Annotated in this window: 100 protein-coding genes, 1 tRNA gene and 1 pseudogene (2 of these 102 running past the window's edge); 46 read left to right on the top strand and 56 right to left on the bottom strand. The window is 67.6% G+C overall.

The annotated features are described in order from the left end of the window. A protein-coding gene (locus AB6807_RS24155) for a DUF4123 domain-containing protein (RefSeq protein ID WP_371086526.1) crosses the window boundary here: on the bottom strand, nucleotides 1-798 show its 5' portion. The gene continues 237 nt to the left of window position 1, outside the view; 798 of the gene's 1035 nt are visible here — the first part of the coding sequence; it begins with the start codon at nucleotides 796-798; its stop codon lies off the left edge, out of view. A 1-nt stretch (nucleotide 799) separates the two neighbouring features. After that, nucleotides 800-3280: a type VI secretion system Vgr family protein gene (locus tag AB6807_RS24150; protein WP_371086525.1), complete on the bottom strand. Its 2481-nt coding sequence runs from the start codon at nucleotides 3278-3280 to the stop codon at nucleotides 800-802. Between the two features lie 246 nt (nucleotides 3281-3526). Here AB6807_RS24150 and AB6807_RS24145 point away from each other — a divergent pair, with 246 nt between their 5' ends. Continuing rightward, nucleotides 3527-4726 carry an AGE family epimerase/isomerase gene (locus tag AB6807_RS24145; protein ID WP_371086524.1) on the top strand — a complete coding sequence of 400 codons (1200 nt, stop codon included), beginning with the start codon at nucleotides 3527-3529 and terminating at the stop codon, nucleotides 4724-4726. A 58-nt stretch (nucleotides 4727-4784) separates the two neighbouring features. Here AB6807_RS24145 and AB6807_RS24140 read toward each other — a convergent pair whose 3' ends face one another. Genes AB6807_RS24140 through AB6807_RS24125 form a run of 4 tightly spaced genes read right to left on the bottom strand, consistent with a single transcriptional unit; the run spans nucleotide 4785 to nucleotide 9841 of the window. Further along, complete coding sequence (locus tag AB6807_RS24140; RefSeq protein ID WP_116913084.1) at nucleotides 4785-6347, bottom strand: DHA2 family efflux MFS transporter permease subunit; 1563 nt, start codon at nucleotides 6345-6347, stop codon at nucleotides 4785-4787. Between the two features lie 56 nt (nucleotides 6348-6403). Next, a complete protein-coding gene (locus tag AB6807_RS24135; RefSeq protein WP_286517415.1) occupies nucleotides 6404-7747 on the bottom strand; it encodes an efflux RND transporter periplasmic adaptor subunit in 1344 nt (447 codons plus the stop codon). 38 nt (nucleotides 7748-7785) lie between these two features. Then, nucleotides 7786-9309, bottom strand: a complete 1524-nt coding sequence (locus AB6807_RS24130) for an efflux transporter outer membrane subunit (protein ID WP_371086523.1) — start codon at nucleotides 9307-9309, stop codon at nucleotides 7786-7788. Then, nucleotides 9302-9841 carry a MarR family winged helix-turn-helix transcriptional regulator gene (locus AB6807_RS24125; protein WP_116913081.1) on the bottom strand — a complete coding sequence of 180 codons (540 nt, stop codon included), beginning with the start codon at nucleotides 9839-9841 and terminating at the stop codon, nucleotides 9302-9304. Before AB6807_RS24125 ends, AB6807_RS24130 begins: the two co-directional genes overlap by 8 nt. A 76-nt stretch (nucleotides 9842-9917) precedes the next feature. Between AB6807_RS24125 and AB6807_RS24120 the strand changes: the two genes are divergently transcribed. Then, entirely contained in the window at nucleotides 9918-11711 is a 1794-nt protein-coding gene (locus tag AB6807_RS24120; protein WP_371086522.1) for an ABC transporter transmembrane domain-containing protein, read from the top strand. Between the two features lie 46 nt (nucleotides 11712-11757). Here AB6807_RS24120 and AB6807_RS24115 read toward each other — a convergent pair whose 3' ends face one another. The 25 genes from AB6807_RS24115 to AB6807_RS23995 all read right to left on the bottom strand — a co-directional run bounded on the left by AB6807_RS24115 (nucleotide 11758) and on the right by AB6807_RS23995 (nucleotide 35818). Further along, the gene (locus AB6807_RS24115) at nucleotides 11758-12210 is read right to left on the bottom strand and encodes a DUF1178 family protein (RefSeq protein ID WP_371086521.1); all 453 of its coding nucleotides are present in this window, start codon (nucleotides 12208-12210) and stop codon (nucleotides 11758-11760) included. Nucleotides 12211-12217: 7 nt separating this feature from the next. Further along, nucleotides 12218-12835 (bottom strand): NUDIX domain-containing protein, encoded by a 618-nt coding sequence (locus AB6807_RS24110; RefSeq protein ID WP_371086520.1) that lies wholly within the window; start codon nucleotides 12833-12835, stop codon nucleotides 12218-12220. Nucleotides 12836-12839: 4 nt separating this feature from the next. Beyond that, nucleotides 12840-13145, bottom strand: coding sequence for a DUF2818 family protein (locus AB6807_RS24105; protein ID WP_116913077.1), 306 nt, complete (start codon nucleotides 13143-13145; stop codon nucleotides 12840-12842). Nucleotides 13146-13169: 24 nt separating this feature from the next. Continuing rightward, nucleotides 13170-14657, bottom strand: coding sequence for an NADH-quinone oxidoreductase subunit NuoN (gene nuoN, locus AB6807_RS24100; protein ID WP_116913076.1), 1488 nt, complete (start codon nucleotides 14655-14657; stop codon nucleotides 13170-13172). 24 nt (nucleotides 14658-14681) lie between these two features. Beyond that, nucleotides 14682-16160 carry an NADH-quinone oxidoreductase subunit M gene (locus AB6807_RS24095; protein ID WP_116913075.1) on the bottom strand — a complete coding sequence of 493 codons (1479 nt, stop codon included), beginning with the start codon at nucleotides 16158-16160 and terminating at the stop codon, nucleotides 14682-14684. A gap of 25 nt (nucleotides 16161-16185) precedes the next feature. Beyond that, on the bottom strand, nucleotides 16186-18258 hold the full coding sequence (gene nuoL / locus AB6807_RS24090) for an NADH-quinone oxidoreductase subunit L (protein ID WP_371086519.1): 2073 nt from the start codon (nucleotides 18256-18258) through the stop codon (nucleotides 16186-16188). 7 nt (nucleotides 18259-18265) lie between these two features. Further along, on the bottom strand, nucleotides 18266-18574 hold the full coding sequence (gene nuoK, locus AB6807_RS24085) for an NADH-quinone oxidoreductase subunit NuoK (RefSeq protein ID WP_019653383.1): 309 nt from the start codon (nucleotides 18572-18574) through the stop codon (nucleotides 18266-18268). Continuing rightward, nucleotides 18571-19230: an NADH-quinone oxidoreductase subunit J gene (locus AB6807_RS24080; RefSeq protein WP_371086518.1), complete on the bottom strand. Its 660-nt coding sequence runs from the start codon at nucleotides 19228-19230 to the stop codon at nucleotides 18571-18573. Before AB6807_RS24080 ends, nuoK begins: the two co-directional genes overlap by 4 nt. A 37-nt stretch (nucleotides 19231-19267) precedes the next feature. Beyond that, entirely contained in the window at nucleotides 19268-19813 is a 546-nt protein-coding gene (gene nuoI / locus AB6807_RS24075; protein ID WP_116913072.1) for an NADH-quinone oxidoreductase subunit NuoI, read from the bottom strand. A 17-nt stretch (nucleotides 19814-19830) separates the two neighbouring features. Beyond that, nucleotides 19831-20907, bottom strand: a complete 1077-nt coding sequence (gene nuoH, locus AB6807_RS24070; RefSeq protein ID WP_116913071.1) for an NADH-quinone oxidoreductase subunit NuoH — start codon at nucleotides 20905-20907, stop codon at nucleotides 19831-19833. Continuing rightward, nucleotides 20904-23066, bottom strand: a complete 2163-nt coding sequence (nuoG, locus tag AB6807_RS24065; protein ID WP_371086517.1) for an NADH-quinone oxidoreductase subunit NuoG — start codon at nucleotides 23064-23066, stop codon at nucleotides 20904-20906. The genes nuoH and nuoG overlap by 4 nt, the downstream gene beginning before the upstream one ends. Before the next feature lie 17 nt (nucleotides 23067-23083). Beyond that, nucleotides 23084-24424, bottom strand: a complete 1341-nt coding sequence (nuoF, locus tag AB6807_RS24060; protein WP_013542408.1) for an NADH-quinone oxidoreductase subunit NuoF — start codon at nucleotides 24422-24424, stop codon at nucleotides 23084-23086. Then, the gene (gene nuoE / locus AB6807_RS24055; protein WP_116913068.1) at nucleotides 24424-24981 is read right to left on the bottom strand and encodes an NAD(P)H-dependent oxidoreductase subunit E; all 558 of its coding nucleotides are present in this window, start codon (nucleotides 24979-24981) and stop codon (nucleotides 24424-24426) included. Before nuoE ends, nuoF begins: the two co-directional genes overlap by 1 nt. Before the next feature lie 10 nt (nucleotides 24982-24991). Then, complete coding sequence (locus tag AB6807_RS24050; RefSeq protein ID WP_116913067.1) at nucleotides 24992-26245, bottom strand: NADH-quinone oxidoreductase subunit D; 1254 nt, start codon at nucleotides 26243-26245, stop codon at nucleotides 24992-24994. A gap of 1 nt (nucleotide 26246) precedes the next feature. After that, nucleotides 26247-26858 (bottom strand): NADH-quinone oxidoreductase subunit C, encoded by a 612-nt coding sequence (locus tag AB6807_RS24045; RefSeq protein WP_371086516.1) that lies wholly within the window; start codon nucleotides 26856-26858, stop codon nucleotides 26247-26249. A 13-nt stretch (nucleotides 26859-26871) separates the two neighbouring features. Continuing rightward, nucleotides 26872-27351 carry an NADH-quinone oxidoreductase subunit B family protein gene (locus AB6807_RS24040; protein WP_007837763.1) on the bottom strand — a complete coding sequence of 160 codons (480 nt, stop codon included), beginning with the start codon at nucleotides 27349-27351 and terminating at the stop codon, nucleotides 26872-26874. A gap of 15 nt (nucleotides 27352-27366) precedes the next feature. Continuing rightward, entirely contained in the window at nucleotides 27367-27726 is a 360-nt protein-coding gene (locus AB6807_RS24035; RefSeq protein ID WP_012748607.1) for an NADH-quinone oxidoreductase subunit A, read from the bottom strand. A gap of 67 nt (nucleotides 27727-27793) precedes the next feature. Beyond that, nucleotides 27794-27878 (bottom strand) — tRNA-Leu (locus AB6807_RS24030). A gap of 120 nt (nucleotides 27879-27998) precedes the next feature. After that, nucleotides 27999-28409, bottom strand: a complete 411-nt coding sequence (secG, locus tag AB6807_RS24025; protein WP_116913065.1) for a preprotein translocase subunit SecG — start codon at nucleotides 28407-28409, stop codon at nucleotides 27999-28001. Nucleotides 28410-28445: 36 nt separating this feature from the next. After that, entirely contained in the window at nucleotides 28446-29210 is a 765-nt protein-coding gene (tpiA, locus tag AB6807_RS24020; RefSeq protein ID WP_371086515.1) for a triose-phosphate isomerase, read from the bottom strand. A 10-nt stretch (nucleotides 29211-29220) separates the two neighbouring features. Next, a complete protein-coding gene (locus AB6807_RS24015; RefSeq protein WP_371086514.1) occupies nucleotides 29221-30231 on the bottom strand; it encodes an NAD(P)H-quinone oxidoreductase in 1011 nt (336 codons plus the stop codon). Between the two features lie 91 nt (nucleotides 30232-30322). Further along, a complete protein-coding gene (gene pnp, locus AB6807_RS24010) occupies nucleotides 30323-32653 on the bottom strand; it encodes a polyribonucleotide nucleotidyltransferase (RefSeq protein ID WP_371086513.1) in 2331 nt (776 codons plus the stop codon). 205 nt (nucleotides 32654-32858) lie between these two features. Beyond that, complete coding sequence (rpsO, locus tag AB6807_RS24005; RefSeq protein WP_007837783.1) at nucleotides 32859-33125, bottom strand: 30S ribosomal protein S15; 267 nt, start codon at nucleotides 33123-33125, stop codon at nucleotides 32859-32861. Nucleotides 33126-33299: 174 nt separating this feature from the next. Continuing rightward, entirely contained in the window at nucleotides 33300-34469 is a 1170-nt protein-coding gene (locus AB6807_RS24000; RefSeq protein ID WP_371086512.1) for a pyridoxal phosphate-dependent aminotransferase, read from the bottom strand. 29 nt (nucleotides 34470-34498) lie between these two features. Beyond that, a complete protein-coding gene (locus AB6807_RS23995) occupies nucleotides 34499-35818 on the bottom strand; it encodes a branched-chain amino acid ABC transporter substrate-binding protein (RefSeq protein WP_371086511.1) in 1320 nt (439 codons plus the stop codon). Between the two features lie 124 nt (nucleotides 35819-35942). On the opposite strand from AB6807_RS23995, the gene AB6807_RS23990 reads away from it, so the two are divergent. Further along, nucleotides 35943-36314 carry an Hsp20/alpha crystallin family protein gene (locus tag AB6807_RS23990; RefSeq protein WP_371086510.1) on the top strand — a complete coding sequence of 124 codons (372 nt, stop codon included), beginning with the start codon at nucleotides 35943-35945 and terminating at the stop codon, nucleotides 36312-36314. Between the two features lie 189 nt (nucleotides 36315-36503). Continuing rightward, nucleotides 36504-37256, top strand: coding sequence for an alpha/beta hydrolase-fold protein (locus AB6807_RS23985; RefSeq protein ID WP_116913059.1), 753 nt, complete (start codon nucleotides 36504-36506; stop codon nucleotides 37254-37256). Here the strand turns inward: AB6807_RS23985 and tsaD are convergent. Continuing rightward, nucleotides 37195-38253 carry a tRNA (adenosine(37)-N6)-threonylcarbamoyltransferase complex transferase subunit TsaD gene (gene tsaD, locus AB6807_RS23980; RefSeq protein ID WP_371086509.1) on the bottom strand — a complete coding sequence of 353 codons (1059 nt, stop codon included), beginning with the start codon at nucleotides 38251-38253 and terminating at the stop codon, nucleotides 37195-37197. The two genes, AB6807_RS23985 and tsaD, sit on opposite strands and share 62 nt — an antisense overlap. Before the next feature lie 132 nt (nucleotides 38254-38385). Here tsaD and AB6807_RS23975 point away from each other — a divergent pair, with 132 nt between their 5' ends. From AB6807_RS23975 to AB6807_RS23920, 12 genes and pseudogenes are all read left to right on the top strand, one after another. After that, the gene (locus AB6807_RS23975) at nucleotides 38386-39648 is read left to right on the top strand and encodes a nitrate regulatory protein (protein WP_116913057.1); all 1263 of its coding nucleotides are present in this window, start codon (nucleotides 38386-38388) and stop codon (nucleotides 39646-39648) included. Nucleotides 39649-40000: 352 nt separating this feature from the next. Next, on the top strand, nucleotides 40001-41245 hold the full coding sequence (locus AB6807_RS23970) for a CmpA/NrtA family ABC transporter substrate-binding protein (protein WP_371086508.1): 1245 nt from the start codon (nucleotides 40001-40003) through the stop codon (nucleotides 41243-41245). Nucleotides 41246-41255: 10 nt separating this feature from the next. Then, nucleotides 41256-42191: a nitrate ABC transporter permease gene (gene ntrB / locus AB6807_RS23965; protein ID WP_371086507.1), complete on the top strand. Its 936-nt coding sequence runs from the start codon at nucleotides 41256-41258 to the stop codon at nucleotides 42189-42191. After that, complete coding sequence (locus AB6807_RS23960) at nucleotides 42188-42997, top strand: ABC transporter ATP-binding protein (RefSeq protein WP_371086506.1); 810 nt, start codon at nucleotides 42188-42190, stop codon at nucleotides 42995-42997. Before ntrB ends, AB6807_RS23960 begins: the two co-directional genes overlap by 4 nt. Nucleotides 42998-43030: 33 nt before the next feature. After that, nucleotides 43031-44278: pseudogene (locus AB6807_RS23955) on the top strand (NAD(P)/FAD-dependent oxidoreductase); the annotation flags it as partial. 148 nt (nucleotides 44279-44426) lie between these two features. Continuing rightward, entirely contained in the window at nucleotides 44427-47267 is a 2841-nt protein-coding gene (locus tag AB6807_RS23950) for a molybdopterin-dependent oxidoreductase (RefSeq protein ID WP_371086505.1), read from the top strand. A 200-nt stretch (nucleotides 47268-47467) separates the two neighbouring features. Beyond that, on the top strand, nucleotides 47468-48373 hold the full coding sequence (ybiB, locus tag AB6807_RS23945) for a DNA-binding protein YbiB (RefSeq protein WP_371086504.1): 906 nt from the start codon (nucleotides 47468-47470) through the stop codon (nucleotides 48371-48373). Further along, nucleotides 48370-49194, top strand: a complete 825-nt coding sequence (cobA, locus tag AB6807_RS23940) for a uroporphyrinogen-III C-methyltransferase (protein WP_371086503.1) — start codon at nucleotides 48370-48372, stop codon at nucleotides 49192-49194. The genes ybiB and cobA overlap by 4 nt, the downstream gene beginning before the upstream one ends. Nucleotides 49195-49350: 156 nt before the next feature. Further along, a complete protein-coding gene (locus tag AB6807_RS23935) occupies nucleotides 49351-50469 on the top strand; it encodes an ABC transporter ATP-binding protein (RefSeq protein ID WP_116913052.1) in 1119 nt (372 codons plus the stop codon). 73 nt (nucleotides 50470-50542) lie between these two features. Further along, nucleotides 50543-51811: a PotD/PotF family extracellular solute-binding protein gene (locus tag AB6807_RS23930; protein ID WP_116913051.1), complete on the top strand. Its 1269-nt coding sequence runs from the start codon at nucleotides 50543-50545 to the stop codon at nucleotides 51809-51811. 28 nt (nucleotides 51812-51839) lie between these two features. Next, nucleotides 51840-52757 (top strand): ABC transporter permease, encoded by a 918-nt coding sequence (locus tag AB6807_RS23925; RefSeq protein ID WP_116913050.1) that lies wholly within the window; start codon nucleotides 51840-51842, stop codon nucleotides 52755-52757. 2 nt (nucleotides 52758-52759) lie between these two features. Further along, on the top strand, nucleotides 52760-53650 hold the full coding sequence (locus AB6807_RS23920; protein ID WP_371086502.1) for an ABC transporter permease: 891 nt from the start codon (nucleotides 52760-52762) through the stop codon (nucleotides 53648-53650). On the opposite strand, the gene AB6807_RS23915 is transcribed toward AB6807_RS23920, so the two are convergent. The 4 genes from AB6807_RS23915 to AB6807_RS23900 are packed head-to-tail and all read right to left on the bottom strand — an operon-like array spanning nucleotide 53647 to nucleotide 56801. Next, the gene (locus AB6807_RS23915; RefSeq protein WP_371086501.1) at nucleotides 53647-54345 is read right to left on the bottom strand and encodes an aspartate/glutamate racemase family protein; all 699 of its coding nucleotides are present in this window, start codon (nucleotides 54343-54345) and stop codon (nucleotides 53647-53649) included. The two genes, AB6807_RS23920 and AB6807_RS23915, sit on opposite strands and share 4 nt — an antisense overlap. Nucleotides 54346-54370: 25 nt before the next feature. Then, nucleotides 54371-55144, bottom strand: coding sequence for an amino acid ABC transporter ATP-binding protein (locus AB6807_RS23910; RefSeq protein ID WP_371086500.1), 774 nt, complete (start codon nucleotides 55142-55144; stop codon nucleotides 54371-54373). 1 nt (nucleotide 55145) lies between these two features. Next, nucleotides 55146-55943 (bottom strand): amino acid ABC transporter permease, encoded by a 798-nt coding sequence (locus tag AB6807_RS23905; RefSeq protein ID WP_116913047.1) that lies wholly within the window; start codon nucleotides 55941-55943, stop codon nucleotides 55146-55148. Between the two features lie 9 nt (nucleotides 55944-55952). Beyond that, nucleotides 55953-56801, bottom strand: coding sequence for a transporter substrate-binding domain-containing protein (locus AB6807_RS23900; protein ID WP_371086499.1), 849 nt, complete (start codon nucleotides 56799-56801; stop codon nucleotides 55953-55955). 175 nt (nucleotides 56802-56976) lie between these two features. Between AB6807_RS23900 and AB6807_RS23895 the strand changes: the two genes are divergently transcribed. The 6 genes from AB6807_RS23895 (at nucleotide 56977) to AB6807_RS23870 (ending at nucleotide 61534) form a co-directional block, all read left to right on the top strand. After that, on the top strand, nucleotides 56977-58107 hold the full coding sequence (locus AB6807_RS23895) for a sterol desaturase family protein (protein ID WP_371086498.1): 1131 nt from the start codon (nucleotides 56977-56979) through the stop codon (nucleotides 58105-58107). Beyond that, on the top strand, nucleotides 58107-58895 hold the full coding sequence (locus AB6807_RS23890) for a YaeF family permuted papain-like enzyme (protein WP_371086497.1): 789 nt from the start codon (nucleotides 58107-58109) through the stop codon (nucleotides 58893-58895). Before AB6807_RS23895 ends, AB6807_RS23890 begins: the two co-directional genes overlap by 1 nt. A gap of 65 nt (nucleotides 58896-58960) precedes the next feature. After that, a complete protein-coding gene (locus AB6807_RS23885; protein WP_371086596.1) occupies nucleotides 58961-60169 on the top strand; it encodes an NAD(P)/FAD-dependent oxidoreductase in 1209 nt (402 codons plus the stop codon). Nucleotides 60170-60279: 110 nt separating this feature from the next. Then, nucleotides 60280-60492: a 30S ribosomal protein S21 gene (gene rpsU, locus AB6807_RS23880; protein WP_007833691.1), complete on the top strand. Its 213-nt coding sequence runs from the start codon at nucleotides 60280-60282 to the stop codon at nucleotides 60490-60492. A gap of 110 nt (nucleotides 60493-60602) precedes the next feature. Further along, nucleotides 60603-61052: a GatB/YqeY domain-containing protein gene (locus tag AB6807_RS23875; RefSeq protein ID WP_116913044.1), complete on the top strand. Its 450-nt coding sequence runs from the start codon at nucleotides 60603-60605 to the stop codon at nucleotides 61050-61052. Between the two features lie 2 nt (nucleotides 61053-61054). Next, nucleotides 61055-61534, top strand: a complete 480-nt coding sequence (locus AB6807_RS23870; RefSeq protein WP_371086496.1) for an NUDIX domain-containing protein — start codon at nucleotides 61055-61057, stop codon at nucleotides 61532-61534. Nucleotides 61535-61556: 22 nt separating this feature from the next. Here AB6807_RS23870 and AB6807_RS23865 read toward each other — a convergent pair whose 3' ends face one another. Then, nucleotides 61557-62312 (bottom strand): sulfite exporter TauE/SafE family protein, encoded by a 756-nt coding sequence (locus tag AB6807_RS23865; RefSeq protein WP_371086495.1) that lies wholly within the window; start codon nucleotides 62310-62312, stop codon nucleotides 61557-61559. A gap of 110 nt (nucleotides 62313-62422) precedes the next feature. On the opposite strand from AB6807_RS23865, the gene AB6807_RS23860 reads away from it, so the two are divergent. Then, entirely contained in the window at nucleotides 62423-63328 is a 906-nt protein-coding gene (locus AB6807_RS23860; protein WP_371086494.1) for a LysR substrate-binding domain-containing protein, read from the top strand. A gap of 258 nt (nucleotides 63329-63586) precedes the next feature. After that, nucleotides 63587-65341: a M4 family metallopeptidase gene (locus tag AB6807_RS23855; RefSeq protein WP_371086493.1), complete on the top strand. Its 1755-nt coding sequence runs from the start codon at nucleotides 63587-63589 to the stop codon at nucleotides 65339-65341. Nucleotides 65342-65536: 195 nt separating this feature from the next. Here the strand turns inward: AB6807_RS23855 and pmbA are convergent, their stop codons facing one another. Beyond that, complete coding sequence (gene pmbA, locus AB6807_RS23850) at nucleotides 65537-66907, bottom strand: metalloprotease PmbA (protein WP_371086492.1); 1371 nt, start codon at nucleotides 66905-66907, stop codon at nucleotides 65537-65539. Between the two features lie 115 nt (nucleotides 66908-67022). On the opposite strand from pmbA, the gene yjgA reads away from it, so the two are divergent. The 3 genes from yjgA (at nucleotide 67023) to AB6807_RS23835 (ending at nucleotide 69583) form a co-directional block, all read left to right on the top strand. Continuing rightward, entirely contained in the window at nucleotides 67023-67679 is a 657-nt protein-coding gene (gene yjgA, locus AB6807_RS23845) for a ribosome biogenesis factor YjgA (RefSeq protein ID WP_116913038.1), read from the top strand. Between the two features lie 157 nt (nucleotides 67680-67836). Next, a complete protein-coding gene (gene mog, locus AB6807_RS23840) occupies nucleotides 67837-68427 on the top strand; it encodes a molybdopterin adenylyltransferase (RefSeq protein ID WP_371086491.1) in 591 nt (196 codons plus the stop codon). A 13-nt stretch (nucleotides 68428-68440) separates the two neighbouring features. Further along, complete coding sequence (locus AB6807_RS23835) at nucleotides 68441-69583, top strand: hypothetical protein (RefSeq protein WP_371086490.1); 1143 nt, start codon at nucleotides 68441-68443, stop codon at nucleotides 69581-69583. 56 nt (nucleotides 69584-69639) lie between these two features. On the opposite strand, the gene AB6807_RS23830 is transcribed toward AB6807_RS23835, so the two are convergent. The 4 genes from AB6807_RS23830 to czcI form a co-directional block, all read right to left on the bottom strand. Continuing rightward, entirely contained in the window at nucleotides 69640-72861 is a 3222-nt protein-coding gene (locus AB6807_RS23830; RefSeq protein WP_371086489.1) for an efflux RND transporter permease subunit, read from the bottom strand. Between the two features lie 9 nt (nucleotides 72862-72870). Further along, nucleotides 72871-74268, bottom strand: a complete 1398-nt coding sequence (locus AB6807_RS23825; RefSeq protein ID WP_371086488.1) for an efflux RND transporter periplasmic adaptor subunit — start codon at nucleotides 74266-74268, stop codon at nucleotides 72871-72873. Between the two features lie 20 nt (nucleotides 74269-74288). Beyond that, nucleotides 74289-75713 (bottom strand): TolC family protein, encoded by a 1425-nt coding sequence (locus tag AB6807_RS23820; protein WP_371086487.1) that lies wholly within the window; start codon nucleotides 75711-75713, stop codon nucleotides 74289-74291. 98 nt (nucleotides 75714-75811) lie between these two features. Continuing rightward, the gene (gene czcI / locus AB6807_RS23815) at nucleotides 75812-76186 is read right to left on the bottom strand and encodes a cation efflux protein, CzcI family (RefSeq protein WP_371086486.1); all 375 of its coding nucleotides are present in this window, start codon (nucleotides 76184-76186) and stop codon (nucleotides 75812-75814) included. A 162-nt stretch (nucleotides 76187-76348) separates the two neighbouring features. Here czcI and AB6807_RS23810 point away from each other — a divergent pair, with 162 nt between their 5' ends. Together AB6807_RS23810 and AB6807_RS23805 are read left to right on the top strand one after the other, a co-directional pair. After that, entirely contained in the window at nucleotides 76349-77026 is a 678-nt protein-coding gene (locus AB6807_RS23810) for a heavy metal response regulator transcription factor (protein WP_116913032.1), read from the top strand. Further along, nucleotides 77023-78414 carry a heavy metal sensor histidine kinase gene (locus AB6807_RS23805; protein WP_371086485.1) on the top strand — a complete coding sequence of 464 codons (1392 nt, stop codon included), beginning with the start codon at nucleotides 77023-77025 and terminating at the stop codon, nucleotides 78412-78414. Before AB6807_RS23810 ends, AB6807_RS23805 begins: the two co-directional genes overlap by 4 nt. Before the next feature lie 60 nt (nucleotides 78415-78474). On the opposite strand, the gene AB6807_RS23800 is transcribed toward AB6807_RS23805, so the two are convergent. Both AB6807_RS23800 and AB6807_RS23795 read right to left on the bottom strand, forming a co-directional pair. Further along, nucleotides 78475-79740, bottom strand: coding sequence for a cation:proton antiporter (locus AB6807_RS23800; protein WP_371086484.1), 1266 nt, complete (start codon nucleotides 79738-79740; stop codon nucleotides 78475-78477). Nucleotides 79741-79823: 83 nt separating this feature from the next. After that, the gene (locus AB6807_RS23795) at nucleotides 79824-82163 is read right to left on the bottom strand and encodes a heavy metal translocating P-type ATPase (RefSeq protein WP_371086483.1); all 2340 of its coding nucleotides are present in this window, start codon (nucleotides 82161-82163) and stop codon (nucleotides 79824-79826) included. Nucleotides 82164-82233: 70 nt separating this feature from the next. On the opposite strand from AB6807_RS23795, the gene cadR reads away from it, so the two are divergent. Next, on the top strand, nucleotides 82234-82707 hold the full coding sequence (gene cadR / locus AB6807_RS23790) for a Cd(II)/Pb(II)-responsive transcriptional regulator (protein ID WP_371086482.1): 474 nt from the start codon (nucleotides 82234-82236) through the stop codon (nucleotides 82705-82707). A gap of 48 nt (nucleotides 82708-82755) precedes the next feature. Here cadR and cysE read toward each other — a convergent pair whose 3' ends face one another. Next, nucleotides 82756-83535, bottom strand: coding sequence for a serine O-acetyltransferase (gene cysE / locus AB6807_RS23785; protein WP_371086481.1), 780 nt, complete (start codon nucleotides 83533-83535; stop codon nucleotides 82756-82758). A gap of 78 nt (nucleotides 83536-83613) precedes the next feature. After that, entirely contained in the window at nucleotides 83614-84402 is a 789-nt protein-coding gene (locus AB6807_RS23780) for an RNA methyltransferase (protein ID WP_371086480.1), read from the bottom strand. Between the two features lie 131 nt (nucleotides 84403-84533). Here AB6807_RS23780 and AB6807_RS23775 point away from each other — a divergent pair, with 131 nt between their 5' ends. The 4 genes from AB6807_RS23775 to AB6807_RS23760 are packed head-to-tail and all read left to right on the top strand — an operon-like array spanning nucleotide 84534 to nucleotide 89413. Then, complete coding sequence (locus tag AB6807_RS23775; RefSeq protein WP_116913025.1) at nucleotides 84534-85589, top strand: inositol monophosphatase family protein; 1056 nt, start codon at nucleotides 84534-84536, stop codon at nucleotides 85587-85589. Beyond that, complete coding sequence (locus AB6807_RS23770) at nucleotides 85589-87850, top strand: FUSC family membrane protein (protein ID WP_116913024.1); 2262 nt, start codon at nucleotides 85589-85591, stop codon at nucleotides 87848-87850. Before AB6807_RS23775 ends, AB6807_RS23770 begins: the two co-directional genes overlap by 1 nt. Beyond that, nucleotides 87850-88941 (top strand): mechanosensitive ion channel family protein, encoded by a 1092-nt coding sequence (locus tag AB6807_RS23765; RefSeq protein WP_371086479.1) that lies wholly within the window; start codon nucleotides 87850-87852, stop codon nucleotides 88939-88941. Before AB6807_RS23770 ends, AB6807_RS23765 begins: the two co-directional genes overlap by 1 nt. Nucleotides 88942-88975: 34 nt before the next feature. Further along, on the top strand, nucleotides 88976-89413 hold the full coding sequence (locus AB6807_RS23760; protein ID WP_371086478.1) for a YbaN family protein: 438 nt from the start codon (nucleotides 88976-88978) through the stop codon (nucleotides 89411-89413). Nucleotides 89414-89433: 20 nt separating this feature from the next. Here AB6807_RS23760 and AB6807_RS23755 read toward each other — a convergent pair whose 3' ends face one another. Further along, nucleotides 89434-89790: a VOC family protein gene (locus tag AB6807_RS23755; RefSeq protein WP_371086477.1), complete on the bottom strand. Its 357-nt coding sequence runs from the start codon at nucleotides 89788-89790 to the stop codon at nucleotides 89434-89436. A gap of 157 nt (nucleotides 89791-89947) precedes the next feature. Here AB6807_RS23755 and AB6807_RS23750 point away from each other — a divergent pair, with 157 nt between their 5' ends. Continuing rightward, nucleotides 89948-91666, top strand: coding sequence for a prolyl oligopeptidase family serine peptidase (locus tag AB6807_RS23750; protein ID WP_371086476.1), 1719 nt, complete (start codon nucleotides 89948-89950; stop codon nucleotides 91664-91666). Between the two features lie 22 nt (nucleotides 91667-91688). Here the strand turns inward: AB6807_RS23750 and AB6807_RS23745 are convergent, their stop codons facing one another. Next, nucleotides 91689-92963, bottom strand: a complete 1275-nt coding sequence (locus AB6807_RS23745; protein WP_371086475.1) for a DUF418 domain-containing protein — start codon at nucleotides 92961-92963, stop codon at nucleotides 91689-91691. 220 nt (nucleotides 92964-93183) lie between these two features. Between AB6807_RS23745 and AB6807_RS23740 the strand changes: the two genes are divergently transcribed. After that, a complete protein-coding gene (locus AB6807_RS23740) occupies nucleotides 93184-93948 on the top strand; it encodes a hypothetical protein (protein WP_371086474.1) in 765 nt (254 codons plus the stop codon). A gap of 30 nt (nucleotides 93949-93978) precedes the next feature. On the opposite strand, the gene AB6807_RS23735 is transcribed toward AB6807_RS23740, so the two are convergent. Continuing rightward, complete coding sequence (locus AB6807_RS23735) at nucleotides 93979-94941, bottom strand: LysR substrate-binding domain-containing protein (protein WP_371086473.1); 963 nt, start codon at nucleotides 94939-94941, stop codon at nucleotides 93979-93981. 148 nt (nucleotides 94942-95089) lie between these two features. Here AB6807_RS23735 and AB6807_RS23730 point away from each other — a divergent pair, with 148 nt between their 5' ends. The 3 genes from AB6807_RS23730 (at nucleotide 95090) to AB6807_RS23720 (ending at nucleotide 98600) form a co-directional block, all read left to right on the top strand. Continuing rightward, on the top strand, nucleotides 95090-96091 hold the full coding sequence (locus AB6807_RS23730; protein WP_371086472.1) for a tripartite tricarboxylate transporter substrate binding protein: 1002 nt from the start codon (nucleotides 95090-95092) through the stop codon (nucleotides 96089-96091). A gap of 183 nt (nucleotides 96092-96274) precedes the next feature. Further along, complete coding sequence (locus AB6807_RS23725; protein ID WP_371086595.1) at nucleotides 96275-97243, top strand: Bug family tripartite tricarboxylate transporter substrate binding protein; 969 nt, start codon at nucleotides 96275-96277, stop codon at nucleotides 97241-97243. A 25-nt stretch (nucleotides 97244-97268) separates the two neighbouring features. Further along, nucleotides 97269-98600, top strand: coding sequence for a sulfatase (locus AB6807_RS23720; RefSeq protein WP_371086471.1), 1332 nt, complete (start codon nucleotides 97269-97271; stop codon nucleotides 98598-98600). A 30-nt stretch (nucleotides 98601-98630) separates the two neighbouring features. Here AB6807_RS23720 and AB6807_RS23715 read toward each other — a convergent pair whose 3' ends face one another. Beyond that, nucleotides 98631-99527, bottom strand: coding sequence for an NAD(P)-dependent oxidoreductase (locus AB6807_RS23715; RefSeq protein ID WP_371086470.1), 897 nt, complete (start codon nucleotides 99525-99527; stop codon nucleotides 98631-98633). Between the two features lie 105 nt (nucleotides 99528-99632). Between AB6807_RS23715 and AB6807_RS23710 the strand changes: the two genes are divergently transcribed. Continuing rightward, nucleotides 99633-100490 carry a LysR family transcriptional regulator gene (locus AB6807_RS23710; RefSeq protein WP_116913015.1) on the top strand — a complete coding sequence of 286 codons (858 nt, stop codon included), beginning with the start codon at nucleotides 99633-99635 and terminating at the stop codon, nucleotides 100488-100490. A 46-nt stretch (nucleotides 100491-100536) separates the two neighbouring features. Here AB6807_RS23710 and AB6807_RS23705 read toward each other — a convergent pair whose 3' ends face one another. The 4 genes from AB6807_RS23705 to AB6807_RS23690 all read right to left on the bottom strand — a co-directional run bounded on the left by AB6807_RS23705 (nucleotide 100537) and on the right by AB6807_RS23690 (nucleotide 103893). Then, nucleotides 100537-101454, bottom strand: coding sequence for a DUF3883 domain-containing protein (locus tag AB6807_RS23705; protein WP_116913014.1), 918 nt, complete (start codon nucleotides 101452-101454; stop codon nucleotides 100537-100539). Between the two features lie 51 nt (nucleotides 101455-101505). Continuing rightward, nucleotides 101506-102249, bottom strand: coding sequence for a hypothetical protein (locus AB6807_RS23700; protein ID WP_371086469.1), 744 nt, complete (start codon nucleotides 102247-102249; stop codon nucleotides 101506-101508). A 72-nt stretch (nucleotides 102250-102321) separates the two neighbouring features. After that, the gene (locus AB6807_RS23695) at nucleotides 102322-102843 is read right to left on the bottom strand and encodes an RICIN domain-containing protein (protein ID WP_371086468.1); all 522 of its coding nucleotides are present in this window, start codon (nucleotides 102841-102843) and stop codon (nucleotides 102322-102324) included. Nucleotides 102844-102909: 66 nt separating this feature from the next. Beyond that, entirely contained in the window at nucleotides 102910-103893 is a 984-nt protein-coding gene (locus tag AB6807_RS23690) for a patatin-like phospholipase family protein (protein ID WP_371086594.1), read from the bottom strand. Between the two features lie 234 nt (nucleotides 103894-104127). On the opposite strand from AB6807_RS23690, the gene AB6807_RS23685 reads away from it, so the two are divergent. Together AB6807_RS23685 and AB6807_RS23680 are read left to right on the top strand one after the other, a co-directional pair. Further along, on the top strand, nucleotides 104128-104529 hold the full coding sequence (locus tag AB6807_RS23685; protein ID WP_371086467.1) for an ester cyclase: 402 nt from the start codon (nucleotides 104128-104130) through the stop codon (nucleotides 104527-104529). After that, nucleotides 104526-104876, top strand: coding sequence for a hypothetical protein (locus AB6807_RS23680; RefSeq protein WP_371086466.1), 351 nt, complete (start codon nucleotides 104526-104528; stop codon nucleotides 104874-104876). The genes AB6807_RS23685 and AB6807_RS23680 overlap by 4 nt, the downstream gene beginning before the upstream one ends. Nucleotides 104877-104882: 6 nt before the next feature. Here AB6807_RS23680 and AB6807_RS23675 read toward each other — a convergent pair whose 3' ends face one another. Continuing rightward, entirely contained in the window at nucleotides 104883-105287 is a 405-nt protein-coding gene (locus AB6807_RS23675; RefSeq protein WP_371086465.1) for a Rid family hydrolase, read from the bottom strand. A 188-nt stretch (nucleotides 105288-105475) separates the two neighbouring features. Between AB6807_RS23675 and AB6807_RS23670 the strand changes: the two genes are divergently transcribed. Further along, complete coding sequence (locus AB6807_RS23670) at nucleotides 105476-106399, top strand: LysR substrate-binding domain-containing protein (RefSeq protein ID WP_371086464.1); 924 nt, start codon at nucleotides 105476-105478, stop codon at nucleotides 106397-106399. 91 nt (nucleotides 106400-106490) lie between these two features. Here AB6807_RS23670 and acpA read toward each other — a convergent pair whose 3' ends face one another. Continuing rightward, nucleotides 106491-108722: an acid phosphatase gene (acpA, locus tag AB6807_RS23665; RefSeq protein ID WP_371086463.1), complete on the bottom strand. Its 2232-nt coding sequence runs from the start codon at nucleotides 108720-108722 to the stop codon at nucleotides 106491-106493. A 390-nt stretch (nucleotides 108723-109112) separates the two neighbouring features. On the opposite strand from acpA, the gene AB6807_RS23660 reads away from it, so the two are divergent. The 3 genes in view from AB6807_RS23660 to AB6807_RS23650 are tightly spaced (at most 19 nt apart) and all read left to right on the top strand, a layout consistent with a single transcriptional unit that may run on beyond the window. Continuing rightward, on the top strand, nucleotides 109113-111428 hold the full coding sequence (locus AB6807_RS23660; RefSeq protein ID WP_371086462.1) for a phosphoesterase: 2316 nt from the start codon (nucleotides 109113-109115) through the stop codon (nucleotides 111426-111428). After that, complete coding sequence (locus tag AB6807_RS23655) at nucleotides 111425-112876, top strand: cytochrome-c peroxidase (RefSeq protein WP_371086461.1); 1452 nt, start codon at nucleotides 111425-111427, stop codon at nucleotides 112874-112876. The genes AB6807_RS23660 and AB6807_RS23655 overlap by 4 nt, the downstream gene beginning before the upstream one ends. 19 nt (nucleotides 112877-112895) lie before the next feature. After that, a protein-coding gene (locus AB6807_RS23650; RefSeq protein ID WP_371086460.1) for a hypothetical protein crosses the window boundary here: on the top strand, nucleotides 112896-112959 show its beginning. Its footprint extends 593 nt past the window's final position; 64 of the gene's 657 nt are visible here — the first part of the coding sequence; the start codon lies at nucleotides 112896-112898; its stop codon lies beyond the right edge, outside the window.

Genomic DNA, 112959 nt, shown 5'->3' with positions numbered 1-112959 from the left:
CGCGCCACGGGCAAACACCAGTGCATCACGTGCGACCTGCCTGCGCAGACAGGCGTGCATGCGTGAAAGATCGAGCAACGCCGGGGAGCCCGCCGCCTCCATCTCCTCAAGCAGCAGCGCGACGATCAGTTGCGGCTCGCCCACCTCGTCGACGGCCTTGAGCCATCGGGTGTCCAGTTCGATGGGTTCGCTCGACGATGAACCATCGCCGCTTGCAGCGCCGGGGAAGCGGCGAAATTCAAAGCCGCCATCCCAGCCTGCCCACCACGCCAGCGGTGCAAGAAAGCGCTGCCTGACAACATCCGGCCAATGCAACAGCATGTCGAAGCCGATCCGTGGGTCGAACCAACGCAGCAACACCGGGGAACCGTCCTGCAGCACGCCGGACATGAAGCTGCGCAGGTGTTCGGCCAACTTGGGGATGCGCAGCGCGCTGCACAACAAGGTCATCGACTGCGAGGTCGCCATGTCGGCCAACGCATCGAGCAGCTCAGGCCTAGGCGTGGACGGCAGCTCGATCAGCCAGGGCCCGATGTCCGCCATGTCCGACTCGGGCGTCTGCATGAACAGGCGCTCGCCAGGCAAACGGTGATTGCGTACCGCGGCTGCGACGGCGCCCTCATTGCATTGCCCCGCGCTGACAAGCGCGTAACGGCATAGCCTGGCGTTCGCTTCGCCCGGGGCAAGCAACGGAGCAACCTGCACGCAGAGATAGCGATGCAAGGCCTCGTGAAGCTCGGCGCCATGATCCAGTGCATCGCTCGCACCCAGTGCCGGGAACATCTGCGGGCGGCTCATCTCATGCCCTCGGCGCAGCCGCGGTCCCCCGCCGCATGGCGCGCTGCATGCACTCCCAGCACACCTTGGGTGCCGAGGAGGTCGGCGCGGCATCAGGGCCCGGCGTGGCATGCATGGCGGCATGCTCGATCCAGGTGCCCAACGTGCCGTGACGAATGCCGCCCTCGTTCCATTCGCTGAAACTGGTGCCGCCATTGATCGTCACCTTCTTGCTGGCGATGACATAGACGGTGTCCTGCGTGCTGACGATGTCGACGTCTCCCAGCGCCATGGCCGCCAGCGCATCGCCTTGGGCCTCGATGCGGATGTCACCCTGCGATGCAAAGGCCTTGATGCCGCTCTGGAGCGCGAAGAGGCGGATGCCCTCGCCCACGCTCGCCAGGATGCGCTTTGCCACGCCGATGCACACGTGGCCACCGCTGGTCAGCTGCGTGTGCGCGCCCGTGTGGCTGTGCAGGCTTTGTGCTGCCGTGATCGCCATGCTCGCGGGGCTGGCGAGCACCAGGTGCGGCGCGTCGAGTTCGGGAAAGCTGTGCTCGCTGTGAGGCTCGCCGCCGCCCTTGAGCGCGTCGTTCTGTTGCTTGACGGCCCGGGCGACGGCGGATTGGTCTTCGCCCTGCTCCTGCGCGCCAGCCGACTGCGCGGCTTGCAAGAGGCCTTCGATCTGGTCGCGGGCCTGCGCGAGACGCTGGATGGTCTCGCCCATGTCCTTGGCATGGCGGGCCGCATCGGGCCGTGCTTCGGTGGTGATGAGCAGCCCGTCTTGCGCGCGCAGCACGCCGTGCCCGTCCGTGCGCAGTTCGAAGCCCTCGCCTCTCGCCTCTTTTCTCCCCGTGTTGTCTTCCACCCGGGTGATGTTTCCCAGGCTCAGGCTCGAACTCTGGTGGTCGCTTTTCAGTTGCGCCTGGATGCAGCCCTCCGTGTCGTCCATCAGCAGGTGGTTCGATCTGCCCGCCGCGCCGTTGCCGCCACCGTCCTTCGTCAACTCCCGGCTCCTGAAGCCGCTCAGCGCGCTCTGCCCCGGCAGCGCCCATGGCGGCAGGTTCGCCTGGTTGTGCACCCGACCCGTGCAGATCGGCAGGTCCGGGTCGCTCGAGATGAAGTCGACGATCACCTCCTGGCCGATGCGCGGGATGTGGATGCCGCCCAGCTGGTTGCCCGCCCACGGCGAGCTCACGCGCAGCCAGCAGCTGCTGTGCGCGTCGTTCCCGCCGAGGCGGTCCCAGGGGAAATGCACCTTGATGCGGCCCAGCGCGTCGGTCCAGATGTTTTCTCCCGCTGGCCCGACCACCACGGCCACCTGGCAACCGCCCGCGCGGGGTTTGGGCTGGGTGAGCGCCGGGCGCAGGGGTTCGGTGACGGGGTGCGAAGTGAAGTCGACGCTGACGCGCCATTGCTGCTTTTCTTCTTTGTCGACGAGACCGTCCTTGCGCTGGCTTTCTTGCGCGACGTTCTCGATCAGGAACCGCGTGGCCAGGATCAGGTACTCGGCGTTGGCGGACTCCCTGGGGTGCTTCTGCAGCCTGAAGGTGCGCCCGGCCACCATGCCCCGGAGGTTGCCGCTGGCCTGTGCCCTGGCGCCGTGGGTGCGCAGGGCCTGCATGCGCAGCATCGCCAGCAGGTCGCCTTCCGCCTTCGGGTCGTTGTTGCCGGCGCTGCCGGCATCGGGCTGGACGCTGTGGCTGCCGCCGAAGTCCGCATGCCACTGGTAGACCTCGCCATCGGCGTGCCCCGTGGGCCTCGGGTCCTTGCGGCTCGTGCCCAGCTCGGCGCGGGGCCGCGTGTAGTCGTAGTCCCGTGCCGCATACCGCCCGCTGGTGAGTTGGTGCGTCGGCACGAAGCTGTGGATGTATTCCGCATCCAGCTTCCAGCCCGGGGCGTGGTATTCGACCTCGCGGTACGCGGCACTGTCGGCGGGCTTGAAAGCGCCCATGGCGTCCGACAGCACCAGCCGGTGCCTGCCCTGCGAGTGTTCGAAGTGGTAGCTGATGCCCCATTCCTGGCACAGGCGGCTGAAGAACTGGAAGTCGCTCTCGTTGAACTGGGTCTGGTAGTCCCGCAGCGGGTAGCTCTCGGCCAGTCTCTTGTCGACGGGAAAACCGTAGTTCGCCAGCAGCGCGTCGAGGATCTGCACGACCGTCTGGTTCTGGAAGATCCGGCAGTCGGTGCGCAGGGTGGCCAGGTGCAGCCAGGGACGCAGGGTGAGCTTGTACTGAACGTGGCGTCCCTGCTCGCCCCACAGCGCCGCATCGGTGATGAGCGCATTGATCTGGCGAGGTGCAGCACCGTCGAGTTCGATCTCGCAACAGATCTCTCGCCCGACAAACCCATCGAGCTCCAGCTCCGCCGCCCCCGACAGCCATAGCTCATAGGCAAACAACCCATCGACGCCTTCTTCGCCGAAAAGCCGCACAGGCTCCAGCACCGGGCGACCGAGGACAACAGGAATGGCGGAACAAGAAACAGACAGCGTGCGCGACATCGACGACCTTCCATCACGGACATGAGGTCGCGGCAGTTTGCAGGGGCATCCCCACAGGCACTGCAAACAATGGTCATACAGCCGAGCGCCGAACACGCGAAGGTGAGGAATTCAGCACTCCATTCGCTTCGCTTCACGCCCAAGGCTGGCGTTCGACATGGCGTCTTGTTCGGGGAAACCACAAGGCCCATTCGCCCATACCCCTGCCTACACTGGTTCGGCAACCCGCATGCCGCTTCATTCCAGATGCCGAACTTTCGCTCCCCCGACTTCCTGGTCGACCACATCCTGCACACGCTCGCGTTCTACGAGCCGCGCAGCCTCGACGCCACGGGCGGCTTCTTTCATTTCTACAAGGACGACGGCACGGTGTACGACCGCCGCACGCGCCACCTGGTGAGCAGCACGCGCTTCGTCTTCAACAACGCGATGGCCTACCGCCGCTTCGGCAACCCGCAGCATCTCGCGGCGGTACGGCATGGGCTGGCCTTTCTGCACGCGGGCCACGCGAAGCCCGAGGGCGGGCACGCCTGGCAGGTCGACTGGCACCAGCAAGGCGCCACCGTGCAAGACGGCACCAACCACTGCTACGGCCTGGCCTTCGTGCTGCTCGCGCATGCGCACGCGCTGATGGCCGGCGTCGAGGAGGCACGCGCCGGCCTCTCGCACACATGGGAGCTGATGGAGCGTCACTTCTGGGAGCCGCGGCACCAGCTCTATGCCGACGAAGCCACGGTCGACTGGCGCGTGGGCGCCTACCGCGGGCAGAACGCCAACATGCACGCCTGCGAGGCGATGCTGGCTGCCTTCGAGGCGACGAAAGACACGCGCTACCTCGACCGCGCGCTGGCGCTCGCCGAAGCGGTCACCGGCAAGCAGGCGGCACTGGCCAACGGGCTGGTCTGGGAGCACTACCGCGAAGACTGGTCGCCCGACTGGGACTACAACCGCGGCGACAAGACCAACATCTTCCGGCCCTGGGGTTTCCAGACCGGCCACCTGACCGAGTGGGCCAAGCTGCTGCTGCAACTGGAGCGGCAGCTCACCGCGGCGGGCCGCAGCGCCGACTGGGCCGTGCCGCGCGCGCGCCACTTCTTCGACACCGCCATGTTCCGCGGCTGGGACGCCGACAACGGCGGACTGGTCTACGGCTTCGCCCCCGACGGCACGGTGTGCGACGGCGACAAGTACTTCTGGGTTCAGGCCGAGAGCTTCGCGGCCGCCGCGCTGCTGGCGGTGCGCACCGGCGACGCCGGCTATTGGGACTGGTACGACAGCATCTGGGCGTACAGCTGGGAGCACTTCGTCGATCACCGGCACGGCGCGTGGTACCGCATTCTCACGCCGCAGAACACGAAGATCAGCGACGAGAAGAGCCCGGCCGGCAAGACCGACTACCACACCATGGGCGCCTGCTACGACGTGCTGCGCGCCCTGCAGATGTGAAAACCCCCGGGTCTTCCTGAAGAAGCCCGGGGGTCGAGTGCGTTCTACAGCGTGACGCTCAGTGCGCGCCGGCCGCGGCGTCGCCACCGGCACCGCCCTTCTGCGGCTTGGCCAGCCACACCAGCGGAATCAGCAGCAGGAACAGGATGGCCGACGCATAGAAGATGTCGTTGGTGGCCAGCATGTAGGCCTGCTGGTCGACGATGCGGTTCATCTGCCCCAGCACCTGGTCGGTGCTGAAGCCGCTGCTGGTAAGGCCCGACATCGCGCTCGTGGCGGCGTTGTTGCCCTGGTTGATGGTCTCGGCCAGCTGCGAGTGGTGCAGCGTGGCGCGGTTGTCCCACAGCGTGGTGGTCAGCGACGTGCCCATGGCGCCGGCCGTGATCCGCAGGAAGTTCGACAAGCCCGAGGCGGCCGGAATGCGGTCGGGCGTGAGGCCCGACAGCGTGATGGTCACCAGCGGAATGAAGAAGAACGCCATCGCAATGCCCTGGATCACCGTCGGAATGATGATGGTGACGAAGTCGGCCTGCGTGTTGAAGTTCGAGCGCATCCACAGCACCAGCGCGAACACCAGGAAAGAGAAGGTCGCGTAGCGGCGCGGGTCGATCTTGCTCACCGTGAGCCCGACGATCGGCGAGAAGAAGATCGCCAGCAGCCCCACGGGCGCCATGATCATCCCCGCCTGCGTGGCGGTGTAGCCCATCCACTGCTGCAGCCACAGCGGCAGCAGCACCACGTTGCCGAAGAACAGGCCGTAGGCGACCGCCGTCGCCACCGCGCCCGACCAGAAGTTGCGCCGCTTGAACAGCGACAGGTCGACCACCGGGTGCTTGTCGGTCAGCTCCCAGACCAGGAAGAACGCGAAACCCACCACCGCGACCACGGCCATGGTGACGACCTCGGCCGAGTGGAACCAGTCGAGCTCCTTGCCCTTGTCGAGCATCAGCTGCATCGAGCCCACCCACAGCACCAGCAGCGCGAGGCCGATGGCGTCGATGGGCACCTTGTGCGTGGTGCTCTCGCGCTTGCGGTACAGCGCCCACGTGATGGACGCGGCCACGATGCCCACGGGGATGTTGATGTAGAAGATCCACGGCCACGAGATGTTGTCGGTGATCCAGCCGCCCAGGAGCGGCCCCATCACCGGCGCGACCAGCGTGGTCATCGACCACATGGCCATTGCCAGCCCCGCCTTGGCGCGCGGGTAGCTCGACAGCAGCAAGGTCTGCGACAGCGGAATCATCGGGCCCGCGACGAAGCCCTGCAGCGCGCGGAACAGGATGAGCGTGGTCATGTTCGGCGCCAGGCCGCACAGCAGCGAGGCGATCATGAACAGGATCACGCTGGCCATGAACAGGCGCACCTGGCCGAAGCGCTGCGTCATGAAACCCGTGAGCGGCACCGCGATGGCGTTGGCCACCGCGAAGCTGGTGATGACCCAGGTGCCTTGCGTGGTGCTCACGCCAAGGTCGCCCGAGATGGCGGGCAACGACACGTTCGCGATCGACGAGTCGAGCACGTTCATGAAGGTTGCCGCAGACAGCGCTACCGTGCCCCAGATGCGGGCGGAGCCCTCGAGTGGCGGGTGCGCGATGTAGGCAGGAGCAGCGGTGGCCATTGCGGTCGCGCGAACTGTTCAGCTGACTGTGACGGGTGTGCGGGGCGCGCGGGCGATCAGCCCGGCTGGCCCTGCACGGCCACGGATGCCGCCGCGGGCGCGGCGCTGGGCGCGGCCGAGCCCTTGGACGGCACGGCGGCCGTGGCCGGCGCGCTGCGGCCGAGGTTGGCCGCGACGATGCGGTCCACTTCGGCGTCGGCGCCGCGGTCGAGCTGGCTGTACACCGCCGTCTGCGTGAGCGCGGTGGCGCGCGGCGCGTCGGCGAGCATCTTGCCGCTCTTGGACGAGATGTCGATCTCGGCGTCCATCGACAGGCCGATGCGCAGCGGGTTGGCCTTGAGCTGCTCGGGGTCGAGCGCGATGCGCACGGGCACGCGCTGCACCACCTTGATCCAGTTGCCGGTGGCGTTCTGCGCGGGCAGCAGGGCGAAGGCGCTGCCGGTGCCCACGCCCAGGCCGGCGACCCGGCCGGTGTACTCGACCTTCTTGCCGTACACGTCGGCCGTGAGCTTCACGGGCTGGTCGATGCGGATGTTGCGCAGCTGCACTTCCTTGAAGTTGGCGTCGACCCAGAGCTGGTTGAGCGGCACGATCGACATCATGGGCGTGCCGGCGGCCACGCGCTGGCCGAGCTGCACGGTGCGCTTGGCGACGTAGCCGTCCACCGGCGCGGGCATGGCGACGCGCTGCGTGGCCAGGTAGGCCTCGCGCACCTTCGAGGCGGCGGACAGCACGCTGGGGTGCTGCGCCACGCTGGTGCCTTCGGTGAGCGACTGGTTGCTCACCAGGGCTTCCTTGGCGGCCACCACGCCGGCCTGGGCCGCGGCGAGCTGGCTCTTGGCGGTGTCGAGCTGGGTTTCGGCGTGGTTGAGTTCTTCCTTCGACACGGCGCCGTTGCCCGACAGCGCGCGGCGGCGTTGCAGGTCGTCCTGCGCCTTGGCGATGTCGCTCTGCGCCTTGACGATGTCCGACTGGCGCAGGGTGACCTGCGCGGCCAGCGAGCCGTTGTTGGCGTACAGCGTGCGCACCTGGCGCACGGCCTGCGCGAGCGCGGCCTCAGCCTGCTCCAGCGCCACCTTGGCGTCGGCGGGGTCGAGTTGCACCAGCGGCTGGCCGGCCTTGACGAAGTCGGTGTCGTCGGCGCCGATGGACATCACGGTGCCGCCGATCTGCGGGGTGATCTGGATGACGTTGCCCGACACGTAGGCGTTGTCGGTGTCCTCGTAGTGGCTGGCGACCAGCCATTCGTACAGGCCCCAGCCGCCGCCGGCGACGATGACCACCGCGGCGAGCGCGGTGAGGGCGCGACGGCGCTTGCCGTTGCTGGCGGGCGCCTCGGGCGCCGTCGGGTTCGCGGAGGCTGCGGCAGCAGCGGGCGTCGGAGTGTTGTTATCGCTCATGGTGAAGTTCTTTCCGAAGACGAGGGAGTCGGGTCTGTTCAGTTGGTCAGTGCGGCCGTGGCGGTGGCCGGGGGCTGCCAGCCGCCGCCCAGTGCGCGCGCCAGCGCCACCTGCGTGTCGAGCGCGCGCGCGGCGAGGTCGACCGCCAGGCGGCGTTGCGCCAGCACGGCGGTTTCGGCCGTCAGCACGTTCAGGTAATTGCCCAGGCCCGCGCGGTAGCGCTGCACGGCGATGTCGTAGGCACCTTCGGCCGCCGTCTGCGCGGCGCGCTGCTCGGCCTGCTGGCGCGTGATGGACTGGGCGCTGGCCACCTGGTCGGCCGCGTCGCGCACGGCGTCGATCACGGCGGCGTTGTAGCTTTCGATGGCCACGTCGAGGTCGGCCGACTTGCCGCGCAGGTTGGCGCGCAGCTTGCCGCCCTCGAAGATCGGCAGGCTGATGGCCGGGCCCACGCCCCACTGCTCGCTGCCCGACTTGAGCAGCTTGCCGAAGCCCAGGCTCTGGAAGCCGGCGAAGGCCGTGAGGTTCACGTTGGGATAGAAGAGCGTCTTGGCGTTCTTCACATCGCTGGTGGCGGCCTCGACGCGCCAGCGCGCGGCGGCGATGTCGGCGCGGCGGCCCAGCAGGTCGGCCGGAATGTTGGACTGCAGCGCCATCGTCTTCACGCTGTCGAGCACCGGCGGCTTCAGCGAAACCGACACGTTGGGCTGGCCCACGAGCGCGTCGAGCGCGTGCTGCTGCAGCGCGATCTGCTCGTTGAGCGCTTCGATCTGCTGGCGCGCCTCGGGCAGGCCGCCTTCGCTCTGGCGCAGTTCGAGGCGGGTGTCCAGGCCAGCGGAGACGCGGTCGCGCACCAGTTTCAGGGTTTCGTCGCGCTGGGCCAGCGTGCGCTTGGCCACGGTGAGTTGGTCGTTCAGGCGCGCCCACTGGAAGTAGCTGCGCGCCACGTTGCTGGCCAGCAGCACGCGGGAGGCGTCGGCATCGGCGGCCGCGGCGTTGGCCGCGCCGATGGCGGTGTCGAGCGCGCTGCGGTTCTTGCCGAAGAAGTCGAGCTCCCAGCTGGCGCTGAGCTGCAGCAGGCCGATGTTCTGCGTGGAGCCGCCCAGCGGTGCCGGGTAGATGTAGTTGCTGTTGAACTTCTGGCGGTTCAGGTCGAGGTCGCCCTTCACCTGCGGCTTGAGGGCGGCACCGGCGATGTCCGCGGAAGCCTGCGCGCGCGCAAGGCGGGCCTGGGCGATCTGCAGGTTCGGGTTGCCGGCCACGGCCTGGTCGATCAGCGAATTGAGCTGCGTGTCGCCGAACGCGAGCCACCACTGGCTGTCGAGCGTGGCGGCCGGCGCGGCGGCGCTGTCGGGCGCGATGCCCAGCGAGGACGCGTCGCGCAGCTTGGCCTGCGAGCCGATGCCGGACATGTCGGCGCAACCGGCGAGCGCGATCACCAGCAGCGCGGCGGCCACGATGGGCGCGCGACGCGGCGCGGCGGCTGCGACGGTAGTGCGGCGCTGCGCGACAGCTTCGACGGTAGTGCGACGCTGCGCGCGCACGGCGAGGGAATCAGTCATTTTTATCTCCACGGACCGCGAGGGCCTGTGCGTTGTCGAGGATGCGGCGCAGATAGCCTTTCAGCTGCTCCCACTCCTCATTGGAAAAACCTGCAAGGTGTTCGTTCTGCACGCGGCTGAGCACGTAGGGCACTTCCTTGGCGGCGGCGCGGCCTTCGTCGGTGAGCTCGATGTTGACCACGCGCCGGTCTTCGAGCGAGCGCACGCGCCGGCACAGGCCCTTGGCCTCCAGGCGGTCGAGCAGGCGCGTCATGGCGCCGGTGTCGAGTTCGCAGGCGCGGGCCAGTTCGGCCACCGTGGTGGCGGCGCCCACATGCAATTTATAGAGGGGCACCCACTGCGGATAGGTCGGGCTGCCAGGCTCGCAGATGCGGCTCTCGATCGACTGGCCCACGGCCGTCACGATGCGGCGCATGAGGTAGCCGATGCTCTCTTCAGTCTGGTAGGTTTCCGGCCGGTAGAAGGCGGCAGGCGCGCGACGCTCGGCGTCGGCTTGCGCCGACGTGGCTTGGGTTGAATTGGCATCGCTCATGGCCGAAATATTAGTTGCCGCGGCAGTTATTGTCAAGGCTTCCTTTGTAGAGGCAAGGGATCGTTAGAATCGCCGGATGGCTTCTAACCCACCGTCTTCCCAGGTATCGCAGGCCAAGGGCTCGCCCCGCTCTCTGTCGGGCCTGAACCCTTTTCTTCGCCCCTACCGGGTCCAGATCGTCCTGGCGGCTGTCTTTCTGGTGATGGCGGCGGTCACGACGCTGGCTTTTCCTATCGCCTTGCGCAGCCTGATTGACGGCGGCTTGATCAACCCCGACAAGGGCGCCCAGACCATGGCGCTGCGCGAGCACTTCGGCGCGCTGTTCGCGGTGGCGGTGGCGCTGGGGCTTTTCTCGGCGGCGCGCTTCTATACGGTGAGCTGGCTCGGCGAGCGCGTGACGGCGGACATCCGCAACGCGGTCTACGGCCATGTGCTCAAGCAGAGCCCCGCATTCTTCGAAACCACGCAAACCGGCGAAGTGCTCTCCCGCCTTACGGCCGACACCACACTGGTGCAGACGGTCGTCGGCTCGTCCCTGAGCATGGGCCTGCGCAACGCGGTGATGGGCGTGGGCGCGCTGGCGGTGCTGGTGTGGACCAACCCCTATGTGATGGTGCAGGTGCTGGGCATCCTGGTGCTGGTGGTCCTGCCCAGCATGTGGTTCGGCCGCCGCGTGCGCAAGCTGTCGCGCGCCAGCCAGGACCGCGTGGCCGACTCCAGCGCCATCGCGGCCGAGGTGCTGAACGCCATTCCCGTGGTGCAGAGCTATACCGCCGAAGACCGCGAGGCCGCGCGCTTCAACGGCTCGACCGAAAACGCCTTCCGCACCGCCGTGCGCCGCACCAAGGCGCGCTCGGTGCTGGTGGCGTTCATCATCATCGCGACCTCGGCCGCGCTGCTCTGGGGCCTGTACCAGGGCACGCAGGCGGTGCTGCGCGGCGACATCACGGCTGGCCATCTCGGCCAGACCGTGGTCTACGTGGCCATCCTGGCCAGCGCGACGGCCGTGCTCGGCGAGGTCTACGGCGACCTGCTGCGCGCCGCCGGTGCCACCGAGCGGCTGATGGAACTGCTGCACGCGCCCGCGGCCATCGTGTCGCCCACGCGGCCGGCGGTGTCGCCCGTGCCCGTGGCCGGCAGCGCCATCCGCTTCGATGCGGTGACCTTCCACTACCCATCACGGCCGGGCACGCCCGCGCTGCGCGACTTCAGCCTCGACGTCGCGCCCGGCGAAACCGTGGCGCTCGTGGGCTCCAGTGGCGCGGGCAAGAGCACGGTGTTCCAGCTGCTGCTGCGCTACTACGACCCGCAATCGGGCAGCCTGCTGCTCGACGGCACGCCGCTGGCGTCGCTCGCCCTGCCCGACCTGCGCACGCGCATCGGCCTCGTGCCGCAAGACGCGGTGATCTTCTCGGCCAGCGCGTTCGAGAACATCCGCTACGGCCGCCCGGAAGCCACCACCGAAGAAGTGCACGCCGCCGCGCGCGCCGCCTTCGCGCACGACTTCCTGCAGGCATTGCCCGAGGGCTACGACACCTTCCTGGGCGAGCGCGGCGTGCGGCTGTCGGGCGGACAACGCCAGCGCATCGCCATTGCACGCGCCATCCTGAAGAACCCGCCGCTGCTGCTGCTCGACGAAGCCACGAGCGCGCTGGACGCGGAGAGCGAGCGCATGGTGCAGGCCGCATTGGAGTCGGCGATGGAGAACCGCACCACCGTCGTCATCGCGCACCGGCTCGCAACCGTGCAAAAGGCCGACCGCATCGTGGTGCTGGACCACGGCGGCATCGTCGAACAAGGCACGCACGCGACGCTGGTCGCCCAAGGCGGGGTCTATGCGCGGCTGGCCGCGCTGCAGTTCACGGCCTGAACTGCGTCTTGCTGTTCCGGCGCCGAACTGCGCGCCGCAGCGACGACTACTGCAGCGTTTCCTTGAGCGCCGCCGGCATCGGCAGCGCCATCACCGCGATGCCTTCGTCGAGCAGCGCCTCGGCCTGCTCGGGCGTGGCCTGGCCGCGAATGCCGCGCTCCTCGGTCTCGCCGTAATGCATCTTGCGGGCTTCGTCGGCAAAGCGTTCGCCGACGTCTTCGGTCTTCGACAGCACCTCGCGCACCGCACGCATCCAGCGCGCCTGGGGCGAAAGCTCGGCCGGAACGTTCGAGGAAGCGGTGGACGTGGCTGCTTGTTGCGGTGGCTTCGCGTTGCCGAGATTCAGCCGAGGTGCGCTCAGCAGCTTGACGATGGCGGTGTCGCCGCACACCGGGCACTCGACCTGGCCGTTGGCCAGTTGCGTCTCGAATGCTTCGCTGGACGCGAACCAGCCCTCGAAGCCATGGCCATGCGCGCAACGGAGATCGAGAACCTTCATGCGCGGATTATCCCGCGCGGCCTTCTGCAGGCACCGGCTGCCAGTCCAGAGCCCATGCGCCGGAAAGGACGTTCTGCAGCCACAGCGTGCAGGTCAGCGTCTTGGCGTCGGTCACGCTGCCGTCGCGGCACCAGCCGGCCAGCTCGTCGGGCGTGGCCGTGAACACGTCGAGGAACTCGCCGTGGTCGAGCTTTCGCTCGCCCAGCGAGAGGCCGCGCGCAAAGTAGATGTGGATGATCTCGGTCGAATACGCCACCGCCAGGTGCATCGCACCCGCATGCGCCCATTCGCGCGCGGTGTAGCCCGTTTCCTCGAGCAGCTCGCGACGGCCGCACACGAACGGGTCTTCGCCCGCGTCGATCTTGCCCGCCGGAAACTCGACCATCACGTGGCCGATCGGGTAGCGGAACTGGCGCTCGAGCACCACGCGGCCGTCGTCCAGCAGCGGAATCACCACCACCGCACCCGGGTGCACCACGTACTCGCGCGTGGCGGTGTGGCCGTCGGGCAGGCGGATGGTGTCGCGCTTGGCCTGCAGGAAGTTGCCCTTGACGAGCTCCTCGCTGCTGACGAGCTCCTCGCGCAGGTGCGAGTCGGTGGCCGATGCGGGCGTGGGTGATGTCATGTCATCAGTGCCTGTGCTTCATCAGGTAGCGCCAGGTGAACCCCGGAAAGGCCAGCACGATGAAGAGCGCGCCGGTCACCGCATAGAACTCCCAGCCCTGCGGGGCGATCTGCCCTGCCCTGCGCTCGAACAGCAGCCCGACAGCGCCAGCCAGAAAGTACAAGACCACCAGTTCGGCGAGGCGCACCGCGAGCGACTTGGGTTTCGTCGACAGCGGCACAACCCCGAACAGGCGGTCGTTGAAGAAAGGCAGGTTGGCGGCCACCAGGGCCACCAGCAGGACCACCCATACCGACGCGGTTTGCGACACCGTGAGTGAGCGAGCGTGGCGCCGTCAGTGGGCCAGCGTCGCCACGATGGCGTCGTAGCACAGCGTCATCAGGCCGCCGGGCACGATGCCCAGGATCAGGATCAGCGCGCCGTTGATCGTCAGCACCGCACGCACATCTCGCGGGGCCGACACGGTGGTGGCCGTGACGGGTGCGTCGAAGTACATCACCTTGACCACGCGCAGGTAGTAGAAGGCGCCGATCAGCGACATGATCACCGCGAACACGGCCAGGCCGATGTAGATGGCCTGGCCAGAGGCGATCAGTGCCTGCAGCACGGCCAGCTTCGCGTAGAAGCCCACCAGCGGCGGCAGGCCGGCCAGCGAGAACATGGCGATGGCCATCACGCCGGCGTACAGCGGGCTGCGCTGGTTCAGGCCGGCCAGGTCGGTGATCTCTTCGCTTTCGAAGCCTTCGCGCGCCAGCAGCAGGATGATGCCGAAGCTCGCCAGCGTCGTCAGCACGTAGGTCACGATGTAGAACATCGAGGCGCTGTAGGCGTACTGGGCGTTGTAGGTGCCTTGCTGGTCCGAACCGGCGACCAGGCCGAGGAGCATGAAGCCCATCTGCGAGATGGTCGAGTACGCCAGCATGCGCTTGAGGTTGCTCTGCGCGATGGCGGCCAGGTTGCCCACCAGCAGCGAGGCGATGGCCAGCACGGCCAGCATCTGTTGCCAGTCGATAGCCAGCGGCTGCAGCGCGTCGACCAGCAGGCGGATGATGATCGCGAAGGCGGCCAGCTCGGGCGCGGCGCCGATCAGCAGCGTGATCGCCGTCGGAGCGCCCTGGTACACGTCGGGCACCCACATGTGGAACGGCGCAGCGCCTACCTTGAATGCCAGGCCGGCGACGATGAACACCAGGCCGAACACCAGCACCTGGTGGTTCACCTTGCCGCTGGCAATGGCCTTGAACACCTCGTTCACGTCCAGCGAACCGGTCGCGCCGTACATCATCGACAGGCCGTAGAGCAGGAAGCCGCTGGCCATGGCGCCGAGCACGAAGTACTTCATGGCCGCTTCGCTGGCCACCGCGTTATCGCGGCGCAGCGCCACCAGCGCGTAGCTCGACAGCGTGAGCAGCTCCAGGCCCAGGTAGATCAACAGGAAGTTGCTGCCCGAGATCATCACGAACATGCCCAGCAACGCGAACATGCTCATGGTGAACATTTCGCCGCCGCGCAGCATGTCTCGGTCGGCCGCGTAGGGACGACCGTAGACCAGCGTGACCATCAGGGCGATGGTGGCGAAGCACTTGAGCCAGTTGCCCATCGGGTCGCTGACGACCATGCCGCCGAAACCGTAGGACGTCTTGCCGTTGAGGGCCGCGAGGCCCGACAGCACGCCCACCACGGCGAGCGTGAGCAGCGTCAGCACATAGGTGCGGGTGCGGCGATGGCTCGTGGTCGACAGGTCGACCAGCGCAATGATGCAGGTCATGACCAGCAACACGATTTCAGGGTAGATCGTGACCCAGCTGATTTTGTCAATCATCTCGTTCTCTTTTTCAGCGTGGAATCAGGAAGGCAACTTCGAAATCGCCACATGGCGCAGGAGCCCGCTCACCGAGGCGTCCATCGCATCGGTGAAAGGCTTCGGATACAGGCCCATCCACAGCACCGCGATGGCGAGCAGCGACAGCATCAGGAACTCGCGGGCGTTGATGTCCTTCAGTTCCTTGACATGGTCGTTGCCGACCGGGCCGAGGTACACGCGCTTGTACATCCACAGCGTGTAGGCCGCACCGAAGATCAATGCGGTGGCGGCGCCCAGGCCGACCCAGAAATTGGCCTTGACGGCACCCAGGATCACCATCCACTCGCCCACGAAACCGGCGGTGCCCGGCAGGCCGCAATTGGCCATGGCGAACAGCAGCGCGAACGCGGCGAACTTGGGCATGGTGTTGACCACACCGCCGTAGTCGGCGATCTGGCGCGAGTGCACGCGGTCGTACAGCACGCCGATGCCCAGGAACATCGCGCCCGAGACGAAGCCGTGGGCAATCATCTGCACGATGCCGCCGGACACGCCGAGCTCGTTGAAGATGAAGAAGCCCAGCGTTACGAAGCCCATGTGAGCCACCGACGAGTACGCCACCAGCTTCTTCATGTCCTGCTGCACCAGCGCCACCAGGCCCACGTAGATCACGGCGATCAGCGACAGCGCGATCATGAGCCAGGCCCACTCGTGCGACGCGTCGGGTGCGATGGGCATCGAGAAGCGCAGGAAACCGTAGGCACCCAGCTTCAGCATGATCGCGGCCAGCACGGCCGAGCCGCCGGTGGGCGCCTCGACGTGCACGTCGGGCAGCCAGGTGTGCACCGGCCACATCGGAACCTTCACCGCGAAGGCCGCGAAGAAGGCGAAGAACAGGAAGGTCTGCGCGGTCGACCCCAGCGGCAGCTTGTGCCACGCCAGGATGTCGAAGCTGCCGCCCGACTTGTTGTACAGGAAGATCAGCGCCACCAGCATCAGCAGCGAGCCGAGCAAGGTGTACAGGAAGAACTTGAACGCCGCGTAGATCTTGTTCGGGCCGCCCCAGATACCGATGATCAGGTACATCGGGATCAGCGTGGCTTCGAAGAACACGTAGAACAGGATGCCGTCGAGCGCGGAAAACACGCCGATCATGAAACCCGACAGGATCAGGAACGCGCCCATGTACTGGTTCACGCGCTCGGTGATCACTTCCCAGGCCGAGATCACGACGATGACCGTGATGAACGACGTCAGCAGCACCAGCCAGAGCGACATGCCGTCGATCCCGAGGTGGTAGTTGACGTTGAAGCGCGCGATCCAGCTCGTCTTCTCGACGAACTGCATGGCGTCGGTTCCGTTCTGGAAGCGCGTGAACAGCGGCACCGTGACCAGGAAGCTCACGATGGCACCGACCAGCGCGACCCAGCGGACGCCCCTGGCGTGCTCGTCACGGCCGAACGCCAGCAGCGCGGTACCGAATGCGATCGGCACCCAGATGGCAAGGCTCAACAAACCCATTTTTCTTTTTCTCCAGCGTTCAGGCTCAGCGTTTGAACCAGACGAAGTACGTCATCAGGATGAAGATGCCGAGCAGCATCGCGAAGGCGTAGTGATAGATGTAGCCCGACTGCATCCAGCGCACCACACCCGAAATACGGCCGACCAGCTTCCACGAACCATTGACCACGGCGCCGTCGATGATCGCCTGGTCGCCGCCCTTCCAGAGGCCGGTGCCGAGCGCACGCGTGCCGCGGGCGATGATGTTTTCGTTGATCCAGTCGAGGTAGTACTTGTTTTCCAGCAGGCGGTAGATCGGGCCGCAGGCACGCTTGATCGCGGCCGGCACGGCCGGGTTGATCATGTACATGTACCAGGACAGGACCACGCCGGCCAGCGCCAGCCAGAACGGTGCCGTCGTCAGGCCGTGGATGGCCATGGCCACCGGACCGTGGAAGCCCTCTTCCAGCTCCTTCATGGCGTGGTGCTTGGCACCGTCCACGAAGATCGCGTTCTTGAAGAACTCGCCGAACAGCATCGGCTCGATCGTCATGAAGCCGATCACCACCGAGGGAATTGCCAGCAGCACCAGCGGCAGCCAGACCACCCAGGGCGACTCGTGCGGCTTGTGGGCGTCATGGCCGTGGTCGCCGTGACCATGCGCGTCGTGCGCATCGTGACCATGCGCGTCGTGCGCATCGTGACCATGGTCGTCATGGTGCGCATCGGGATTCTGGTCGTAGCGTTCCTTGCCGTGGAAAACCAGGAAGTACATGCGGAACGAATAGAACGCCGTGATGAACACGCCGGCCAGCACTGCGTAGTACGCGAAGTTCGCGCCCCACAGGTGGCTTTCGTGCACCGCTTCGATGATGCTGTCCTTCGAGTAGAAGCCTGCGAAGAACGGCGTGCCGATCAGCGCGAGCGACCCCAGGAGAGACGTGATCCAGGTGATGGGCATGTACTTGCGCACGCCGCCCATCCAGCGGATGTCCTGGTTGTGGTGCATGCCGATGATGACCGAGCCGGCACCGAGGAACAGCAGCGCCTTGAAGAACGCGTGCGTCATCAGGTGGAACACCGCCACCGAGTAGGCCGAGGCACCGAGCGCCACCGTCATGTAGCCGAGCTGCGAGAGCGTCGAGTACGCGACCACGCGCTTGATGTCGTTCTGGATGATGCCCAGGAAGCCCATGAACAGCGCGGTGATGGCACCGATCACGAGGATGAAGCTCAGGGCCGTATCGCTCAGCTCGAACAGCGGCGACATGCGCGCCACCATGAAGATGCCGGCGGTCACCATCGTCGCCGCGTGAATCAGCGCGGAGATGGGGGTCGGGCCTTCCATCGAGTCGGGCAGCCACACGTGCAGCGGAAACTGCGCGCTCTTGCCCATCGCGCCGATGAACAGGCAGATGCAGATCACGGTGATCAGCATCCACTCCGTGCCCGGGAAGGTGATGCCGGCCAGCGTGCCCGCCTTGGCGAAGGCTTCGGTGTAGTTCAGCGTGCCTGCGTAGGCGGCGATCAGGCCGATGCCCAGGATGAAGCCGAAGTCGCCCACGCGGTTGACCAGGAAGGCCTTCATGTTCGCGAAGATCGCGGTCGGCTTGTTGAACCAGAAACCGATCAGCAGGTACGACACCAGGCCCACCGCTTCCCAGCCGAAGAACAGCTGGAGCATGTTGTTGCTCATGACGAGCATCAGCATCGAGAAGGTGAACAGCGAGATGTACGCGAAGAAACGGTTGTAGCCGTCGTCTTCTTCCATGTAGCCGATGGTGTAGATGTGGACCATCAGCGACACGAAGGTCACGACGCACATCATCATGGCGGTGAGGCCGTCGACCATGAAGCCGACTTCCATCTTCAGGCCGCCGACCACCATCCACTCATAGAGGGTGGCGTTGAAGCGGGCACCGTCGGCGACCACGCTCTTCAGCGTCATGGCCGAGATGATGAAGGCGACCAGCACGCCCAGGATGGTCAGCGAATGCGTGACCTTGCGGCCGATGTGATTGCCGCCGAACTTGGTGCCGAACAGGCCGGCGACAGCGGCGCCGACCAGGGGTGCCAGCGGCACGGCCAGCAAGGTGGATGCGGAAAGGGTTGCGCTCATGTTGCTTTCAACCCTTGAGCGAGTTGAGTTCGTCCACGTTGATGTTCGACTTGTTGCGGAACAGCAGAACCAGCAGCGCCAGCCCGATGGCCGACTCGGCCGCGGCCACCGTCAGGATGAAGAACACGAAGATCTGTCCGTGCATGTCGCCCAGGAAGTGGGAGAACGCCACGAAGTTCATGTTGACCGCCAGCAGCATCAGCTCGATGGCCATCAGCAGCACGATCAGGTTCTTGCGGTTCAGGAAGATGCCGATCACGGACAGCGCGAAGAGCATCGCGCCGAGCGAAAGAAAGTGTCCTAGCGTGAGCGTCATGCCTTGTTTTCCTTTGCAGCATCCGCAGCTGCAACTTCAGCCACAGGTTCGGCCGCACGCGTCGCCTGCATCTGCACGATGCGCACGCGGTCGCGCGCCTTCACGCGCACCTGGTCGGCCGGGTTGACGTACTTGCTGTCCTTGCGGGTGCGCAGCGTCAACGCGATGGCGGCCACGATGGCCACGAGCAGGATGACCGCGGCAATTTCCAGCGGGTAGAGGTATTCGGTGTACAGCAACTTGCCCAGTTCGAGCGTGTTGGATGCGTTGGCCGCCATCGGGCCCGAGGCGGCGCGAGGTGCTTCGCCCAGGCGGAAGCCGCCCATGAGCACGGCCGCCATTTCGAGTGCGATGAGCGCGCCCACCCCTGCCGCCAGCGGAAAGTGCTTCCAGAAGCCCTCTCGCAAGCCGTCGACGTTGATGTCCAGCATCATCACGACGAACAGGAACAGCACCATCACGGCACCGACATACACGAGCACGAGCGAGATCGCGAGGAACTCGGCGCGCAGCAGCAACCAGATGGCCGAGGCCTGGAAGAAGGCCAGCACCAGGTACAGCGCGGCGTACACGGGGTTGCGGGCGGTGATGACGCGGAAGGCTGCAAACAGCAGCACCGCGGCAAACAGATAGAACAGACCGGTCTTGACGTCCATGGAATTCGAATGGGTACGGGGTTCGGGCTGGTCGGGATCAGCGGTACTTGGCGTCGGCCGCCTTGTTCGCTGCAATTTCGTTTTCGTAGCGATCGCCCACCGCCAGGAGCATGTCCTTGGTGAAGTACAGGTCGCCACGCTTCTCGCCGTGGTACTCGAAGATGTGCGTCTCGACGATCGAGTCGACCGGGCAGCTTTCTTCGCAGAAGCCGCAGAAGATGCACTTGGTCAGGTCGATGTCGTAGCGCGTCGTGCGGCGCGAGCCGTCGTCGCGCACATCCGATTCGATGGTGATGGCCAGGGCCGGGCAAACGGCTTCGCAGAGCTTGCAGGCAATGCAGCGCTCTTCGCCGTTCTCATAGCGGCGCAGCGCATGCAGGCCACGAAAACGCGGCGACAGCGGCGTCTTCTCTTCGGGGAACTGCACCGTGATCTTGCGGGCGAAGGCGTACTTGCCGGTCACGGCCAGGCCCTTGAACAGCTCGAACAGCATGAAGCTGCTCAGGAAGTCCTTGAGCGAGAAAGGCGCGGAGGCGAGTTTGGAAGGGCGCGCGGACGCGCCGGCGGTATGCGCAGCAGACATGGTATTGGCGCTTCCTGTTATTTCCAGATGTTGAACGGCGTCTGCATCCAGCCACCGACCACGACCAGCCACACGAGGGTGACGGGAATGAAGATCTTCCAGCCCAGACGCATGATCTGGTCATAGCGGAAGCGCGGGAATGTCGAGCGGACCCACAGGAACATGGTGACCACGCAGAAGGTCTTGGCACCCAGCCAGATCCAGCCCGGAATGAAGCTCAGGAAGTCGAACGGCGGCAGCCATCCACCCAGGAACAGCACCACGGTGAGGATCGACACGAGCCACATGTTGGCGTACTCGGCCAGGAAGAACATCGCGAAGCTCATGCCTGAGTACTCGATCATGTGGCCGGCCACAATTTCAGACTCGCCTTCCACCACGTCGAACGGGTGGCGGTTGGTTTCGGCGAGGCCCGAGATGAAGTAGACGACGAAGATCGGCAGCAGCGGCAGCCAGTTCCACGACAGGAAGCCCACGCCCAGGTTGGCGAACATGCCCTTGCCCTGAACGTTCACGATCTCGCTCATGTTCAGGCTGCCGGTGACCATCAGCACCACGACGAAGCAGAAGCCCATCGCGATTTCGTAGCTCACCATCTGCGCCGAGGCGCGCAGCGCGCCCAGGAACGCGTACTTCGAGTTCGACGCCCAGCCGGCGATGATCACGCCGTACACCTCGAGCGAGGTGATGGCCATCACGAACAGCAGGCCGGCGTTGATGTTGGCCAGCGCCACATCAGGACCGAAGGGAATCACGGCCCATGCGGCCAGCGCCGGCATGATGGTCATGATGGGGCCGAGCAGGAACAGGCCCTTGTTGGCGACCGTCGGAAGAATGATTTCCTTGGTCATCAGCTTGAGCGCGTCCGCCATGGGCTGCAGCAGGCCCATGGGACCGATGCGGTTCGGGCCGATGCGGATCTGCGTGAAGCCGATCGCCTTGCGTTCCCACAGCGTGAGGTACGCCACGGCCAGCATCAGCGGGATCACGACGACGATGATCTTGATCAGCGTCCAGATCACGGGCCAGACCACTGCCGTCCACCAGCCTGCGGCAACCAGGCCCTGGCCGAAGCCATGAATAGCGTCGATCATGCCAATGCCTCCTCGGCACGGGCCGGTGCGGTCGATGCGTTGCGCGCATCGGCGGTCAGTTGCAGCGACGGTGCGCGGCGCACGATCGAGTCGAGCTGGTAGATGCTTGCGACCACGGGTGCAGCAGCCTCGCCGTTCGACGCGACAGCGCCGGCGGACGTGGCATTGCTCAGCGCATTCGCCGGCAGCGCGCCCTTGTCGCCGATGGTGGCGAGCACTTCGGCGGTCGATTCGAACGCGAAGCCCGGCAGGCCCAGCAGGTTGGCCAGCACGCGCAATACCTTCCACGCCGGACGCGTTTCGCCTTGCGGCTTCACGACGGCATGGAAACCTTGCAGGCGGCCTTCGGCATTGACGAAGGTGCCAGGGGTTTCGGTGAACGGAGCAATCGGGAGCAGCACATCGCTGAACGCGAGGTTGGCCTTGAAGGGGCTGAGCGTGACCACCATTTGCGCATTGCCGATGACATCGGCAGCGGCAACGCCGGCAGCCGAGTCGAACACCGGCTCGGTGTTCAGCAGCAGCACCGCCTTCAGGCCGGAGCCCGCGGCGAGCATGCGACCGGCATCGAGGCCGCCGTTCTTCGGGAACGCACCGACGAGCTGCGCGCCCACGGTGTTGGCGGCTTCGGTCAGGTAGCCGACGGTGGCGCCGGTCTGCGTGCCGATCCAGCTCGCCAGGGCCAGCAGGCTGGCGGCCTGGGCGTGGTGGGCGGCGGCGTTGCCGAGCAGCACGGCCTTGCGTTCGCCGCTCAGCAGCGACGCGGCGATGGCCTTGGCGGCATCGTCCGGCGTGTTCTTCGGTGCCAGCGGCGCGGCTGCGCCGTTGGTCTCGCCGATGGCGGCCGCCACGGCAGCCAGCGCCTCGACCCATTGGTCGGCTTCGACGATGGTCGATTGCGCCACGTCGATGGCCCACGCGTCGCGGTCGGACATCAGGCCGGCCGAGGTGATCACCGACAGCTTGGCGCCCTTGCGCACGGCCTGGCGGATGCGCTGTGCGAACAGCGGATGGTCCTTGCGCAGGTTGGAGCCGACGACCAGCGCGCGCTGCACTTGCGTGAGCGAAGCGATGGAAGTGCCGAGCCAGCGCACGCCTTCGAAGGCCGTGAATTCGGCGTTGCGCAGGCGGTAGTCGATGTTGTCGCTGCCGAGTTCACGCGTGAGCATGGCGGCGAGCTGCAGCTCTTCGAGCGTGCTATGCGGGCTGACCAGCGTGCCGATGCTTTGCGCGCCGTGGTCGGTCTTGATCTGGCGCAGGCCGTTGGCGACGTACTCGAGCGCCGTCTGCCAGTCGACCTGTTGCCATTGGCCGCCCTGCTTGAGCATGGGCTGCGTCAGGCGTTCCGGGCCGTTGAGCGCTTCGTACGAGAAGCGGTCGCGGTCGGCGATCCAGCATTCGTTGACGTCTTCGTTCTCCAGCGGCACCACGCGCATCACGCGGTTGTTCTTGACCTGGACGATCAGGTTGGCGCCGGTGGAATCGTGCGGGCTCACCGACTTGCGGCGCGACAGTTCCCACGTGCGGGCGCTGTAGCGGAACGGCTTGCTCGTGAGCGCGCCGACCGGGCAGATGTCGATCATGTTGCCCGAGAGTTCGGAGTCGACCGAGTCGCCCACGAAGGTCTCGATTTCGGAGTGCTCGCCGCGCTGGGTCATGCCGAGCTCCATCACGCCGGCCACTTCCTGGCCGAAGCGGACGCAGCGCGTGCAGTGAATGCAGCGGCTCATCTCTTCCATGCTGATCAGCGGGCCCACGTCCTTGTGGAACACGACGCGCTTTTCTTCTTCGTAGCGCGAAGAAGAGCCACCGTAGCCCACGGCCAGGTCCTGCAGCTGGCATTCGCCGCCCTGGTCGCAGATAGGGCAATCCAGCGGGTGGTTGATCAGGAGGAACTCCATGACCGACTGCTGCGCCTTGATGGCCTTCTCGCTCTTGGTGCGAACGATCATGCCCTGCGTGACGGGCGTGGCGCAGGCCGGCATCGGCTTGGGCGCTTTTTCCACGTCGACGAGGCACATGCGGCAGTTGGCCGCGATGCTCAGTTTCTTGTGATAGCAAAAGTGCGGAATGTACGTGCCCGCCTTGTCGGCCGCATGCATGATCATGCTGCCTTCGGTCACGTCGACCTTCTTGCCGTCGAGTTCGATTTCAACCATATGTGTGTTTCTCGCGCTCAGGCCTGGACCGGCGCTTTGGGAACGTAGCCCGGGATCAGGGCTTCGAACTCATGACGGAAGTGCTTGATCATGGCGCGCACCGGCATGGCCGCCGCGTCGCCGAGCGCGCAGATCGTGCGGCCCTGGATGTTGTCTGCCACGGAGTTCAGCAGGTCCATGTCGGTCGCCCTGCCCTGCCCGTTGTGGATGCGGTCCACCACGCGGTACAGCCAGCCCGTGCCTTCGCGGCAAGGGGTGCATTGGCCGCACGACTCGTGCATGTAGAAGTACGACAGGCGCTTGAGCGATTCGACCATCGAGCGGCTGTCGTCCATGACGATCACCGCGCCCGAGCCCAGCATGGAGCCGGCCTTGGCGATGGAGTCGTAGTCCATGGTGCAGGCCATCATGATGTCGGCCGGCAGCACGGGAGACGACGATCCGCCGGGAATCACGGCCTTCAGCGTGCGACCCTTGCGAACGCCGCCGCACAGCTCGAGCAGCTTGGAGAACGGCGTGCCCATGGGCACTTCGTAGTTGCCCGGCAACTCGACGTCGCCGCTCACCGAATAGATCTTGGTGCCGCCGTTGTTCGGCTTGCCGCATTCGAGGTACGCCGGGCCACCGTTGTTGATGATCCAGGGCACCGCCGCGAAGGTCTCGGTGTTGTTGATGGTGGTCGGCTTGCCGTACAGGCCGAAGCTGGCCGGGAACGGCGGCTTGAAGCGCGGCTGGCCCTTCTTGCCTTCGAGCGATTCGAGCAGCGCGGTTTCTTCGCCGCAGATGTACGCACCGAAACCGTGGGCCGCGTGCAACTGGAAGTTGTACGTGCTGCCCATGATCTTGTCGCCGAGGTAACCCGCGGCGCGCGCTTCTTCGAGGGCTTCCTCGAAACGGTCGTAGCTCTGGAAGATCTCGCCGTGGATGTAGTTGTAGCCCACGCTGATGCCCATCGCATACGCGGCGATGGCCATGCCTTCGATCACGATGTGCGGGTTGAACTGCAGGATGTCGCGGTCCTTGCACGTGCCCGGCTCGCCTTCGTCCGAATTGCAGACGAGGTACTTCTGGCCCGGGAACTGGCGGGGCATGAAGCTCCACTTCAGGCCGGTCGGGAAGCCCGCGCCGCCACGCCCGCGCAGGCCTGAGGCCTTCACTTCGGCGATCACCTGGTCGGGCGTGAGGCCCTCGGTGAGGATCTTGCGCAGCGCTTTGTAGCCACCGCGCGCTTCGTAGTCGGCCAGGCGCCAGTTGGTGCCGTTCAGGCCCGCGTAGATCTGCGGCTCGATGTGACGGTCATGGAAACAGGTCTGAACACCCGTTGCCTGGAACTGCTGGAGAACTTGTTCGGGCGACATCAGGAAGCCTCCCCTTTGGTGGCGGGCGTGGCACCGCGCAGGCCGTCGACGAGCTGGTCGAGCTTCTCGTTGCTCATGAAGCTGCACATGGTGCGATCGTTCACCAGCATCACGGGCGAGTCGGCGCACGCACCCAGGCACTCGCTCTGCTGCAGCGTGAACAGGCCGTCGGCCGTCGTTTCGCCCATCTTGATGCCGAGCTTCTTCTCGAGGTGCACGAGAGCGGTCACGCCGTCGCGCAGCTGGCAAGGCAGGTTGGTGCACACGTTGAGCTTGAACTTGCCCACCGGGTGCTGGTTGTACATGTTGTAGAAGGTCGTCACTTCATGCACGGCGATGGGCGCCATGCCGAGGTAGTCGGCAATCTCGCGCTCGCGCTGCAGGCTGACGTAGCCCTCGTCCTGCTGGACGATCGACAGGCAGGCCATCACTGCGGATTGCTTGCCTGCCTCGGGGTACTTGGCCACCTCGCGCGCAAAGCGCTCGAGGATCGCAGGTTGCAGAGGGGAAGAAGGCGCCGAGGGCGCCGTTTCATGGTGGGTCGAGGAAGTCGTCATTCGCTCTTTCTCACCTGTCGATCTCGCCGAACACGATGTCCATCGTGCCGATCACCGCGACAGCGTCGGCGATCATGTGACCGCGCGACATTTCGTCAAGGGCGGCGAGGTGCGGGAAGCCAGGGGCGCGGATCTTCAGGCGGTACGGCTTGTTGGCGCCGTCGCTCACCAGGTAGATACCGAACTCGCCCTTCGGATGCTCGACGGCGGCATACGCCTCGCCTTCGGGCACATGGAAGCCTTCGGTGAAGAGCTTGAAATGGTGGATCAGCTCCTCCATGTTCGCCTTCATCGATTCGCGCGCAGGCGCGGCGACCTTGTGATTGTCGGTAATGACAGGGCCCGGGTTGGCACGCAGCCAGGCCGAACACTGCTCGATGATCTTGTTGGCCTGGCGCATCTCTTCGACGCGAACCAGGTAACGGTCGTAGCAGTCGCCGGTCCTGCCCACGGGTACGTCGAACTGCATGCGGTCGTAGACATCGTAGGGCTGCTTCTTGCGCAGGTCCCATTCGATGCCCGAGCCACGCAGCATGGGGCCGGTGAAGCCGAGGTTCAGCGCGCGCTCCGGCGTGACCACGCCGATGCCCACGGTGCGCTGCTTCCAGATGCGGTTGTCGGTGAGCAGCGTCTCGTACTCGTCGACCATCTTCGGAAAGCGCTTGCAGAACGCGTCGATGAAGTCGAGCAGCGATCCCTGGCGATCTTCGTTCAGGCGCTCGATGGCCTTGGCATTCTTGATCTTGCTGACCTTGTACTGCGGCATCGCATCCGGCAGGTCGCGGTACACACCACCCGGACGGAAGTACGCCGCATGCATGCGCGCGCCGGACACGGCCTCGTACATGTCGAACAGGTCTTCACGCTCGCGGAAGCAGTAGATGAGCATGTTCATCGCGCCGCAGTCCAGACCGTGCGCACCGAGCCACAGCAGGTGGTTCAGCAGGCGGGTGATCTCGGCGAACATCACGCGGATGTACTGCGCGCGAATCGGCACGTCCAGCCCCATCATCCGCTCGATGGCCAGGCAGTAGGCGTGCTCGTTGGACATCATCGACACGTAGTCGAGGCGGTCCATGTAGGGCAGCGACTGGATGAAGGTGCGCGATTCGGCGAGCTTCTCGGTCGCGCGATGCAGCAGGCCGATGTGGGGGTCGGCGCGCTGGATCACTTCGCCGTCCAGCTCGAGCACCAGGCGCAACACGCCGTGGGCCGCCGGATGCTGGGGACCGAAGTTGAGTGTGTAGTTCTTGATTTCGGCCATATCAGTGCAAACCGCCGCCGTAGTTGTCTTCGCGGATCACGCGCGGGGTGATTTCGCGTGGCTCGATCGATACCGGCTGGTAGACCACGCGCTTTTGTTCTTCGTCGTACCGCATCTCGACGTGACCCGACACCGGGAAGTCCTTGCGGAACGGGTGGCCGATGAAGCCGTAGTCGGTCAGGATGCGGCGCAGGTCGTCGTGACCATCGAACACGATGCCGTACAGGTCGAAGGCCTCGCGCTCGAACCAGGTGCACGAGCTCCACACGGGCTGCAGCGAGTCGACCACGGGCAGGTCTTCGCTAGGCGCGAACACCTTCAGGCGCACGCGCTGGTTGAGCGTGACGGACAGGAGGTGCGAGACGACGCAGTAGCGCTCGCCCTGCCACTCGCCTTCACGGTAGTCGGAATAATCCATGCCGCACAGGTCGACCAGCTGCTCGAAGCGGCAGCCGGGCGCATCGCGCAGCAGCGTGGCGGCTTCGAGGTAATCGGCCGCACTCACCACCACGGTCACTTCGCCCAGGGCGAGCGTCACGCTCTTGGCCTTGGCGCCGAGCGTCTCGGTGATGGTGGCGCGCAGCACCTCCGGCGAAATTGCAAAGTCAGTCATCGTCGGCAATCTCTCAGGCGCGGGCAATGGTGTTGGTGCGGCGAATCTTCTGCTGCAACTGGATCACGCCGTAGAGCAAGGCTTCGGCGGTGGGCGGGCAACCCGGCACATAGACGTCGACCGGCACGATGCGGTCGCAGCCGCGCACGACCGAATAGCTGTAGTGGTAGTAGCCACCACCGTTCGCGCACGAACCCATCGACAGCACCCAGCGCGGCTCGGGCATCTGGTCGTAGACCTTGCGCAGCGCCGGCGCCATCTTGTTGCACAGCGTGCCGGCCACGATCATCAGATCGGACTGGCGCGGGCTGGGACGGAACAGCATGCCGAATCGGTCGATGTCGTAGCGGGCAGCGCCCGCGTGCATCATTTCCACCGCACAGCATGCGAGGCCGAATGTCATCGGCCAGAGAGATCCGGTCTTCGCCCAGTTCACCACCGAGTCATAGGTGGTCGTGACGAAACCTTCTTTGAGAACGCCTTCAATGGCCATCGTGTGCTTTCTTTGTCATTCCCAGTCGAGCGCGCCTTTTTTCCACTCGTAGGCGAAGCCCACGACGAGGATGGCGAGGAAGATCATCATGGCCCAGAAGCCGACAGCACCGATCTCCTTGAGCGCAATGGCCCACGGAAAGAGAAAGGCAATTTCGAGATCGAACAGGATGAAGAGAATGGCGACGAGGTAGTAGCGCACGTCGAACTTCATGCGCGCGTCCTCGAAGGCTTCAAAGCCACACTCGTAGGGAGCGTTCTTTGCGGCGTCGGGCCGGTTGGGGCCGAGAATGTATCCGATGACCTGAGGTGCGACGCCTACGCCGACTCCGACCAAAATGAACAAAAGGACGGGGAGGTAGGAGTCGAGATTCATCGAGAGTTTTTCACCGCTTGCCACCGGCAAGAAGAACCTCTGGATGAGGTTTTCTGCCGATGAGATTTGGTGCGGTCGGCGAGACTCGAACTCGCACAGCTTTCGCCACTACCCCCTCAAGATAGCGTGTCTACCAATTTCACCACGACCGCGGTTTTTACTGTTCAGATGGCATGAGGTACCTGGTTACAGGCATTTGGCTTTCCGAACAGATTTAGAGTTTACCCTGAAATGAAGTCATTTTTCACAGGGGACTCATGAAAACGAGATGATTACTTCGCCGGGATCTGGCCAGCACCCGAAACCGGTGCTGCAGGCGCCGAAGCAGGTGCGCTCGGGGCTGCTGCACCGGGGATTTCGTTCGCCGCGCCAGTGGCCGGCTTGGCCGGTGCGGCGGGCGTGCCAATGGCTGCGCGCTCGAGCAGACTGCCACCGCCCGCTGGCCGTGCGTGGCTGAAGTAAGCCAGCAGCAGCGTGCACGCGAAGAAGACCGCTGCAAGCACTGCCGTGGTGCGCGACAGGAAGTTGGCACTGCCACTTGCACCGAACAGGCTGCCGGCACTGCCGCTGCCGAAGGCTGCGCCCATGTCGGCGCCCTTGCCGTGCTGGATCAGGATCAGGCCGATCATCGCGAGGGCGGACAGCATCTGCACGCCGACGAGAAGGTTGAGGACCACGTTCATTCGTTCTTACTCCTAAGTGATACAGCCGTTGCGCGTTCAGCGCGCAGCGGCAGAAATGATCTGCAGAAAATCGGCTGCCTTGAGCGACGCGCCACCGATGAGGCCGCCGTCGATATCGGCCTGCGACAACAGCTGGGCGGCATTCGCCGCGTTCATGCTGCCGCCATAAAGAATCTGGATGCCCGCGGCATGCTCGCTAGCCGCATGGTGCAGCTGCGCGCGCAGCACGGCATGCACCGCTTGCGCCTGCTCCGGCGTGGCCGTCTTGCCCGTGCCGATGGCCCAGACAGGCTCGTACGCCACGACGATCTCGCTGATGCAATGGCCATTCACATGGATCACCGCGGCCAGCTGGCGCTTCACGACCTCTTCGGTCTGCCCTGCTTCGCGCTGTGCCAGCGTTTCGCCGACGCACACGATCGGGGTGATGCCATTGGCCAGCGCGGCAGCCGCCTTGGCCGCGACCGTTTCATCGGTTTCACCGTGGTACTGGCGACGCTCGGAGTGACCGACGATCGCATAGCGCACGCCGAAATCCTTCAGCATCGCAGCCGATTGCTCGCCTGTGAACGCGCCTTGCGAATGCGCCGAGACGTCCTGCGCACCCAACGCCAGCGCCGGCGAACCCGCCAGCAGCGACTGCAGTTGCGCAAAGTACGGCGCAGGCGCGCACAGCGCGATGTCGCAGGCGGCAGGGCTTGCCGCCAAGCCTTGCTGCAAAGCCTTCACCAGCGCCTCGTTGGCGGCCAGGCCGCCATTCATCTTCCAGTTGCCGGCGATCAGTTTCTTCTTGGTTGTCATCGCGTTTTCGTCACCATGTCAGCACGATCTTGCCGATGTGCTGGTTCGATTCCATGAGCGTGTGTGCCTGCGCCGCGCCACTCGCCGCAGCGCCAGGCTCACCCACCGCCGCAAAGCTGCTGTGGATCACGGGCTTGATGGCACCGCTTTCGAGCAACGGCCAGACCTTCTCGCGCAGTGCCTTGGCGATCGCGCCCTTGAACGCCACCGGCCGGGGCCGCAGCGTCGAGCCGGTGATCGTGAGACGCCTGCGCAGCACGAGGCCCGCATTGATCTCGCTCTTCACGCCGCCCTGCACCGCGATGATCACGAGCCGGCCGTCTTCGGCCAGGCATTCGATCTCGCGCGCCACGTAGTCGCCAGCGACCATGTCGAGCACCACGTCCACGCCTTTGCCGCCGGTCAGCTTCTTCGCTTGTTCGACGAAATCGCTGGTGCGGTAGTTGATGGCATGGTCGGCGCCGAGCTTCTTGCAGGCTTCGCACTTGTCGTCGCTGCCGGCCGTGACGATCACGGTCGCACCGAGCGCCTTGGCGATCTGGATCGCCGTGACGCCGATGCCGCTCGAGCCACCCTGGATCAGCAGCGTCTCGCCCTTTTGCAGGCGGCCGCGCTCGAACACATTGCTCCAGACGGTGAAGAAGGTCTCGGGCAGCGAAGCCGCGTCGGCATCGCTCCAGCCCTTGGGCACCGGCAGGCATTGCGCCACGGGCGCCACGCACAGCTCGGCATAGCCGCCACCCGCGATCAACGCGCAGACGTGATCGCCGATCTTGAAGCCCGCCTCGGCCAGTGCCGCGGCGTCGCCCGACACGATCTCGCCAGCCACCTCGAGGCCCGGCAGGTCGGACGCACCCGGCGGCACCGGGTAGTGACCCATGCGCTGCAGCACATCGGGGCGATTGACGCCACTCGCCGCAACGCGGATCAGCAGTTCGCCCGCACCGGCCACCGGGTCGGGACGCTCTGCCACGCGCAGCACCTCGGGGGCGCCGTACGAAGTGATTTCAATGGCTTTCATGGTCTTTCGGCCTCCAACGCCCGCAGATGGGGCGAAGCTTGCTGTTCAAAAGATTGCAACGGCGGCATATCGCGCCGCCGTTGCGCCCTTCTTACTCCTGAGGCTCGCGCGGGGCCTGTTGCTGCTCGCCGGCCGGGGCCTGCGGCTGCTCGTTGCGCGGCTGCTGTTGCTGCTCGTTGTTGAAGCGCGGTGCGCGCTCGCCACGATCACCACCACGGTCGCCGCGGTCGCCACGGTCCGAACGTTCGCGGCGGTCGCCGCCACGGTCACCGCGATCGCCGCGGTCTTCACGCGGCGGGCGCTCGCTGTATTCCATGCCGGCCGGACGCTCGGTCAGTGCCTTCATGGACAGCTTGACGCGGCCCTTTTCGTCGGTCTCGAGAACCTTGACCTTCACGATCTGGCCTTCGCTCAGGTAGTCGGTCACCTTCTCGACGCGCTCGTGCGCGATCTGGCTGATGTGCAGCAGGCCGTCCTTGCCGGGCAGCAGGTTGATGAGCGCGCCGAAGTCCAGGATCTTGGTGACCGGGCCTTCGTAGACCTTGCCGATTTCGACTTCGGCCGTGATCTGCTCGATGCGCTTCTTGGCGAGTTCGGCCTTTTCGGGATCGGTGGACGCGATGGTGATGAGGCCCGGATCTTCATCGGAGATGTTGATCGTCGTGCCGGTCTCTTCCTGCAGGCCACGGATGACCGCGCCGCCCTTGCCGATCACGTCGCGGATCTTCTCGGGGTTGATGCGCATCGTGGTCAGGCGGGGCGCGAAGTTCGACACCTCGGCCTTGGCTTCGCCCATGGCTTCCTGCATCTTGCCCAGGATGTGCATGCGCGCTTCCTTGGCTTGCGCCAGTGCGACCTGCATGATTTCCTTCGTGATGCCCTGGATCTTGATGTCCATCTGCAGCGCGGTGATGCCGTTGGTGGTACCGGCCACCTTGAAGTCCATGTCGCCCAGGTGATCTTCATCACCCAGGATGTCGGTCAGCACGGCGAAGCGGTTGTCTTCCTTGATCAGGCCCATGGCGATACCGGCCACGTGCGCCTTCATGGGCACGCCGGCGTCCATCAGGGACAGGCAGCCGCCGCAGACCGAAGCCATCGACGACGAGCCGTTCGACTCGGTGATTTCCGACACGACGCGAACCGTGTACGGGAACTCTTCCTTGGTCGGCAGCACGGCGACGAGCGCGCGCTTGGCCAGGCGGCCGTGGCCGATTTCGCGGCGCTTGGTCGAGCCCATGCGGCCCACTTCGCCGGTGGCGAAGGGAGGCATGTTGTAGTGGAACAGGAAGCGGTCTTCGTACTCGCCGGCCAGCGCGTCGATGCGCTGCGCGTCGCGTTCGGTGCCCAGCGTGGTGATGACCAGCGCCTGCGTTTCACCGCGCGTGAACAGGGCCGAACCGTGGGTGCGGGGCAGCACCGAGTTGCGGATTTCGATGGGGCGCACGGTGCGCGTGTCGCGGCCGTCGATGCGGGGTTCGCCTGACAGGATCTGGCTGCGCACGATCTTCGATTCGATGGCGAACAGCAGGTCGCTGACCTTGCCGGCATCGAAGGGCTCGCCGCTTTCCTTCAGCGACGCCAGCACGCCGGCGTTGGCTTCGCGCAGGGCTTGCGTGCGGGCTTGCTTGCTGCGGATCTGGTACACGGCGCGCAGCTTTTCTTCGGCCAGGCCCTTGACCTTGGCGACGAAGGCTTCGTCTTCGGCAGGCGCCTGCCAGTCCCACACCGGCTTGCCGGCGTCGCGCACGAGGTCATGGATCGCGTTGATGGCGATGTTGGCTTGTTCATGGCCGAACACCACGCCACCCAGCATGATTTCTTCGCTGAGCTGCTGGGCTTCGGACTCGACCATCAGCACGGCGGCTTGCGTGCCGGCCACGACGAGGTCCATCTGCGAATCCTTGCGGGCCGTCTGGCCCGGATTCAGCACGTACTGGCCGTTGATGTAGCCCACGCGGGCCGCGCCGATGGGGCCGCTGAACGGAATGCCGGAGATGGCGAGCGCTGCGCTCACGCCGATCATGGCGGCGATGTCGGCGTCGACTTCAGGGTTGAGCGACACGGTGTGGATGACCACATGCACTTCGTTCAGGAAGCCTTCGGGGAACAGCGGGCGGATCGGACGGTCGATCAGGCGGCTGGTCAGCGTTTCGTGTTCGCTGGGCTTGGCTTCGCGCTTGAAGAAGCTGCCGGGGATCTTGCCCGCGGCGTAGGTCTTCTCGATGTAGTCGACGGTCAGCGGGAAGAAGTCCTGGCCGGGCTTGGCCGACTTGGAGGCGACCACGGTCGCGAGGATGACGGTGCCGTCGATGTCGACCAGCACGGCGCCGTTGGCCTGGCGGGCAACTTCGCCCGTTTCCATGACGACGGTCTTGTCGCCCCACTGGAAGGACTTGGTGACTTTGTTGAAGAGGCTCATTTTCGCTCCTGTTTTAATAGCAGACCACACAGGATCTGCAAGGGCCGGAGGCTTCTCAGAACACGATGCCATTCCAGTGAAGATCGCCCGAACTTCATTGGAATGACACAGCTTCGCTCTGCTTGGGCACTCCGAAAAGTGGATCGCGAAGTAAAAAACGCCTGAGCTAGCGGACTAACCCAGGCGTTTTTTCATGCGATTCGAATTACTTGCGCAGACCCAGCTTGGCGATCAGCGCGGTGTAACGGTCGGCGTCCTTGGACTTGAGGTAGTCCAGGAGCTTGCGGCGGCGGCTCACCATGCGCAGCAGACCGCGACGGCCGTGGTGGTCCTTGGCGTGGGTCTTGAAGTGGGGGGTGAGCTCGTTGATACGGGCGGTCAGCAGTGCGACTTGCACTTCGGGACTGCCAGTGTCGTTGGCGGCGCGGGCGTTGTCTTTGACGACTTCGGCCTTGATGGAGGCTGCGATCATGTTTGATTTCCTTGTTCCGGGATGTTTGACTTGCGGTGAGCGCTGGAACTGCCCTCACCGTGCGCCTTGCGGCATGCAAAGCCTCGGGATTATAGCCCGGGGACTTTCAGCGGGCTTTCGCCTCCCCTTTTCGCCTCTTTCGTGCGCACTCAATGCGCACGTCAAGCCTCGTGATCAGCTCGCCCGCGGCTGCTCCGCCAGCCAGGCGCGCAGCCGCTCCACGCCCCGCACCAGCCGCTGCGGATCCTTCGACGCGAAACACCAGCGCAGCCAGCCCTGCGCCTCGGGCGCGAAGGCGTTGCCCGGCGCGAGCCCCAGGCCGGCCTCGGCAACCAGCCGCTTCGCCACCTCCAGCGAATCGCCGAAACCCTCGAGCCGAAAGAACGCATACATGCCGCCCTTGGCCGGCGCCACCTGCACGCCCGGCAAGGCCGCCAGCAGCGGCACCAGCGTGTCGCGGCACTGCTTCAGGTGCGCCACCACGCGCGGCGTGATCTCGCCCGTGTGTTCGATGGCGGCAATGGCCGCGCGCTGCGTGAACACGCTGGCGCACGAGGTGTTGAACTCGATCAGCTTGCCGATGCCCTCCACCATCGCGGGCGGCAGCACCAGCCAGCCCAGGCGCCACCCCGTCATCAGGAAGCTCTTCGAGAAACTGTGCGTCACCACGAGCCGGTCGTCGGCCTTCGAGATGTCCAGGAAGCTGGGCGCGCAGCCGTTGGGCGTGGGCTCGTAGTACAGGCGCTCGTAGACCTCGTCGGCCAGGATCCAGGTGCCGGTGTGGCGGCAGTGGTCGAGCACGGCCTGCTGCTCGTCGCGCGTCATGGTCCAGCCCGTGGGGTTGTTGGGCGCGTTGACGATGAGCAGCTTCGTGTTCGACGTGACGGCCGCGCGCAGCGCCGGCAGGTCGAGCGTCCATTGCCCATCCACCGGCACCAGCGGCAGCGTGCGCACCTGCGCGCCCATGATCGCGGGCTGCGCCGTCAGGTTGGGCCACACCGGCGTCACCGCGACCACCTCGTCGCCCGCGTCGACCAGCGCCTGCACCGCGAGCATCAGCGCGCTCACGCCGCCGGATGTGACGGCGATGCGCGACGCATCCACCGCCGGATGCAGCGCGCTGGTGTAGCGCGCGATGGCCTCGCGCAGCTCGGGCAGCCCGAGGTTGTGCGAGTAGAAAGTCTCGCCGCGCTGCAGCGACTCGATGGCCGCCTGGCGGATCACCTCGGGCGTGACTTCGTCGCTTTCGCCGAACCAGAAGGCCAGCACGTCGTCGCGGCCCATGCCGGCGTTGGCGACTTCGCGGATCTTCGAGGCTTCGAGGTTGTGGATGGCTTCACGCATGGTTCGGGGTCCTGTGGTTCATCGATCGATCAAGGTCTTTTCATCTTGCACGAGGTCGGCAGTTCGGCGCGCTCGGCGGCAATGGTCTTCACCACGCGAAAGCCGTAGCCCGAACCCTCGACGTCGAACTGCACGCCCGGGCGGCCCTGCCGGTCCATCACGCCGACCACGAGCTGCTGCTGGAACTGGTGGTCGGCGGCGCGCATGCGTCCGCGCTGGCCGTACAGGCTCACGTCGGCCTGCTCGAGGGCACGAGCGACCGGCACCGCATCGACGCTCCCGGCACGCTCGATGGCCTGCGCGAGCGCCTCGACCAGCAGCTGCAGCCGCATGTGCACATAGTCGTCGGCCGGCTTGGGAAAGCGCATGCGAAAGGCGCGATAGAACGCCTCCGACTGCGAGGTCTGCACATTGGGCAGCCAGTCGGCCACCGCCACCACGCGGCCGATGCCCGCGTCGCCGATGGCCGCGGGCGCACCCAGCGCGTTGCCGTAGAAGGTATAGAAGGTGCCGTTGAAACCCGCCTCGCGCGCCGCCTTCACCAGCAGCGTGAGGTCGTTGCCCCAGTTGCCCGTGACCACGGCCTGCGCGCCGCTCGCGATGAGCTTCGTGGCGTAGGGCGCGAAGTCTTTCACCTTGCCCATCGGGTGCAGCTCGTCGCCCACGATGTCCACGTCGGGCCGCTGCACGCCGAGCTGCCGGCGCGCCTCGCGCAGCACGGCCTGGCCGAAGCTGTAGTCCTGCCCGATGAGGTACACGCGCTTGAGCGACGCGTCGTCCTTCACCGCCGACATCAGCGCGGCCACGCGCATGTCGGCATGCGCGTCGAAGCGAAAGTGCCAGAAGCTGCAGCGCTCGTTCGTCAGCACCGGATCGACCGCGGCGTAGTTGAGGAAGATCACGCGCCGCGATGGGTCGCGCTCGTTGTTCTTGTCGATGGCATCGACCAGCGCCGACGCGGTGGCCGACGAGTTGCCCTGCAGCACGATGCGCGCGCCGTCGTCCATGGCCGCGCGCAAGGCGGAGAGCGCCTCTTCGTTCTGGCCCTTGCTGTCGTACCGGTCGAGCTGCAACGCCCGCGCACCGCCCGGCACGCCGGGCAGCTTGATGCCGCCGCGCGCATTCACGCGCTCCACCGCCCACAGCAGGTTGCGGAACACTGCCTCGCCGGTGTTGGCGAAGGGGCCGCTCATGCTTTCGATGAGGGCCAGGCGGATGGGTGCGGAAGGTGTGGACGGTACGAGTGGGGTGGCGGAAGCGGCCTGCGCAAGCGCGGCAAAGGGCTTCGCGCATAGCGCCAGCGCCGCGAATTTCAAGGCCTCGCGACGCCAAATAAAGGGGGGATTCATTGTCTTGAAACGCCTGCCGATGCGCCTAGATGAGGTGTCAAGCGGCACTCACGATTGAACGGCCGCGCAGTGTAAGGGACACACATTCCTTGTCCCCATTGTGTTGATTCAGGAGTTCTTCATCATGTTTTTTGCCCCCACCCTTCGCACCGCCCGCTTCGCTCCCCGCGCCTACGACCAGGCCTTCGAACGCTTCGCCAGCGAGGCCTTCGCGGGTGCCCGCCGTTCGCCGCTCGTGGAGCAGGACGACACCAGCTGGACCCTCTCGCTCGACGTGCCCGGCCTTGCGCGTGAAGACCTCGTCATCAACATCGAAGGCGCCTTGGTGCGCATCGACAGCAAGGCCGAAGCCAAGCGTCAGTTCAAGGCCGCCTACGAGCTGCCGCTGGACATCGACGTGACCGCGAGCGACGCCAAGCTCGAGAACGGCGTGCTCACGCTGAAGCTCGGCAAGCGCGTTCCGGTGAGCCAGGCCGCACAGTTGCAAATCAACTAGTTCGACCTAAGCCCACAAGAAGAAAGTGTCAGTAAACGTTCCTTTTGACTTTGAACATGCTCCCTATTCACAATAGGGCCGCATAACGTCACATCATGTGACGTTTTCTTAGTACTTTCTTCTTCGTGGGCGTCTCGTAAACGCATCGAGTTCCATGACGGTGCGGGTCGGGTGCCCCCTCACGGCACCATGCAAACACATCTCCAACCCGCCCATCCCAACGAACAGTCCGACACGCTCCTGATCTTCCTGCCAGGCGCGTACCTCAAGCCCGACGAATTCGAGCGCGAAGGTTTCATTGCCGCCGTGCGCGAACGCCACCTGGCGGCCGATGCGCTGCTGGTCGACGCCGACGTCTCGTATTACTACGAGCAGACGCTCAGCGAGCGCCTGCACGCCGACGTCATCGAGCCGCAGCGCGCCAAGGGCTACAAGTCGATCTGGCTGGTGGGCATTTCCATCGGCGGCTTCGGCGCCTTGATCCACGAACTGGCGCGACCGGGCTCGGTCGACGGCATCGTGGCGCTGGCGCCCTACCTGGGCCGGCGCGTGCTCGGCGCGGAAATCAAGAAGGCCGGCGGCCTTCGCATGTGGCAGGCCCCCACCGGCCCGCAGCCCGACGAGGAGCCCGACCGCAAGCTGTGGCCCTTCTTCCAGCAGTACCTGCAGGACCAGCCCGTCAAGAACCTGCCGCCGCTGTACCTGGGTTTTGGCCTGGAAGACCGCTTCGTCAACAACCACAAGCTGCTGGCCGATGCCCTGCCCTCGGGCCAGGTGTTCACCACCGAAGGCGGCCACGACTGGCCTCAATGGCGCCAGCTGTGGCGCAACATGCTCGACGTGTTGCCGCTGCCTTCGAGCGCCCGCGCGCGTCAGCCGCTTACGCAGTCTCCGGTATCGGCGGCTCGGCCGACAGCATCGCCATGGGCCATCGCGGCTTGACGTCGAAGGCATAGCGCTCGCTGGCCTGCGACAGGCCCGATTGCAGGCGCATGGCGGCGGCCATGGCGATCATGGCGCCGTTGTCGGTGCACAGGTGCAGCTCCGGGTAGTGCACCCGCACCTTGCGCTTGGCGCAGGCGGCGTTCAGCTGCTCGCGCAAGTTCTTGTTGGCCCCCACCCCACCCGCCACCACCAGGCGCTTGAGCCCGGTCTGCTCGAGCGCGGCGAGCGACTTCTTCAGCAGCACCTCCACGATGGCCGCCTGCGTCGAGGCCGCCAGGTCGGCCTTGTTCGCCTCGAGCGTGTCGCCCAGCTTCTTGGCCTGCGTGAGCACGGCCGTCTTCAGGCCGGCGAACGAAAAGTCGAGGTCGCCGCTGTGCAGCAGCGGGCGCGGCAGCTTGAAGGCCGTGGCATTGCCGCCCTCGGCCAGCTTGGCGAGCCAGGGGCCGCCGGGGTACGGCAGGCCCATGAGCTTGGCGCTCTTGTCGAAGGCCTCGCCGGCCGCGTCGTCGATGGTCTCGCCGAGCAGTTCGTAGCGGCCCACGCCGTCCACCCGCATCAGCTGCGTGTGGCCGCCCGAGACCAGCAGCGCGACGAACGGAAATTCCGGCGGATCGGCACTGAGAAACGGCGACAGCAGGTGCCCTTCGAGGTGATGCACGCCCAGCACCGGCTTGCCCAGCGCCACGCCCAGTGCGCAGGCCACACCCGCGCCCACCAGCAGAGCGCCCGCCAGGCCGGGGCCGCGGGTGTAGGCCACCACGTCGATCTCGGCGAGCGAGCGGCCGGCCTCGGCCATCACGGCCTCGGTCAGCGGCAGCACGCGGCGGATGTGGTCGCGGCTGGCCAGTTCGGGCACCACGCCGCCGTAGGCCTGGTGCATGGCGATCTGGCTGTGCAGCGCGTGCGAGCGCAGCAGCGGCAGCGCGTTGCCGTGCGACTCGACCAGCGCCACGCCGGTTTCATCGCAGGATGATTCGATTCCCAACAAGAGCATGCCGCCGAGTGTAGGTGGCGCCCGCCGCGCCCGTCCCCCGAAGGGGCAAGCCTGCGGGGCCGCAAGGCCGCTGCGCCGGCAGGGGCACGGATGTTGCAGTGCCGCTACGTACCCCGCGCACCGACCCCACCCATGAAATCCGGACTGAGCTTCCTCATCGCCGCCCGCCGTTGCGAAATCGACGAGCTCGACCAGCTTGCGCGCACCAGCGAGCTGGTCGGGCTGATCGGCCGCCTCGTGCATGCGCTGCAGCGCGAGCGCGGCATGTCGAACATCTTCCTTGCCACGCGCGGAAGCCGCTTTGCCGAGCAGCGCGCCCCGCAGATCGCCGAATGCCTGGCGCTGGAGCGCGAGGTGCGCGCCGGCTTCGACCAGCTCGAAACCGACAAGCACCGCGGCGTGGGCGCGGGCAACGGCGCGCGGCTGTTCAGCCGCATCGCCTGGGTGCTGCCGGGGCTGGACGCGCTGCCCACCCTGCGCAAGCGCATCGACGCGCTCGAGCTCAAGCCGGCGCAGGCCGTCGCCGCCTTCGCCAAGCTCATCGCCGGGCTGCTGTCGGTGGTGTTCGAGGCGGCCGACGGCGCGGCCGACCCCGAGATCTCGCGGCTGCTGGTCGCCATGTTCAATTTCATGCAGGGCAAGGAATTCGCCGGGCAGGAGCGTGCCTTCGGCGCCGCGGCGCTCGCGCTGGGCCGCAGCGACGAGGCGCAGCGCCTGCAGTGGCTGCACCTCATCGAGTCGCAGGAGCGCTGCTTCCAGGTGTTCACCGACTTCTCGGGCGACGCCGTGCTCGCGCTGTGGCGCGACAGCCAGCCCGACGCCATGCTGGCCGAGCTGGAGCGCATGCGCCGGCGCGGCACCACCTCGGCACCGGCCGACGCGCCCCTGAGCCAGGCCTGGTTCGACTGCTGCACCCGCCGCATCGACGCCATGAAGACCGTGGAAGACCGCCTGGCCGCCGACCTGCGCGCGCTGTGCGAGCGCAAGACCGCGCAGTCGCGCGCCGAGTTGCAGGACTACCAGCAGTTGCTCGACACGCTGGCCCCGCAGGCCGCGGCGCTGTTCTTCGACGACGCCGACGCGCAAGCCGCCGCGCCCGCCCAGTTCGGGCGGCACCTGGAGCGCTCGGTGCTCGACATGGTGCAGGAGCAGTCGCACCGGCTGCAGGCCATGAGCGACGAGCTGGAAACCGTGCGCGCATCGCTCAACGAACGCAAGATCGTCGAGCGTGCCAAGGGCCTGCTGATGGCGCACCGCCGCCTCAGCGAAGAAGAGGCGCACAAGATGCTGCGCCAGACCGCCATGAACCAGAAGCGGCGCCTGGTCGACGTGGCCGAGTCGATGCTGGCCATGGCCGACTACCTGCCCGTGGTCGAGCGCACGCCGCCGCGCTGAAAGCGTTCAACTTGGTGCGGTGCACAACAACTGTGCCCACATCGTGTCCATGACGTGTCCGCCGGACACCGTCCGTCCACCCGCACCAAGCCTGCCGAACCCTTCCCACACGACCGCGCCATTGGCAGCGCGCCGTGAACGTGCCAGCTGGCACGCCGTTTGCAAGCACCCAGCCCACAGGCCCCCACTGGGTCTTGAGGCAGGCGGCACCCAACGGCGGGTGCTTCCCGCCGAACCGGACAAAGGCGTCCCCATCCCGCAAGGGCTCGTTTTCGAGCAGCCCCTGCGCGGTGCGGACGCCTTTTTTGTTTTTGTCTTTCCAGTCTGTTCGTCTTCAACCGGAGCCCGCCCCATGACCGATCTGCTCACCACCCGCCTCAGCCGACGCCGCGTATTGCAAGCCGCCGCCATCGGCGCCGTGGGCATCGACCCCGCCCTGCGCGCGGCCGTCTGGGCCGCGGGCTCGGACAAGCCCGAGAAGGAGGAAGTGAAGATCGGCTTCATTCCGCTGACCGACTGCGCCAGCGTGGTCATGGCCTCGGTGTTGGGCATCGACAAGAAGTACGGCGTGAAGATCGTTCCCAGCAAGGAGGCCAGCTGGGCCGGCGTGCGCGACAAGCTGGTGAACGGCGAACTCGACTTCGCCCATGTGCTGTACGGCCTGGTCTACGGCGTGCATGTGGGCGCCGGCGGCCCGAAGAAGGACATGGCCGTGCTCATGACCCTGAACAACAACGGCCAGGCCATCACGCTGTCGAAGAAGCTGGCCGACAAGGGCGCGGTCGATGCCGCCTCGCTTGCCAGGCTCATCGCCAGCGACAAGCGCGAATACACCTTCGCGCAGACCTTTCCCACCGGCACCCACGCCATGTGGCTGTACTACTGGCTCGCGTCGGCCGGCATCGATCCGTTCAAGGACGTGAAGAACATCACCGTGCCGCCCCCGCAGATGGTGGCCAACATGCGCATCGGCAACATGGACGGCTACTGCGTGGGCGAGCCCTGGGGCCAGCGCGCCATCATGGACGGCATCGGCATCACGGCCATCACCACGCAGGACATCTGGAAGGACCACCCCGAGAAGGTACTCGGCACCACCGGCGACTTCGTCAAGAAGTACCCCAACACCGCGCGCGCCGTGACCGCCGCCGTGCTCGAGGCCAGCAAGTGGATCGACGCCGGCCTGCAGAACAAGAACAAGATGGCCGAGACCATCGCCGACAAGAGCTACGTCAACACCAGCGTGGACGCCATCAACCAGCGCATCCTGGGCCGCTACACCAACGGCCTGGGCAAGAGCTGGGACGACCCCAACCACATGAAGTTCTACGGCGACGGCGCCGTGAACTTCCCCTACCTGTCGGACGGCATGTGGTTCCTCACGCAACAAAAGCGCTGGGGCCTGCTGAAGGAACACCCCGACTACCTGAAGGTGGCCGGCGAGATCAACCGCATCGACATCTACAAGCAGGCCGCCGCCGCCACGCAGACGCCCGTGCCCAAGGACGCGATGCGCACCAGCAAGCTGTTCGACGGCACGGTGTGGGACGGCAAGGACCCGAAGAAGTACGCCGAGTCTTTCAAGTTGCATGCCTGAGGAGAACACCATGGTCAGCGCTGTTTTTCATTCGCCCCTGGATGCGTCCCTTTCGGCACCGCCCTCGCCCACTCTTCCTCTCGCCCGTGCGGAAGCCGCTCCTCAGCCGCTCCCGAACCCTGCCGCCAAAGCGGAGCGTGAGCCCAGGCCGCGCACGCCCATCGACCTGCGCGCCTTCTGGATGCGCGTGCTCCCGCCGCTCGCCGGCTTCGGCCTGCTGCTGCTCGTGTGGGAGCTCATTGCCGTGAACAGCACCACCGGCTTTCCCACGCCGCTGGCCGTGTGGCACCAGGCCGTGACCGTGTTCAGCGACCCGTTCTACAGCAAGGGCCCGAACGACCAGGGCGTGGGCTGGAACGTGCTGTCGTCGCTGCAACGCGTGGCGCTGGGCTTCGGGCTGGCGGCGCTGGTGGGCATTCCGGCCGGCTTCGCCATCGGGCGCTTCGAGTTCCTGGCGCGCATGTTCAACCCGCTCATCAGCCTGCTGCGCCCGGTGTCGCCGCTGGCGTGGCTGCCCATCGGGCTGCTGGTGTTCAAGGGCGCCAACCCGGCGGCCATCTGGACCATCTTCATCTGCTCGATCTGGCCGATGGTCATCAACACCGCCGTGGGCGTGCAGCGCGTGCCCAGCGACTACATGAACGTGGCCAAGGTGCTGAACCTGAGCGAATGGAAGATCCTCACCAAGATCCTGTTTCCCGCCGTGCTGCCCTACATGCTCACCGGCGTGCGGCTGGCCGTGGGCACCGCGTGGCTGGTGATCGTGGCGGCCGAGATGCTCACCGGCGGCGTCGGCATCGGCTTCTGGGTGTGGGACGAGTGGAACAACCTGAACGTCGCCAACATCATCATCGCGATCTTCGTGATCGGCATCGTCGGCCTGGTGCTGGAGTTCGCGCTCGTCAAGCTCGCCACCGCGTTCACGTTCGAAGAGGTGAAATCATGATCGACGACAGCAAGTACATCGAGGTCCATGGCGTGGAGCAGGCGTTCAAGACGCCCAAGGGCCGCTTCGTGGCGCTGCGCGACGTGAACCTGAACGTGGCCAAGGGCGAATTCATCACGCTCATCGGGCACTCGGGCTGCGGCAAGTCGACGCTGCTGAACCTGGTGGCCGGCCTCACCACGCCCACGCAGGGTTCGCTGCTGTGCGCCAACAAGGAAATCAAGGGCCCGGGGCCCGAGCGCGCGGTGGTGTTCCAGAACCACTCGCTGCTGCCCTGGCTCACCTGCTTCGAGAACGTGTACCTCGCGGTCGAGCGCGTGTTCGCGGCCACCGAAGGCAAGGCGCAACTGCGCGAGCGCACCGACGCGGCCCTGGCGCTGGTCGGCCTCACCCCTGCCGCGCAGAAGCGCCCCGGCGAGATCTCCGGCGGCATGAAGCAGCGCGTGGGCATTGCGCGCGCGCTGTCGATGGAGCCCAAGGTGCTGCTGATGGACGAGCCCTTCGGCGCGCTCGACGCCCTCACCCGCGCCAAGCTGCAGGACGAGCTGCTGGCCATCGTGCAGAAGACCCGCAGCACCGTGGTCATGGTGACGCACGACGTCGACGAGGCCGTGCTGCTGAGCGACCGCATCGTCATGCTCACCAACGGCCCGGCCGCGACCATCGGCGAGGTGCTGAGCGTGGGCATCGCGCGGCCGCGCAACCGCGTGGAACTGGCCGAAGACCCGGCCTACGTGCACGCGCGCAAGGCCGTCATCGACTTCCTCTACACGCGCCAGGCGCACGTGGAAAAGACCGCGGCCTGAGCCACGGCGCGGCAGGAACCCGGCACCATGGACATGCGCGTGAAGAAGCAGAAGCTCGTGATGGTCGGCAACGGCATGGCCGGCGTGCGCACGCTGGAGGAGCTGCTGAAGGTCGAGCCCGATCTGTACGACATCACGGTGTTCGGCGCCGAGCCGCATCCCAACTACAACCGCATCCTGCTGTCGCCGGTGCTGGCGGGCGAGCAGACGGTGGACGAGATCATCCTCAACCCCTGGGCCTGGTACGCGCAGAACGGCATCACGCTGCATGCCGGCAAGACGGTGACCCGCGTCGACCGCATGAAGCGCATCGTGCGCGCGGTGGACGCGCAAGGCGCCGTCACCGAGGCCGCCTACGACCGCCTGCTGCTGTGCACCGGCTCCAACCCCTTCATGCTGCCGGTGCCGGGCGCCAAGCTCGAGGGCGTCATCGCCTACCGCGACATCGCCGACACCCGCCTGATGATCGAGACCGCGAAGACGCACCGGCATGCCGTGGTCATCGGCGGCGGACTGCTCGGGCTGGAAGCCGCCAACGGGCTCATGAAGCGCGGCATGCAGGTCACGGTGGTGCATGTGAACCCCTGGCTCATGGACCGCCAGCTCGACGAGGTGGCGGGCAAGCTGCTGCAGAAGTCGCTGGAAGAACGCGGCATGAAGTTCCTGCTGGGCGCGCACACGCAGGAGCTCGTGGGCGACGCGCATGAAGGCAAGGCCGGCCGCGTGAAGTCCATCCGCTTCAAGCACGGCCTCGAAGTGCCGACCGACCTCGTCGTGATGGCCGTGGGCATCCGCCCCAACACCGCGCTCGCGCAAAGCATGCGGCTGCATGTCGATCGCGGCATCGTGGTGAGCGACACCATGCAGACCGTGACCGACGCGCGCATCTACTCGGTGGGCGAATGCGCGGCGCACCGCGGCATCGCCTACGGGCTGGTGGCGCCGCTGTTCGAGCAGGCCAAGGTGGCGGCCAACCACCTGGCGATGTCCGGCATCGGCCGCTACCTGGGCTCGCTCACTTCCACCAAGCTGAAGGTGACGGGCATCGACCTGTTCAGTGCGGGCGACTTCCGGGGCGGCGAAGGCACGGAAGAAATCGTCATGAGCGACCCCTTCGGCGGCGTGTACAAGAAGCTGGTGATCAAGGACGACAAGCTGGTGGGCGCCTGCCTGTACGGCGACACGGTCGACGGCGGCTGGTACTTCGAGCTGCTGCGCGAAGGGCGCGACGTGCAGGGCATTCGCGACCGGCTGATGTTCGGCGAATCGAGCATCGGTGACGCCGCTTCCAATGTCTTGTCCCCTCTCCCTCTCCCGCTAGCGGGAGAGCGCTAGGGTGAGGGCCAGCGGCGTGAACATGACCCACCGCGTGTCCATCAGCGAGGCCGCGAGCCCCCACCCCAACCCTCCCCCGGGAGGGGAGGGAGCGATGCGGGAAACGAAGTCCACCTGCCCCTACTGCGGCGTCGGCTGCGGCGTCGTCATCGAATCGCGCGGCGACCAGATCACCGGTGTGCGCGGCGACCCCGACCACCCCGCCAACTTCGGCCGCCTGTGCACCAAGGGCTCGACGCTGCACCTCACGGCCAGCGCCACGGTCACGCGGCAGACGCGGCTGCTGCAGCCGCTGCAGCGCCTGGCGCGCGGCGACGCACCGACCGCCGTGCCGTGGGACACCGCCCTGGACAACGCCGCCGGCAAGTTCGCCCAGGTGATCCGCGACCACGGGCCGGACGCGGTCGGCTTCTACGTGTCGGGCCAGCTGCTGACCGAGGACTACTACGTCTTCAACAAGCTCGCCAAGGGCCTGGTGGGCACCAACAACATCGACACCAACTCGCGCCTGTGCATGAGCAGCGCGGTGGCCGGCTACAAGCAGACGCTGGGTGCCGACGCGCCGCCGGCCTGCTACGACGACCTGAAGCACGCGCAGTGCCTGTTCATCACGGGCAGCAACACGGCGTGGGCGCACCCCATTCTTTTTCGCCGCATCGAGGACGCGAAGGCCGCCAACCCGGCGCTGAAGATCGTGGTGGCCGACCCGCGCCGCACCGACACGGTGGAAATCGCCGACCTCTTCCTGCCGCTGCAGCCCGGCACCGACGTGATGCTGTTCAACGGCATGCTGCACCTGATGCTGCGCGAAGGCTGGACCGACGCGGCCTACATCGCCGCCCACACCAGCGGCTTCGGCGCGCTGGAGGCCACGGTGCGCGGCTGCACGCCCGACACGGTGGCGCAGGTGTGCGGCATCTCGAAGGCGGACCTGTTCGAGGCGGCGCGCCTGTTCGCGACCTCCGCGGCCACGCTGAGCCTGTATTGCCAGGGCTTGAACCAGTCGTCCAGCGGCACGGCGAAGAACGCGGCGCTCATCAACCTGCACCTGGCGACGGGGCACATCGGCCGCGCCGGCGCCGGGCCCTTCTCGCTCACCGGCCAGCCCAACGCCATGGGCGGGCGCGAGGTAGGCGGCCTGGCCAACCTGCTGAGCGCGCACCGCGACCTGGCCAACCCCGCGCACCGCGCCGAGGTGGCCGCGCTGTGGGGCCTGGACCGGCAGGAGCGCTCCGTGCCCGGCAAGCCGGGCAAGACCGCCATCGAGATGTTCCAGGCGGCGGCCGACGGCGAGATCCGCGCGCTGTACATCGCCTGCACCAACCCCGCCCAGTCGATGCCCGACCAGGCCACCGTGCGCCGCGCGCTGGAACTCGCCGAGTTCGTGGTGGTGCAGGAGGCCTTCGCCACCACCGCCACCTGCGCCTACGCCGACCTGCTCCTGCCCGCCACCACCTGGGGCGAAAAGGAAGGCACCGTGACCAACAGCGAGCGCCGCATCTCGCGCGTGCGCCCCGCGGTGCCGGCGCCGGGCGACGCGCGCAACGACTGGTCGATTGCGGTGGCTTTCGCGCGCCGGCTCGAGCGGCAGCTGGGCCGCAACATCGACCAAGGCGATGAAGGTGGCCTGGAAACCACGCTGTTCCCCTACGACACGGCCGAGTCGGTGTGGAACGAGCACCGCGAATCGACGCGCGGGCGCGACCTGGACATCACCGGCATGAGCTACGCCATGCTGGAAACCGCCGGCCCCCAGCAATGGCCGCTGAGGCAAGGCGAAAGCACCGGCCGCGCGCGCCTGTACGAAGACGGCGTGTTCCCCACGCCCGACGGCCGCGCGCGCTTCGCCGACACCGTCTACCAGGCCGTGGCCGAGGCCCGCGAGCCGCGCTACCCCTTCTCGCTGAACACCGGCCGGCTGCGCGACCAATGGCACGGCATGAGCCGCACCGGCACGGCCGGGCGGCTGTTCGGGCATGTGTCGGAGCCCGTGGTGCAGATGCACGCGCAGGACATGGCGCGCCGGCAGCTCCAGGAAGGCGACCTGGTGCATGTCACGTCGAAGCGCGGCTCCATCCTGCTGCCGGCACGCGCCAGCGCGGAGGTGGGCCTGAGCCAGGCCTTCGTGGCGATGCACTGGGGCGAGGAGTACCTGAGCGGTTGTTCGTCGACCGGCGAGCGGCTGGCAGGCATCAACGCGCTGACCACGCCGGCGTATTGCCCTACGTCGAAGCAGCCCGAGCTGAAGCACACGCCGGTGAAGATATTGAAGGCCGAGCTGCCATGGTCGCTGCTGGCCATGGCCTGGCTGCCCGCAGACGCGGCGCTGACCGCGCAGCGTGCGCTGCGGCCGCTGATGGCGATGTTTCCGTTCGCCACCTGCGTGCCCTTCGCGGGGAACACCCAGGGCGATGAACGCAGCGGCCTGCTGTTTCGCGCCGCCGCCCACGAGGCGCCCGACGCCGCGCTGCTCGAGAAGATCGAAGCCCTGCTCGGCCTGCAGGCCGCCGACACCCTGCGCTACGCCGACCGCCGCCGCGGCCAGCGCCGCGCCGCCCGGCTGGTGCGCCGCGCCGACGGCAGCGTGGGCCTGGAGGCCTTCCTGCTGGGCGGCGACACCAGCGCCGAAGCCTGGATCGCCACGCTGCTGCGCGAGGAGCTGCCGGCGCAGAGCTACGGCCGGCTGCTGCTGTCGCCGGGCGCACGGGCGCCGGTGGCGGTGCGGTCGCGCGGCAAGACGGTGTGCACCTGCTTCAACGTGGCGGACGTGGCGATACAGGCGGAACTGGCGCGCTGCGGCGGCACGGCGGAAGAGCGGCTGGGCAAGCTGCAAGGGGCGCTGAAGTGCGGGACGAATTGCGGGTCGTGCATTCCGGAGCTGAAGCGGATGGTGCGGGCGGTAGCGGTTGAAGCGCAGGCGGAGGTGGCGCTGTGAGGCTCCTGCATTGCTCCCTCTCCCCTTGGGGAGAGGGCTGGGGTGAGGGTGAGCGGCAATGACGCCCGCGCGACGTTGGAAAGCCGCCGCCCTCACCCTAGCCCTCTCCCCGAGGGGAGAGGGGACAAAACCAGAAGCCGACCCCATGCATAAGCCGAATGACATTCCGGCATAAGCCTTGCAGGACAATCCCCCCACCCATGGGAATCAGCCAATACATCAAGGAAATCGGCCGCGGCGCGCGAGGCGCCAAGCCGCTCACGCGCGAACAGGCCACCGACCTGTTCGCCCAGGTGCTGGACGGCACCGTCACCGACCTCGAAATCGGCGGCTTCTGCCTGGCCATGCGCATCAAGGGCGAGACGCCCGAGGAGATGGCGGGCTTTCTGGACGCCACCCACGCGCGGCTGAACCGCATTCCGGCCGGCGACCGCCCGCTGGTGGTGCTGCCCAGCTACAACGGCGCGCGCAAGCTGCCGGTGCTCACGCCGCTGCTGGCGCTGCTGCTGGCCCGCGAAGGCCTGCCGGTGCTGGTGCACGGCAGCGCCAGCGAAACCTCACGCGTGCTGGCGTCGAACGTGCTGGCCGCGATGAACCTGCCGCCGCTCACCGCCATCCGCCCCATCGCCAACGGCGAAGCGGCCTTCGCGCCCACCGAGCTGCTGAACCCGGCCCTGAAGCGCCTGCTCGACGTGCGCCGCGTGGTCGGCCTGCGCAACCCGGGCCACAGCGTGGTCAAGCTCATGCAGCCCGGCGCCGGCGCCTGCGTGGTGGTCGCGAGCTACACGCACCCCGAATACGCCCGTACCATGGGCGAGACCTTCGAGCTGACGGGGCAAACCGCCCTGCTCTCGCGCGGCCTCGAAGGCGAAGTGGTGTCCGACCCGCGCCGCACCGCGCAGATCGACGGCTTCGTGCGCGGCGCGCGCACCGAGCTGCAGGCCCAGCAGCCCGGCACCACCAGCGAGGTGCCGGGGCTCCCGAAAGAAATCGACGTGGCCACCACGGCCGACTACACACGCCGCGTGCTGGCCGGCGAGCTTCCGGTGCCCGAGGCCATCGCGACGCAGGTCAGGCACATCACGCAACTGGCATCCCACGCATGAACCACGACGACCATCACCACCACAACCCCACCGCCACCCTCGTCACCGGCCGCTGCACCCTGGTCGGCGCCGGCCCGGGCGACCCGGAGCTGCTGACGGTCAAGGCCGTGAAGGCCATCCAGGCCGCCACGGTGCTGCTGGTGGACGACCTGGTGAACGACGAGATCCTGGCGTACGCCCGGCCCGGCGCGCGCATCGTGCACGTGGGCAAGCGCGGCGGCTGCAAGAGCACGCCGCAGGCCTTCATCGAGCGGCTGATGATCACCGCGGTGCGCGAAGGCGAGACCGTGGTGCGGCTGAAGGGCGGCGACCCGTTCATCTTCGGGCGCGGCGGCGAAGAGGTGGCGCACCTGCGCGAGGCCGGCATCGAGTGCGCGGTGGTCAACGGCATCACCGCCGGGCTGGCGGCCGTCACCTCGCTGGGCGTGCCGCTCACGCACCGCGACCATGCGCAGGGCGTGGTGTTCGTCACCGGCCATGCCAAGACCGGCGCCGGCGCGGCCGAAGACCCGACCGACTGGCGCGCGCTGGCCGCCATGGCCTGCAACGCCCGCCTCACGCTGGTGATCTACATGGGCGTGGCGGGCGCCGGGCACATCGAGCGCGAGCTGCTGCACGGCCTGCCGGGCGACACGCCGGTGGCCGTCATCCAGCATGCGAGCCTGCCGCAGCAGCGGCACATCGCGACCACGCTCGACAAGCTGCACAGCGGCATCGCCGAGGCCGGCCTCGCCAGCCCGGCGGTGATCGTGGTGGGCGACGTGCTGCGCGGACTGGCCGCGGCGCAGCTGCCGGTGGACGCGGACAAGTTCGGCACCTGATCGCGCGGCGGTAGCGCCCCAAGGCCGGGCCAACGCGCAGCCCGTCTTACCGCGACCGGCACGCGCCGGTCTGTACGCCTTTCGGCCCCCCGCCCTCCCCCCGGTCCGCACCCCGCTTTGGTGCGGCGTGGCATGGATCCTGCTGAGCTTTCGGCAATGAATGCCGTCGCCACGCCAGTTCCCGCCGCCGTCGAGATCGTCGCGCTCACCAAGCGCTACGCACCCGGCACGCCGGCCGCCGTCGACCAGATCGACCTGCGCATCGCCAGCGGCAGCTACTGCTGCCTGCTGGGCCCCTCGGGCTGCGGCAAGAGCACCACGCTGCGCATGGTCGCGGGGCACGAATCGGTCACCAGCGGCGACATCCTGCTGGACAACCGCAACATCACCAACCTGCCCGCCGCCGCGCGCGGCACGGCCATGATGTTCCAGAGCTTCGCGCTGTTCCCGCACCTCTCGGCCACCGACAACGTGGCCTTCAGCCTGAAGATGAAGGGCGTGGGCAAGGCCGAGCGCCAGAAGCGCGCGCACGACCTGCTCGACCGCGTGGCCATGGGCCACCTGGCCGAGCGCAAGCCCGGCGAACTTTCCGGCGGCCAGCAGCAGCGCGTGGCGCTGGCGCGGGCGCTCATCACCGAGCCGCGCGTGCTGCTGCTCGACGAGCCGCTGTCGGCGCTCGACCCGTTCCTGCGCATCCAGATGCGCGCCGAGCTGCGGCGCTGGCAGAAGGAACTGGGCCTGACCTTCGTGCACGTCACGCACTCGCAGGAAGAAGCCATGGCGCTGGCCGACACCATGGTGGTCATGAACCACGGCGTGATCGAGCAGGTCGGCGCGCCGCACGCCATCTACAACCACCCGGCCAGCGAGTTCGTCGCGCGCTTCATGGGCGGGCACAACGTGTTCGACACGCCCGCCGGCCCCATCGCCGTGCGCAACGACCACATGCGCATCGCCGCGGTGGACGGCGCCGCCACGCATGGCCTGGCCGCCAAGGTGACCGACGTCGAGTACCAGGGCACCTACGTGCTGCTGGGCCTGGCGCTGGACGCCGCCGCGCCGGGGCGCCAGAGCGTGTCGGTGCTGCTCGGCGAGGCCGCCTTTCTTGCCAGCCCCTACAGCCCGGGTGACAGCGTGCGCCTGTCGTGGGCCGAGGCCGACGCCCGCACCCTGGGCCCCGGCGTGAAGCCGCCGGGCCAGCGCTCGGCCGCCACCGCCACCACCCCCGCCGGCGCGCTGCGCGACGACACCGCCGCGATCGCCATGACGCTTTGAGCGCGCGGCGCCTTCCGTTTTTGTGCCCCTTCCCCTCCCGCTTTCCAGCGACTTTTTCCACGGAGACTTTGCAATGACCGAACCCATCGACTCGTCCACCGGCGTCAAGCGCCGCACGCTGCTGCAAGGCACCGCCGGCATCCTGGCCACGGGCATCGCGCCCTTCGTGCATGCGCAGGAAAAGATCGTGCTGCGCTACCTGGGCACCGCGGTGAACCAGGACAAGGCCATCGCCGAGAAGTTCAAGGCCGACACCGGCATCGAGATCCAGTACGTGGCCGTCACCACCGACGACGTGACCAAGCGCGCCGTGACCGCGCCCAACAGCTTCGACCTGATCGACACCGAGTTCTTCTCGCTGAAGAAGATCGTGCCCACCGGCAACCTGAAGGGCATCGACACCAAGCGCGTGAAGAACGCCGACAAGATCACCTCGCTGTTCACCAAGGGCGAAGTCGCCGGCAAGAAGGTGGGCGACCAGGGCACCGCGCCGGTGAAGGTGATCTACCTCGAGGGCGAGAAGAGCAAGGTCTTCGCCAAGTCGGCCACGCAGTTCATGTCGCTCATTCCGACCACCTACAACGCCGACACGCTGGGCATTCGCCCCGACCTCATCAAGCGCCCCATTACCTCGTGGGCCGAGCTGCTGAACCCCGAGTTCAAGGGCAAGGCCGCGATCCTGAACATTCCGTCGATCGGCATCATGGACGCCGCGATGGTGGTGGAGGCCAAGGGCATCCACAAGTACGCCGACAAGGGCAACATGACCAAGGCCGAGATCGACTTGACGATCAAGGCGCTCATCGAAGCCAAGAAGGCCGGCCAGTTCCGCGCGCTGTGGAAGGACTTCAACGAGTCGGTCAACCTCATGGCCTCGGGCGAAGTGGTGATCCAGTCGATGTGGTCGCCGGCCGTGACGGCCGTGCGCGGCAAGGGCATCGACTGCACCTTCCAGCCGTTGAAGGAAGGCTATCGCGCCTGGGCCTCGGGCTTCGGGCTGCCGGCCACGCTGTCGGGCAAGAAGCTCGACGGCGCGTACGAGTTCATCAACTGGTTCCTCGACGGCTGGGCCGGCGCCTACCTCAACCGCCAGGGCTACTACAGCGCCGTGCTGGACACCGCCAAGACCAAGATGGAAGGCTACGAGTGGGCCTACTGGATGGAAGGCAAGCCCGCCGCGCAGGACATCAAGAGCCCGCAGGGCGACGTGATCGCCAAGGCCGGTTCGGTGCGCGACGGTGGCAGCTACGAGCAGCGCATGGGCGGCATCGCCTGCTGGAACGCGGTGATGGACGAGAACGAATACATGGTTCGCAAGTGGAACGAATTCGTCGCGGCCTGAGCGCGCGACCCTGCAGGACACCATCGACATGAGCGCACCCGCCGCGTCCGGCCACGCCGCCACCATGCCCACGCACACCGTGAAAGCCTGGTGGCAGGCGGCGCCGTTCGCGCTGGTGTTCCTGCTGTTCTTCCTGATTCCGCTGGCGCTGGTCGCGATGGTCAGCCTGTGGAACTTCAACGAGTACGAGCTGATCCCGGCCGTCACGCTGCGCAACTACCTGAGCCTGTTCGACGGGTGCTCGCGCCTCACGGACAACGGCGACCTGTGCGTCACGCTGAACACCTACCTCAGCACCTTCAAGTTCTGCCTGCTGGTGTGGGGCATCACGCTGCTCATCGGGTTTTCGGTGGCCTACTTCCTGGCGTTCCATGTGCGCTCGTCGACCATGCAGACGGTGCTGTTCGTGCTGTGCACGGTGCCGTTCTGGACGTCGAACGTGATCCGCATGATTTCGTGGGTACCGCTCCTGGGGCGCAACGGGCTGGTCAACCAGGCGTTGATGGGCACGGGCCTGGTGAACCAGCCGGTGGAGTGGCTGCTGTTCTCCGACTTCTCGGTGGTGCTGGCCTTCGTGCACCTGTACACGATGTTCATGATCGTGCCCATCTTCAACAGCATGATGCGCATCGACCGTTCGCTGCTCGAGGCGGCGAGCGACGCGGGCGCCTCGGGCTGGCAGACGCTGTGGAACGTGGTGGTGCCGCTGTCGCGCACGGGCATCCTGATCGGCTCGATCTTCGTGATCACCATCGTCATGGGCGACTTCGTGACCATCGGTGTGATGGGCGGCCAGCAGATCGCCTCCATCGGCAAGATCATCCAGGTGCAGACCTCGTACCTGCAGTTTCCCCTGGCCGCGGCCAACGCGATGATTCTTCTGGCGGTGGTGCTGATGATCATCTGGGGCCTGACGCGGCTGGTCGACATTCGCAAGGAGCTCTGAGCATGCAGACGCCCATCAGCGCGCAGCGCGCCCCCGGCTTCTGGCCCCTCGCCACGGTCTTCGCCCTCTTCGTGCTGTTTCTCTACGGCCCGATGATCACGATCTTCGTGCTGAGCTTCCAGGGCCCCGAAGGCGGCCTGACCTTTCCGTTGCGCGGCGTTTCGCTGCACTGGTTCTACAAGCTGGCCGAAGGGCTGGGCACGGTCGACATCGGCGCGGCATTCAGGCGCTCGCTGGCACTGGGCGCGGTGGTGATGGCCTTCACCGTGGTGCTGTCGGTGCTCGCGGGCCTGGCCTTTCGCAAGAAGCTCAAAGGCAGCAACGCGCTGTTCTTCGTGACGGTGGCCAGCCTGATCATGCCGTCGATCATCATTTCGCTGGGCATCGGGCTGCAGTTCCGGCTGCTGGACACGGGCATCAAGGGCCTGCTGACGGCCATGGACGCGACCTCTCTGCTCGAAGGCTACGGCACCGCGCTGGGCCTGTTCAGCTCCGCGCTGGGGGCGCACCTGACGTGGACGCTGCCCTTCGGCCTGCTCATCATGTTCGCGGTGTTCAACCGCTTCAACCCGGCCTACGAAGAAGCCGCGCGCGACCTGGGCGCCACGCCCTGGCAGACCTTCCGCTTCGTGGTGCTGCCGCTGATCGGCCCGTCGATCGTGGGCATCGGCATGTTCGGCTTCACGCTGTCGTGGGACGAAATTGCGCGCACCTCGCAAGCCATCGGCGACGTCAACACGCTGCCGCTGGAACTGCAGGGGCTGACCTCGACGGTGACCACGCCTTCGATCTATGCGCTGGGCACGGTGACCACCGTGGTGTCGCTGCTGGTCATGGCGGTGGCGCTGGGCTCGGCCGCGCTGCTGCGCCGGCGCGCGACGCGCAAGCCCTAACCAGCAACAGCGGCTGCTGCAGCGCGCCAGCGGGCGACGAGCAGCGTCTCGATGTCGTGCACGCGCCGGCCGGTGGCGCGCGCGACAGCCTCCCGGTAAGGCGGCATGTTGGTGCACTCCAGCACGATGTCTTCCACCGCCGGGTGAAGCGCCACCAGCCGGCGCGCGGCATCGACCACGTTGCGCTCGGCTTCCGCCAAATCGAGCTGTGCCTCGTTGTTCAAGATGCGCCGATGGAACTCGCAGCCCGGCTGCACGCCCTGCACCGGCGTGCCGGTCGGCACGTCGGCGGCGTCGAGGATGGGCTGGTGCATCGACGCCGCGTCGAAGGTCAGGATGCCGGGCCGCGCGAACTCGCGGCATTGCAGCAGGCTCGAGGTGAGCACGGGCACGTTGACCGCACGGGACAGAACCTGCTGGTACGCCGCGAGAAAGCCGCAGCTGGTGGTGAGCACGGCAGCGCCCTCTTCAACGAGCCGCAGCGCACCGTCGACGAAGGGCTGCAGCAGCGAAGGGTCGGCCTCCTTCACGATGCGCTCGGGCGACGCGCCCTCGATGGTGAGCAGGCGCACCGCGATGCCGTGCCGCTCGAAAGTCCGGGGGTTGCCCACGTCGCCGGGCGGCCGTGGAAAGCGGGTGTCGAGCATCAGGACGCCAAGGAACGGCTTGGAGGGCGTGGCGCTGTGCTTCTTCATGCCAGGCACGACCGCGGACACCACGTCACTGCGCCGCCACGCCCTTGAAGCGGCCCAGGAAAGCCTGAGTCGACGCCTCCTGCGGGTTGTCGATCACCCTCTCCGGCGGGCCGCTTTCCGCCACCAAGCCGTCACGCATGAAGACGACCTGGTCGGCCACCTCGCGCGCGAAGCCGATCTCGTGCGTGACCAGGATCATGGTCATGCCGTCCTTGGCCAGGCCCTTGATGACGCCGAGCACTTCGCCCACCAGCTCCGGGTCGAGCGCGGAGGTGGCTTCGTCGAACAGCATCACGGTCGGCTTCATGGCCAGCGCGCGCGCAATGGCCACGCGCTGCTTCTGGCCGCCGGAGAGCTTGTCGGGAAAGTAGTCGGCGCGCTCGAGCAGGCCCACCTTGGCGAGCAGCGCGCGCGCCTCGGCCTCGGCCTGCGCCTTGGGGGTCTTCAGCACGGTGACGGGCCCTTCCATCACGTTGCGCAGCACCGTCATGTGCGGGAACAGGTTGAAGTGCTGGAACACCATGCCCGTCGATGCGCGAAAGCGCGCCAGCGCGCGCTCGTTGGGCAGCGTGGTGTGCACGCCGTTGAACTCGATGGTCTGCTCGCCCACGGTGATGCGCCCGCCCTGGGGCACCGACAGCAGGTTGATGCAGCGCAGCAGCGTCGACTTGCCCGAGCCCGAGGGCCCGATGATGGCGACCACCTGGCCGCGCTCGACCTGCAGCGAAATGTCCTTCAGCACCACGTTCTGCCCGAAGGCCTTCTTGAGCTTGCTGATGTCGATCAGGGGTGCGGCCATTTCAGCTTTCTTCCTTCGGCCCGGCGCCGAATTCCATGCGCTTGGCCCAGACGGTGACGGGCAGCAGCACCGCGAAGTACGCGACCGCGATGAAGGTGTAGAGCTCCAGCGGGCGGTAGGTTTCGTGCGCGATCACCTGGCCCTGGTAGAGCAGGTCGGGCACGGCCAGCACCGACAGCAGCGAGGTGTTCTTCAGCTGCATGATCGACTGGCTCATCAGCGGCGGCACCATGCGCTTGAAGGCCTGCGGCAGCACCACCCGGCGCATGAGCTGCAGGCGCGTCATGCCGAGCGCGCGGCCGGCCTCGACCTGGCCGTTGTCGATGGAAATGATGCCGCCGCGCACGATCTCCGAATAGAACGCGCCGCCGTACAGCGACAGGCACAGCGTGGCCGCGACCACGGCCGATATTTCCAGCCCGGTGAGCACCGGCAGCGCGTAGTAGAACCACACGAGCTGCACCAGCACCGGCGTGCAGCGGAACACCTCGATGTAGGCACGGATCGGCCCCGACACCCAGGGGTTGCGTGACAGCCGCCCCAGCCCGGTCGCCAGGCCGACGAGCAGCCCCAGCACCACGCACACGACGGTGAAGACCAGCGTGTAGGCCAGGCCGATGAGCAGCAGCCGGCGGTAGCTCCAGAGCACGCTGAAGTCCCAGTCGTAGGCCGTGCCCGAGGCGCCGCCCGAGAAGTGGCGCACCGCGGCCCACACGCCGGCCAGCCCGCATGCGAGCAGCAAGGCCGTGCCGAGCCGTGAGCGGCCGGTGGGCCCGCTCGCGGGATCGTGGAGGTCCATGGCGCCCCCTTAGAACTTGATTTCGGGCGGGAAGGCGCTGGCCGGCACGCCGGCGAGCTTTTCCATGTTCTTCAGGATGACGCTGCGCACTTCGCCGTTGGTGCGCTCCTGCGCGAGCCAGGCGTTGACGGCCTTCTGCAGGCCGGGGTCGGTGTCCTTGCGCAGGCCGATGCTCACGGGCGCGGTGTAGACCGGCTGCGGGATGTACATGGTGCCCAGGCCCGGGCGCTTGGCCAGCAGCGGCTCGGCCAGCAGGATCACCAGCACCTGGCAGTCGGCGCGGCCGGCCTGCAGCTGCATGGTGGCGGCGCCGGAGTTTTCCAGCCGGGTGACTTCGGCCTTGGGCAGCACGCGCTGGGCGAGCTGGTCGTGGCTGGAGCCGATGTCCACCACGATCTTGGTGTCGGGCGTGTTCAGCTGCTCCCAGCTCTTTTGCGGCACGCCCTTCTTGCAGACCACCGTGTAGGTGTTCTCGAACAGGGTGTCGGCAAAGTTGACCATGGCCGCGCGCTGCGGCGACGGGGCCAGCCCGAACATGGCATCGATCTTGTTGGACTGCAGGTCGAGCACCGCGTTGCCCCAGGTGGTCTCGACGTATTCGACCTTGGCGCCGAGGCTCTTGGCCAGGCTCTCGCCGAAGTCGGGGCCGAAGCCTTCCCACTTGCCGGTGCCCGGGTCCTTGGCGAAGTACGGAATGGCGCCGGCAATGGCACCCACGCGCAGCACATGGGTGCGCTGCACCCGAGCGAGCGAGCTTTCCTGGGCTTGCGCCTGGGCAAAGGCCGGCACGAGGGTGCAGGCGGCCGTGGCAGCTGCGGCAGCCACGAGGGCGCGAATGAAATTTCGTTTGATGGTCACGGCCACTCCAAGCAATTAGTTTGCCAATATACAAAGGTGGACGATTGTGTTCCAAGGCCTGCATTTCGCTTGTTGCGCCCGTGACGACGCCCGAAGCGGCGCAAGGCGCCCGAAAAGGGCCGCGCGACCTAAAATCCGCCGCACAACAACCACAACGCAACCCCGAGGGGGCTCCATGCTCGACATCGACAAACTGAACGATTTCACCCAGAACCACGGCGAACTGCGCCGCGGCCAGGGCCTGGTCACCGGCACCATCGCACTGAGCCTGGCCATCCTGTGCTTCCTGGGCGTGCTGGCGTTCCACTTTCCGCAGTACCTCACCACGCCCGAGTTGCGCAAGAGCTACAACGTCGACGTGATGCGCTTCATCTTGCTGGCGGCCATGGTCATCTCGGGCGGGCTGTCGCTGGTGAACATCATCTTCAACCGCTCGCGCTGGCTTTCTTCGGCCGCGTTCCTGCTGGTGGCGGCCTCGGCGCTGCTGGGCGGGCACAAGGTGCCGGTGCACGACTTCGCGGACAACACGCCCTACATCGGGCTGGACTGGTTCATCCTCGACCTGCTGGGCTCGTCGCTGATCTTCATCTTCATCGAGAAGCTGTTCGCGCTGCGCAAGGACCAGCCGGTGTTCCGCGAAGAGTGGCAAACCGATTTCCACCACTTCGTGGTGAACCACATGATCGTGGGCTTCGTGCTGCTGGCCACCAACCTGATGGTGCACAAGCTCTTCGGCTGGGCGGCCAACGACGGCATTCGCGGCTGGGTGGGCAACCTGCCGTTCTGGGCGGGCATTCTGCTGATCATCCTGGTGGCCGACCTGGTGCAGTACTGGACCCACCGCGCGTACCACGAGGTGCCCGTGCTGTGGCGCCTGCACGCGGTGCACCACAGCGTGAAGAGCATGGACTGGATGGCGGGCTCGCGCCAGCACATCCTCGAGCTGCTGATCACGCGCACGCTGGTGCTGGCCCCCATCTACGTGCTGGGCTTCAGCAAGGAAGTGATCGACGCGTACATCGTGGTGGTCGGCTTCCAGGCGGTGTTCAACCACTGCAACGTGAGCGTGCGGCTGGGGCCGCTGCGCTACATCGTCGTGACGCCCAACTTCCACCACTGGCACCACAGCCAGGACATCGAGGCGCTCGACAAGAACTACGCGGCCCACTACGCCTTTCTCGACTACCTCTTCGGCACGGCCGTGAAGAGCACCAAGCTCTGGCCCGAGAAGTACGGCGTGCTGGGCGACTACGTGCCCAACGGCTTCTTCAAGCAGCTGAAGTTCCCGTTCGTCTGGAAGGGCTGATGCGCTCCCGCCTCAAGACCTTCGCGGCACTGGCTGCCGCGGGCGCCGCCCTGCTGCTCGGCGCCTGCGCCACCCGGCTCGACCTGCCCTCCAAGGACAACGGCCTGCGCCTGCGGGTGCAAAGCTCGGTCATCGCGCCGGGCAACGGCGGCGAGCTCATCGCGGCCGACGCGCTGGAGCCCGGCGACATCCTGCTGACCTCCATTGCCACGGTGAACTCCTTCGGCATCCGCCTGGGCACCTTCGCGCCGGTGAGCCATGCGGTGCTGTACCTGGGCGACGGGCAGATCGCCGAGGCCGTGGGCACCGGCGTGCGCGCCCGGCCGCTGGCCGAGGTGGTCGACGAGGAACAGATGGTGGTGGCGTTTCGCGTGCCGGGCGTGGACGAAGCCGGCGCCGGGCGCATGCGCGCCTGGGCGCTGTCGAAGGTGGGCGTGCAATACAACACCGTGGGCGTGCTGCTGAACGCGCCTTTCGTGCTCAACCGCCGCCTGTGCGAGCTGCCGCTGGTGCCCAGCGCCGTCAGCAGCTACTGCATGAGCGGCATGGCCATGGTGCAGCTGGGCGCGAGCCGCAACGACCAGTTCTTCTGCTCGCAGTTTGTGCTGGAGGCCTACAAGCAGGCCGGCCTGCCGATCACCAGCGCCGACCCGCGCTGGGTGAGCCCGGCCGACCTGCTGCACATGCGCGAGGGCGACGTGCCCTCCATTGCCGCCACGCAGCCGCTGCGCTACGTGGGACACCTGAAATACAACCCGCCGCCGCTGCTGGCGGCCGACGGCCCTTGAGCGCCGAATCGAGCGCTGAATCGAGTTCGGGATCGAGCTCGGCGGACGTGTCCCACCGCTTCGACGTGGTCGTGATCGGCGCTGGCGCCGCCGGCCTGTTCTGCGCCGGCGTGGCCGGCCAGCGCGGGCTGAAAGTGCTGGTGGTGGACCACAGCGAGAAGGTGGGCGAGAAGATCCGCATCTCCGGCGGCGGGCGCGCCAACTTCACCAACCGCGACCTCGACGTGCGCGCGCCGCAGCGCCACTTCATCGGCGACAACCCGAATTTCTGCCGCTCGGCGCTGTCGCGCTACGCGCCGCAGCAGTTTGTCGAGCTGGTGCAGAAGTACGGCATCGCCTTTCACGAGAAGCACAAGGGGCAGCTGTTTTGCGACGGCTCCTCGCAACAGATCGTCGACATGCTGCTGGCGGAATGCGCGGCGGGTGGGGTCGCGCGCTGGCAGCCGTGCAAGGTGGGGAAGATCACGTTTTCCGCTGAATCTGCTGATGGCGGCGACGTTTCCCGCTACCAAATCGAGAGCAGCCGCGGCGTCATCGAGGCGGCGAAGATCGTGGTCGCCACCGGCGGGCTGTCGATTCCGCAGATCGGCGCGAGCGACTTCGGCTACCGCATCGCCGAGCAGTTCGGCCTGCGCCTGGTCACGCCGCGCCCGGCGCTGGTGCCGCTGACGTTCGGCGGCGACGCCTGGGCGCCCTATGCCGAACTGGCCGGGCTGGCACTGCCGGTGCGCATAGAAACGGGAGCGAAGAAAGACAAGATGGCCTTCCTCGAAGACCTGCTGTTCACCCACCGCGGCCTGTCGGGCCCGGCGGTGCTGCAGATTTCAAGCTACTGGAAGCCTGGCACCCCGCTCACGCTGGACTTCGCGCCCGGCGTGGACGTGGCCGCGTCGCTGGGCGAAGCCAAGCTGCGCTCCAAGAAACGCCTTGCCAACGAGCTGGCCACGCTGGTGCCCTCCCGCCTGGCGGACGCCTGGGTCGGGCAGGACCCGGGCCTGCAGCGGCCGGTGAACGAGGCCGCCGACAAGGCGCTGGCGGCGCTGTCGGAGCGCATCGCCCGCTGGCAGATCACGCCCAGCGGCACCGAGGGCTACAAGAAGGCCGAGGTCACCGCGGGTGGGGTCGACACGCGCGATTTGTCTTCGCAGACCATGGAATCGAAGCAGCCGGGCCTGTATTTCATCGGCGAAGTGGTCGATGTGACCGGTTGGTTGGGTGGATACAACTTCCAATGGGCCTGGGCGAGCGCCCATGCGTGCGCAACCGCGCTATAATCGCGGGCTAACTCTGGCCTCCCCTCAACGGCCGCAAAAAGTTTTCAGTTGAGGAACCCCGGCTTTGGGCCTCGATCTCCCCGAGCCAACTTCATTTCAACGATTCATCAATGACCACCATCCGCGTTAAAGAAAACGAGCCCTTCGACGTCGCCCTGCGCCGCTTCAAGCGCACCATCGAAAAGCTCGGCCTGCTGACCGACCTGCGCGCCCGCGAGTTCTACGAAAAGCCGACCGCCGAGCGCAAGCGCAAGAAGGCCGCTGCAGTCAAGCGCCACTACAAGCGCGTGCGCAGCATGCAGCTCCCCAAGAAGCTGTACTAAGCAACGCCCAGGGCAGCTGGCGCTCGACGAAAGTCTCCGCCAGCACCCCGTTGCCCAAGCCGCGCCAGGGAAACCTGCCGCGGCTTTTGTTTTTTGCCAAAGGTTCCCGAATGACACTCAAAGAACAGATCACCGAAGACATGAAGACGGCCATGCGCGCCAAGGACTCCGAGCGCCTGGGCACCATCCGCCTGCTGCTCGCCGCCCTGAAGCAGAAGGAAGTCGACGAGCGCGTGGAGCTCGACGACGCCATGGTGGTGGCCATCGTCGACAAGATGGTCAAGCAGCGCAAGGACTCGATCGCCGCGTTCACCACCGGCGGCCGCGCCGACCTGGCCGACAAGGAAGCCGCCGAGATCAAGGTGCTGGAGGTGTACCTGCCCCAGCGCATGAGCGCCGAAGAAACCACCGCCGCCGTGAAAGCCATCGTGGCCGAGCTGGGCGCCAGCGGCCCCGGCGACATGGGCAAGGTCATGGGCGTGGTCAAGACCCGCCTGGCCGGCAAGGCCGACATGGGCCAGGTCAGCGCCGCGGTCAAGGCCGCGTTGACGGGCGCCTGAAGATGAACGCCGGCAGCCCCTGCGCGCCCGACGCCCCGGTCCTCAAGGCCTGCGCCTGCCTGGTCGACGCGCGGGACCGGCTGCTGGTGTTCCGCCACCCCGCGGACGGCAATATGCAGCTCCCCAAGGGCACGATCGAGCCTGGGGAGTCGCCTGAAATCGCCGTGCGGCGCGAGCTGCTCGAAGAGTCGGGCATCGATTACGCCGGCGCGCTGCAATCTCTGGGCACGCTGGACCGCGAATGCGAAGCCGGCGTCGAAGGCAACACGCACCGCCATCCGCAGCTGTGGCACCTGTTCCTGATGCGCGCCGAGGGCACGCTGCCCGAGAGCTTTCCGCACACGGCCACCGGCAGCCCCGAAGAGGAAGGCCTGGTGTTCGTGTTCCGCTGGCTCGAAGCCGGCGACAGCATCGACGACTTCGCCCTGCCCTACCGCCAGACCATCGAGCGCGTGCGCGCAGCCCTGCTGCTGGCGGCCTGAACCGCCCGAACAGGATTCGCGCTCACGCCACGGCCCGCGTGGCCATGTACAGGCCCAGCAGCGCCAGCCCAATCAGAAAACAGCGCCTGAACACCGCCACCGGCAGCCGCTTGCGCAACCAGGTGCCCAGCACCATGCCGCCGACGGCCGGCACCAGCATCGCGAGCGATGCGCCCATCGCCGACATCGGATAACCCCCGTTCCCCGCCAACCCGATGGCCAGCACCACGGTGGACGTGGTGAAGGAAATGCCCATCGCCTGGATCAGCGAATCGCGTTGGAAACCCAGCGCTTGCAGGTACGGCACGGCCGGCACCGCGAACACGCCGGTCACCGCCGTCACCAGCCCCGTGACGACGCCCACCAGCGGCCCCAGCCAGCGCGAGCGTGCGTCGCTCACATGCATCTGGCGCCCGGTCAGGCTCCAGCCCGCGTAGACGACCAGCGCCACGCCCAGCGCCACCGAGGCCCACGCCCCCGCCGGCACCCCCAGCCACAGCGCCCCGCCCAGCGTGCCGACGACCACGCCCACCTGCATGCCACCGATGCGCCGCAGCACCGGCATGAAGCTGGCGCGCGGCCCGGTCTGCCAGATGTTGGTGACCAGCGACGGCACGATCAGCAGCGCCGCCGCCTGCACCGGCGGCATCCACAGCGCCAGCACCGCCATCGACACCGTGGGCAGGCCCAGGCCGATCACGCCCTTGATCACCCCGGCCAGCAGGAACACGGCCGTGGCTGCGGCCCAGAAACTCGCCGTGTCGTTCGCATGTGTCATCGCGGCGGAGTCTGCCGGGCAACGCCGTGGCTGGAAATGCGGGGTTCGCAGAGCCGGCCTCAGGCTGCGGCTGAGGCCCGTGGCGCTTCCTGGTGCACACTGCGCCGACCATGCGATTCGACCTCACCGACCTGCGGCTCTTCCTGAACGTCGTCGAAGCCGGCAGCCTCACCGGCGGCGCCGCGCGCTCGCACATGACCCTGGCCTCCGCGAGCCAGCGCGTGCGCGGCATGGAGGACGCGCTGGGCTCTGCGCTGCTCACGCGCCATGCGCAGGGCGTGCGCCCCACCGAGGCCGGCCGCACGCTGCTGCACCACGCGCGTGTCGTGCTGCAGCAGATGGAGCGGCTGCGCGGCGAGCTCGGCGAGTACGGCCAGGGCCTGAAGGGCCATGTGCGTTTTCTGTGCGGCACCGCGGCGCTGACCGAGCACCTGCCCGAGGTGCTGGCGCGCTTCCTGGCGCAGCACCCGCGCGTGTCCATCGACCTCGAGGAACGCGCGAGCCCCGACACCGTCGAGGCCCTGCGCGCGGGCCTGTGCGACATCGGCATCGTCTCGGACGCCATCGACACGCAGGGCCTCGAATGCCATCCCTTCCGGCGCGATGACCTCGTGCTGGTGATGCCGCGCGGCCATGCGCTGGCCACGCGCCGGCGCGTGATGCTGGCCGACGTGGTCGACGACGAATTCGTCGGCCTGCCCGCCGACAGCGCGCTGCAGCAGTTGGTGACCTCGCATGCGCGCACGCTGGCGCGGCATTTGTCCTACCGCGTGCGCGTGCGCAACTTCGAGGCCGTGTGCCGCCTGGTCGAGCAGGGCATCGGCGTGGCCATCGTGCCGCAGACCGCGGCGGCGCGTTGCGCCCGCACGATGAAGATTGCGCGCGCCTCGCTGGGGGACGCGTGGGCCGAGCGCACGTTGATGGCGTGCGTGCGAACGTCTGAAGAGTTGCCGCTCAATGCGCGGCGGATGCTCGAGTTCCTGATCGCGCCCCAGCAGGACGTTGCGAAGAAGTAACCGAGCGTCCGGGCAACCGCATAGGGTTTGTCCGGTGCGTCTTCCGTTCATCGCGCCTGTACCTCCTTCGTGTCGATAACGACACGAAGGTGTGTAGGCCGCGCGCATTCACGCTGAAAACCTGCGGTATCGACTACTTCCAGCGTATCGACGCTCCATGGCATCCCGGCTGTAATGCACCCGCCCAATGAGCGCTGCCACAAGCGGCGGTCGGGTCGGTATGTGTCTACCCCTTACATCACCTTTTGTGGAACGCGTATGAAAACCAGGCTCAGAATTCTCGTGGTCGCAGTGCTGACCTTGGCGGGGCATTCAGCCTTCGCCGCCGAGGCGGACCGACAGGCGGCGATCGACCGCGCACTGGCGTTGATCCAGACCAACCCGTCGAACTTCAACGTTGCGCCGCCCCCTGCCGCCTCACCCTACCCTTCCCCCTCACACTCGCCTGCACCCTCGGGCCGGTCGATGGCATCCAGCGCCGCCGCCCCGCCGGCACTGCCCGGCAGCGGCGATCAGTTCAAGGCGCGCGACGTGATCGTGGACAAGGACGGCACCGAGCACGTGCGCTTCGACCGCTATCACGACGGCCTGCGCGTGATCGGCGGCGACGTTGTCGTGCATTCGAGCCAGGGCCGGCTGCTGCCGCCCGACCTGACGCAAAAGAGCGCCATCCGCCTGCCTGAAACGCTGGGCAAGGTCGGCGGGCGCACCGTGATCCAGAACGCGCCCGACATCGGCGCCGAGCGCGCGAAAAGCATTGCCGCGCAGAGCTTCGCCAGCGCGGTGCTGCGCTACGGCACGCCCGAGCTCGTCGTGTTCGCGCGCGACGAGACACCGGTGCTCGCCTATGCGGTGCGCGTGTACGGCAGGGCCACTGCGGCGCACGGAAGCGCCGTCGTGTACTACGTGGATGCGCGCGACGGCAAGCTGCTGGACGCCGAAGACCTGGTGCACACCGCGGCCGCCACGGGCACCGGCAAGTCGCTGTATTACGGCGACCTGCAGATCGCCACCGACCAGACCGGCAACAACGCCTACCGCATGGTCGACCCGACGCGCGGCGGCGGCGAGGTGATCGACGGGCGCGACTCGGTGGCCAGCGACCTTGGAGACTCGCCCGACCTGGTGCCGTTCACCAGTCCCAACAACAAGTGGGGCAACGGCGCCACCACGGACCGCAAGACCGTCGCGGTCGACATCAACTACGGCCTGGCCAAGACCTGGGACTACTACAAGGACACGCACGGCCGCAACGGCATCTTCAACGACGGCAAGGGCGTGCAGAGCTACGCGCACGTGCAGTTCCTCAACCCGGACGGTTCCACCACGGGCGCGAATGCCGCATGGCTGAGCGAAGGCCGCATGATGGCTTACGGCGACGGCGAGGCGGGCACCTCGCTGCCGAAGCCAGTGGTCTCCATCGACGTCGCCGGGCACGAGATGAGCCACGGCGTGAACCAGGCCACCGCGAACCTGGCCTACTCGCGCGACGCCGGCGGCCTGAACGAGGCGAACTCCGACATCTTCGGCACCCTCGTCAAGTTCTATGCGAACAACGTGAACGATCCCGGCAACTACGTCATCGGCGCAAGGATCCTGCCCGGCGGCCTGCGCAAGATGTACAAGCAGGACGTCGACGGGCGCTCGTCCGTCTGCTATCCGCAGGGCGGCTTCAAGAGCACGCAGACGAATCCCCGGCACGACCCGCACCTCTCGTCCGGCGTGGGCAACCGCTTCTTCTACCTGTTGGCCGAAGGCGCGGTGGTGCCCGCGGGCGAAAGCAGGCTGACGAAAAGCGACCTGGTGTGCAACGGCGACACCGGCCTTGCAGGCATCGGCCGCGACAAGGCCGGCAGGATCTGGTACCGCACGCTGACCGTGTACCTGAACTCCAGCTCGACGTACCCGAATGCGCGCGCGGCATCGATCCGCGCGGCCACCGACCTGTACGGCGCCAACTCGGCGGAACAGGCGGCGGTTACCCGCGCCTGGAGCGCGGTGTCGGTGCAATGACCTGTTGATGTGATGCGATGAGGGAAGACGGTGCGGCGCGGCGCCGTCTTCTGCCTCAAGCGTATTTCCATGCGACGCTGCAGATTCAGGCCGTGCTGGCGAGCGGCGTGAAGCTTGCTCATCCTGCAGGTCACTGGAACCAGTCCGTGGGTCTTTCGGGTGAGCGCCGCCCACGCAACGGAGGCTGGCGCAGCCTCAGCTGCCCGCGACCTTCATCCGGTTCACCAGGATCGACCCCGTCGTCTTGGCGCCGAAGGTATAGGCATCCGCGCCGATGGCCTGGATGCCCATCAGCATGTCCTTCAGGTTGCCGGCGATGGTGATTTCTTCCACCGGGAAGGCGATGCGACCCTTCTCGACCCAGAAGCCGCTGGCGCCGCGCGAGTAGTCGCCGGTCACGTAGTTCACGCCCTGGCCCATCAGCTCGATGACGAACAGGCCCGTGCCCAGCTTGGCGAGCATGGCGTCCAGGTCGTCGCCGTGCTTCGTCAGGCGTGAGCTCAGCGTCAGGTTGTGCGAACCGCCGGCGTTGCCGGTGGTCTTCATGCCCAGCTTGCGGGCCGAGTAGGTCGAGAGAAAGTAGCCTTCGAGGCGGCCGGCATCGACGACCTTGCGCGCCCGGGTGATCACGCCTTCGTCGTCGAAGGGCGAGCTGCCCTTGCCGCGCATCACGTGCGGGTCTTCAGCGATGTCGATGTGCTTGGGCAGCACGGGCTTGCCCAGCGAGTCGAGCAGGAAGGTGCTCTTGCGGTAAAGCGCACCGCCGCTCACGGCCTGCACCAGCCCGCCGAGCAGGCCCACGGCCAGCGGTGACTCGAACAGCACCGGGCATTCGGTGGTCTTGATCTTGCGCGACTTCAGCCGGCTGAGCGCGCGCTCGGCGGCGTAGCGGCCCACGGCCTGCGGGCTGGCCAGTTCGTCGGCCGCGCGCATGGAGCTGTACCAGGCGTCGCGCTGCATGTTGTCGCCCTTGCCGGCGATGGGCGCCACCGAAATCGAGTGCCGCGAGCTGGCATAGCCGCCGCGAAAGCCGTGCGTGTGGGCGCTGAAGAAATGGCTTTGCTGGGCCGAGACGCCCGCGCCTTCGCTGTTGGTGATGCGCTTGTCGGTCGACAGCGCCGCCTCTTCGCACTCCAGGGCCAGCTTGGCGGCCTGCTCGCTCGTCACGTCCCAGGGATGGAACAGGTCGAGCTCGGGGTGTTCCTTGGCGATGTCGGCCTCGTCGGGCAGGCCGCTCACCGGGTCTTCGGCCGTGAAGCGGGCAATGTCGTAGGCCGCCTGCACGGTCTGGGCGATGGCGGCTTCGGAGAAGTCGGAGGTGCTGGCGTTGCCGCGGCGGTGGCCCACGTACACCGTGACGCCCAGCGACTTGTCGCGGTTGCGCTCGACGTTTTCGAGCTCGCCCTTGCGCACCGAGACGCTCAGGCCGCAGCCCTCGGAGGCCTCGGCCCCGGCGTCGGTGGCACCGAGCTTCTTGGCGTGCGCCAAGGCCGTGTCGACCAGGTTTTCGAAGAAGGAGCGGCTGTAGGCGAAGCCGGAATCGGCGCGCGAGGAGGATGTCGTCATGTGGTGGCTATGATACTTGCGCCCCCTGTTTCACGTTTACCCCCCAGCTTCCCACTGCACATTGCACGCATTGCATGCGTTGCAACACCGCACGGTGCGGCCCAGAATCCATTCCATGTCCCGCAAACCCAAAAAAGGCTATTTCGTCCGTGGCCAGTTCGTCGCCGAAGGCAGCGAGCTCGACCTGGAGCTCAAGCGCGAGCTCAAGGGCACCGACGACGCCAGCCGCACCGACCTCAAGCGCGAAAGCGACGAGCTGCAGAAGCTGGGCACCGAGCTGCTCGGCCTGCGCGCCGCGCTGTTCGACGCCCTGCCCCTGGGCGAGAAGCTGGTCGACGCCGTCGCCGAGGCCAAGCGCATCACCAATTTCGAGGGCAAGCGCCGCCAGATGCAGTTCATCGGCAAGCTGATGCGCAAGCTCGACGAACCCACGCTGGAGGCCGTGAAGCTCGCCCTCACCGAGCAGAACACCGTGCCGGCCGCCGAGGCCGCCGCCCTGCACGAAGCCGAACGCTGGCGCGACCGGCTGATTGCCGACGACGACGCCCTGGGCGGCTGGATAGAAACCCACCCCGCCACCGACTCCCAGCAACTGCGCGCCCTGGTGCGCCAGGCCCGCAAGGACATGAAGACCGGCCCGGCCGGCGAGGCGCCGCGCCAGGGCAAGGCATACCGCGAGATCTTCCAGCTGGTGCGCGCGCAGCTGGCGGTGCATGGCGGCGACGACCATGCGGCGGCGGCCGCGGCGCAGGATCGCGAAGAGGACGCGTGAGACGTGTGAGACGCGCGAGCTTCCCGTCTTTCTCCCTCCCCTCCCGGGGGAGGGCCGGGGTGGGGGCACGGCGGCCTTCGAACGGCCGTGGCGTCGCTGGCGCCGCTTGCCCCCATCCCTACCTTCCCCCGGAAGGGGAAGGAGCAACCCCAACGCCATGAACACACCCGACCCCGTCCGCATCGGCATCGTCTCCATCAGCGACCGCGCCTCCAGCGGCACCTACGAAGACAAGGGCCTGCCCTCCCTCAAGGAATGGCTCGGCCGGGCGCTGAAGAACCCGCTCGAGTTCGAGCCCCGCCTCATCCCCGACGAGGCCGAGCGCATCAGCGCCACGCTCGTCGAGCTGGTAGACGCCGGCTGCTCGCTGGTGCTGACCACGGGCGGCACCGGCCCCGCGCTGCGCGACGTGACGCCCGAAGCCACCCTGGCCGTCGCCCACAAGGAGATGCCCGGCTTCGGCGAGCAGATGCGCCAGATCAGCCTGCGCTTCGTGCCCACCGCGATCCTCTCGCGCCAGGTGGCGGTGATTCGCGCGCAGAGCCTGATCATCAACCTGCCCGGCCAGCCCAAGTCCATCGCGGAAACGCTCGAAGGCCTGAAGGATGCCGACGGCGCGCAGGTGGTGCCCGGCATCTTCGCGGCCGTGCCCTATTGCATCGACCTGATCGGCGGACCGTACCTCGAGACCGACGACGCCGTCTGCAAGGCCTTCCGGCCCAAGTCGGCCGTTCGCCCGGCGCGCTGAAGCCGGCAGAACGATGCTGGCGCGCCCCTACAGCACCTACGCCGATAGCGCCAACGCCGCTCGCCTGCTGGCCGACTGCATCGCGCAGGCCGTGACGTGGCGCTGGGCCACCGAATCGATGGGCGAGCCGACGCCCTTCATGCAGGAACACTACGGCGGCGCCAAGCCCCGGTGGCTGGCCGACGACAAGGCCGACCCCGAGCGCCACATGCACCACGGCTTCGACGCCGAGGGCCGCCTGGTGCTGCAGCGCCAGAGCCGCGGTCGCGCCACGGCCTGGCTGCACGAGGCCGATGGGCGCACCGGCGTGGACCTGCAGGTGTACGAGGGCGAGCCCTCCGTCAGCACCGTCACCCGGTACCGCCATGCGGGCGGCCTGCTGGTGGCGCAGCACATCAGCCACGGCCACAAGGGCCTCGACACACGCTACGAATGGCAAGACGGCCAGTTGCAGCGCGCCGTCACCTCCAACTGGGCCGACGACCGGAAGACCTGGGGGTGCCAGGACGTCTACCGCTACGACGAGGCCGGCCGGCTGGACACCATCACGCTCGAATACCTCGATGACGACGGCACGCCCAGCGGCGAGACCCGCCTGAGCTACCGCCGCCCGCGCAAGGGCGAGACGCTGGCGAGCGTGGCCGCCAGGGTCGAGGCCCTGCTCGTCGACGCGATCACGCACGCGCTCGCGCAGGTTCCCCGCGACGAGAAGCTCTACGCCCTGTTCATCTGCTATACGCAGGAAGACTTCGGCGCCGCGTGGCCGCCCTTTCTGGTGTGGGGCCGCGAGCCCTACCGCCGCGCGATCGTGGAGGCCGGCGAAGAAGTGCGCTACTACCTCTGGGCGCCCGACGAAATTCGCTCGGTGCAGGGCGATGCGCACGAACGCTGGTTCGACGACGCGGCGCTGAAGGAGGCCTGCCTGCTGCACGCGCAGTTCATGGACATCGCGCAAAGCACGGCCTCGGCGATGCGGGTGCTGAAAAACCTGGCGGCGCGTTTCAACGCGCCCGCGTCGCAAGCCGTGCTGAACACGACCGACGACTTCGTCGTCGCCTACGCGGACAACACGGGCGAGATCGATCCGCTGAAGGCCATGAAGGCCGCTCTCGCGCCCGAGCGCTGGGCCTTGCTGAAGGCGCGCGGCCTGGTCTGAGCCCGCTGTCCTTTCCCCTGCCCGCGCCATGCGAATGGCCGCGGGCAAGGGAACGGTCAGGCGCCGGTCGACCCTTGCGTTGCAGGCACCAGCGGCGCACCGTGCTGGCTGTCGGCGTTCGCCTGTGCCACCTCGTCCTCGTCGCGCCGGTGCGCGATGCGGTACAGCAGCGGCAGCACCAGCAAGGTCAGCGCTGTCGACGACAGGATGCCGCCGATCACCACCGTCGCCAGCGGCCGTTGTACCTCGGCCCCGGTGCCGGTCGCGATGGCCATCGGCACGAAGCCCAACGACGCGACCAGCGCCGTCATCAGCACCGGCCGCAGCCGCGTGAGCGCGCCTTCGCGGATGGCCGCGTCCAGCGGCAGGCCGTTCTCGCGCAGGTTGCGAATGAACGAGATCATCACCAGCCCGTTGAGCACCGCCACGCCCGACAGCGCAATGAAGCCCACCGTCGCCGAGATGGACAGCGGAATGTCGCGCAGCCACAGCGCCACGATGCCGCCGGTGAGCGCGAAGGGAATGCCGGTGAACACCAGCAGCCCGTCCTTCAAATTGCCGAACATGGCGAACAGCAGCACGAACACCAGCGCCAGCGACACCGGCACCACCACCTGCAGCCGCTCGGTGGCCGAGGCCAGGTTCTCGTACTGGCCGCCCCACACGGTCCAGTAGCCGGCGGGAATCTTCACGCCGCGCAGGGCCTCTTCGGCCTCGGCCACGAAGGAGCCCAGGTCGCGCCCGCGCACGTTGGCGCTCACCACGATGCGGCGCTTGCCGTCCTCGCGGCTCACCTGGTTGGGCCCCGGCGCAATGTCGAGCGTGGCCACCTCGCCCAGCGGAATGAAGCTGGTGCGCGCGCCATCGGCCGCCGCGCCCTTGGGCAAGGCCACGGGCAACCGCTTGATGGCCTCCAGGTCGGTGCGCAGGTGCTCGGGCAGCCGCACGATGATGTCGAAGCGCCGGTCGCCGTCGAACAGCGTGCCCGCCTCGCGCCCACCCACGGCGATGGAAATCGTGTCCTGCACATCGCCCACGTTCAGGCCGTAGCGCGCGGTCTTCTGGCGATCGATGTTCACCGTGAGCATCGGCAGGCCGGTGGTCTGCTCGACCTTCACCTCGGCCGCGCCGCGGATCTTGCCCAGCGCCTGCGACACCTCGGCCGCGGTCTTGTCCAGCACCGCCATGTCGTCGCCGAAGATCTTCACCGCCACGTCGCTGCGCACGCCCGAGATCAGTTCGTTGAAGCGCAGCTGGATGGGCTGCGAGAACTCGTAGTTGTTGCCCGGCAGCTTCTCCACCTCTTCCTGCACGGCCGCCAGCAGCTCGGCGCGCGTGCGCCGCGCGCCGCCCTCGGCCACGGGCCATTCGCGCTCGGGCTTGAGCATGATGTAGCCGTCGGAGATGTTCGGCGGCATCGGGTCGGACGCGATCTCGGCGGTGCCGGTGCGCGCGAACACGCGCTCTATTTCCGGAAACTTCGCCTTCAGCGTGCGCTCGAGCTGCTTCTGCATGTCCACCGACTGCGTGAGGCTGGTGCCCGGAATGCGCAGCGCCTGGATGGCGAAGTCGCCCTCGCTCAGGCTGGGCACGAACTCCGTGCCCAGCCGCGTGGCCAGCAGGCCCGACAGCAGCACCGCCACCACCGCGGTGGTGATGACCAGCGGCTTGGCGTTCATCACGCGCGCCAGCAGCGGCGCGTAGCCGCGCTTGGCCCACAGCATGAGGCGGTTCTCCTTCTCGCCGACCTTGTTGCCGATGAACAGCGCCACGGCCGCGGGAATGAAGGTGATCGACAAGATCATCGCGCCCAGCAGCGCGATCACCACCGTGAACGCCATCGGGTGGAACAGCTTGCCCTCCACGCCCGTGAGCGCAAAGATCGGCAGGTACACGATCATGATGATCAACTGGCCGAACAGCAGCGGGCGCCTGGCCTCCTGCGAGGCAGCGAACACCTCGTGGAAGCGCTCGCTGCGCGTCAGCGGCCGTCCGAGCCTGGCCTGCGCATGGGCCAGCCGTCGCACGCAGTTCTCCACGATCACCACCGCCCCGTCGACGATGATGCCGAAGTCCAGCGCGCCCAGGCTCATGAGGTTGGCGCTGATCTTCTGGTTCACCATGCCGGTGAAGGTGAAGAGCATCGACAGCGGAATCACCAGCGCCGTGATGAGCGCCGCGCGGATGTTGCCCAGGAACAGGAACAGCACCGCGATGACCAGCACGGCGCCCTCGAAAAGGTTCTTCTTCACCGTGGCGATGGCCTTGTCGACCAGCACCGTGCGGTCGTACACCGTGACGGCTTTCACGCCCGCGGGCAGCGTGCGGTTGACCTCCTGCATCTTCCTGTCGACGGCCTGCGACACGGTGCGGCTGTTTTCGCCGATGAGCATGAACACCGTGCCCAGCACCACCTCGCGGCCGTTGTCGGTGGCGGCGCCCGTGCGCAGCTCCTGGCCGATGCCGACCTCGGCCACGTCCTGCACGCGCAGCGGAACCCCGCCGGCATTGCCCAGGATGACGTTGCCGATGTCTTGCGCCGACTTCACCTGCCCCGGCGCGCGAATGAGGTACTGCTCGCCGCGCTTCTCGATGTAGCCCGCGCCCACGTTGGCGTTGTTGCGCTCCAGCGCGGTGACCAGGTCGGTCATGGTCAGGCCGTGGGCCAGCAGCTTGGCCGGGTCGGGCGCGATCTGGAACTCCTTGGCGTAGCCGCCGATGGAGTTGATCTCGGTCACGCCCGCCACGTTGCGCAGCTGCGGCTTGATGATCCAGTCCTGTATCTCGCGCAGGTCCGTGGGCGAATAGGGCTTGCCGTCGGGCTTTCTCGCGCTCTCTTCGGCCTCCACGGTCCAGAGGTAGATCTCGCCCAGCCCGGTCGAAATGGGCCCGATCACCGGCGAGATGCCGCCGGGCATGCTCTCGCGCGCCGACTGGATGCGCTCGTTGACCAGCTGCCGCGCAAAGTAGATGTCGGTGCCGTCCTTGAAGATCACCGTCACCTGCGACAGGCCGTAGCGCGAGAGCGAGCGCGTCTGCTGCAGCCCGGGCAGGCCGGCCATGACGGTCTCGATGGGGTACGTCACGCGCTGTTCTGTTTCCAGCGGGGAGTAGCCGGGCGTGGCGGTGTTGATCTGCACCTGCACGTTGGTGATGTCGGGCACGGCGTCGATGGGCAGCTTCTGGTAGCTGTAGATGCCCAGGGCCGCCATGCCGAGCACGGCGAGCAGCACGAGCCAGCGCTGCGCGATGGAAAAACCGATGATGCGTTCGAACATGCGGCGTCCTCAGTGCGTGTGCGTGGCCGAGCTCTTGCCCTGCTGCGACTTCACGACGAAGCTGCCGTTGGCCGCATGGCTGGCGCCGGGTGCCAGGCCGCCGACGATCTCCACGCGCCGGCCGTCGCTGCGCCCCGTCTGCACGTGCTGCGGCATGAAGCCGCCGGGCACGCGCAGGAACACGGTGGGCTTGTCTTCCACCGTCTGTATCGCCTCGGCGGACACCGTCACGGGCGCGTCGGTCTCGGAAGCCACCAGCTCGACGTTCACGAACAGCCCCGGGCGCCAGATGCGCTGCGGGTTGGTCAGCGTGACGCGGGCGGTGGCGGTGCGCGTCTGCGCGCCGATGAGCGAGCCCACGTACGACACCTTGCCGCTGGCCGTCTGCTCGAAGGCGCTGGAGCGGATGGTCACCGGCTCGCCGATGCGCACCAGGTTCAGCTGGTTGGCAGCCACGCTGATCTCGGCCCACACGCTCGACAGGTCGGAAATGGTGAACACGTTGACGTCTTCCTTCACCGACTCGCCCAGCGAGATGTGCTTTTCGACCACCATGCCGTCGAAGGGTGCGCGCAGCTCGTAGCGCCCGAGCGCGGCCGAGCCCGGCGTGGCGCCCAGCGCCAACAGCTTCTGGTTGGCGTTGGCCACTTCGATGCGTGCCTCCTGCATGGCCTGCTCGGCCTGCAGGTAGTCCTGCTGCGGGGAAATCTTTTCTTCCCACAGCTTCTTCTCGCGTTCGTAGGTGGTGCGGGCCAGCGCGAGCCGGCGCTGCGCCGACTGCAGGGCGCTGCGCTGCTCCGACAACGAAGGGCTCGACAGCACGGCCAGCACCTGGCCGCGCTTGACCTCCTGCCCGAGGTTGGCCGACACGCTGTCGACCACGCCTGCCACGCGCGGCACCACGTGGGCGGTGCGGTCTTCGTTGAACCTGATCTCGCCGGGCAGCTGCAGCGCGTTCCTGATGCGGGCCGGGCCGGCGCCTTCGATGGTGATGTCGGCGGCGTTGAGCTGCGCGTCGGTGAAGGGGATCTTTTCTTCGCCTTCGCTGTGTTCCTTGTGTTCATTGCTGCCCGCGGAGGCGGTCTTGCCCTCTGCCTCGGCCTTTGGCTTGCCTTCTTCGTGGTGCTCCTTGTCGCCGTGGCCGGCCGCCTCTTCATGACCGTGGCTGTGGTCGTGGTCCTTGGTTTCTTGCTTGGCGGCTTCCTTGCCGTGGGCGTCCCCTTCTTCGTGGTGCTCGCCGTCCCCATGGCCCGCGGCCTCGGAATGGCCGCTGGCAGCGGGCTTGGAAGGCGAGGTCCGCAGGATCAGCGCGCCCGCGCCGATGCCCAATGCAAGGACGACCGCGATGGCGATCCACTGCTTCTTGCCGACGCGCTCGGCCACGGTGTTGCGTTCTTGTGCGTTCATGGTGTGTGGAGTTCGTTGGGTCAGTGCGCGACGGGCGACGCGGGCAAGGTGGCGGGCAGGGTGGCAGGCGAGGTGGTGTGAGGCGCGGCGAACGCGACGTCGTCGCCCTGGCGCCCCAGCAGCCGGTCGAGTTCGCCGGCCGCGCGGTGCGCGTCGGCCAGCGCCAGCAGGTACTGCGCACGCACCTGGAACAGCGTGCGTTGCGCGTCCAGCGCCTCCAGGAAGCTGAACTTGCCCAGCTCGAAGCCCTTGGTCGCGGCCTTGTAAGCGGTCTCGGCGCCGGGCAGCGCATCGCGTTGCAGCGTCTGGGCAGTGGCTCGCGCGGAGCGCAGGCGCTCGGTGGCCTGGGCCACGTCGGCGCCCAGCTGCAGCTCGGCAGCGGCGAGTTCGTCGCGCGCCTTCTCTTCGCGGCTCAAGGCCTCGGCCACGTTGCCGCGGTTGCTGTCGAAGATCGGCAGCGGAATCGACAGCCCCACCACCACCTGGTTGCGCCGGCCGCCGCCGGTCTCGCCCTCGGACGAAGGCACGCGCTTGGCGCCCAGCGACACCGTCACGTCAGGAATGCGCCTGGCCTGCTCCAGGTCGGACAGCGCACGGCGGCGCTCGACTTCAAGCCTGGCCTGCCGCACGACGGGCGCATCCGCAAGCCGGCCCAGGAGGTCGCCATCCGATGCCATGCCGGGCAGCTGGTCGACCGCGCCGTCCACCCGCGTGAAGCGCGGCGCCGGGTTGCCCCACAGCGCGGCGAGCTGCTGGCGCGCCGAACGCAGCGTGCCTTCGGCCTGCAGCAGCTCGACGCGAATACCCGCCTCGGCCACGCGCGCGCGGGTTTCCTCCAGCGGCGAGACCTTGCCGGCCGCCACGCGGTTCTCCGCGGCGCGCGTGCCCGCCTGCGCGAGCCCCACCGAATCCTGCGCGAGGCGCAGGCGCTCCTGCGCGGTCAGCACCTCGAAGAAGGCGGTGACGGTGGCGGCGCGAATGTCCGCGCGGCGCGCGGCCAGCGCCGAAGCCGCCTGGTCGCGCGCGCGCTCGGCCGCTGTCACGCGCGCGGCGCGCTTGCCGCCCAGCTCGATGGGTTGGCTCAGTTGCAGCGTGGTGGTGCGGTTGTCGCGGCGCAGGTCTTCCACCTGCGCGTCGAGCGTGGGGTTGGGCCAGGCGCCGGCCTGCACGATGGCGGCTTCGGTGGCGTCCTGCTCGCGCGACGCGGCGCGCAGGCTGGGGTTGGCCTGCAGCGCCAGGGCGAGCGCGGCCTGCAGGTTCAGCGCGCCGACGGGCTCCAGCGTGCGAACAGGCAAAGAAGAAGGCGAGGAAGACGTCGATGAGGACGCCGAGGATGACAAGTGGGTGCCGGCGGCAGTCTCGCCCTGTGCGAACTGCGTGGTCTGTGAAAAAGCCGGGGGCGCCGCCATGGCCAATGCGGCCAGCGGCACGAAGAGCGTGCGCATCGAATTCTCCTGGGTTGCAAAACAACGGACGGACGAATTCGGCGAGAAAAGCTCAGCTGTCGATGAAGATCAGAAGGTGCGTCGGTTCTCTCGCCGAATCAACGGGCGAGAGACCAGTCGGGCCGCACGGGCACGTCGGCGATGTGCGAGGCGAAGCGTTCTTGCGCTGCCACGCGAAGGGCCTGCGCCGTGCGCGCGGGCGCCGGGGCCGGCGCGGTGGAGGCATCGGCGTGCTGCGCCCAGCCCGCGTGGCAGACCGCGCAGTCGCCGACCACGGCATTGGGCTGGGTGCTGGAATTTTTCTGCGCACCCTCGCCGCTGTGGCTGCGGTCGGTGCCGCGGCCTTCGTTCTCGTGGTGGCCCCAATGCTCGGGCTGGGTGTCCCGCTCGTGCTGGCAATACGCCGATGCCGCGGCCCAGCTGAGCTGGAGCGGCAGGAGGGCAAGCAGGAAGATGAGGAGCCAGCGGCGCATGGAGGCAAAAAGTATATCGAGCGCCTTCGGCGCGGCCGTCGGGCAAAAGCCCTGCCACTGGCAGGCCCAGCGCAATGTATGACGCCGTGCCGGGCTTTTGTCCGTCAATAGGATTACTAATTCGTAACCGCCGTAGTAAAAGCGCTTCGATACCATCTATCAATGCGAATTCTTGTGATTGAAGATGAGCCCAAACTCGGTGATTACCTCAAAAAGGGACTCGAAGAGAACGGTTACGTGGTGGATATCGCCCGCGACGGCATCGAAGGAAAGTACCTGGCGACAGAGGGCGACTACGCGCTGGTGCTGCTCGACGTGATGCTCCCGGGCATCGACGGCTTTTCGGTGTTGCAGGCCATTCGCCGGACCAAGAACGTGCCGGTGCTGGTGCTGACCGCGCGCGACAAGGTCGAAGACCGCGTGCAGGGGCTGCAGCAGGGGGCGGACGACTACCTGGTCAAGCCCTTCTCCTTTTCCGAACTGCTGGCGCGTGTGCAGGCGCTGCTGCGCCGTGGCAAGCCGCAGGAGTCGACCCAGCTGCGCCTGGCCGACCTGGAGGTCGACCTCATCAGCCGCAAGTGCATGCGCAACCGCACGCGGCTCGACCTCACGGCCAAGGAGTTCACGCTGCTGGTGGTGCTGCTGCGAAGGCGCGGGCAGATCCTGTCGCGCACCACGCTCGCCGAGCAGGTGTGGGACATGAACTTCGACAGCGACACCAACGTGGTCGAGGTGGCCATTCGCCGCCTGCGCAGCAAGATCGACGACCCCTTCGACGTGAAACTGCTGCACACGGTGCGCGGCATGGGCTACGTGCTGGAGGACCGGTCCTGGGCATGACCGTGGCAGGCGCGCCGGCACGAGCCCAGGCAGGCAAGCGCACGAGCACCGGCACGGCGCGCGCGCATTCGCTGCAGCGCCGCCTCTCGCTGTGGTTCGCCGTGCAGACGCTGTTCGGCCTGAGCGTGGTGTGCCTGGCGGTGTACCTGGTCACGGCCTGGAGCTTCGGACAGAAGCAGGAAGACGAGCTCGACCAGAAGGCCGTGCTGGTGCGCCACCTGCTGCAGGAGGCCGAGAAAGGCGGCGACCTGGTCTTCTTGCGGCACAAGCTGGACGACTTCTTCTCCATGCAGGACGAGGTGTCGCTGCGAATTTCGCATGCCGGGCGCGAGCTGTTCCGCTCGGCCGCCGCGCCCGACGGCCACTGGATGCGCCGCGACCTCGAGGTGCCGTGGACGCAGGGCGGCACGACCACGCCGCTGTCGGTGCAGCTGGGCGTGAACATGGCGCAGGAGGCGCGGCTGCTGCAGCGCCTGGCGTGGACGCTGCTGGGCGCCGTGGTGCTGGGCACCGCGCTGGTCTCGCTCACGGGCATGTGGCTGGTGCGGCGCGGCCTGCGCCCGCTGAGGGCGCTGGCCGACCGCACCGCAGCCATGGCGCCCGACAAAGACAACCCGCCCATCGACGCCATGGCCTTCGCCGAAGAGCTGCGCCCGTGGATCACGCAGTTCAACGCCCTGCTGCTGCGGGTGCAGCGCGCCTACGTGCAGCTGGAATCCTTCAATGCCGACGTGGCGCACGAGCTGCGCACGCCGCTGGCCAACCTGCGCGGCTCCACCGAGCTCGCGCTCACGCGGCCGCGCAGCAACGAAGAGCTGCAGACGGTGCTCGCGTCGAACATGGAAGAAATCGGGCGGCTGTCGGGCATCGTCACCGACATGCTCTTCCTGTCGCAGGCCGAGCGCGGCGTGCCGGTGCGCACGCGCGCCGCCGCCAGCCTGGCGGTGCAGGCCGCCGACGTCATCGACTTCTACGACGCGATGCTCGAAGAGGCCGGGCTGCGCGCCGAAGTGCATGGCGACGCCACCGCCGACGTGGACGCCGCGCTGATTCGGCGCGCGCTGTTCAACCTGCTGGGCAATGCGATCCGCTTCGCGGCGCCGGCGTCGACGCTGCGCATCGAGATCGGCGAGCAGTCAGGTCAAGACGGCGCGGGCGAATTCGCCGTGGCCGTGGTCAACCAGGGCGAGCCCATCGACCCGGTCGCCCTGCCCCGACTGTTCGAGCGCTTCTACCGCGCCGCGCACGCGCGCGACGGCTCCACGCGGCACCACGGCCTGGGGCTGTCCATCGTGGAGGCGATTGCGCGCATGCATGGCGGACGCGTGTTCGCGGCGAGCCAGGGCGGCGAGACGCGCATCGGCTTCACGGTGACGCGCGGCGGTTGAACGGCGGTTGGGCCGCAGCATGCTGCGCTGCTGCTCAGACCCGGGGCTGTTCAGGACTGTTCAGGACTTCGCAGGCGCGCCGACTTCTGCAGCGCTTGCAGCCACCGCCGGCTTGCGCCCGATGAACAGGTTGATGAGCGGCCCCGTCATCGCGGTGGTCACCAGCGCCATCACCAGCAGCATGGTGAAGAGCTCGGGGCCGATCAGCCCGGCGTCCAGGCCGATCTTCATGACGATGAGCTCCATGAGCCCGCGCGCGTTCATCAGCGAGCCCGTGGCCAGGCTGTCGCGCCAGCCGTAGCCGGCCATGCGCGCGCCGATGGCGCCGCCGGCGATCTTGCCGAAGGCGGCCACCGCCAGGATGAGCATCATGGCGCCGAAGCCCGCGCCCGAGAAAGCGTTCGACGTGGTGCCCAGCCCCGCCAGCGCGAAGAACAGCGGCATCAGCACCACGATGGAAATCGGCTCGATGCGCTCGGTGAGCGACTTCAGCAGCCGGTCGTCGCGCGGCAGGCAGGCGCCGAACAGGAAGGCGCCGAACACCGCGTGCAGGTGCAGCCACTCGGTGACCAGCGCGGTGGCGAGCAGGCCGATCATCAGCGCGGCCATCAGCGTGATCGACGGCTCGCCCTCGGGCGCCTTGGTGCGCAGCAGCCAGGCAAAGGCCGGCTTCACGCCCAGGAAGAGCACGCACAGCACCACCACCATGCCCAGCGTGGTCTTGAGCAGCCCGTGAAAGCCTTCGCCTGCACCGACCATCGCGACCACGAAGGCCAGCAGGATCCAGGCGAACACGTCGACCACCGCGGCCGCACCCAGCGACAGCTGGCCGAAGGAGGTGCGCGTCATGCCGCGGTCTTTCAGGATGCGCGCCATCACCGGGAACGCGGTGATCGACAGCGCCGCCGCGATGAACAGCGCGAACGGCCAGAAGCCCACGCCGGCCGGCGCCAGCGAGGGGTGCAGCGCGGGCGCGATGGCAATGCCCAGCGCGGCAGGCACCACCGTGCTCAGCACGCCCACGTAGCCGGCGGAACGCAGCTGCTCGCGCACGCCCTTGGCAGCGCGAAGCTCCAGCCCGACCACGAACATGAACAGCACCAGCCCCAGCGTCGACAGCGACGAGAGCCCCTGCAGCGACGCCTTGGAGAACAGCTGCGCGTGCAGCTCGGGAAAGAGCGCGCCCATCACGACCGGCCCCAGCATGAGCCCCGCCGCCATCTCGCCCACGACACTGGGCTGGCCCACATAGCGAAGCACCCAGCCGCAGACGCGCGCGGTGGTGAGGATGACGATGAGTTGCAGCAGCAGCGAGGTGGCGGACATGGAGCGGATCGCTTCGTTGACAAAAGTGCCCGCAATGTTAGTTGCAACCCGCCCCGCGACGCCAGCGCGGCGCCGCAGGGGCTTCAGCGGCTCGCGCGCATCAGCCGCAGCCCGTTCGCCACCACCAGCAGGCTCGCGCCCATGTCAGCGAACACGGCCATCCACATGGTCGCGCTGCCGAACACCGCCAGCACGAAGAACACCGCCTTGATGCCCAGCGCCAGCGAAATGTTCTGCCACAGCACCGCGTGCGCCCGGCGCGACAGGCGGATGGTCTCGGGAATGCGGCGCAGGTCGTCGTTCATGATGACCACGTCGGCCGCTTCCATGGCGGTGTCGGTGCCGGCGCCGCCCATGGCGAAACCGATGTCGGCCTGCGCGAGCGCGGGGGCGTCGTTGATGCCGTCGCCGGTCATGGCCACCGCGCCGTAGCGCTGCTGCAGGGCCTTGACGGCGGCCAGCTTGTCCTCGGGCAGCAGGTTGCCGCGCACGTCTTCGATGCCGGCGTGCGTGCCGATGCTCTTCGCGGTGGCGGCGTTGTCGCCGGTGAGCATCACGGGCACCACGCCCAGCGCACGCAGCTCGGCCACCGCGGCCTGCGACGACAGCTTGATGGTGTCGGCCACGGCGAACAGCGCGAGCACGGCCGTGTTCGACGCCAGCAGCGTGACGGTGCGCCCGGCTTCCTCGTGCCCCTTGAGCTCGGCTTCGAGCGCCGGCGTGCACAGCCCGCGCTCCTCGATCAGGCGGTGGTTGCCCAGCACATAGGCCTGCCCGCCGACCGTGGCCTGCACGCCGCGCCCGGCCAGCGCCGTGAAACCGTCCGCCTCCCCGGCTTCTTCGCGCGCGCCCTTCAGCCCCTCGGCGATGGCCTTGGACACCGGGTGGTCCGAACGGCCCGCGATGCTCGCGGCAATGGCGAACACCGCCGCCTCGTTGCCCGACGCGTCGAGCAGCGACGAGGCCACCAGCTTCGGCTTGCCTTCGGTGATGGTGCCGGTCTTGTCGAGCGCGATCGCCTTCAGCTTGCGTGCTTCTTCGAGATACGTGCCGCCCTTGATCAGGATGCCGCGCCGCGCCGCCGCGGCCAGCGCGCTCACCACCGTGACGGGCGTGGAAATGACCAGCGCGCATGGGCAGGCGATGACCAGCAGCACCAGCGCCTTGTAAAGCGCCTGCAGCCAGGTCCAGTCCATGAACAGCGGCGTGAGCACCGCCACGGCCAGCGCCAGTACGAACACTGTGGGCGTGTAGATGGCGGCGAAGCGGTCGACAAAGCGCTGCGTGGGCGCGCGCGAGCCTTGCGCTTCCTCGACCGCGTGGATGATGCGCGCCAGCGTGGTGTTGGCGGCCACCGCCGTCACGCGGAACTCGAGCGCGGCGGTCTGGTTGATGGTGCCGGCGAACACCGGGTCGCCCACGGTCTTGTCGACCGGAATGCTCTCGCCCGTGACCGGCGCCTGGTCGATGGCGCTGCTGCCCGCGGTGACGACGCCGTCCAGCGGCACGCGCTCGCCGGGGCGAATGCGCGCAACGGCGTCCAGTGCCACGGCATTGGCCATCACGGTGTGCCAGCTGCCGTCGGGCTGCTTCACCTCGGCCTGCTCGGGCGCCAGCGCCAGCAGGCTCTGGATGGCGTTGCGCGCGCGGTCCACCGCGCGGGCCTCGATGAGTTCGGCAATCGCGTACAGCGCCATCACCATCGCGGCCTCGGGCCACTGCCCGATGACGAACGCGCCGGTCACGGCCACCGCCATCAGCGCGTTGATGTTCAGCCGCCCGCGCACCAGCGCGGCAAAGCCCTTCTTGTAGGTGTCCAGCCCGGCCAGGCCGATGGCGCCCAGCGCCAGCACCATTTCCGCGGCCATGAAGCCCTTGCTTTCGAAGCCCATGAACGAGATCGACTCGGCCGCGATGGCCAGCACCAGCGCCGCCACCAGGCGGGCGAGCCCCACGCTCATGCCCGCGATCTGCGCCGGCGCGGCCGCCGCCTGCGTGCCGGATGCGGGGCCGCCCGCCGCGTTCAGCGGCTCGGGCTTGAAGCCGGCCTTGCGAATGGCCGCCAGCGCCTCGGGCAGCGCGCCTTCGTCGGTGGTGATGGCCATGGTGCGCTCGCCGAGCCGGAAGCGCAGCGCCTTCACGCCCGCCACGGGTTCGAGCGCGCGGCGGATTTCGGACTCTTCCACCGCGCAGTCCATGGTGGCGATGCGGAACAGCTGCGCGCCCTTGGGCACGCCGCCCGCGTCACCCAGGTCGGGTGACAGCGGAATCGGTCCGTGGCTGCTCGCGCCGCCGCAGCAGGCGTCGGCCGCGTGGGCGTGGGGCTTCGCGTGCGAATCGGCGTGGCCGTGGCCGTGGTCGTCGCCATGCGAATGGGTGTGCGCGTGCGGCGCGGGCTGCTTCAGGGCGTTCTCGTTCGTCATGCAATCGATTGGAAACCCTGAAGCAGGTGTAGAGTCAAACGCTCTTTTCCACTCGCTGATTTGCCGCATCATGAAAATCGGAGAACTGGCCAAGGTCGCGAACACACCGGTCGAAACCATCCGGTACTACGAGCGCGAGCGGCTGCTGCCCGAGCCCGCGCGCACCGATGGCAACTACCGCATCTACGACGAAGACCATGCCCAGCGCCTGGGCTTCATCCGCCGTTGCCGCTCGCTGGACATGACGCTGGACGAGATCCGCAGCCTGCTGAAATTCCGCGACGCGCCGCAGGAAGACTGCGGCCAGGTCAACCAGCTGCTGGACGACCACATCGGCCACGTGGCCGCGCGCATCGCGGAGCTGAAGACGCTGGAAAAGCAGCTGAAGGCTTTGCGCCTGCAGTGCGGCGGGCCGGAGTCGGCGAACGCCTGCGGCATCCTGCAGGAGCTGGACACCGCGGCGCTCGCGCCCGAGGGCTTCGGGCAGCACGCGGGGCATGTGCATGGGTCGCTGCACAGCGCGGCGGCGAAGCGGTCGGCTTAGAGGTCGGCTTAGGGCTTTCGCCTCGCCCCGAACACCGACCCAAGGGCGTTACTTGCCCACCAGCTGCGTCAGCTTCTCCGCCTCGAAGCTCTCGCCGAGCGCCGCCTCGCGCGGCACGCAGTCCCTGGTGCCGGGCTGGGCCGACAGCTTCTCGATCGCCTTCCACAGCAGCGCGATCTGGTGTTCCTGGCTCGACGCGTTGTCGATCAGCCCACGCATCGCCTGGCTCAGCGGGTCGTCTTCCTGCGTGATGCCGTAGGCCGAGAACTTCTGCGGCGGCGCCACGTCGGCGCTTTCGCCGGCCACCGAGCTCTTCGCCGGAATGATGCGCGCCGGAATCCCCACCGCCGTCGCTCCCGCCGGCACCGGCTTGATGACCACCGCGTTGCTGCCGATCTTCGCGCCGTCGCCCACCACGAAGCCGCCCAGCACCTTCGCGCCCGCGCTCACGACCACGTTGCGGCCCAGCGTCGGATGCCGCTTGGCACCCTTGTAGAGCGAGGTGCCGCCCAGCGTCACCCCCTGGTAGATGGTGCAGCCGTCGCCGATCTCGGCCGTCTCGCCCACCACCACGCCCATCGCATGGTCGAAGAACACCTGCTGGCCGATCTTGGCCGCCGGATGAATCTCGATGCCCGTCAGCCCGCGCGCGCAATGCGCGATGAAACGCGCCGACCACTTGAAGCCATGGTTCCAGCACGCATGGGCCCAACGGTGCAGCACCAGGGCATGCAGCCCCGGATACAGCGTGAGCACCTCCCAGGCGCTGCGCGCGGCCGGGTCGCGTTCGAGAATGCACCGGATGTCGGCGCGCAGTCGAGAGAACATCGCTGCCTTTGTTGTCGTTATATCGATAGGGGCGCGCAGTCTATAACCCGTCGTCATCGCGTACGGGCAATGGGGGTTTTACTCGCCCGAACCTTCACCCGAACCCTCAGCCGAGCGGTCACCGGGCGCGGGAGCCTGGCGAGCTTGCCGCGGGGGGCGCGTCGCGTCGCTCATGGCCTTGGCGATGCCGCGCAGGATGTGGATTTCTTCCGGCGTCGGCTGCGCCCGGTTGAACAGCTGCTGCAGCCGCGGCATCAGCTTCTTCGGCGCCTCGGGGTCCAGGAAGCCGACCTCCACCAGCGAGCGCTCCCAGTGGTCGAGCATGCCGGCCACGGCCTGCGCGTCGGCCGCCTGCACCGGCTCGGCCTCGCGCACCCCGTAGCCGCCGAGCGCCAGGCGCCATTCATAGGCCACCACCTGGATGGCCGCGCCCAGGTTCAGCGAGCCGAATTTCGGGTCGGTCGGAATGCTCAGCGCCACGTTGCAGCGGTAGACGTCTTCGTTTCGCATGCCGAAACGCTCGGAGCCGAACAGGAAGGCCACGTGCTGGTCGCCCTGCTTGCCCAGCGGCTCCAGGTGCTCGCGCGGCGTGCGCGTGGGCGGGCCGAAGTCGCGCGGGATCATGGCGGTGGCGCACAGGTGGGTGACGCCGTCGAGCGCTTCGTCGAGGGTTTCGACGATGCGGGCATTGGTCAGCACGTCGAGCGCGCCGCTCGCGCGCTGGATGGTTTCCTCGCGCCGCAGCACGTTGGCCCAGCGCGGCGCTACCAGCACGAGGTCGTCGAAACCCATGGTCTTCATGGCGCGGGCGGCGGCGCCCACATTGCCGGCGTGGCTGGTCTGGATCAGGATGAAACGGGTGCGCATGGCGGGTTGGAGAGGCACAGGGGAGACACGAACGGGCGGACCCGGTAAAATCCTGCGATTCTCGCCGCCCGCATCGCCGGGTCGCTTCCAGGGGTTCCCAGAGGCCCCTTCCCTGTTCTTCTCACAATCCAATGTCGTCCCCCAACCTGCATCCCATGCTCAATGTGGCCGTCAAGGCCGCACGCGCCGCCGGCGCGATCATCAACCGCGCTGCCCTCGACGTCGAGGCCGTGCGCATCTCCCAGAAGCAGGTCAACGACTTCGTCACCGAAGTCGATCACGCCAGCGAGAAGGTGATCATCGAAACGCTGCTTGGCGCGTATCCGGGGCACGGCATCCTGGCCGAGGAATCGGGCACCGAGCATGGTGCGCAAGACTCCGACTACGTGTGGATCATCGATCCGCTGGACGGCACCACCAACTTCATCCACGGCTTTCCGGTGTACTGCGTGTCCATCGCGCTGTCGGTGCGCGGCAAGATCGAACAGGCCGTCATCTACGACCCGAGCCGTAACGACCTGTTCACCGCCACCAAGGGCCGCGGCGCCTACCTGAACGAGCGCCGCATCCGCGTGTCCAAGCGCGTGAAGCTCAGCGAGTGCCTGATTTCCACCGGCTTCCCGTTCCGCACCGGCGACAACTTCAAGCAGTACCTGGCCATCATGGCCGACATGATGCCCCGCATGGCCGGCCTGCGCCGCCCCGGCGCCGCCGCGCTCGACCTGGCCTACGTGGCCGCGGGCTTCACCGACGGCTTCTTCGAAACCGGCCTGAACCCCTGGGACGTGGCCGCGGGTTCGCTGCTGGTGACCGAGGCCGGCGGCCTGATCGGCAACTTCACCGGCGAGCCCGAGTTCCTGGAGCAGCGCGAATGCCTGGCCGGCGCCCCGCGCGTGTACGGCCAGCTGGTGCCGCTGCTCGCCAAGTACTCCAAGTTCGCCAACGTGGACGACAAGCTGCGCGCGAGCGACCGCGTGCGCGCGGTGTCGGCCTCGACCAAGTCGAACCCCGAAGAAGCCTCGGCCGACCTGTACGCCCGCAGCACCGTGGTCGACTTCGCCGACGAATCGGCCGAAGGCAGCGCACCCGCGGTGGCCGCGCCGCCCGCCCCCCGCAAGCTCACGCGCATTCGCCGTGACGCACCCGCCGCCGGTGGCCCCGCAGAGGGCGACAACGCCGCCAAGTGATGGCGGGGCCCCACGCCGCGAGCGCCGAGAGCCGAGTCCGCGCCGCGCTGCGCATTGCACTGAGCCACTACGTCGCGAGCGGGCTCACCGTGGCGCTGGGGCTGCTGTTCATTTCGGGCGGCATTCACTTCTGGCTGGGCACGCTCGCGGCCTCGGCCGCCGCCACCGGCGTGATCGTGACCGCGCCGCCCGACCTGCCCGGCCCGCGCCGCGGCAAGTTCCTGCAGATGCTGCCGGCGCCGCTCATCGGGCTGCCGCTGTTCTTCGCGGTGCAGATGCTGCACACCGCCCCCATCCGCCTCGGGCTGCTGCTGGTGCCCGCCACCTTCATGGCCTTCCTGCTGATGGCCTGGGGCAAGCGGGGCATTCCCATTGCCATCGCGGTGATGTTCTCGATGATCTTCTCCATGGCCACGCCCACCCCCTCGGGCATGGCCGACGCGCTGGAGCGCACCTGGCACTTCGGCATGGGTGCGGGGCTGTACGTGGTGTGGGCCACGCTCGCCAACCTGGTGCTGAACGGGCGCTTTCGCACGCAGTCGGTGGCCGACGTGCTGTATTCGCTGGCCGCGCTGATGCGCACCGAGGCCAGCCAGTTCCTGCCGCAGGACGAAACCCGCGACGTGCGCGACACCCCCGCCCCGCTGCTGGGCCAGCTGCTGCGCGAGCAGGCCGCGCTGGCCGACCAGCTGCAGGCCACGCGCGACATCGTGCTGGAGTCTCCGCGCACGCCGCGCCGCCAGCGGCTGGCCGCGATGCTGGTGATCGTGCTCGAGATGCGCGACCAGCTGCTGGCCAGCGAGCTCGACCTGGACACCCTGCGCGCGCACCCCTCGCACGCCGAGGCGCTCATCGAGATGCGCACCGTGCTCGAGGAGCTGGCCGCAGAGACCACCGCGCTGGCCGACGCCCTGCTCATGCGCCGCCACCCCGAGGCCGTGGCCGACCGCCGCCCGCGGCTGGCGGCCATCCATGTCTCGGCGGACGACAGCGCCAGCAACCGCCTCGGCGGTGGCCACATCGGACCCACGGCCGCCATGCTCGCGCGCGGCCTGGCCAGCCGCATCGGCCACATCAACGACGAGGTGCTGCGCCTGTCGGCCATGGCGCGCGGCGACGTGGAGCCCAACCTGGCCGTGGTGCGCGCCAACTGGCAGATGTTCGTGAGCCCGACCGACTGGTCGCTGCGCCCCTTCTTCACGCTGTGGCGCTGGGACCAGCCGCCGCTGCGCCACGCCATTCGCGCCGCGCTGGCCATCGCCGCGGGCTACGCCATCGCGGTGTCGATGCCGTGGGGCTCGCACGACTACTGGATCTTGCTGACCATCGTGGTGGTGCTGCGCGGCAGCCTCTCGCAGACGCTGGAGCGCCGCAACGCGCGCGTGGCCGGCACGCTGCTGGGCTGCGTGCTCGCGGTGGGGCTGCTGTCCGCGCATCCGTCGGCGCTGATGCTGCTGGTGTTCGTGACCGTGGCGCAGGCCATTGCGCACAGCTTCGCGGTGCGGCGCTACCTGGTCACCGCCGTGGCCGCCACCGTGCTGGGCCTGGTGCAGGCCCACATGCTGAACGTGGGGGTGGCGCCCATCTTCGCGCTGTTCGAGCGCATTGCCGACACGCTCATCGGCGCCACGCTGGCCTGGGGCTTCTGCTACGTGCTGCCCTCGTGGGAGCGCACGCAGATTCCGGCGCTGGTGGCGCGCGTGCTCACCGCGCAGGCCCGCCATGCGCGCCTGGCGCTCGGCCTGGGCCAGCTGCAGGCCGTTGACAGCAGCCCCGAGCTCGAATGGCGCCTGGCGCGCCGCGAGGCCTACGACAGCCTCTCGGCGCTGGTGCAGGCGACGCAGCGTTCGCTTTCCGAGCCTCGCGCGGTGCAGCCGCCGCTGGAACCGCTGGAGCACCTGCAGGCCCACAGCTACCAGCTGCTCGCGCAGCTGAGCGCGGTGAAGTCGATGCTGGTGCTGCGGCGCGACCGCCTCACGCCGGCGGACATCGAAGGGCCCATCAGCCGCACCTCGCAACGCATCGAAGCCGCCATCGGAACTCTGCCCACCACCGGACCCTCTCACCCCGAGAGCGCCGGTTCCACCGCCGTGGGCGGCCCCATTCCGCTGCCCGACCCGTTCGACAACGACATCAGCCCCTGGCTGCTGCGCCGGCTCGACCAGGCCACGGCGCTTTCCACGCAGCTGCGCGACGACGCAGCGCGCATTCTTCAACCTCTGAACGAGACAACGGAACAAGCAAAGACGACCCCCGCCTGATGACCAAAGAGATACTCGCCCACCCGTGGTTCGGCACCTGGGTTGCCGCACTGATCGCAGTTCCCCTGGCCCTCCTGGCCCACCGCATCGGCGGCCTCGTGTTGAGGCGGATCACCCGCCCGGCCCCGACCATCCACACGATGGTGGTCAACTGCAACGCCGCGGCGCGGCTGGTGCTTCCGCTGGTGGCGCTCAACGTGGTCTGGCAGGGCGCGCCCGACGACCTGCGCTTCATCGGCAACGTGCGCCACTTCACCGGGCTGCTGCTCATCGCGTCGAGCACCTGGCTCGCGGTGAAGGCCATCAGCGGCTTCGCCGACGGCGTGCTGGCGCAGAACCCCTCCGACGTTTCCGACAACCTGCAGGCGCGGCGCGTGCTCACGCAGACCCGCGTGCTCGCGCGCACCGCCGCCACCGTGGTGCTGGTGGCCGGCGGCGCCATGATGCTCATGACCTTTCCGGGCGCCCGCCAGGTGGGTGCCAGCCTGCTGGCCTCGGCCGGCGTGATCGGCATCGTGGCCGGCCTGGCGGCCAAGCCGGTGTTCAGCAACCTCATCGCGGGCCTGCAGATCGCGCTGGCGCAGCCCATTCGCATCGACGACGTGCTGGTGGTCGAGGGCGAATGGGGCCGCGTCGAGGAAATCACCGGCACCTTCGTGGTCATCAAGATCTGGGACGAGCGCCGGCTGATCCTGCCGCTGACCTACTTCATCGAGAAGCCGTTCCAGAACTGGACGCGGCACTCGGCGCAGCTGCTGGGCGCGGTGTTCATCTACGCCGACTACGGCATGCCGCTGGCGCCGCTGCGCGAAGAGGTGGAACGCATCGTGAAGGCCGCGCCCGAGTGGGACGGCCGCTTCTTCAACCTGCGCGTGACCGACGCCACCGAGCGCACCATGCAGATCCGCGTGCTGTGCACGGCGGCCACCTCGGGGCTGGCCTTCGACCTGCGCTGCAGCGTGCGCGAAGGGCTCATCGACTTCATGCAGCGCGAGTACCCGCAGTTCCTGCCCAAGATGCGCATCGAGAGCGACGGGCCGCAGGAGCGGGAGCAGCCGAGGCAGATGGCGGCCGCGCCCGGCGTGGCCTGATTCGCATCGAAGGCGACACGGTGAGACTGCTGCGTTGAAGCCCGCCCCCGAACGCAATTCGCCGCTCACGCGGTTCCTGCTGTACGCCTTTGCCGTGCTGTGCCTGGTGCTGGGCCTCATCGGCGTGGTGCTGCCGGGCATGCCGACTACCGTGTTCATCCTGATGGCGGCCTGGGCCGCCGCGCGCAGCTCGCCGCGCCTGCACGCCTGGCTGCTAAACCACCGCCTGTTCGGCCCGCTGCTGCACAACTGGGAAAACGGCCGCACCGTGAGCCGCCGCGCCAAGTGGAGCGCCACCATCACCATGGCCGTGTGCGCGGTGATCGTGTCGTTCACCGCGCACCGCGCATGGCTCGCCGTGCTGGCCATCGCGTGCATGGCGACCGTGCTGGCGTGGTTGTGGTCGCGGCCTGTGCCGCCTGTGCCTACTGCGACGCCCTCGCCGCCTTCGCCTCCCTCACCTCCCGCTTGACGACACGCCGGGGCCGCCGGTCAGCAACCGCAGTGAAGCGCGATGCAGTTGCCCTCTGAATCCTCGAACTCGGCCACCGACCCGAAGGTTTCCACCCGCGTCACCGGGAACAGCACCGCACTGCCTTGCGCGACCGCCTTGGCGAGCGTGTTCTCGATGTCTGCCACGCTGAAATAGATGCGGGTGCCGGACCTCGAGGGCTGATAGCTCTCGCCTTTCACAAGCGCTCCGCTCGCACCCGCGCCGCCATCGCTGTGCGGAAAGAACGCCATGTCGTTTCCGTCGATGGTCGCGCGTTCGAATGCGCAATCGAAAACGGCCTCGTAGAAACGAATGGCACGCGCCATGTCCTGCACGGGTATCTCGAAGTAGGTCACGGGGTTTGTCATGGCCGCCAGCCTAGCAGCCGCGGCGCAGACGGCGCCGGTCTGAGCGAGCGCACGTCGCCACAGGTGCGGCCGTATAGTCGCGCAACTCGTGCGCCGGCAAGCGGGCCGGCCATCGATATAAAACCATCAGGGAGCCGCCAGCAGCATGACCACGCATCGACCCGACACCAGGCCACCTCGACGGCCGCTCGACATCTCCGACGTTCTGCGGCTGCAAAGCTTTCATGACAGCCACGGCCGGTCTGCTGCGTTCTCCGCGGACGGCCGCAAGCTCGCCTTCTGCAGCCAAAGACCCTTGTCGACGGCCACTGCACACCGCGACTGGCCGATGACCGGCATCGCTCGCGGTGAACTGCACATCGTCGACATCACCAGCGGACACATCAAGCAGGTCGCTTCACCGGACGACCTCTTCTCGCCAAGTTGGTCGCCCTGTGGCAACTACCTGGCCTTCGGCGAGGCCAGCGAGCAAGCGGTGCGACTCACGCTCATGGACTTGCGCACCGGCGCTCGCAGTTCGCCGCTGCCCGGCCAGCTGCAACTCGTCGGCATGCCCACGTTTGCATGGCTGGGGCCGGGGCGGCTTGTGTGCGCGCTGGTGTCCGGGGCGCGGGCGCCCGACACGCTCGACCTCGAACGCCGTGGAGCGAACCGGGCCGCGCGGTTCTGGCAGTCGTTGGAAACGCCTGGGCAATGCACCGCGAGCGCGCTGCAATCGCTCGGCGATGAGCCAGCCCACAGCAACCCGGACCGCACCGAGTTCGTCATCTACGACACCGCGCTGCGGCGCTGCACGCCGCTCGACCCGGCAGCACAGGAACCGCGCGCCCACGATTTCCGCAGGCGCTTCGAATCCTTCGAACGCGAGGTTGCGCAATGCGATGGCGCTGTGCCCAATGGCGCCTTGCTCGCCGTCCATGCGCCGTCGAAACAGGCTGCCTTTCTTGTCGAGGACGAGCAAGGCAGCCGTATCACGCTGTTGAACACCGAAAGCCATGCACAAACCGTGCTCTTCCACGTCAACACCCACCTGCAGGAGGTGCGCGCAGGTCAGGTCAGAGACATTGACTACGTCGACGCGAAAGGCAAGCCCGCGCGCGTGCGCATGCTCCTGCCGCCCGACCATGTGGAGGGCGTGCCCTGCCCGGCGGTGTTCTGGGTGTACCCCGGTGCCGTTCCCGGCCCGTCTGCGCGGCACCTGCTGAAACCCCATGAGGCCGGCCCGTTCAACCTGCAACTGCTGGCGGCGCGCGGCTACATCGTGGTCGAGCCTGCACTGCCCATCGACCCGATGCCGGGCTCTCCGGACCTCGCGCAGGCGCTGGCCGGCCACATCAAGACCGCCATCGAACATTGCCTGCAATCGGGGCTGGTCGACGCGCGACGCATGCATGTGTTCGGCCATAGCTTCGGCGGCTGGGCGGTGATGAGCCTGCTGACAACCACCGGCTTCTTCAGGTCGGGCATTTCGATGGCAGGCATGTCGAACCTGGTGAGCCTGCACGGCAGCTTCGACCCGCGCTTCAGGTACGACGAATCGCTGCCGCAGGGCAACCGGTCACCGATGCTGGTCGAGGCCATCTTCGGCTTGAAGACGCCGCCCTGGAAAGACCTGGACGCATACGTTCGGCACAGCCCGTTGTTCGCGGTCGAGAATATCTCGGTCCCTCTGATGATCGTCCAGGGCGACCAGGACTACATCCCGATCTCGCAGGGCGAAGAGATGTTCACGGCCCTGCAGCGGCTTGGCAAGAAGGCGAGCTTCGTGCGCTACTGGGGCGAGGGGCACATGCTGTCGGGCAAGGCCAACATCGAGGATCGGTGGCTCCGGATCTTCGACTGGCTGGAAGAGCATTCGCGCTGAAGCTGTTGCCGGCAACGGGCCGTCAGCCGCCGGTCTTGTCGAGCCTTCGCCGCATCGGCGGCACCTCGAGGTTGGTGAACGCCCGCAGCACCCACTCCACCGGCCCATACGCAAAGCGGCGCATCCACCAGCGGCTCAGCACCAGCTGGCATCCGAAGATCGCGAAGGCGATGGCCGTGGCCGCGAGCGGGCCCATGGTGCCGATCCATCGCAGCCCGTAGGCCAGGAAGAGCCAGGCGCACACCGTCGACTGCAGCAGGTAGTTCGACAGCGCCATGCGTTCCGCGGGCGCGAGCCAGCCTTCGAGCACGCGACCGCGCGGCGCCAGCATCCACAGCACCAGCGCGCTCGCGTAGGCGGCGGACAGGAGCGGCGCGGTCAGCAGCGTGGCGGAAAGGCCGTAGATCTCGCGGATCGTGTTGTCCAGCCGCGCCGAAGGCCACGCGTACACCGCGGCCCCCGGCAAGCCAATGACCAGCCCCCAGAACACCACGCGCCGGAGCAGGCCGCGGTGTGCCTCGGCATTGGCGAAGAGCCCGCGCCGTCCGGCGCTGAAGCCGATGAAGAACATCGCCAGCGCGGTCGGCGCCTGCACCAGCCCCGTGATCCACCAGATCTGCATCAGCTCGCGCACATGCTGCGCGATCACCGTGAGGGGCGTGCCTCGGTAGGCGGCCAACGCCCGGCCTGCCTCGGCGTAGGCGCCGCGCATGTCCGACAGGCCGCCGCCCAGCGTCAGCAGGTAACCGATGCCGGCCCACAACAACGAAGTCGCCAGCACCAGCCCGACGGCGGCGCGCATCAAGAAGGCATCGCCGCGCCGCCTCACCATCAGCAGCACCATGCCGATCACCGCGTAGGTGGTGAGGATGTCGCCGTGGTACAGCAGCACGGCATGCAGCAGGCCGAGCACCCACAGCCCGAGCAGCCGACGCGCCATGCGCGGCGCAAAGCGCTTGCCGTCGCGCTGCGCGGACTGCATCTGCAGGCTGAAGCTGTAGCCGAACAAGAACGAGAACAGCAGGTAGAACTTGGTCTCGAACACGAAGGTGCGCACGAACGAAGCGCAGCGCTCCAACAGCGACACGGCCATCGGGTCGGGCACGCCCGCGCCGTAGTAGGTCGAGGAGAAAGTGGCGATGTTGACGACCAGGATGCCCAGCAGCGCGAAGCCGCGCAGCGCGTCGACGAGGGACTCGCGCTGCGGCGCGATCTGGCCGTCGTGGACGTCGTGGCCGTCGTGGCCGTCGTAGCCGTTGTAGCCGTCGTGGCCGATGCAGGGCGGCGACGGCGCCATCAGCCGGCCGGCCGCGTGTCGAAGCGATCGTTGATTTTTTGCATCTTGCGAGTTCTTTGTAAAAGCAAAGTATGTGATTGACCGCGAATCGCAAACTCTAAACGCGCGCCCGACAAGCAGATGTGAAAAGACCGTGGCCCGCGCCAAGAAACGACCGCCGTTTCACCGATACTTCGCCCCTTCAAAAAAACGCCGCACCCGCGGCAAGAGGGAGAAGCAAATGATTTTTGTCTGGTCGGGCCTTGGTTTCCTGGTGGTGCCCATCGTGTTCGTTACCTCGATGGCGGTCACGATGCTGCTCGAGCGCCTGCTCGGCGCCATCGGGCACAGCGAGTGGCTGACGGCGGCCATTGCGCTGGGCATTTTTTCCGGCGCGGCGGCCAACTGGTTCATCGGCCGCAAGCTCAACAGCAAGCCGCCGCGCGAGCTGGTCGACCCCAAGACCCAGGAGACGGTGTTGCTCTACAGGCGCCACAAGTTCTTCTGGGTGCCGATGCAGTACTGGTCGTTTCCGGTGGCGGTGATCGGCCTGTTCGTGCTGTTCGCGCAATCGACCCAGGCCGCGCCGGCGGACGGCGGCAAGGCGCTGCCGCCGCTGCAGGCGCTGGTCGAATGCAAAGGCACGGCCAGCGGCATCGCGGCCTACGCCGACAAGCTCGAAGCAGGCACGCTCGCGGGCTGGACCCAGAGCCCCGAGCTGAGCGCCTTCATGTCGACCGTGTGGCGCATGCCCAAGCCGATCACCGTGGCGGGCTTTCAGGTGCAGGACGTGCGCTTCGGCAGCTACGAACTGGGCAACTACGCGGTGCACGCCGTGACCGACAGCACCGACATCGATGCGGTCGCACGCCAGCTGGGGCTGCGCGGCGTCGAGGGCCGGGGCCTGGCGCGCGAGGCCAGCAAAGGAGCGTGGATCGTGGCAGGCAAGCTCAAGGGCCGCGTCGAAGTGGGTTGCGAATACCCGAACCCGAAGCTCGCCGGCTGAGCACGCACTCTCACCAGTCTCGGAGCGGCATCAGGCCTTGCGCTTGCGCTTGCGCACGATGCCGCGAATTTCCTCGATCAACAGGCGCGCGCCCTCGGTCAATTCGCCCAACTCGCCGCCTTCACCCGAATCGACGGTGCGCCGCACCGTGAGCCCCACCGGCCCCTCGGTGCTGGTGGTGTCGATGGCCACGCGCTGGAGCTCGCCGCGCGCGAGCAACCCTTCCACCGCGCCCTGCGGTGCGAACCACACGGCGTCCGAGCGCTGCAGCAGGCCGACCACGAAGCTGGTGTCGGTCGCCTCCACCAACTGGTTCGGCAGGGCCATGCCCTGCGCGATGAGAAAGGCGTCCGCCGTGTGCCGGATCAGCGTGCCCGACACGGGCAGCACCAGCGGGCAGGCGGCCAACGCGTCCAGCGTCGGCTTGCGTCGCGACGCCAGCGGATGCCCCGGGCGCACCACCAGCCGCAAGGGCTCGCTGTAGAGGTGCTCGAAGGCCAGGTCGGCCATGGCCGAGGCCTGAGCGAGCCGGCCCAGCACCAGGTCGATTTCGCCCTGGCGCAGCTGCGTCATCAGCTGCGCGTTGGTGCCGCTCACCACGCGCACGCGCAGCGCCGGGTGCGCGGCGTGCAGCTGCGCCACGGCCTGCGGCAGCAGCTCGCCCGCCATGTTGGGCAGTGCGCCGACGGCCACGCGCAGCTGGTCGGCCTCGGGCTGGTCCATGGCCAGGCCCAGGCCTTCGCGCAGGCCGCGCAAGGCCGAGACGGCGTGGCGCACCAGCACCTCGGCCGCGGGCGTCAGCTCCACGCCCCGGCGGCGGCGCAGCAGCAACTGGCGCCCGACGATCTCCTCCAGCTCGGCCACGGTCTTGGACACCGCCGGCTGCGTGAGCGACAGCGCCTTGGCCGCGCGCACCAGGTTGCGCTCTTGCGCCACCATCACCAGGCACTGCAGGTGGCGCATCTTCAAGCGCCCAAAGTTCATGGCTGACATGGGGTTTCCTTCTGGAGCGGCATCGCTGAAATATAACGAGCCGGAATACCTGGCGGATGAGCTTTCAGTTGTGAAGCGCCCGGCGCCCTTCTAGAGTTGCCTTCAATACCGCGGTCGCCACAGGCCGGCACACAACGAAGAGAGACACATGACCCACCGCCTTTTGAACGCCTTCGGCGGCACGCGCCGCCGCCTTGCCATCGCCACATTCGCTGCCTGCGCCGCGCTCTGCGCGGGCAACGCCGCTGCGGCCGACGCGCCCTACGCCACCAAGGCGGTGAAGCTGCTCACCAACTTCCCCGCGGGCGGCCCCATCGACATCCTTGCCCGCGCGCTGGCCGACGCGCTGCAAAAAGACCTGAAGCAGCCCTTCATCGTCGACAACCGCCCCGGCGCGGGCGGCAACATCGGCGCCGACCTGGTCGCCAAGAGCCCGGCCGACGGCTACACCGTGCTGCTGGGCATCGACACCACCTTCACCATCAACCCGCACCTGTACGCGTCGATGCCGTTCGCCGCGAAAGACCTGAAGCCGCTGATGATCTTCAGCTCGTCGGGGCTGAGCTTCGGCGTGGCGTCGAACGTGAAGGCGAAGACGCTGCCCGAGTTCATCGCGCAGGCCAAGGCCGAGCCGGCCACCTTCAGCTCGGCCGGCAACGGCAGCCCGGGCCACATCGCTGCTGAAATTTTCGCGAGCGAAACGGGCGCGAAGATCACCCACGTGCCCTACAAGGGCAACGCGCCGGCGGTGCTGGCGCTCATGGGCAACGAGGTGCAGGCCGGCATCCTGGCCACGCCGGGCCTGCTGCCGCAGGTGCAGTCGGGCAAGCTGCGCGCGCTGGCCGTCACCGGCAAGCAGCGCTCGCCGCTGCTGCCGCAGGTGCCCACCGTCGGCGAACTGGGCCTGAAGGACCTGGAGTTCGAGGTGCTCTACATCGCCATGGTGCCCGCCGCCACGCCCGAGCCGGTGATGCAGACGCTGCGCCAGTCGCTGCAGAAGGCCATGGCGCTGCCCGAGCTCAAGTCGCGCCTGGCCTCGCTCGACATGGTGCCGCTGGGCGAAACCGGCGCCGTCGCCAGCGAGCACCTGGCCGCGAGCCAGGCGCGCTACGGCCGCATCGTGAAAGCAACAGGCATGAAGGTGGATTGAGGCCTTCGGGTTAACACGGGCAATGGTTGATTTGAACAATCAGATGCCGCGTCTTCAGAATCGTCCGCAACCGCGGACCTCGCGGTCACACACACCGGCCACCGCCTGAACGACGACTAGGACCTGCCCATCATGCTGACGAACACCCCCTCCACCCAACGCCGCGCCGGCCCCGCTCGCTGCATGAGCCGCCGTGTCGCCGGCCTGCTGGCCATCGCCGCCGCCACGATGGCTTTCGCCGGCGGCGCGGCCGCGCAGGCCAAGCTCGACAGCCCCCTGCACATCGTGGTGGGCTATGCGCCCGGTGGCGCCACCGACCGCGTGGCGCGCATCGTAGGCGACAAGCTCGGCACGAAGCTGGGCGTGGCGGTGGTGGTCGACAACAAGCCCGGCGCGGGCGGACGGCTGGCGGCGCAGCAAGTGAAGATCACGCCCGCCAACCAGAACGTGCTCATGCTCGCCAACCCCGCCGTGATGGTGGTGGCGCCGCTGGTGTTCAAGGACAACAACTACGACGCCGAGCGCGACTTCGTCCCCGTGTCGCACGTGAACGACTACGACTTCGCGCTGGCCGTGTCGCCCACCCTGCCGGTGCGCGAACTGAACCACCTGCTGGCGTGGATGCGCGCCAACCCCGGGCAGGCCAACGTGGGCGTGCCCGCCACGGGCAGCCTGCCGCACTTCTTCGGCCTGATGGTGGGCGAGAAAGCCAAGGTGCAGACGCAGGTCATCGGCTACCGCGGCTCCGCGCCGCTGCTGAACGACCTCATCGGCGGGCAGGTGCCCATCGCGGTGGACACCGAAGACGTCGTGCTGCCGCAGCATGCCGCGGGCAAGCTGCGCATCCTGGCGCTGTCGGGGGCCAAGCGCTCGCCTTTCGCGCCGGACATTCCCACCTTCAAGGAAGCCGGGCTCGATCTGTCCGCCACCGGCTGGAACACCTTCTTCGCCCCCACCAGCATGCCCAAGGCCAAGGTCGAGCAGCTGGCCGCGGCCATCCGCGAAGTCATGCAGGACCCGGACACCCAACGCAAGTTCAAGGACTCCGGCATGACGCCGGTGGTCAGCACGCAGGCGCAGACCGCCGCGATGCTGAAGGCCTACAAGACGCAGTGGGCGCCGGTCGTGCAGAAGTCGGGCTACCAGCCCTGAGCCGCCCCAAGGAACCTGTAGAGACATGACCCGACCCAACATCATCTTCATCGTGGCCGACGACCTCGGCTATGCCGACCTGGGCTGCTACGGCGGGCGCGACGCCGCCTTCGGCCCCGTGTCGCCCGTGCTCGACGGCCTGGCGGCCAACGGCCTGAAGCTCACGCAGGGCTACGCCAACTCGCCCGTGTGCTCGCCCACGCGCTTCGGCATGATCACCGCGCGCTACCAGTACCGCCTGCGCGGCGCGGCCGAAGAGCCCATCAACAGCAAGAGCCGCGGCAGCACCACGCTCGGCCTGCCCACCGACCACCCCACGCTGCCGTCACTGCTGAAGGCCAGCGGCTACCAGACCGCGCTCATCGGCAAATGGCACCTGGGCTACCCGCCCACCTTCGGGCCGCTGCGCTCGGGCTACGACGAGTTCTTCGGGCCCATGTCGGGCGGTGTCGACTACTTCACCCACTGCGACTCCACCGGCCGCCACGACCTGTGGTTCGGCGAGGAAGACAGGCAGGAAGAGGGCTACCTCACCGACATCCTGTCGAAGCGCGCGGTCGACTACGTCGAGCGCATGGCCGAACACCAGAAGCGCGAACAGGACGCGCCCTTCTTCCTGAGCCTGCACTACACCGCCCCGCACTGGCCGTGGGAGACGCGCGACGACGCCGCGAAAGCGCCGCTGGTGAAGGACAACCTGTTCGACCTGGCCGGCGGCAACATCCACGTGTACCGCCGGATGATCCATCACATGGACGAAGGGATCGGCTGGATCCTGGCCGCGCTCGAGAAGCACGGGCTGGCCGACAACACGCTGGTGGTGTTCACCAGCGACAACGGCGGCGAGCGCTTCTCGGACAACTGGCCGCTGGTGGGCGGCAAGATGGACCTGACCGAAGGCGGCATCCGCGTGCCATGGATCGCGCACTGGCCCGCCGTGATCGCCAAGGGCGGCGAGAGCACGCAGCTGTGCATGACGATGGACTGGTCCGCCACCATGCTCGACGCCGCGGGCGTGGCGGCCGACCCGGCCTATCCGCTGGACGGCGTGTCGCTGATGCCCGTGCTGAAAGACGCGACCCAAAGCTTCCGCCGGCCCTTGCACTGGCGCATGAACCACCGCGGCCAGGAAGCCCTGCGCGACGGCGACTGGAAGTACCTGAAGGTCGACGGCAACGAATACCTCTTCAACATTCCCGCGGACGAACGCGAACGGGCGAACCTGGCAAAGAAGGAGCCGGAGCGCCTGGCCGCGATGCGTGCGGACTGGGCAACGTGGAACGCGACGATGCCTGCGATTCCGGAGGATGCGACGGTGAGCCTGGGGTATTCGGTGAAGGACATGCCGCAGCGTTGAAGGCGCGGCTCGGCGCCTGAGGTTCCCGGATCAGCGCCCATCACCCATCGCTGCGGGCTCCCCCTCCCGCAGCACCTTGATCACCCCGATCACGTCTTCGTCCCCCTGCCCTCGCCGCATCGCCTGCGCGAACACCACGCGGTTGGTGCGTGCGGCGGGCAGCCACAGGCCGAGCGCCTGCGCCTCGTCGCAGACGAAGCCGATGTCCTTGAATGCCTGGCTGATGGCGGCCTGCCGCTCGAAGTCGTCGGCCAGCAGCTTGGGCGCCTTCATGCGCAGCACGTCGTTGGCCAGCGGGCCGGCCTGCGCCATCTCCAGGAACTGCCGCACATCGAGGCCGATGGCGCCCGCGAAGTGCACGGCCTCGGTGATGGCCTCGAAGCTCGCGATCAGCAGCAGGTTGTTCGCGAGCTTCATGCGCATGGCGCCCGGCACGGCGCCGCAGCGCACGGTGCGCTTGCCGATGGCATCGAAAGCGGGCTGCAGCGCGTCGATCTGCGCGGCGTCGGCCGCGGCGGCCAGCACCACCAGCTGGCCGGTCTGCGCCGGCGTCTTCGAGCCCGACACCGGCGCCTCGACATAAACCCCGCCCGCCTCCCCCACGGCGCGCTCCAGCGCCTGCGAGTACGCGGGCGCCACCGTGGCCATGAGCACCAGCGTCTTGCCCTCGACGGGAATGCCGATGCGCCCGCCGGCATCGCGCGCGAGCACGGCGTCGATGTCGCCGTGGCCCGGCAGCATCAGCACGGTGGCGTCGCTGGCCGCGATGGCCTGCGCCGCGCTGGCGGCCACGTCGATGCCCGCCTCGCGCAAGGGTTCGCAGCTTTCGGGGCGGCGGCTGTACACGGTCACGTGCAGCCCGGCCTTCTTCAGGTTGCGCGCAATGGGGTCGCCCATCACGCCGATTCCGATCACGCCTATCTTCATGGTTTCCTTTCAGGGGAAGGCCAATCTAGGGCATCCGACTGTTCTCATAAAATGAATTATTCAGAACGAATGCTTCGTCTCTGACGAACACAAGAGGTCAACGCCATGGAACTCTCCGACCTGCAGGTATTCAAGGCGGTGGTGCAGACGGGCGGCATCGTGCGGGCGGCCGAGTCGCTGCACCGGGCGCAGTCGAGCGTCACGGCGCGCATTCAGGCGCTGGAAGAAAAGCTGGCCGCGCCGCTGTTCATTCGCGAAGGCCGGCGCCTGCAGCTGGCGCCGGCCGGCCGGGTGCTGCTGCAGTACGCCGACCGGCTGCTCGACCTGGCCAAGGAAGCGAGCGAGGCGGTCAAGCTCGACCAGCCCTCGGGCGTGCTGCGGCTGGGCGCCATGGAAAGCACGGCGGCGGTGCGGCTGCCGAAGCCGCTGGGCGAGTTCCACGACGCGCACCCTGAAGTGGCACTCGAGCTGTACATCGGCGACCCGACCGATCACACGCGGCAGGTGCTCAACGGCGAGCTCGACGCGGCCCTGGTCGCCATTCCGGCATCGGACAAGCGGCTGGCGTCGGTGCCGGTCTACGAGGAAGAGATGGTGCTCATCTCCGAGGCGAAGCACCGGCCCATCGCGTCACCGCGCGACATCGAGGCGAAAGCGCTGCTGGCCTTTCACCCGGGGTGCCCGCACCGCAAGCGCTTCGAAGACTGGTTCGCGCGGGCGCGCGTGTCGCCGCAGCAGATGGTGGAAATGGGCTCGTACCACGCCATCCTGGGTTGCGTGGCCATCGGCATGGGCGTGGCGCTGGTGCCCGCGAGCGTGCTGCCGACCTACGCCCAGCGCGACCGGCTCGGCGTGCACAGGCTGAGCCCGAAGTTTCGCCATGCGCAAACCCGGTTGATCTGGCGCCGGGATGCGCCGCAGGCCAAGATCGCGGCGCTCCGGCAGGTGCTGGGGCGCACTTGATTGCGCCTTGATCGCGCCCGAGCCTTGATTGCCTTGATCGCCGGGGTCAGCCCAGCGGGTCGTAGCCCGGTGCCGAGCTGATCTCGGTGGCCTTGAAGATCTTGTGCTGCGCCGTCGGGCCGATGGCGTCCAGCACCACCAGCAGGCGCCACAGCGGCTCGCGCGCAGAGCTGGTGCGCTCTTCGGGCGTGAGCTGGAAGGTCGACACGCCCGAGCCGATGCCCTTGGCCACCACGCGCAGCAGCGTGGCGCCCTTCGAGTTCGAGATCTCCAGGTCGTAGCCCAGGTTCTGCTCGGTCACGTTCTCGGCCTTGTAGCCGTAGCCGGTGAAGTGGCGCGTCACATAGGCGAGCGCCGCGGCCTGTATTTCTTCCTGCGAGGCCTGGCTGGCGACCACGGGTGCAAGGTCGGCCGGCTCGGGCACGTTGCTGCGCGCCTTGGCGGCCTTGATTTCTTCTTCGCTCGGCTCCCAGCCGCGCGGGCCGCGTACCAGCACGGCGAGCTTGCTGTCGAGCTCCCAGCTGGCCACGTGCCATTCGTCGTCGTCGCGCACGCGGGTGGACACCTTGGCGTCCTTGTTGCTCTCGACTTCGGAAATGGCGATGCGGTTGGTCTGCACCACGGCGCGGAAACCCTGGCCTGCGTCCCAGGTGCGCTTGAGCAGGGCCAGGCGGTCCTTGGCGCGCTGCACCTGGTGGGCGCTGCGGGCGCCGCCGTCTGCACGGCGCTGCACGTCGAGCGATTCGAGGCAGAACCAGCGTCCGCCGGCGCCTACGCTCACCCACTCGGCCCAGATGGTGGCGATGACGTTGTCGCCCGTTGCCAGCCAGGCGTGGTCGAACGGCTTCTCGCGGGCGTCAAACACGCCCATCTTGGCCACGATTTCGACCGGCGTGAGCCGTGGTCCGGACAGTCGCTTTTCATTGATGACAGCGAGTACCTGGGAGTCGACTTCGTTTTCCATTCAGCGCGTTTCTGGCAAGTTGTTGTGGGGGCTGGAAGTATGCCGCATCCGTCATTCGGCCCTGCGCCACCGGCCCGAACCGGGGCACGGCTCCACCGGCTCGCCGTTCAGCCGCACCTGCTCCGCGTCCAGCTGCAATGCGGCGGTGGCGGAGTCGATGTCGAACGACAGGCCCAGCAGGCGCGCCACCTCGGCCTGCTCGATGGGCAGCTCCCAGGTCAGGAACACCAGCGTGTCGTCGCCGCCCACCGGGAAATCGGCCGCGTCGAAGCCGCTGCTGCCGCGCCGCACGACGGCATGCGGCTGGCAGGTGTCGAAGATCACCGCGGTGCCGCGTGCCAGCGGCATGCGCACGCCGGCGCCGGGGAAATGCACGTCGAGGTTCTTGTCCTCGCTGAGGAACAGGTTGCAGAAGGCGGCGCTGCCGTACTGCGCGCCGTCGTGGTGGTAGCGGGCGCCGCGGCAGGCCATGAGGGCGACGTCGCTGCCCGCCAGCACGTCGGCCAGGCCCAGCGTGCGCGTCCAGTCGGCCACCGCCTGCACGCAATGCTTGTAGTCGGGCCAGCGCATGCGTGCGCGCGCCAGCGGCAAGGGCTCGACGTCGCCGGGCTCCAGCGCCAGGCGCTGCGCGATGTCGCGCGCCCAGTCGGCGACCAGGCGCTCGGGCGGCGCCGGCACATCGAGGGTGGTGCTCGGCACGGTGCCGCTCACGCTGCGGCTGCGGATGACGTCGCCGCTCCAGAAATAGGAGGCCAGGAGGTCTGGCGCGCCATGCGGCCGGGCGGGTGGGTTCATCCGGCGCAGTGTAGTGAGGGCTCCTGACGGCGGCGCCAGAGAACGGAAGGGAACGACAGGGAACGACAGAGATCAGGGCTTGAACAGCGGCGCGAACGCCCATGCCTGCCCCTTGAACGCCGCGTAGTCCAGCGTGACGCTCACCGCGTTCGGCGGCGTACCGCCCGAGGTGCCGCCCGAGATGCCGATGACCTTCGGGTCCAGCGCATTGCTGACCACGCTCTTGCTCTGCACGGTCCAGTAGCCCGGCACCATCGTCGGCGACAGGCACCACAGCTGGTCGTCGCGCTCGTCTTCGGCCGGCCTGGACACGACGATGCTGCCGCTGGCCGCCAGCGTCAGCACAAAGCCCGTGCCCATCTTCGTGCGCAGGTACCACCATCCCGGCGCGCCTGCCGGCACGAACTCCCATTGCTGGTTGAGCCCTTCGTTCAGCGGGTACGCAATGACCTGCTGGTTGTCGGCCTTGTTGTTCTGGAACACGTCCAGCACCAGCCCCTTGGGCTCCAGCAGCCGGATGTAGAACACGTCCTGAACGCCGTGCGTGCTCTTCGACCCAATGGGGGCAACCGCCCTCTTCTCGGTGATCGTCATCATTTCTCCTTTGCGCAGTTCATCGCGCGGTTCATGGCGCAGTTCATGGCACGGTGGCGTGCGCGGTCAGGTCTCGATGGGCATCACCGACCGGCGCCAGTGCAGTTCGACGAGCTCCAGCGCGTGGTCGATGTTTTCGCGGTTGCCGCTGTCCTGCAGTAGCGCAAGGGCCTGCGGGCTGGTCGAGTTCTCGGGAATGAAGCACGGCAGGCGCGGGTTGATGTTGGCGTAGCGCTTGCCGAGCAGCAGCCGCGCCATCGTCGGCATGACTTGCGCCGACGTGCCGTTCAGGCACATGTCGAGCATGGGCGACGGCCGGGCCTGGTTCATGAGAAACGGCGGCGTGTTGTCGAAGGGGTTGGCCACGCCGTTCATCCACTGGTCGGCGCCCCAGTCGTGCGTGTCCTCGGCGACCCAGTCGGGCATCAGCCCGGTGCCGATGGTGATCGCCGTGATGTCGTCCAGCGCATGGCCCTTGTGCACCGCCAGCGCGATGGCCGCGACCGTGGGGTCGTGGTTGAAGTAGGTGCCGTCGACGTTGCCGTCGAACGAGCCCAACTGCCCCGGCATCGCGCCGCTGGAGGTCGCGGCCTTGGCGATGGCGTAGCCGCCATGGCCGTCCAGGCCCTGCAGCCGGTCGGCCTCGTCGAGCATGTTGGTGTACATGCGCGGCTCCCACGGCCGGGGCACCACAATGCCGTCCACCACATCGAGGCCCCCGACATTGAACGACACGAAGAGCGCCTTCCTGTCCTTGAGCCCGTTGACGGGTGCATCACCGTGCAGCAGGTACTGCGAGGCGTAGGCCTTGTCGATGTCGTAGGCGGGCTTGCGCGGGTCGGCGCTCATGTGGTCGTAGAACTTGATCTCGCCGTGGGTGAACAGCTTGATGAGCTCGGGCGGCGTCTTCCCCGCCAGGATCTCGCTGGTGATGATCGACCCCGTGGAGCAACCCGCGATCAGGTCCGTCGTGTCGAGCATCCAGGGGTGGTTTTCCCACAGCCGGTTCAGGATCGTCGAAGACATCAGCCCGCGTATGCCCCCACCCACGAACGCGAGGATGGTGAATTTCCTTTTAGTCGCCACTGCCAACTCCTTTGAAGAAAAGATATGACTTCAGACCCCGGGGCAGCGAGTCTCGGCGTTGCGGCGGTGCATCGTCTACGCGTGGAATCCCGTTCAGGAGAACGGCGTAATTCACGAGGGTGCGGTAACGGATGCAGATTCAGGAACCGACGCAAAATCGATTCGCGGCCCATCCACTTGAAACGTACGGAACCCGACATGACCGACACCGATCTGCGCGTCATCTATCGCGACTACATCGCCTGCCTCAACGCTCGCGAACTGGGGAGCCTCGGGAAATTCGTTCACCCGCAGGCGCGCCACAACGGAAGGCAATTCGGTGTGTCCGGCTACAGGGACATGCTGGAGAACGACTACCGAGAGATTCCCGATCTCTTCTTCGATATCGATCTGCTGGTCTGCGAACCCCCGCATGTCGCGAGCCGCATCCGCTTCGACTGCGCACCGAAGGGCGAATTTCTCGGGTTGCCGGTGAACGGCCGGCGAATCTCTTTCACCGAGAACGTGTTCTATGAATTTCGCGATGGAAAAATTTTGAACGTGTGGTCGGTCATCGACAAGGCGGCCATTGAAGCGCAGCTTGCACCGGTGAAGTCTTGAGCTTCGAAATTCAATCGACCTCCCCTTCCGGGCGCTATCAGCTCCAGGTCGATCCCTGGGAAGCCAGGAATTCCCATTGGGTGCTGTCCCCGCAAATCGCCGACGGCGAAAGCGGAAGCATTCTTTTCAAGCTTTCTGCAGCCGCGTGGTCGGCCGAAAACTCCGCGTGGGAAAACGACGAAGTGGTACGCATCGACCTGCGCAAATACCCCGGCGACCAGCCTCGCCCGTGCCTGGTCGTCCGCTTGAATTGCGCGCAGGAAACGGGTGGCCTCGAAGCCGGCCACGTCGTTCCGTTCGCGGCGCTCGAAGCCTTGCTCGAAGAAGCGCTTTTCAGCGCGTCTTGATGCCGCTCAACCGCCCGCCGCCTCGGGCAGCTTCGCGATCACCTTGATCTCGAACTTGAAGCCGTAGAGCCAGGTCACGCCGATGCCCGTCAGCGTCGGGTGCGGCGCCTCGCCCCAGAACTCGGGCACCAGCTTCCAGATGGTCTCGAAGTTCGCTTCGGGGTCGACGACGAACACGGTCACGTCGACCACGTCGTCGAAGGTGCAGCCCGCGGCCGCCAGCACGGCGTTCAGGTTGCCGAAGGCGAGCCGCACCTGTGCTTCGAGGTCGGTTTCGGGCGAGCCGTCTTCGCGGCTGCCGACCTGGCCCGAGACGAACAGGAAACCGTTGGAGCGAACGGCCGGCGAATAGCGGTTCTTTTCATAGAGCGCCTGGCGGCCAGGGGGAAAAACGACGTCGCGCTGGGTCATGGAATGCCTTTGTATGGAATGGTTCGGTGAGCCGGCATCGAAGCCGACCCAGGATCACGGTGAAGGGACTTTAGGCACTGCCCCGCTTGCGATAAACAGGCAAGGCCAACAATCACTGTTTGCGGATTCCAAACAATCCCATCCTTCACAAGACCAGACCCGACCAGACCGAACAGGATCGATCAGCCATGGACCGCTTCGATGCAATGCAGGCGTTCGCGCGCGTGGTGGAAGCCGGCAGCTTCACCAAGGCGGCCGGCACGCTGCACATGAGCAAGACCACCGTGACGCAGCTGGTGCAGCAGCTGGAGGCGCGGCTGCGCGTGAAGCTGCTCAACCGCACCACGCGCAAGGTGAACGTGACGGCCGACGGCGCGGCCTACTACGAGCGCGTGGTGCGCCTGCTGGCCGACATGGACGACGCGGAAACCAGCCTGTCCGACGCGTCAGCGGCGCCCCGCGGCCGGCTGCGGGTGGACGTGCCCAGCCCGCTGGCCCGCACGATCCTGGTGCCGGCGCTGCCGGGCTTTTGCGCGCGCTACCCCGACATCCAGCTCGACATGGGCGTGAGCGACCGCATGGTCGACCTGATCGGCGAGAACGTGGACTGCGTGGTGCGCGGCGGCGAGCTCACCGACCAGTCGCTGATGGCGCGCCGCGTGGGCGACCTGCAGCTCGGTGTCTACGCGGCGCCCGGCTACCTGGCGCTGGCCGGCACGCCCGCGCACCCGCACGCACTCGAAGACACGCACCACCGCATCGTCGGCTTCCTGTGGTCGCGCAACGGCAAGACCTTTCCGTACGCGATGCGCCGCGGCGACGAGCGCATCGAGGTGCAGGGGCGCTACGTGCTGTCGGTGGACGACGGCAACGCCTACCTCGCGGCCGGCCTGGCCGGGCTGGGCGTGCTCTGGCTGCCGGACTACATGGCCAAGGCGCACGTGGCGCAAGGCGAACTGGTGCCGCTGTTCGAAGACTGGCGGCTCGACCCGATGCCGCTGTACGTGGCGTTTCCGCCGAACCGGCATGTGAGCGCCAAGCTGCGCGTGTTCATCGACTGGGTGGCGCAGCTGATGGCGCAGCACGCGCCGGTGGCCGTGGGGCGCGGCTAAAGGCCAGACCTAGGTGGAGTAACGCTAAACCAGCGTGATGGAGCAGCCAGGCGCCTGAGGGCACCCGGCTGCCGAACCTTCACACCGCAGCTCAGGACTTGCCGAAGCTCAACGCGCCGGTCAGGTCGCCCATCGGGTGGCTGCCGTTCTTCACGAGTGCGGTGTCGCGGTCGACCAGGCCCTTCAGCGGCGGCAGCGACCAGCGGTGCGTGATGAAGCGCAGCGTGGAGGCGGTGTCGTACTGCGTCTTGTCGATGAAGCCCTTCTTGGAGAACGGCGAGACGATCAGCGCGGGAATGCGGGTGCCGGGGCCCCAGCGGTCACCCTTGGGCACGCCCGCGTGGTCGTAGAAGCCGCCGTTTTCGTCGTAGGTGACGACCACGAGCATGTGGCCCCACTGAGGGCTGGCCTGCAGCTTGGCGAGCACGTTGGCGATGTGGGCGTCGCCGTCGGCCACGCTGGCATAGCCGGCGTGCTGGTTCAGGTTGCCCTGCGGCTTGTAGAAGCTCACGGCGGGCAGCGTGCCGGCGGCGGCGTCCTTCAGGAAGTCGGCGTCGAAGTCCTTCAGGTGAGCGGCGCGCGCGTCGGCGTGGGTCTGCGGGTCGAAGGCCGCGTAGTAGTTGAACGGCTGGTGGTGGAACTGGAAGTTCGGCGTCTGCGCGGCGGGTGGCACCGCGACCGGGAAGCTGCGCTTGTCGCTCATCGCGATGGCCGTGGTGTCTTTCCACGCGCCGCCGTACCAGGCCCAGCTAAGGCCCTTGGCCGTGAGCAGGTCGCCGATGGTGGTCTGCGTCTGCGGCGGCAGCGTCGTGGCCTGGGTCGGGTCGGCGAACAGCCTGCTGGTGTCGCTGCCGGCCGGTGCGTTGTTGCTGGGCTGGTACGGCGGCTGCATGGTGTTCACGGCGAAGAAGTTGCCGTCCGCATCCTTCGGCGTGATGGTGCTGTCCTTCAGGTAGATCGGTGCACCGTTCAACACGCTGGTCGGCGCATTGGCCGCGGGCGTCAGGCGCACGAAGTTGCCGTTGGCGTCGGTGTCGATGGCCGAGATCGACTTGTTGGCGGGCGAGTTGGCACCATCGGCATTGGGGTACAGCGGCGCGCAGGCGCACACCAGGTACTGGTGGTTCAGGAACGAGCCACCGAACGCGCCCATGAAGAAGTTGTCGGCCAGCGTGAAGTTCTTTGCCACTTGCCACAGCTGCATCTGGCTGCCGTCGTAGTAGCCCATGCTCAGGCCACCCGCGTCGGAGTAGGCGGCGAACTTGTCGTTCTTGCCGCCGTTGATCTGCATCTGGTTGTTGTAGAAGCGGTGCACCAGGTCGCGCGTGATGACCGTCTGGTCGACCACCGTGGTGGTGTTGAAGAAGCCAGCCTTCGCGTCGATCTGGAACATCTTGTTGGGCATGCCGACGGTGGCCTGCTGAATGATCTGCACCGTCTGGCCGCCGGCGGTGACGCCGTTCCACACCGGCGGCAGCGTCGGCAGCGTCGAGCCGTCGAAATCCTTCTGCGGCTCGGGCGTGCTCGTCGACGACGTCGGGTTCACGCCCGGAATGCCGTTGGCGCCGGGGAACAGGCCGTACAGGTTGTCGAAGCCACGGTTTTCCGCGTAGATCACGACCACGTTGGTGATCTGGTCGAGCGCGAAGCGGTTGCGCAGCGCGGCGATCACGTCGCCGCCGGCACCGGCCTCGGCCACCGCTTCGGCGATGCGCTCGAGCGACTGGTCGATCTCGTTCTGCAGCGCGGTCTTGATGGCCGCGTCGCTCACCTTGTTGTGGTCGGCCAGCAGCTGCGCTTCGCTCACGCCGATGCGCGCGGCCAGCGCGGTGCGCGCGGCGGCCAGGTTGCCGCCGTTGGCGTCCATCAGCGCGACGAGCTCGGTGGTGATGGCGTTGACCACGCCGTTGGCGCTGGCCGGAGCGCGGAACACCAACGGCTGGGTGACGGCGCTCTCGGTGTTGGTGGCGGGGTCGAAGCGCTTGCTCGAGGTGCCGATCTCGGCGACCACGGCGCCCTCGCCCTTCAGCGTGAAGGCGCCGTTGGCGTCGGTGGTGGTGCTGACTTCGCCGCTGTCGCAACGGCCGTTGCTGTTGGCGTCGATGCAGACCTTGGCGTTGCGGTAGTAGCTGCCGGTGACGACGCCCGAGGTCGTGGGCCCGGCGCTGCTGGAAGGGAACCCGAAGAAGCCCGGGCCGCTGTCGCCGCCGCCGCAGGCCGCGACCAGCGCCGCCGCGGCGATGGCTGTAGGCCAGGGGGTGAGGTGGCGTACGAGTTTGCGCCCGCGAGCGGACACGTTGCTGCGTTGGAAGGTGGTCATCATGTGTGGAGTTATGAGATGTGGATGAGCCTGACCAGCGGTCGGCGGGCGTGATGCTCTGCCCGCGCCGTGACAGCCACATTTCAGTCGGCGCAGTGATGGGAAACCGCCGAAAAAACAGCCGATGGTCAGGTGAAAGTCAGCCTTCCCTCCGGCTTTCCGCGCGCGAAAGAAGGGCTCCAGCAGCCCTTCTCTTCCGGTTCGACTCGCTAATTCGCAGCTAAGTCATTTGCCGCCGGACTGACATGGAGCAACCCTAGATTCACCGGCGGTCCGCGGCAGCGGCACCTGTGCCTGGTCGACCGGGCAGCCGGGTGCCGCGCACGTGCATCACGCCCTCCCCCCATTGTTTGAAAGAAGAAATTGAAAGCCACTCCAACAATCAGATCAGGCTTGCTGTATCCCGCCTTGACGGTGCTCGCGGCCTCGCTGCTGGCCGCGTGCGGCGGTGGCGGCGACGGCCCGGGCATCGCCTTCCTGCCGCCCGCCACCCAACCCGCAGGCTCCGGAACCACGGTGAGCGGCGTGCTCACGGCCAGCGCCTTCAAGCCCGGCAGCAGCACCGACCCCGTGGTCGCGGCCGGCTACTACGCAGGCGCCACCGTGTGCGTGGACAGCAACGGCAACGGCCGCTGCGACACCGGCGAGCCCGCCGCCGTCACCGATGCCAGCGGCAAGTTCAGCCTGTCGCTGTCGGCCGCCTCGGCCCTCATCGCCGACATCGGCACCAACGCGAAGAACACCGCCACCAACACCAACGTGGCCACGCGCGAAGTGCTGCGCGTGATGCTCGACCAGGTGCAGGAACAGGGCGCGACCGTGGTGGTGAGCCCGCTGTCGTCCGAAGTGGCGCGGCTGGTGGAAGCCAACCACACCAGCTACGCCGTCGAGAAGCAGAACCTGGCCACGCGCCTGGGCGTGCCCGCGGCCTCGCTGCTGGGCGACCTGAACGCCGCCAGCGGCACGGTGCAGACCGCGCTGCTGAACGAAGCCAACGCGCTGAACAACCGCTTCGCCTACGCCACCACCAAGCTCGACCGCGGCGACAAATTCCCCGACGCGCTGGCCAACCCCGGTGGCGATCCGCGCCTGACCGGCATGGCCGGCGTGACCACCGCCACCGCGAACGTGGCGGACAACCGCAAGCCCATCACCTTCCTGCAGTCGCAGCAGGCGGCGTTCAACGTGGAAGGCATTCCGCGCTACGACAACATCTTCATCGTGATGCTGGAGAACAAGGCCACGATGTCGATCCTGAACTCGGCCTACGCGCCGAAGATCAACGGCTACCTGAAGGCCGGCAACCAGCTCGTGAGCTACTACGCCACCGGCAACCCGAGCGAGCCCAACTACACGGCGCTGGGCGGCGCGGACGACTGGGGCATCACCGACGACGCGCAGTGGAACTGCGACGCCACCGGCGCCAACGCGGTGCAGGACACGCCCACGCCCGACAGCTCGCAACCCGGCCTGAGCAAGTCGCCGTTCGCGGCCACCTGCACGCAGTCCGCCGCGGTCAACCACAACATCGTGGGCCGGCCCAACCTGTTCAACGCCATCACCAAGGCCGGCCTGACCTGGCGCACGTACAGCGAGTCGATGAACCCGGGGCAAGATTTCCGCACCGACAGCGTGGCCGACACTTCCGTCAGCGCCAAGGACAACGTGTATGCGCCGGGCACGCTGGGCGGCAACGCCACCGCCGTGGGCGACGCCACGCTCACGCTGCCGCTGCCGGCCGGCCTGTACAAGACCAAGCACCACCCCGGCATGGCCTACCAGAACGTGCGCAGCGCGCCCGAGTGGAAGTACAGCAACCGCACCATGGGCGGCGGCCAATGGGACGCCGCGCTGAAGAACGGCCTCGACTACACCATTCCGGCCGGCTACGACTACGACCAGCTCGGCAGCGACCTGGCCAGCGGCAACGTGGGCAACCTGAACTTCCTGGTGCCCGACCAGTGCGACGACATGCACGGCATCAGCGTGAAGGGCACCAATGGCGGCGGCGCCACCGGCACCGCGAGCGACTGCAGCAGCGTGGCCAACAACGTGTCGGCCACCGCCGTCTCGCCGATCATCACGCGCGGCGACAACTACGTGGACTACACCGTCAAGCGAATCCAGGCCTCGGCGCTGTGGAAGAACCCGCAGAAGCGCGTGGCCATCGTGCTGATGTTCGACGAAGGCAACGCCACCAGCGGCTTCAACTCCTGCTGCGGCTGGAACCCGCTGAAGGGCAGCGACCCGGCGCACCCGGTGCGCCCGCTGATGCAGAACGCGGACGGCAGCTGGACCTTCGACCCCAGCATCAACAACTACCAGGTGGGCAACCGCGGCCACGGCGAGAGCATCTTCGGCATCCTGACCAACCAGGCGGACGCACCCAAAGGCGTGTCCGACAGCGATGCCTACAGCCACTTCTCGTTCGTGCGCACGCTGCAGGACATGTTCCAGCTGGCCGACCCGACCGACGACGCCACGTACATGAACCGCTCGAAGTACACCGAGGCCTTCATCGCCGCGAACATCATGAACCTGCCGGACTACGCGGGCAGCGCGGACACGCACTTCGACAGCGTGCGGCCGATCAACCATGCCTTCGTGATTCCGGCGAGCTACACGCAGAAGCAGTCGGGCGACGTGTCGACCACGGCGCAGGTCGGGGCCGATACCAACCAGGTCAATGTCTGGTCGCTGAAGCAATGAGGTCACACCGTTCAGGCCCGCAAGGGCCGGCGGTGGCACGCCCGGGCTGGCTGGCGCTCGCTCGGGATCGGGCCCTGGCCTGGGGCGCGGCGGGCATCGCGGGCGCGATGCTCGCCGCGTGCGGCGGCAGCAGCGGCGGCGGCTCCGCTGCCGCGCTGCCAGGCGCGGCTGGCGCACCGGCGGCGGTGGCCTCCGCGCCACCCCCCTCATCGGCCAGCACGCTGAGCCTCGCCGCGCAGGTCGGCCAGAAGATATTCTTCGACAAGAACCTCTCGGGCTCCGGCACCATGTCGTGCGCCAGCTGCCACGACCCGGCGCACGCGCACGCGCCGGCCAACGACCTGTCGGTGCAGCTCGGCGGCGCGCACATGGACCAGGCCGGCCTGCGCGCCGTGCCCTCGCTGCGCTACAAGGACATCACCCCGCCCTATGCCGACCTGCTGGACAACCCGGACGGCATCAGCGTGCCGGGCCCGGGCGGCGGCTTCACCGCCGACGGCCGCGCCGACACGCTGGCCGCGCAGGCGCGCATTCCGCTGCTCGACCCGATCGAGATGGCCAACGCCAGCAGCGCCGACGTGGTGAAGAAGCTGCAGGTCGCCGACTACGCGCCGCTTGTCGCCAAGGCCTTCGGGGACAAGGTGTTCGACGACAGCGACGCCGCATTCGCCAGCGCCCTGAAGGCCCTGCAGGCCTACCAGCTCGAGGACAACAGCTTTCACCCGTACAGCAGCAAGTTCGACAAGTACGCGAGCAACAAGATCGGCGGCACGCTCACGCCCGCGGAAACGCGCGGCCTGAAGGTGTTCACCAACCCGAACACCGGCAACTGCGCCTCGTGCCACTACCAGGGCGCAGGGCTGAACGGCAGCTCGGCGCTGTTCACCGACTTTTCCTACGAGGCGATCAGCGTGCCGCGCAACGCCGGCATCGCGGCCAACAACGACCTGAAGTACTTCGACATGGGAGTGTGCGGCCCGCTGCGCACCGACCATGCGCCGGCCGGGCCCAACGCCGCGAACAGCTTCTGCGGCATGTTCAAGGCGCCCACCCTGCGCAACGTGGCGACGCGCGGCGCCTTCTTCCACAACGGCGTGATGCATTCGCTGGAGCAGGTCGTGCGCTTCTACAACACGCGCGACACGCAACCCGAGCTCTGGTATCCCACCGTGGGCGGCACGCCGAAGGCGAAGAACGACCCGGGCTTTCCGACCTATGGCCTCGTCACCACGCAGTACACGGGCGGCAAGGTGCAGAAGTACGACGACCTGCCGGCGGCCTACGCGTCGAACATCGACACGCAGCTGCCGATGGACGGCCGCGCCGCGGGCTCGGCGCCGCCGATGTCCGAGCAGGACATCTCCGACCTGATCTGCTTCCTGAACATCCTGAGCGACGCGGACACCCAGCCCGCCACGCCGGCGAAGCCGGGGGCGTGCACCAATTGATCTCTTCCCTTTCTCTTTCATGAACAAGAAAAACATCTACGCGGCCACGGGTGCGCTGAGCCTTGCCGCGCTGGCCTTGCTCT

Origin of the sequence: Variovorax sp. RCC_210, from assembly GCF_041355175.1 — a bacterium.
GTDB lineage: Bacteria > Pseudomonadota > Gammaproteobacteria > Burkholderiales > Burkholderiaceae_C > Variovorax.
This window is presented reverse-complemented; position numbering and strand designations above follow the sequence as displayed.

Bases quoted from the DNA above. Each gene is read 5' to 3' on its own strand.
- AB6807_RS24150 (WP_371086525.1), bottom strand. From the start codon at position 3,280: ATGTCGCGCACGCTGTCTGTTTCTTGTTCCGCCATTCCTGTTGTCCTC.
- AB6807_RS24145 (WP_371086524.1), top strand. From the start codon at position 3,527: ATGCCGAACTTTCGCTCCCCCGACTTCCTGGTCGACCACATCCTGCAC.
- AB6807_RS24140 (WP_116913084.1), bottom strand. From the start codon at position 6,347: ATGGCCACCGCTGCTCCTGCCTACATCGCGCACCCGCCACTCGAGGGC.
- AB6807_RS24135 (WP_286517415.1), bottom strand. From the start codon at position 7,747: ATGAGCGATAACAACACTCCGACGCCCGCTGCTGCCGCAGCCTCCGCG.
- AB6807_RS24130 (WP_371086523.1), bottom strand. From the start codon at position 9,309: ATGACTGATTCCCTCGCCGTGCGCGCGCAGCGTCGCACTACCGTCGAA.
- AB6807_RS24125 (WP_116913081.1), bottom strand. From the start codon at position 9,841: ATGAGCGATGCCAATTCAACCCAAGCCACGTCGGCGCAAGCCGACGCC.
- AB6807_RS24120 (WP_371086522.1), top strand. From the start codon at position 9,918: ATGGCTTCTAACCCACCGTCTTCCCAGGTATCGCAGGCCAAGGGCTCG.
- AB6807_RS24115 (WP_371086521.1), bottom strand. From the start codon at position 12,210: ATGAAGGTTCTCGATCTCCGTTGCGCGCATGGCCATGGCTTCGAGGGC.
- AB6807_RS24110 (WP_371086520.1), bottom strand. From the start codon at position 12,835: ATGACATCACCCACGCCCGCATCGGCCACCGACTCGCACCTGCGCGAG.
- nuoN (WP_116913076.1), bottom strand. From the start codon at position 14,657: ATGATTGACAAAATCAGCTGGGTCACGATCTACCCTGAAATCGTGTTG.
- AB6807_RS24095 (WP_116913075.1), bottom strand. From the start codon at position 16,160: ATGGGTTTGTTGAGCCTTGCCATCTGGGTGCCGATCGCATTCGGTACC.
- nuoL (WP_371086519.1), bottom strand. From the start codon at position 18,258: ATGAGCGCAACCCTTTCCGCATCCACCTTGCTGGCCGTGCCGCTGGCA.
- nuoK (WP_019653383.1), bottom strand. From the start codon at position 18,574: ATGACGCTCACGCTAGGACACTTTCTTTCGCTCGGCGCGATGCTCTTC.
- AB6807_RS24080 (WP_371086518.1), bottom strand. From the start codon at position 19,230: ATGGACGTCAAGACCGGTCTGTTCTATCTGTTTGCCGCGGTGCTGCTG.
- nuoI (WP_116913072.1), bottom strand. From the start codon at position 19,813: ATGTCTGCTGCGCATACCGCCGGCGCGTCCGCGCGCCCTTCCAAACTC.
- nuoH (WP_116913071.1), bottom strand. From the start codon at position 20,907: ATGATCGACGCTATTCATGGCTTCGGCCAGGGCCTGGTTGCCGCAGGC.
- nuoG (WP_371086517.1), bottom strand. From the start codon at position 23,066: ATGGTTGAAATCGAACTCGACGGCAAGAAGGTCGACGTGACCGAAGGC.
- nuoF (WP_013542408.1), bottom strand. From the start codon at position 24,424: ATGTCGCCCGAACAAGTTCTCCAGCAGTTCCAGGCAACGGGTGTTCAG.
- nuoE (WP_116913068.1), bottom strand. From the start codon at position 24,981: ATGACGACTTCCTCGACCCACCATGAAACGGCGCCCTCGGCGCCTTCT.
- AB6807_RS24050 (WP_116913067.1), bottom strand. From the start codon at position 26,245: ATGGCCGAAATCAAGAACTACACACTCAACTTCGGTCCCCAGCATCCG.
- AB6807_RS24045 (WP_371086516.1), bottom strand. From the start codon at position 26,858: ATGACTGACTTTGCAATTTCGCCGGAGGTGCTGCGCGCCACCATCACC.
- AB6807_RS24040 (WP_007837763.1), bottom strand. From the start codon at position 27,351: ATGGCCATTGAAGGCGTTCTCAAAGAAGGTTTCGTCACGACCACCTAT.
- AB6807_RS24035 (WP_012748607.1), bottom strand. From the start codon at position 27,726: ATGAATCTCGACTCCTACCTCCCCGTCCTTTTGTTCATTTTGGTCGGA.
- secG (WP_116913065.1), bottom strand. From the start codon at position 28,409: ATGAACGTGGTCCTCAACCTTCTCGTCGGCGTGCAGATGCTGTCCGCC.
- tpiA (WP_371086515.1), bottom strand. From the start codon at position 29,210: ATGACAACCAAGAAGAAACTGATCGCCGGCAACTGGAAGATGAATGGC.
- AB6807_RS24015 (WP_371086514.1), bottom strand. From the start codon at position 30,231: ATGAAAGCCATTGAAATCACTTCGTACGGCGCCCCCGAGGTGCTGCGC.
- pnp (WP_371086513.1), bottom strand. From the start codon at position 32,653: ATGAGCCTCTTCAACAAAGTCACCAAGTCCTTCCAGTGGGGCGACAAG.
- rpsO (WP_007837783.1), bottom strand. From the start codon at position 33,125: ATGATCGCAGCCTCCATCAAGGCCGAAGTCGTCAAAGACAACGCCCGC.
- AB6807_RS24000 (WP_371086512.1), bottom strand. From the start codon at position 34,469: ATGCGTGAAGCCATCCACAACCTCGAAGCCTCGAAGATCCGCGAAGTC.
- AB6807_RS23995 (WP_371086511.1), bottom strand. From the start codon at position 35,818: ATGAATCCCCCCTTTATTTGGCGTCGCGAGGCCTTGAAATTCGCGGCG.
- AB6807_RS23990 (WP_371086510.1), top strand. From the start codon at position 35,943: ATGTTTTTTGCCCCCACCCTTCGCACCGCCCGCTTCGCTCCCCGCGCC.
- AB6807_RS23985 (WP_116913059.1), top strand. From the start codon at position 36,504: ATGCAAACACATCTCCAACCCGCCCATCCCAACGAACAGTCCGACACG.
- tsaD (WP_371086509.1), bottom strand. From the start codon at position 38,253: ATGCTCTTGTTGGGAATCGAATCATCCTGCGATGAAACCGGCGTGGCG.
- AB6807_RS23975 (WP_116913057.1), top strand. From the start codon at position 38,386: ATGAAATCCGGACTGAGCTTCCTCATCGCCGCCCGCCGTTGCGAAATC.
- AB6807_RS23970 (WP_371086508.1), top strand. From the start codon at position 40,001: ATGACCGATCTGCTCACCACCCGCCTCAGCCGACGCCGCGTATTGCAA.
- ntrB (WP_371086507.1), top strand. From the start codon at position 41,256: ATGGTCAGCGCTGTTTTTCATTCGCCCCTGGATGCGTCCCTTTCGGCA.
- AB6807_RS23960 (WP_371086506.1), top strand. From the start codon at position 42,188: ATGATCGACGACAGCAAGTACATCGAGGTCCATGGCGTGGAGCAGGCG.
- AB6807_RS23950 (WP_371086505.1), top strand. From the start codon at position 44,427: ATGCGGGAAACGAAGTCCACCTGCCCCTACTGCGGCGTCGGCTGCGGC.
- ybiB (WP_371086504.1), top strand. From the start codon at position 47,468: ATGGGAATCAGCCAATACATCAAGGAAATCGGCCGCGGCGCGCGAGGC.
- cobA (WP_371086503.1), top strand. From the start codon at position 48,370: ATGAACCACGACGACCATCACCACCACAACCCCACCGCCACCCTCGTC.
- AB6807_RS23935 (WP_116913052.1), top strand. From the start codon at position 49,351: ATGAATGCCGTCGCCACGCCAGTTCCCGCCGCCGTCGAGATCGTCGCG.
- AB6807_RS23930 (WP_116913051.1), top strand. From the start codon at position 50,543: ATGACCGAACCCATCGACTCGTCCACCGGCGTCAAGCGCCGCACGCTG.
- AB6807_RS23925 (WP_116913050.1), top strand. From the start codon at position 51,840: ATGAGCGCACCCGCCGCGTCCGGCCACGCCGCCACCATGCCCACGCAC.
- AB6807_RS23920 (WP_371086502.1), top strand. From the start codon at position 52,760: ATGCAGACGCCCATCAGCGCGCAGCGCGCCCCCGGCTTCTGGCCCCTC.
- AB6807_RS23915 (WP_371086501.1), bottom strand. From the start codon at position 54,345: ATGAAGAAGCACAGCGCCACGCCCTCCAAGCCGTTCCTTGGCGTCCTG.
- AB6807_RS23910 (WP_371086500.1), bottom strand. From the start codon at position 55,144: ATGGCCGCACCCCTGATCGACATCAGCAAGCTCAAGAAGGCCTTCGGG.
- AB6807_RS23905 (WP_116913047.1), bottom strand. From the start codon at position 55,943: ATGGACCTCCACGATCCCGCGAGCGGGCCCACCGGCCGCTCACGGCTC.
- AB6807_RS23895 (WP_371086498.1), top strand. From the start codon at position 56,977: ATGCTCGACATCGACAAACTGAACGATTTCACCCAGAACCACGGCGAA.
- AB6807_RS23890 (WP_371086497.1), top strand. From the start codon at position 58,107: ATGCGCTCCCGCCTCAAGACCTTCGCGGCACTGGCTGCCGCGGGCGCC.
- rpsU (WP_007833691.1), top strand. From the start codon at position 60,280: ATGACCACCATCCGCGTTAAAGAAAACGAGCCCTTCGACGTCGCCCTG.
- AB6807_RS23875 (WP_116913044.1), top strand. From the start codon at position 60,603: ATGACACTCAAAGAACAGATCACCGAAGACATGAAGACGGCCATGCGC.
- AB6807_RS23870 (WP_371086496.1), top strand. From the start codon at position 61,055: ATGAACGCCGGCAGCCCCTGCGCGCCCGACGCCCCGGTCCTCAAGGCC.
- AB6807_RS23865 (WP_371086495.1), bottom strand. From the start codon at position 62,312: ATGACACATGCGAACGACACGGCGAGTTTCTGGGCCGCAGCCACGGCC.
- AB6807_RS23860 (WP_371086494.1), top strand. From the start codon at position 62,423: ATGCGATTCGACCTCACCGACCTGCGGCTCTTCCTGAACGTCGTCGAA.
- AB6807_RS23855 (WP_371086493.1), top strand. From the start codon at position 63,587: ATGAAAACCAGGCTCAGAATTCTCGTGGTCGCAGTGCTGACCTTGGCG.
- pmbA (WP_371086492.1), bottom strand. From the start codon at position 66,907: ATGACGACATCCTCCTCGCGCGCCGATTCCGGCTTCGCCTACAGCCGC.
- yjgA (WP_116913038.1), top strand. From the start codon at position 67,023: ATGTCCCGCAAACCCAAAAAAGGCTATTTCGTCCGTGGCCAGTTCGTC.
- mog (WP_371086491.1), top strand. From the start codon at position 67,837: ATGAACACACCCGACCCCGTCCGCATCGGCATCGTCTCCATCAGCGAC.
- AB6807_RS23835 (WP_371086490.1), top strand. From the start codon at position 68,441: ATGCTGGCGCGCCCCTACAGCACCTACGCCGATAGCGCCAACGCCGCT.
- AB6807_RS23830 (WP_371086489.1), bottom strand. From the start codon at position 72,861: ATGTTCGAACGCATCATCGGTTTTTCCATCGCGCAGCGCTGGCTCGTG.
- AB6807_RS23825 (WP_371086488.1), bottom strand. From the start codon at position 74,268: ATGAACGCACAAGAACGCAACACCGTGGCCGAGCGCGTCGGCAAGAAG.
- AB6807_RS23820 (WP_371086487.1), bottom strand. From the start codon at position 75,713: ATGCGCACGCTCTTCGTGCCGCTGGCCGCATTGGCCATGGCGGCGCCC.
- czcI (WP_371086486.1), bottom strand. From the start codon at position 76,186: ATGCGCCGCTGGCTCCTCATCTTCCTGCTTGCCCTCCTGCCGCTCCAG.
- AB6807_RS23810 (WP_116913032.1), top strand. From the start codon at position 76,349: ATGCGAATTCTTGTGATTGAAGATGAGCCCAAACTCGGTGATTACCTC.
- AB6807_RS23805 (WP_371086485.1), top strand. From the start codon at position 77,023: ATGACCGTGGCAGGCGCGCCGGCACGAGCCCAGGCAGGCAAGCGCACG.
- AB6807_RS23800 (WP_371086484.1), bottom strand. From the start codon at position 79,740: ATGTCCGCCACCTCGCTGCTGCTGCAACTCATCGTCATCCTCACCACC.
- AB6807_RS23795 (WP_371086483.1), bottom strand. From the start codon at position 82,163: ATGACGAACGAGAACGCCCTGAAGCAGCCCGCGCCGCACGCGCACACC.
- cadR (WP_371086482.1), top strand. From the start codon at position 82,234: ATGAAAATCGGAGAACTGGCCAAGGTCGCGAACACACCGGTCGAAACC.
- cysE (WP_371086481.1), bottom strand. From the start codon at position 83,535: ATGTTCTCTCGACTGCGCGCCGACATCCGGTGCATTCTCGAACGCGAC.
- AB6807_RS23780 (WP_371086480.1), bottom strand. From the start codon at position 84,402: ATGCGCACCCGTTTCATCCTGATCCAGACCAGCCACGCCGGCAATGTG.
- AB6807_RS23775 (WP_116913025.1), top strand. From the start codon at position 84,534: ATGTCGTCCCCCAACCTGCATCCCATGCTCAATGTGGCCGTCAAGGCC.
- AB6807_RS23770 (WP_116913024.1), top strand. From the start codon at position 85,589: ATGGCGGGGCCCCACGCCGCGAGCGCCGAGAGCCGAGTCCGCGCCGCG.
- AB6807_RS23765 (WP_371086479.1), top strand. From the start codon at position 87,850: ATGACCAAAGAGATACTCGCCCACCCGTGGTTCGGCACCTGGGTTGCC.
- AB6807_RS23750 (WP_371086476.1), top strand. From the start codon at position 89,948: ATGACCACGCATCGACCCGACACCAGGCCACCTCGACGGCCGCTCGAC.
- AB6807_RS23745 (WP_371086475.1), bottom strand. From the start codon at position 92,963: ATGGCGCCGTCGCCGCCCTGCATCGGCCACGACGGCTACAACGGCTAC.
- AB6807_RS23740 (WP_371086474.1), top strand. From the start codon at position 93,184: ATGATTTTTGTCTGGTCGGGCCTTGGTTTCCTGGTGGTGCCCATCGTG.
- AB6807_RS23735 (WP_371086473.1), bottom strand. From the start codon at position 94,941: ATGTCAGCCATGAACTTTGGGCGCTTGAAGATGCGCCACCTGCAGTGC.
- AB6807_RS23730 (WP_371086472.1), top strand. From the start codon at position 95,090: ATGACCCACCGCCTTTTGAACGCCTTCGGCGGCACGCGCCGCCGCCTT.
- AB6807_RS23725 (WP_371086595.1), top strand. From the start codon at position 96,275: ATGAGCCGCCGTGTCGCCGGCCTGCTGGCCATCGCCGCCGCCACGATG.
- AB6807_RS23720 (WP_371086471.1), top strand. From the start codon at position 97,269: ATGACCCGACCCAACATCATCTTCATCGTGGCCGACGACCTCGGCTAT.
- AB6807_RS23715 (WP_371086470.1), bottom strand. From the start codon at position 99,527: ATGAAGATAGGCGTGATCGGAATCGGCGTGATGGGCGACCCCATTGCG.
- AB6807_RS23710 (WP_116913015.1), top strand. From the start codon at position 99,633: ATGGAACTCTCCGACCTGCAGGTATTCAAGGCGGTGGTGCAGACGGGC.
- AB6807_RS23705 (WP_116913014.1), bottom strand. From the start codon at position 101,454: ATGGAAAACGAAGTCGACTCCCAGGTACTCGCTGTCATCAATGAAAAG.
- AB6807_RS23700 (WP_371086469.1), bottom strand. From the start codon at position 102,249: ATGAACCCACCCGCCCGGCCGCATGGCGCGCCAGACCTCCTGGCCTCC.
- AB6807_RS23695 (WP_371086468.1), bottom strand. From the start codon at position 102,843: ATGACGATCACCGAGAAGAGGGCGGTTGCCCCCATTGGGTCGAAGAGC.
- AB6807_RS23685 (WP_371086467.1), top strand. From the start codon at position 104,128: ATGACCGACACCGATCTGCGCGTCATCTATCGCGACTACATCGCCTGC.
- AB6807_RS23675 (WP_371086465.1), bottom strand. From the start codon at position 105,287: ATGACCCAGCGCGACGTCGTTTTTCCCCCTGGCCGCCAGGCGCTCTAT.
- AB6807_RS23670 (WP_371086464.1), top strand. From the start codon at position 105,476: ATGGACCGCTTCGATGCAATGCAGGCGTTCGCGCGCGTGGTGGAAGCC.
- acpA (WP_371086463.1), bottom strand. From the start codon at position 108,722: ATGATGACCACCTTCCAACGCAGCAACGTGTCCGCTCGCGGGCGCAAA.
- AB6807_RS23655 (WP_371086461.1), top strand. From the start codon at position 111,425: ATGAGGTCACACCGTTCAGGCCCGCAAGGGCCGGCGGTGGCACGCCCG.